The following is a 115343-nucleotide window of genomic DNA, read 5'->3' as shown; positions in this document are numbered from 1 at the left end:
CTAATGTGGCACCAAGCGCTGAATTGAAAATGTCAGGGCGTAAAGAGCAAGCACTAGAGGTGAATGATCTTAAACTGGCGCTTGTTAATCGCGATTATCAAGAAGCGATTACCTATTCGTTTGTTGATCCTAAAGTGCAGAGCCAGTTGTATCCTGAGATTGACGCCATCGTATTGCCACATCCTATCTCATCAGATATGTCTGCCATGCGAGTTAGCGCCTGGACTGGATTGTTGCAAGCGGTTTCTTACAATCAAAAGCGTCAACAGTCGCGTGTACGTTTGTTTGAGTCCGGTTTACGTTTTATTCCTGATGCCTCTGAGAAAATGGGCGTACGTCAAGAATCGGTATTCTCTGGCGTTATTGCCGGCAATTTGCATGAGGCTAACTGGGATCGTACTGATAAAGCAGTCGACTTTTTCGACGCCAAAGCAGATGTTGAAGCATTGCTTAGTCAAGTGGCCCCAATCGATACATTCCGCTTTGAGGCAGCACAGCACAGTGCTTTACATCCGGGCCAAAGCGCAGCGATTTATCGCGGTGATACCTTTATTGGTGTCTTGGGTGCAGTGCATCCGAAATTCGAAAAATTATTAGGCTTAAATGGGCGCGTTTTCGTATTTGAGCTTGAAATTGCTGCTTTTGGGGTCAAAAAACTCCCTGAAGCTAAAGAAATTTCGAAATTTCCTGCAAATCGACGTGACATTGCAATCGTTGTAGACGATGATAAAGTTGTTGGTGAAATTTTAGATTGCATCCAAAAATTTGGCGCAAATCAACTAGTTGGCCTAAACTTGTTCGACATCTATCGAGGTAAAGGCATCGAGCCAGGATTTAAGAGTTTGGCTATTTCATTGACTTTGCAAGACATGGCGAGAACGCTTGAAGAAGCTGAAATTCAAGCCGTGGTCGATGGTATTCTGACTAAGTTGTCAGAGAAATTTGGGGCTACATTGAGGGATTGACGGATATGGCGTTAACCAAAGCCGAAATGGCGGAACATTTATTTGAAAAGTTAGGTATGAACAAGAGAGATGCCAAAGATCTTGTTGAAGCATTTTTCGAAGAAGTCCGTGAGGCATTGGAATCAGGTGAGCAAGTTAAGCTATCTGGTTTTGGTAACTTTGATTTACGACAAAAGAGTGAACGACCAGGGCGTAACCCTAAAACGGGTGAAGATATCCCTATTAAGGCGAGACGCGTTGTTACGTTTCGACCGGGTCAAAAACTCAAAAGCCGTGTAGAAAATACGAAACCAACTGAGTAAACCAGTTCGTTTTAGCAATTAATCCGCTGCATAGCATACTATGCTGCGGATTTTTTATGCCTGAAATATGTATAAAAACACCAAACACCAAACAAAAAAATACCGCTTTATGAAAAGCGGTATTTTAGTTTTATACCACCGTTACTCACGGTGGGAGTGTATGTTACGCAGCTTCAGTGGTCTTCGCTGAGCGACGCTTAGGCTTTGCAGCCTGAGTATTGGCGATTAGCTCTTTAGGGTCAAAATCGTCAACGTTAATCGTCCGTAAGCGGCCCGCTTCTGTACGCTTAAGTAACTCTGCTTCTTGCTCGGTGATGACCTCAAGTTCTAAGCCTTTTTGGGCAATTGCATCAAGTCCGGTAAATGGATAGCGCTGTTTTGCAGCCTTACAAACCTTGTCAAAGACCGGCTCGCTAGCAAGCACATCTTTTAAGGTTTGCTCTAAATCACCCATTAAACAGTCTTGCTCACCAAAGTGCTGGCCTTCACCTAAACGGGTACGTGAGCCATTATGACTTTGTAAGATAGAGGCAATTTTATGCTCTATTTTGTCTGAAGGACGCTGGTAAGAACGACCAAACGGCATAATGATCGCTTTTAGCATGACGCCCATGACTTTCGATGGGAAATTCTCAAACAACTCGGTCAGTGCGGTTTCTAGCTTAAACAGGCAGTCTTGCATGGCCCAATGTACTAGCGGCAAATCTTCTTTTAAACGACCTTGATCGTCATAGCGCTTGAGGACAGCTGACGCTAGATAAATATAGCTTAATACATCGCCTAAACGCGCTGAGATACGCTCACGACGCTTTAACTCTCCGCCAAGCACAGCCATAGAAACGTCAGATAATAACGCCAAGTTACTGCTAAAGCGCTGCAACGAACGATAATAAACAGCGGTTTCATCATCAAATGGCGCACCCGCTAAACGAGCACCGGTTAACGAGAACCAGATGCTTCTAAACGTATTGCTGATCGCAAAACCGATATGCCCGAATACTGCATCATCGAAGTCATTCAAGCCTTGTTCTTTATCTTCGTTACTTGCGGCATAAAGCTCTTTAAGGACGAAAGGATGGCTGCGCATAGCGCCTTGACCATAAATCATCATGTTGCGGGTGAGAATGTTCGCGCCTTCCACTGTGATGGCGATGGGAGCACCTTGGTAACCACGGCCCAGATAATTATTTGGCCCAAGCATGACGCCTTTACCACCGTGCACGTCCATTGCGTCATTAACTAATTGACGCATTTTTTCCGTTAGGTGATATTTACAAATGGCAGAAACAACCGACGGCTTCTCGCCTAAATCAACCGCTTTAGTTGTTAGGCTCGTTACGGCATCCATCAAATAAGCGTTACCGCCTATGCTGGCTAGCATTTCTTCAACGCCTTCCATTTTACCAACAGGCATTTTGAATTGGCGGCGAATACGAGCGTAAGCACCGGTTGCTAGGGCAATACTTTTTGCGCCGCCTGCTGATGCTGAAGGCAGGGTAATACAGCGCCCCACAGACAAACATTCAACCAGCATGCGCCAGCCTTGACCAGCCATTTCCACGCCACCAATAATAAAATCAAGAGGGACAAAAATATCCGTTCCGCGAATGGGGCCATTTTGAAACGGCACGTTAAGAGGAAAGTGACGATTGCCAATTTCCATGCCTTTGGTATCGCGAGGTAATAACGCACAGGTAATACCGATATCTTCCTTGTCACCGACAAGGCCGTCAGGATCGTACATTTTAAAAGCTAAACCAATCACAGTCGCAACAGGAGCAAGGGTGATATAACGTTTATCAAATGTTAGGCGTAATCCAATGACTTCTTTACCTTCCCATTCACCTTTACACACAATACCGCTGTCAGGCAGTGAACCTGCATCTGAGCCAGCCTCAGGCCCAGTTAGTGCGAAGCAAGGAATTTCTTCACCTGTCGCTAAGCGGGGTAAATAGTGATCTTGTTGCTCTTTGGTTCCATAGTGCTGCAATAACTCGCCTGGTCCTAAGGAGTTAGGTACACCAACAGTCGTGGACAACACCGCGCTGACCCCTGAAAGTTTTTGCAAAACGCGAGATTGGGCGTAGGCAGAGAACTCTAAGCCGCCGTATTGCTTTTTGATGATCATCGCGAAAAATTTATTGTCTTTGAGGAACTGCCAAACTTCAGGCGTTAAGTCTGTGTCTTTGTGGGTAATATCCCAGTCGTTCACCATTTGACAAACTTGGGCAACAGGTCCGTCTAAGAACTCTCGTTCTTCAGCAGATAAACGTGCCTGCGGGATACTATGTAGGGCTTGCCAATTAGGATTACCGCTAAATATTTCTCCATCCCACCATACTGTGCCGGCGTCAATAGCGTCTCGCTCTGTGCTCGACATTTCAGGCATGATCTTTTTATAGGTATCTAAAATCGGGGCCGTGAGGTATTTTTTACGCAATGATTCCACGTTCAATGGAATGGCAATGATTAAAAATACTAACCATGCAATGCCACCTACAGGGCCAAAAATACTGCCAAGCAGCATCGCGATAGCGACAGCGATCGTCGCATTCATAAGTTTCATTCTAAAATAGCTCGCCGCCCCAAGGGTAGCGATAATAATAAGTGTCCATAATAACGTTTGCATAAAGACTCCAGATATAGAGGTCAGACCAGAGTGTCAGAGTAGTATTTTGCCAACACAATATCAAGCTTTAGCTTACGCCAATTGTCACTATTTGGTTAATGTTTTAGCTAAATGGTTAATTATCTAGCAAGGTTATGGGCACAATGACTGACTAGGGGGATGAATATTTAGATGGGGTGATATTTATGCAGTGACGTGGATGAGTCACTGCATAATGTGTTAACTATTGTGTGGCTGTAAAGGTTTTAAGCTGAATATCGCCTTGTTCTTTATCGTCTTTAAACTGCTGTAAGCGGACTAATTGATAATTAAGTTGAGGCGAGAACCAGGCAAAGGTTTCTCTCGTCGAGTTTTGACGAACAATTTCTACTTTTATTCCTTCAAGCATGCCATAGGGTAGGGTTAGCTGTTCAGTGCCCATCACTTTTAGGTGGTAATCACGCTCTTGGCCACGATAATTTATTACGTGATAATTAAATTCTTTCTGGCCTTGAGCAAGCTTCTGTTGAAGATCTAAGCGATAAAGCTGGTTATCAAACTGATCTTGCCAATCAATGGCTGGTTCTTTATCAATAAATATTTTGTCTTTGCTAGCGTCAAAAACAACTTTGATACTCTTATTGCTGCCAGTACCTGTGCGACTAAAGCGATAGTTTTGCGGCACAATCTTATCGTCGACGTAAGCAAAATCACTGATTTCAGTACGCTTATCGGATAAAAAGAACAAAGACACTTTAGAGTGATACTCCATGCGATAAGTATCTTTGTCGACATTTTCCACGCTCAGTAGCGCATAGCCCAGCTTTTTACCGTAACGATAGGCAGTGTATTCGGCATCAAATGTAGGTAAAGCAGAGGCCTGGGCCACTGAGCCCAGCATAAAAAACAAACCTAAAAGCAAAGGTTTGTTAATCAGCTGCATAACCTGTGATTGGTATTTCGTTTCCATCTAAATAAGCCTTATTATTAAGCATTAGTAATCGCTTTTGGCAGAACCAGCGAACCACTAACGGATACATTTGGCGCTCTTGTTCTTGCACTTTAGAGGCAAGTTGTGAGGCTGTTTCATCGGCAAAAACAGGTACTTTAGATTGCAACACAACCGGCCCGCCGTCGAGCTCAGGGGTAACAAAGTGTACCGAAGCGCCGTGTTCTTCATCCATGGCATCTATGGCTCGTTGATGCGTATCTAAACCTTTATATTTAGGCAGTAAAGAAGGATGAATGTTTAACATCTTACCCGTAAATTGCTCAACAAACCAAGGGGTTAATATGCGCATGAATCCAGCTAATACAACCAAATCAGGTGAAAAACCTGCAATGGTGCTATGTAGCTGGGCGTCATATTCTTCTCGAGATGAATAATCTTTGTGACTAATGACATGGCGAGGGATGTTTGCCTGCGCTGCACGCTCTAAGCCAAAGGCATCGGCTTTATTAGAAATAACGGCAACAATTTGTGCCGCTATTTTCTGTTCTGCTATATCATCGATTAATGCTTGTAGGTTTGAACCGTTGCCGGATATCAACACCACAATTTTTGCCATAGCGGAATTATCTGACACTATTTAATCTCGACCTGATTGCTATCATCACTGGTTTCGATTTGACCAATTTTCCACACATTTTCGCCTTGGCCCTTTAATATCTCAATGGCTTGGTCAGCTTTATCTGCTTCAAGCGCGATGATTAAGCCTACACCACAGTTAAATGTGCGATACATTTCATGGGTGGTAACGTTGCCATTATCTTGCAACCAGTTAAATATGCTCGGCCACTGCCAACTACTTTCGTCGATAACGGCTTTGGTACCTTGGGGCAACACGCGAGGAATATTTTCCCAGAATCCACCACCAGTAATATGTGTGATGGCATTCACTTGAATGCTTTGAAGCAAGTGAAGAACAGATTTGACGTAAATGCGGGTTGGCTCTAGCAAGTGCTCAGATAACGGTTTGCCATCAAACTCTTCTGAAGCATCACTTCCTGAGACCTCAAGTATTTTACGCACTAACGAATAGCCATTAGAATGTGGACCAGACGAACCTAAAGCGATAAGTGCATCACCGGCTTTTACACGTGTTCCATCAATCACATCGGCTGCTTCAACAACGCCTACGCAGAAACCTGCAACATCATAGTCATTACCATGATACATCCCCGGCATTTCTGCTGTCTCGCCACCGATTAGGGCGCAACCAGATAACTCACATCCTTTGCCTATTCCTGTTACGACCTTGGCTGCAGTATCAACGTCTAATTTGCCTGTTGCGTAATAATCTAAGAAGAACAAAGGCTCCGCACCTTGCACAATCAGATCATTAACACACATGGCGACTAAGTCGATCCCGATACCATCATGCTGCTCTAGGTCCATGGCTAGGCGTAGCTTTGTACCTACGCCGTCCGTGCCTGATACAAGTAACGGCTCTTTGTATTTGCTTGGAAGTGAGCAAAGCGCACCGAAACCACCTAAACCTCCTTTGACTTCAGGACGATGTGTTTTCTTGCTTACTGATTTGATTCTTTCAACAAGTTCATTGCCCGCATCTATGTCGACACCTGCATCTTTATAGCTTAAGGAGGGGTTATTATCGGTCACGTAATTACCTATTTTAGGGTGAGGGTCCAAAAATGAGCGCAGATTTTACCAGTTCAGAATGGCAAAAGGTACAGATAATCGACTCCTTTTTACTGTTAGTGAAATAAACTAGGGTGAAACAAATGATGAAATTTCTACTTAAATCAATGACAATACAACCTTTCTACTGTGGAGTTATGTTGAGAAATGATCAAAGGCGTCGCTATTTTAGTTCGATTGCACCTAATATTTTGCTTATCACTATGTTGTTTCACCACTGCTTACGCGGGTGTTATTGAAGGACTATACAGTGCTAGGGTCGAAGTGCCTGATCAGTCAACCTCGACCCAAAACGCAGCAATACGAGATGGTCTTGAAGATGTGTTTGTAAAAGTCAGTGGTAATTCAGCGTTATTGAACGACGCGCAAATTAAGCAACAACTTAAACAAGCCAAAAGTTACTTAAGAACATACCGTTTTGAACAAACTCCTGAGCAGCTTTTCTTATCAGTGAACTTCGATCAAGACAAAGTTGACAAACAGTTACGCGATTCAGGCTATCGCATATGGGACAAGCGTCGCCCAGAGACCATTGTTTGGCTAGCAATTAAAGAACCCGGTGGCAGCCGTAAGCTTGTCGCAGAAGGTAGTCATCAAGCGTTAGTTGATATAGCACAAGACACCGCAAAACGCCGAGGCGTTGAAATTGTGCAACCCTTACTAGACTTAGACGACATGCAAAATATTAGTATCTATGATGTATGGGGTGGCTTTGTACATCAACTAAGTCAAGCGAGTCAGCGCTATGGCGTTGACAATGTATTCTCAGCAAGGATCTACAAAGCGCAAAACAGTGAAGATGAGCCACAAAGCGCTGCTATTTGGCAAGGCGACTGGGTGCTACTAGAAGCAGGAAACACCAGTGCAGGCACTGTTTCAGGTGCTGAACAAGCACAAGTCGTTGACGCTTTGGTTAACGCAATGTCAGACACGTTAGCGGCGAAATACGCGATTGATTTCAGCCGTTTTGACCCTGAAGCAATGCGAACTATCGTCACGGTAAAGAATCTGACGAGTCTCAGTCAATACGGTGAAATACTTAAGTTTTTCAATAGCCTGAGTGTTGTTAGCTCGGCAAGCCTTGTCAGTCAGCAAGGTCAGGTAGCGCGATTCGAACTCAACTTACTTGGTGAAGTAGAAAATCTAATTGATGCAATAGGCTTAGACAAGCGGATTTCACCGGTCAATCGCTTTGAAGTCGACAAGCAAAATTTGGAGTATTTCTGGAAACTATAATGAGTAAGCAATTGTCCTTAGCGGTGAATTTGCGTGATACAGAAACGTTCGACAGTTTCATTGTGGGTGAAAATTCGCATTTGGTTCATCGACTAAAAAGCTTACTCAATAAAACGTTGAATACCAAAAGCCAGCCTTGGCTAACGTTTGTCAGCGGTGAGCACGGTGTGGGCAAAAGTCACTTGCTTTACTCGTTATGCCATAAAGCCCAGTCTGCTAATGTCACCGCTGTATATTTAAGTTTTAAAGAAAAGCAGCAATATTCCCCCGAAGTACTCGATGGACTCGAGCACAGCCAGTTGATTTGTTTAGATGACGTAGATGCGTTGCAAGACTCTCAAACATGGCAGATTGCGGTATTTGATTTATTGAATCGGGTAAAAGAGCTAGGTATCAGTCATGTGGTCGCATGCGCAAATGGTGGGCCAATGTCGCTGAACTTACAACTAGCGGATTTAGCTTCTCGTTTGGCTTGGGGAGTGAGTTTCACCCTAGCAAGTTTAAGTGACGAAGGGCGCTGCGTGGCATTATTAACCCGGGCGAAGCAAAGAGGGCTAGTAATGCCAGAAAAAGTGGCAGTGTACTTGGTTAATCACTGGCAACGGGATATGCCATCGTTGATGAACACTTTAGACAAACTGGATCAGCTTTCTTTGCAGCAGCAAAGGAAGCTGACCATCCCATTTGTTAAAGAAGCGCTTAACCTAAACTAACGTTTATTGTTTTTGTGCGCTTCGAATGCTTCTTTTTCTTCCAATAATTCTTCTTTTAGTTTTCTAATGCCTGTGCCTAACTCTCTTCCACGCAAACGAGCATAAAAGCTACAACCAGTAAACAAGCCAACACACAATAGTATCTCAACCGCAGCATAGAGTTGTTCACCTTCAACAGCATAGACTGCGGTTAACCCATGGAGTAAATAATACATCACGATAAAATTAGTCCATGCATAGGTGTAAGGTTTGCCCGTCAATAACCCTCTGATCGGCAACAAAATGGGAACGATCCACAGCAGTAATGTAAATAAAGTGGAGGTATTTTTATCTATGGTTAAGAAGAAATGCCAAACCACGAGCCAGATGATTAATAGAAAATAGCTGCCCAAAGCAAGGCGTTTATAAAACTGGGTATTTAAGGTCATGTTGTGTCCTGATTTTAATTATTATTGAGTCGCTAACTTCTGGGCAAACACCGCCAAACGTTGACCTTGAGCAAAACAAAGTGCACGTTCATCGTCACTGAGTTTGCTGCTTTTTTCTCCGTGGGCGTAGTGCGTTGCCCCATAAGGGCTGCCCCCGGTTGTTGTGCTGTGTAATTCTGGGTGAGTATAAGGTAAGCCTGCTAACACCATGCCATGGTGCAATAAGGGGAGCATCATACTAAGTAGGGTGCTTTCTTGGCCGCCATGCATACTGCCTGTTGAGGTAAACACGCTGGCCGGTTTGTCGACTAAGGCACCGGATAACCATTGGCTACTCGTACTATCGAGAAAGTACTTTAACGGTGCTGCCATATTGCCAAAGCGAGTCGGGCTGCCTAAGGCCAAACCCGCACAGGCTTTTAAATCTGCTTGTTGTACAAAGAGATCTCCGTCCTCAGGCACGCTTGGTTGCTTAAATTCAATGCCGTCAGATATATCAGGGACAGTGCGCAATTTCGCTTGCATACCTTTTGACTCGATGCCTTGGGCGATACGGTTAGCCATCGCTTTTGTGGCACCGTTACGGCTGTAATATAGAACGAGAATGTGGTCGCTCATAGTAGCTTAAGCACATTCTCTGGAGGACGGCCAATCGCGGCCAAGCTGTCTCTATCGTTTAACGGCCCTTTAATGACAATTGGGCGCTCTATCAGTTTAGGGGATGCATGCATAACCGTTAGCAGCTCGTCAGGCGAAATATTATCGCTGTCGATATTTAATGCTTTGTACTCTGGCTCTTTCTTGCGCATTAAAGAGCGAGGGTCTGACATACTCAGCATTAACAAAATAGCCTGTAGTTCTTCAACACTAGGTGGCGTTTTTAGGTATTCGATAACATTGGGTTGTTGACCGTTATCGAGTAGTAATTGCAGCGTTTGGCGGCTTTTTGAGCAACGAGGGTTATGTAGTATGGTCAGCTTCGACATGATAAATTTCTACTGTTATCTAAATTGAATGTCGATATTCTATCGTTTCGTTCACATTGGTAAAAGAGAAGGCAGAACAATGTTGCGTAAATTTTTATATTCACTGCTTATTATCGCAGGGTTACTTGGGGGAATGTACGGCTATTCTTTGGCCAGAACAGACTTTCGTACTGATGACGATGTGGCTCACAAGTGGCGAGATTATGAAGGTCAGTGGGTAGTGGTTAACTACTTTGCGCTTTGGTGCGCGCCGTGCTTACGTGAAATGCCTGAACTCAATCAGTTTTATCTGCATGATGGTGAACAAACCCCTTTGTTTGCAATTAGCTATGATGATGTATCACAGGATGAGCTTGTTGAGATAAAGCGAAAGTTTGACATTCAATTTCCAGTTATTACCCACGCAGAACAACCATTGCCTATGGAGAAACCGAATAGTTTGCCAGCGACGTTTATTATTGGGCCGGATGGTGAAGTGAAAAAGCAATTATTAGGCGAGCAAAGCGCTGCATCGTTGCGCAGCGCGATTGATATTTTAAAGACTCTCTAGGCGCGTTTGAAAGGCGCGGAATTGCTCAATGCGCGCACGTATTCTTTGTTTTTCGATGTTTTGAGTGCCAGCGTAGTTATAAGCGCTATGTAATTCATCTATGGCGCGAGGGTATGAAGCGGCTAAGGCGTAAACTTCAGCCTTGGTTTGGTGCATCTCTAACTTGTTTTGGCTTTCCGCGTACGCGTCAGACAATATTTGGTGAGCAAGCATGTTTTCTGGCTCAACTAACAAATAATCTTTTAACAGGCGCACCGCCTGATCGAATTCTTTATTTTTGACTAGCGCATTGGCTAAGTTCAAGGTTATTACTCGATTGCGCGGTGTTAATACCGCCTGAGCGGTGAGCTTATCAATTGCATCTTGAACACGACCTGTCTCTAACGCTACGTCTGTGTATGTGTCTAAATAGAATAAGTTTCGCGGGTCTTTTTGCAACAAACTATCAATTAAGTCTCCCGCTTTTTCGTTTTGTTTGTCTGCAAGGTAAGCTAATGCCAAACCATATTCAGCGGCTGCTTTAAACGTGTAGCTGTCGCGCTCAAGACTTGTTTCAAAATAATTGATATTGTATTCCGGCGTAGCATAGTAGCGGGCCAAAATACGGCTTTTGGCGAGGTGAAAGCTTAAGCTAGGGGCTATTCTACCCGTTTTATAACTGGCGGCCCGGGTACGAGCATCAGCTACCCGCGATTCTGGCAATGGGTGAGTTAACAAAAAAGCCGGCGTTCTGGATTTTAAGCGGTACTTTTCGACTAAGGTACCAAAAAAATCACTGGCACCATTAGGGTCAAAGCCAGCCTGAGCCAATATTCGAATACCTATGCTATCAGCCTCTTTTTCATTTTGGCGGGTGTAATTGATTGACGCTTGAGCCGATGCTGCAGAGCCCGCACTAATAGCAGCAATACCGGCCTCTGGGTTAGCTAAGGCAAGTAAAATACCGCCCAATGCTGATGCTAATTGCAAAGGGGAAGACTTCTGCTGGGCAGCGATACTTCTGGCGATATGACGCTGGGTAACGTGGCTTACTTCGTGGGCAAGTACAGATGCCAACTCACTTTCATTGCGTGCATTGTAGATTAAGCCTGTGTGTACACCTACATGGCCACCAAAAAACGCAAAAGCGTTTATATCGGCACTGTTCAGCAGAAAAAATTCAAATGGAAATTTGACGTTGTCAGCTTGGGCTACTAGGCGATTGCCCAAGTCTTGAATGTACTCATCAAGTAATGGGTCATTGATGATAGGTGCTTGGCCGCGAAGCTGGCGCATTAAAACATCACCAATCTGTATTTCTTTATCTAAGCTAATTGCGCTTGATGCAACGACACCTATTTCGGGCAAAGCATTTTTTTGATTAGCAGCTAGCCCTACACCGCTAGTGACTAGGCCAAAAGCCAAGGCAGTACTAAGCAATGCTTTTTTATATACGGGGGACGTTTTAATCATTTCACCTATTTAATCAATTACAACTTCGTTAATAAGAAAGGCAATTGCCTGATTTAGTTCCGAAAAACTGATGACAAGCATTAATATTGCGTTCATTGGCCCGTACTTCAAGTATTTTTCTTTTCAAAGTGACTAGAGCATGTCCATTTTATGTCGGTTAGTAAAAAAGCCGTCGCAACTTTGTTAAAGTCTTATCTTTCTTGTGTGGCACATTATATTATGCTGCGCTAGGCGCGTTTTGCATGACACTCATTGTAGCAATTCGGCAAAATGATGTGATTTAACTTGCTTCGTCGCCAAAATTAATATCAGGTTTAAGAGGTATAACAGTTCTATGATAAGTGTGTTTGAAAGGTGGTATAAGCGCAAGTTCTCCGATCCTGATTCCGTAATGTTGTTAATCATGCTGATTGCGGTTTTTCTGCTGTTAGCAGTGCTGGGCACTATTTTAATGCCTGTGCTAGTCGCAGCGGTTATAGCCTATTTATTGGACTGGCCGGTAAGTCAATTATCACGAGCAGGACTACGCCGAAGTTTTGCTTGCAGTCTGGTTATCTTTAGCTTTTTAACTTTGTGCATTTTAACCTTTATTGGCATTGTGCCTGTGGTATCACAACAGAGTATTAATCTGATTCGAGAAATGCCGCAAATTTGGGGGCATGCCCAGGTCTGGGTGTTGCACCTACCTGAACAGTATCCTGATTTCGTTCATTTAGGGGATGTACAGGACATGCTCGACGGAATAAACGAACGCATTGTCAGTCTTGGGGAGCAGTTGTTATCGGCTTCTGTTAGTTCTCTTGGTAGCTTAGCGTCTTTATTAATTTATCTTGTGCTCGTGCCCTTGATGGTCTTTTTTATGCTCAAAGACAAGGACCAGTTGTTGGCTAACTTGTCACCACTTTTACCCTCACAACGACGCCTCATTAAGCAAGTGGGCAGTGAGATGAATACCCAAATCGCTAACTATATACGTGGCAAAGTGATAGAAATTATTATCGTGGGCACAGTATCGGCCGTCACGTTCGCGTTAATGGATTTACGTTATGCGCTGTTACTTGGGGTATTGGTTGGGTTTTCGGTATTGATACCTTATATCGGTGCTGCGGTTGTGACGATCCCTGTGGCGGTAGTGGCATTGTTTCAGTGGGGGATCACACCGGATTTTTGGTGGTTAATGATTGCCTATGGGGTGATTCAAGCACTTGATGGGAACGTACTCGTTCCGGTGCTGTTTTCTGAAGCGGTGAGTCTGCACCCAGTGTACATTATTATTGCAGTGCTGTTTTTTGGCGGCTTATGGGGTTTTTGGGGGGTGTTCTTCGCTATTCCTCTCGCTACCTTGGTTAAAGCAGTCGCTAACGCGTGGAAAGGGCCTTTGCAGGAGCTTCCTCCCGCAGTTTAAAAACGTATTGTACATACTTGATGGTGCTTGCATGCCCTAAATATGATTTCATGGTATGCAAGCACGGCCGGTTTAGCTTATTGATTTAAGTAATCAAGTACGACTTGGTGATGATCTTTGGTTTTAAATTTATCAAACACATGCTCAATCACACCTTGTTCATTGATTAAGAAACTAATGCGATGAATACCGTCGTATTCTTTGCCCATAAACTTCTTTAGTCCCCAGACGCCAAATGCTTCTGCTACGGCATGGTCTTCATCTGATAGAAGACTGAAATTTAGTTGTTCTTTGTCGATAAACTTGGGTAGGCGTTTTACTGCATCTGGGCTTATGCCCAATACGACAACGTTCAACTTATCCAGCTCGCTCTTATTATCACGCAGATTTTGTGCTTGTACTGTGCAGCCTGGGGTCATCGCTTTTGGGTAAAAATAGACCAGTACTTTCTTACCACTGAAATCTGACAGCTTAACGGTTTCACCTTTTTCATTAGGCAATGCAAATTCTGGTGCTGTTTCACCGGCGGTTAGTCTGTTCATAAAATATGTCCTTGGTTTTAATTTGAATGGAAAATGATTGGGTGATCGGCCGAAAACTAATGATTTTGCTTAATCGCCCCTTGTAGATTTAATTGACTCAGTAACGCATCAAATTTGTGTTCCAAATCGGCTAGGTCAATATTGTGCGGCATACTTACCACCATTTTACATTTTACTTCGTCTTGTTCGTCTTTAGATGTTTGCAATGTTTTTAACCGCAAAGCACTGACGGTAACGCAAAAGGTGGAAAGAAACTGAGTCACTTCCTTTACAACGCCCACTGCATCGACCCCAGAGAAGGTGACGTCTGCTATGTGCTCTAAGTTTTGCTTTGCATGTCGTTTAGTACGCTTCATCATTGATAGCAGATCAAGTTGCTGACACGCGATAGGTATCGCCATTTCAACGCGTACGATAGCGCTTTGCGTACCTTCAACTATCATGGTCAACGAGAAATCTTGCCCGTACACAGCCTGACGACTGTCAAGTATGTTACAACCTGCTTCACAGACGACATCAGTGAGGGTGCTGAGCACAGTGACTTTATTGGCACCTAAAATGGTAATGATTAATTGATGTTTCATTAATGTATTAATCTTCGTGGTAAATTCTAACGCCACTAACATACCTGAATTACCCCTAGTATTTCCAGTTTCCCCGTCGGTTTTACTTTCTGCGCATTCATTACTTGTTTTTACCCCACAGGCTCTTTACCATTAGGCGCGAATTTTTTCTGGAGTAGGCATGTTTACTGGTAGTTACGTTGCATTAATCACCCCCATGAACCAATCAGGCGAGATAGATTATCCGTCGCTTAAGAAATTGGTTGAATTTCATATTGCCAATGGCAGCCATGGCTTAATCGCTGTGGGGACCACGGGTGAGTCTGCCACGTTGCCCTTTGATGAGCACATTGAAGTGGTTAAACGTATGGTCGAGTTTGCTGATAAGAAGATACCTGTTATTGCTGGAAGTGGCGCGAACTCCACTGCTGAAGCGATTTTTCTTAGTGAACAAATGGCCGATACAGGCATTGATGGCTTTCTCAGTGTGGTGCCTTACTACAATAAGCCTCAACAAAAAGGCATGGTTGCGCATTTTAAAGCGGTTGCTGATGCTACCGATTTACCGGTTCTGTTATACAACGTACCAGGGCGTACGGTAGCTGATATGCTGCCAGAGACCGTTGCTGAACTTGCTACGCACCCTAAAATTGTTGGCCTTAAAGATGCCACGGGTGATATCGCACGTTTAAAACAGACTCAACCACTCGTCGACAAAGACTTTGTGTTTTTAAGTGGTGATGATGGCACGGGTTGTGAGTTTTTAACCGCAGGCGGGCACGGTGTTATTTCAGTGACGGCTAACGTCGTACCTAAGCAAATGGCACAGATGTGTGAGGCCGCCTTTGCAGGCGATTTCGCCACAGCAAAAGACATTGATCGACAAATAGCAGAGCTTCATAGCGCGCTATTTATTGAACCAAATCCAGTATTGCCTAAGTGGGCTTTATACAAAATGGGGCTCATTCAATCTGCATTTTTGCGTTTACCGTTAATTGAATCGGAACTTGATAGCCAAAATCATATCGAACAAGTCATGCGCAATTCGGGCGTATTATCTTAAGGAGATTGCATGACAACTAAGTTTTTCATTGGCACAGCTATCGCGGTGAGTGTTCTAAGCGCGTGTAGTTCATTAGAAGAGCGACAAATCGCCAGTGGTAATTTTGAATATACCAAGCAGCAACCAGGTAAGGATATTCAAGTACCAGCCGATGTTGACCGTCCTAATTTTAGTCAGGCATATAAGCTTCCTGCATTAGATGAAGACGCACCGCGTAACTTCATCGGCAAGGATCTTAAGGTGGTTTCACCCGCATTGGTATTGCCTTTAGTTACCGGCTCCCATGTTGACGATGGCAGTAAAGATGCCAAAGTATTCTTTGACCAAGTTGATGACAGCCAACCACTAGATACCACCATATGGAACTCATTGCTGAGCTATTTAGAAGAGCAGGGGATTGGTATTGAGTCATTCGATAAAGACAAGCAGCGCCTGGTAACAGATTGGGTCGTAGTGAAAGAAGTGTTAGATGATCATTGGTATAGCTGGTCGTCAATTGAGCGTGATACCAGTCAACGTTTTGAATTCGACTTAGAAATGAAATCTCACGGTCGAACTGCCACCTTGAATGCGCACTTGGTTGATTATCAAGAGCGCCAAGGCCAATCCGTTGTCGCTGAAAAGTCAGACGTTGATTCACGTGCCAAAGAAGTCGATATTTTGAATAAGGTGATTGGGCACTACGAATATCAAATTCGCGTGGCTGATGCTAAGCGCCTACGTGAAATACGTCGTGGAATGCAAATTAGCATTGGGCAAGATGGCGAAGATGCGCCCGCGTTCATCATAGACAGTAACTACGACACTGCTTGGCCGCGTGTGTTGCTTGTATTGCGTAAACTAGGGTTTGACGTAAAAGATTACGACAAATCAAACGGTTTATTGTTTGTTAAGTACAACGGCACCGAGAGCGGTTGGTGGGATTCTATCTGGTCAAACGATGAAAATGCCTTGCCTCTTGAGAAGCAAGAATATCGTTTTAGAGTGGAAGAAAACGGTGAGCAAACGTCTTTAACTGTGCTTGATAATGAAAGCACACCATTCACTAAAGATAAGTTGTCTGGTTTATATGATGTTTTTGCTCGCGTGATGGCTGATGACAATCTAGATATTTAGTACATTTAGTATCATTTGAAAGAGCACCGCAAGGGTGCTTTTTCGTTTTTAGGCAACCCCTTTTTAAGGACATTCTAGTATGAGCTTCGCTGATAAAGTGCTTGCTGTTAATGACAACCTTCCTATTCGCACCGACTTACCTGTACACAGTGGCAAGGTTCGTTCTGTTTATTGGTTAACTGAACAGGACAGCCGTCGTCTTATTGAAGAGCATAACTATCCTGTTCCAAAGGATACGCCTTTAGCTATCATGTTGATAAGTGATCGCATATCGGCATTTGATTGTATTTGGCATGGTGAGCAGGGCATGCAGGGTGTACCAGGCAAAGGTGCAGCATTAAATGCGATTTCAAATCATTGGTTCGGTTTGTTTAAAGAGCAGGGCTTAGCAGACAGCCATATTCTTGATATTCCTCATCCACTGGTATGGATAGTACAAAAAGCGCGTCCTGTCATGATTGAAGCGATTTGTCGCCAATATATTACTGGCTCAATGTGGCGAGCCTATGAAAAAGGTGAGCGTGAGTTTTGTGGTATTCGTCTTGAAGAAGGTTTATCGAAAGACAGTAAACTAGCGAATATTTTGATTACCCCTTCAACCAAAGGGGTGCTTAAAGGAATCGAAGGCGTCCCTGAAGCGGACGACGTCAATGTGTCCCGTCAAGATATAGCCGACAACTTTGCGGCTTTTAACTTTAACTCCGCCGACGATATTGCATTGTACGAAAAATTACTGACCGAAGGTTTCGGCGTTATTAGTCAAGCGTTGGCAAAAGTTGAGCAAATTTTTGTGGATACAAAATTTGAGTTTGGCTATGTAAAAGACGTTAACGGTAACGATAAATTAATTTATATGGATGAAGTAGGCACGCCCGATTCATCTCGTATCTGGGATGCTAAACAATATGCGCAGGGTAAGATAGTTGAAAACTCAAAAGAAGGGTTCAGACAACTGTTGCTTAATCACTTTCCTGATCCTGATATTTTACTCAACAAAGAGCGCATGGATGAGCGAGAAGCGCTAGCGCGGGACAACGCTTTACCGGTAGACGTGTTGATGGACATCTCAAATACCTATACGCAAATTGCTGAGAAAATCACTGGACAGAAAATTGCGTTAAGTGAAAATCCGAAAGAGGAAGTGATTGCTGTGCTGCGCGATAAGTACCAGCTTATCGACTAATCAACTGCACATGCTTCTTATTCAAGCCAGCTATTATGCTGGCTTTTTATTTACTATCATTTGGTTGCTAACTTGTTAATTTTTCGGTAATTTTTGTTTATTAAATAAAAATAATAACGAGTTAACTGTATGTGCGGTATTACAGGTCTTTTTCGCCTCAATACTTCTTCTTGCAAAGCGAATATTATTCAAAAAATGAATACGACTTTGAATCACCGCGGTCCGGACGACAACGGTGTTTGGGAAGGTACTCCTGGGGTGGCGTTGGGCCATTGTCGATTGGCGGTACAAGATTTAAGTCAGGATGGCCATCAACCAATGCATTCAGCGTGTGATCGTTATGTGATGGTATTTAATGGTGAAGTATACAACTTTGCTGAAATCCGCCAGTCCCTCTCTCAGCAATCATTCAAAGGGCATTCAGATAGCGAAGTTGTGCTCTGTGCGATTGCCGAATTCGGTTTAAAGGCAGCATTACGCAAATTTAACGGTATGTTTGCGCTGGCGATATGGGATAAACAACAAAAGACCTTGTCGTTAGCGAGGGATCGCGTAGGTAAAAAACCGCTTTATTTTGGACGCAGCAATGATTTTTTTTGTTTTTCTTCTGAGCTAAAAGCGTTAAAGGTCATCCCTGACTTTACCCCAGAATTGGACATGCAGGCCCTTGGGCAATATATGCGCTTTAATTATATTCCTGCGCCGTACTCCATTTACCAAGGAATATACAAATTAGCACCCGGCAGTTTTGTGACCCTAACGGTTGATGAATTGACGTCTGAGCATGATTTACTCGATAAATGTAAACAATATTGGTCGGCGCTTGATGTTGCTGCGCACCAATTTAATCATCCATTCTCGGGCACTTTAGATGAAGCGCAAACGCATTTAACGCATTTATTAGAGGATTCTACTCGCTTACGGATGATTTCTGATGTGCCGTTCGGGGTCCTATTGTCAGGTGGCATAGACTCAAGTTTGGTCGCGTCGATGATGCAAAAACAGTCTGCTCGCCCTGTTAATAGTTTCTCCATAGGGTTTAGTCATAGCGACAAAGACGAAGCGCATTTAGCCAAAAATATCGCAGGTTATTTGGGCACATCGCACAATGAGCTGTATGTGAGCGGCCAAGATGCACTTGATTTGGTACCTGATATTGCCCAGCATTACGACGAGCCCTTCGCTGATTCCTCACAAATACCTACGTTTATCGTTGCTAAATTAGCCAAAAGTAAAGTCACAGTTGCATTAAGTGGGGATGGAGGAGATGAGCTGTTTTACGGTTACAACCGTTATTTTAGAAACATTAAGAACTGGCAAATCAGTCAAAAAATACCTGATGCGCTTAAGCGCGCAGTTTCGGGTCAACTGTTTAGGTTAGCGTCGATACAGAAGTTAGGATTGACGACGAATAAGTACGCTAACGAGATAGGCGCGATGAATGTACTCGATATGTACATGAGCCGTGTTTGTAAGTGGGTTGCCCCTGAGAACCTTATGCTACAGCCTCATACACCGGAGCAACATAAATTGCGCGCGGTAAGCGCGTTAGACTTACCTCGCCCTGAACACTATTTAATGCTTTATGATTATGTCACTTATTTGTGTGACGATATTTTAGTCAAAACGGACCGAGCGAGCATGGCAAATAGTCTGGAGCTAAGAAGCCCTTTACTTGATCACCGTATCACCGAATTCGCTTGGTCTCTTCCTATGTCGATGAAGTTTCATGAAGGCAAAGGAAAGCATGTTCTTCGAAAAGTACTAGACCAGCACATTCCTAACTCGTTGACCAATAACCCTAAGCACGGATTTGGCGCGCCAATAAAAAGCTGGCTTAATGGCCCATTGAATGACTGGGCAGAAGATTTACTTACCCAAGATAAAATTGAGCAACAAGGTATTTTTGATAGTGAAAAAGTGGCGCTACTATGGCATGACTTCAAGCACAAAAAGAAAAAATATCATACACAACTGTGGAATATGTTGATGTTTCAAAGCTGGTACCACAATCAGTAACTAAGTAATACCAATCCGCATTAATAAGTGACCGTCTCAGAATGCGTCCAGCGGTTTTTGATTAAGCCTTTATTTTTATATTACCTAAGGGCTTACAGCAGCAGGCCAATATTTCTCCGTCGTCGATAAACGCGAGTGGGTCAAGTAGGTATTCTACTTCGCCTTCAACTAACTGGGTTCTACACGCACCGCAAAAACCCTCTTTGCAGTGGTACTCTTTAGCAATATTATTGTTGAGCAAGCAGTCGAGAAGATTGTTATGAGCAAACGATATCGTTTGCTCATTGGGGGCGTCTGGGTCGTGTTCAACAACCGTGACTTTTTTGCACACTATAGCTCGAACTCATCGAAGTCGTTACTGCCTACTTCTGAGTCGATTTGGCCAACAAGATATGAACTGATTTCAGACTCTTGTGGTGCAACCTGTACATTGTCTGAATTCAAGTAGTTGTTCATCCAAGGTAAGGGGTTATTTTTAATATCAAAAGGTTGACCTAAGCCTATAGCTGACATTCTGTGGTTGGCAATAAACTCAACGTATTGGCACAAAATATCTTTATTTAAACCGATCATCGAACCGTTCTGGAACAAGTACTCTGCCCATTCTTTTTCTTGATTGACTGCATCAAGGAAAATATCCGTGGCTTGTTGTTTGTACTCAATGGCGATTTCAGCCATTTCTGGGTCGTCTTTTCCTTTAGCCCATAGGTTTAATATGTGCTGAGTCGATGTCAAATGTAGGTTTTCATCACGAGAAATCAGGCGAATAATTTTTGAGTTACCTTCCATTAATTCTCGTTCTGCAAAGGCAAATGTACAGGCAAATGACACATAAAAACGAATGGCTTCTAACGCATTAACTGAATTCATGCACAAGAACAGTTTGACCTTTAATGAGCGCATGGTAACCACGTGCTCTTCACCATTAATGTTGTGGGTACCTTCGCCTAGGGTTTGCCATAGCTGAGTGTAAAAAATCAAATCGTCGTAGTATTTTGAAATATCAGCGGCGCGTTTTTTGATTTGTTCATTTTCCACGATATCGGCAAATATGCTGCTTGGGTCACCAAATAAATTACGCAAAATATGCGTATATGAACGTGAGTGAATGGTTTCAAAAAATGACCATGTTTCAGTCCACGTTTCTAGCTCAGGGATAGAGATAATCGGTAAGAAGGCAATATTTGGGCTACGACCTTGAATAGAGTCCAACAAGGTTTGGTACTTCAAATTAGAAATAAAAATGTGCTTTTCTGATTCACTCAGCTTTTGAAAATCCACTCTGTCTTTGCTGACATCGACTTCTTCAGGGCGCCAGAAAAAGCTGATTTGTTTTTCGATAAGTTTTTCAAAAATACTGTGTTTTTGTTGATCATAACGGGCAACGTTGACCGGATTGCCGAAAAACATAGGTTCATGCAAAGGGTCGTTATTGATTTGATTAAACGTTGTGTATTTCATGAGTGTTAGCAGACCATATTGAGTTGAATTAGCCCTTTAGCGTTACGCTAAAGGGCTCAAAAAAGATTAAATTTTATTATGTCTTGTGTTTTTTAGTATCACTTAGTGGGTGGGTTGGTTGTAGCTCTTGTTATTTCTCGCACTCTTCACAAACATAACTTGAACCTCAAATTTTTTTCTATCAGTATAAATAAGTATCATTAAAAAGGCTATCAAAAATAGGCTTTTGTAGGCTTTCCTACTAAGTTCAATTCGTTATTTTATACTATCATATTTAGCCTGTTTTAGTTCATCCCGTAGCGTTAAATCTCATCGAAAATAATAGGGCGATTTATCAGTATCTTAGGGAAGAGTTGAATTTAGCGTTGCCAAATTACACGTCTGAGATAAGGAGTAACAGAAGGTGTTTGCTATGATTGTTGAATAAAAAGGGAGCTAGTGTAAGCGCTAGCTCCAACTTGTTTGGGATAGCGATTAAGCTGCGCAACAGGATAATTCAGATACGTCTTTATGAAAGGTTTGAGCGCATAGTTTCAATCCCTCTACCATTGTCAGGTATGGAAATAGTTGTCCTGCTAGTTCTGCAACTGTCATCTTATTGTGAATGGCAATGGCTGCACTTTGAATAAGCTCACCACCTTCATGAGCCAATATTTGTGCGCCTATCAGCGTACCTGTGGATTCCTCTGCAACTAATTTTATAAATCCATCCGTTTCAAAGTTTGCTAGCGCTCTAGGCACATTTTCCATTGGTAACACCCGACTTATCGTATCGATATCTTGCTGTTTCGCATGAGCTTCAGTGAATCCTACCGTGGCTACTTGGGGATCGGTAAAAATAACGGCAGGCATTGTCGATAGATCTAAACTCACGTCACCACCAGTCATATTCGTTCCTGCTCGGCTGCCTGCGGCTGCCGCTACATAAACAAATTGTGGCATGTTTGAACAGTCACCAGCAGCATATATTCCTTCGACATTCGTTTGCATTTTTGCATCGACCATTACTTCGCCTAGCTCGGTAACTTGAATACCAGCAGCTTTTAGGTTGAGCTTTTCAGTGTTTGCATGACGTCCCGTAGATACAAGTAGTTTGTCAGAGGTAATTCGACCGTTGTTTGAATCGATAATAAAGTGTTTACCATCATGGGCAATGTTATTGGCACTCGTATCGGTAAGAACATTGACGCCTTCTTTTTTGAAGCACTTCTCCAACTCTTCACCTAACAGCGGGTCTTCTCTATACAGTAAGGTATGCCTTGCAAGCACCGTGACTTCAGAACCCAATCGACGATAAGCCTGAGCAATTTCCAGTGCTACTACCGATGAACCAATAACAACCAAATGCTCTGGTAAATCAGATGCAAACAGTGCTTCGGTGGATGTCCAAAAAGGCGTATCGTTCAATCCATTGATTGCTGGAATGGTAGGAGTAGATCCCGTAGCAATTAAGATTCTATCCGCACTAATTTCTTGTTGATCACCGTCTGGTTTATCAATAATCAGTGTGTTGGCGTTTTTAAAGCGTGCATAACCTTTGATAAGACTCAGGGAAGGGTTTGTATCTAAGATGTTCTGGTATTTAGCATGTCTCAACTCCTCAACACGTGCCGATTGTTGCTGCGACAATAAGGCTCGATTTAATTGTGGCTGGTGATTTTCAAGACCTTCAAATGGATTGTTACGTTGCTGCTCTGCGAGTTGTGCGGCTCTGATCAATATTTTTGATGGCACACATCCAACATTTACGCAGCAGCCACCTATAACGTCAGCTCCTTCAATGATGGTAACTTTTGCGCCACCTTCAGCCGCCTTGGTTGCACAAGCGAATGCGCCAGAACCACTGCCGATAATGGCAACATGCAGATCTTTTTTATTTGACACAAACTGATCAGATGTATAACAAGAATTCGCCTCTATATAAGCTTGGTAGCCCTCTGATTCTAGGGCGTCAATCGCACTCTGGACGTTAAAATCTTCTGATGGAGTGATAGAGACTAAACTCTCAGCATAAGAGACAGACACGTCAAGTACGCCATCTAGTTTGATTATTTTATTGTGAACCTTTGGTGCACAACTGGGGCATGTCATGCCTTGAATACTTAACTTGATCATTTTAACTCCTTAGTGTCAATATTGTCAGTTGTGTCGCATGTGTCATCACAGCGATGGTAAGCAGGTGAAAATATATCCCACAGCGATACCAAAACCATTAACCCCAGTGCTGAATAGGTAACGTATGTACTCCACCCATATTTAAACCAAGGGTACAAAGACAATAGTAAAAGGACGGGAGCTATCATTCCGATGGCGCTTCGTCGCCATTGTTTATGACTCAGCCACCCTAAACCATTTAGTACAAGTACAACCCAAGCAAAAAAGGGCAATAAGGTATTGATAAACAGTCCTTCCCACTGACTCAGGAATCCCATACCAATTGCAGCGCCTAAACTCGCAATTGCAGGGAAACACATCGCACACCCCATCGCGGATACGAGCGCTCCAATAGCGCCTGCTTTTTCTCCGAAACGCGTGGTTATATTCAGTAGTTTCTTCTTAAGACTATTTAACTTTCTTGGATGGGTAGCCCGCATTCGTTGTGGCATCAGTGAGTGCTTTGATGGTGGCCTTTTCGTCATCAAATGTTACCAACGCTAATTTAGTGTCATACGATACTTTGGCGAGTTTCACCCCATCAACGTTTTCTAACGCTTTTTTAACGGTAATCGGACAGGTCACACAGTTCATGGTAGGAACTTCCAGCGTAACCGTTTGTTCTTTTGCAACCACAGACGCCGCCGACACGCTAAGTAATAAACAAATTATTAATTTTTTCATAATGATATTCTCCGTATTAAATATTTTTCAAAAACTTACACAAACCAAATAATCCAGTAATTACTCGTCACAAGGACAAGTGCGACTAATGCTGATACCCAAAAAGTGACTTGTCTGCGTTTTCTTGTTTTTGGAATTGCACATGCAGTGCCTTGCTCACATTTTTCGATAGGTCGATGAACTTTCCAGCCTGCGAACGCAAATGCAGCAATAACCAAAACTATAAAGACTGGTCTGTATGGCTCTAATAGCGTTAGGTTACTTATCCAAGAACCGCTAATGCCAAGTAAAAGCAAAACCAACGGTCCTGCACAGCATAATCCTGCACCAATGGCAGCAATTACCCCACTAATCAAAGGTAAGTTTGAATCTCGGTTCAATTTGTCATACTCCAGTCTTTGAACTTGACTGGAGTATAAGCGCCGTACTTGGGTACGGAGTCAAGAGTTTTTTGTTACTTCGAATTCGGTTGAAGTGAGTCTATGACTGGGCAAGTATTTTTATCGGCATTAGAATGACATAGACCTACCAATTCAGTTAACGCCATTTGTAACTTTTTTAAATCACTTATCTTATCGGCAACAGATTCTAGCTTGGCTTCAGCCAAATCTTGAACTAGGCTGCATGGGGAGTCGTTTAATTTGAGTAGATTCTCAATCTCTTTTAAAGAAAAACCTAATTCTTGGGTACGTTTAATGAATCTAACTCTATTAACTATTTCATCAGAGTAATGTCGGTAGCCTGTTTCTGGCTTTTCGGGTTGTTCAATTAAACTTTCGCGCTCGTAAAAGCGGATAGTTTCGACATTCACCCCAACTTCTTTTGCCAGTTTGCTAATAGTTCGGTTTGGCATAATATGGCCTAATTTTGGTAAATTCTCATTTCATTTTACATCTATGCTGCTTTTATCGTTATAGTAAAATTTGTAACGGTGACCCTATCGATTATCTGCAACACGTTCAAAGTGGTTGTGGAGAAGGGTTCGCCGATTTAATGCATTAGACTTCAGTAATGCAGAATAAAATGTACATCGACAACCGACGAAAATTGCTTGCTTTTTAGCTCTTGTCGCTGCGGTGTAAAGCAAGTGCCTATCAATATTTCTGCTATTTTTAATTACGACAATGACACGCTCATACTGAGAGCCTTGAGACTTATGAACGGTCATCGCATAAGCTCGCTCTATATTGACTAAATCGTTAAGGGCTAGAACAACGATATTACCTTCAAAGTCAATGATTACGTCTTCATCACCGAAGCTTAATACTTTACCAACTGAGCCATTACGAATATCCTTTTTATAGTCATTACGAGTGAACATGACCATCTCTCCAACCTTAAGTGGCCTGCCATCAATGTTATGGTTTACATTGCCAAACTCAGTGTGCTCTAGCGTTAGCTTTTCACCGAGGGCAAACTCATCGTAAACATGACTATTAAGATTAACCACGCCGCCTTCTTGGTGCTTAACGGACGAAAGCAATACAACGCTATCATTTGAGCCATCACCGCCAAGTTCTCGATAAACTTTCATGCACGTTGCTTCAATGTTGCTAGGCTCACAATCGATAAAGCTAACACCACTGCCTAAACCTTGATAGGGTGTAAATGGTACTTCAATTTTGTTTGATGGGTAGTTGCGGATCGTAGAGGCAATGTTTGGAATACCAGAACTTTCCGACTGCCGTTTAACAACGGTTAAGTGTGGGTTTGGCAAGTGGAGGTTGACCAACACATGTAGGCCAAGCCCAACACCGACAGGTGACAACTGCTCTTGGTCACCCGTTAAAATAATACGCCCACGTTTTGGTACACGCTTTAATACCTTAAGTAACGACAAAATATCCACCATAGAGGCTTCATCGACGATAATCACCGCGTCGTTGTCAATGTCTTCTGGTTTTACATTATGCATGAAGCCAGCTATGGTCATTGCTTCTCTGCCTGTCGCCTCTGTAATGCGCTGTGCGGCTTTTCCTGCTAACGCCATGAGAATGACTTGCTTAGTTTGATTTAAGCTCTCTAGGGTGTAGCAAATGGCTTCTATCACGGTTGTCTTACCACACCCTGCACCACCCGTGAGTAGAGCGATAGAATGAGTGCAGCATTGCAGGACGGCATTTCGTTGTTGCTCCGTTAGTGAAAAGCCTACGCCTAGCTCAAAGGTGTCGATAACGCTATCAACTCGTTTAGCAAGGGCTTGGCTAAACGATTGTTCACTTAAATGCTTGATGATGTTGGCAACCGAAGATTCAACAATATCCATGCTTTTTACTTGCACAAGGTTGTCGTGAAATTCCAATTCGCCTTGTTCAACAGCTTCGTCAAACGCCTTTGTGCCAAGTGCTTTGCCAAGCATACGGTTTAGTTGATATTTTACTTTAGATGTTTCAAGGCAGGTATTACCTGAGTTAAAGCCATTAAACATCACTTGTTTTGCATAAGCGATAAGGCGTTCAGGCGCATCATCTTTCATTTTTAGACGGTCTAGGGCGTAGGCATCGATTGCCGATAAGTCCGCCATGAATGCGGTTAAGAAATACGGATTCTTTCTGATCTGTTCATACGCTTGATGTTCCCATATAGTGATGACCGAATCGCCGATATGAGGTGGCACGCCTAACTCATCAAGTAGACGTAGTGCGCCTAGTTTTTCGTATTGGTTTAGCCCATCAATGATTCGCTGAGCCACTTCCTGACCCACAATTGGCAATAAACGTTTAATATCCTTATTTCGAGCTATGTCGTACAGGGTGTCGCCAAAGAAGGTGACAAGCTTTTCCGCTTTGATCTCGCTAATACCTTTAAAGTCTGGTGACTCCGCCAATAAGCGCTTTAGGTTTTCATGGGCGGCTTTAACAAAGTCCATTTTAGTCGGTGTGATGGTTTTCTCAATCGCTGTGGTGCCATCTTTCCACTTGATAGGTGTTTGCTCGACTTGGCCTTTTACATGCCAGATGTGCATCTCTTTAAAAAGGCTAGGGGAGCGAGCAATTTGGTGGTTGGCTTTTACGACGAAACGTTGATTACTACCGACAGCAACGGCTGAAAATATAACGCCACCGATGCCACCACGACGTCTTATTTTGCGTATTTGTAGCTCACCATCAAACACACTCATTAAAGCCGCCCAGTCGCTAATAAGTGGTCTTCAATTGCGTTCAGTCGTTTGAGTTTGGCTTTAGCTTCTTCTAGCTCTTTTGTGGTTTTATATAATTGTTCTTCAAGTGCTGCATTGGTTTCTTGAGATTTTTTCAGCATACGCTTATCAACGCTGGATTTGCCAGTAGTTGCTTTAGCCGAGTATTGCTCGGAAGGCGTTCTGTTATCTTCAATCAAGATGCCTTTTACAATTAAATCAGCCTTAACTTCATTATATTTGGCTTTGATCTTTGAGTTTTCGGTAATTCGTTTTCGGTCAAACTCACATTCTCTGGCGATCATTTTTTTATTGAGATCTAGTCTGTTGGGCAACACAAAGTCTTCCCAGTCGGCTTCATTGAATCGGGCTTCAACAAAAGCGAGAAACCGTTCATAGTTTTCTATAGCTTTGGGGTTACTCATTTACGCCTCCTTATGTTTTTTCAGGCGCTTAGGGTAAACGAACTCGGGATCAATACCTTGGTCTTCAAGTATTTGATAGCAGTCATTTAATCTTAACTGTAACGTAGAAATTGTCTCGGCTTGCTCAGCTACTTTTGCCTCAAGTTTCGCTATTTTTTCATTATCACCAGAGGTCGGTGCGCCTTCAGATAGCGACTTATCGACCTTTAATTCTTTGAGTAAGTCTTTTACCCTCTGAAATTCTTTCATGTACTTGTCACAGCGGTACAATGTGGGCTTGCTGATGCCTAACTGCGAGGCAAAATAATCATGCTTGAACTCATGTTTGTATTCTGGACTTGTCTCAAAAAACTTAAGGGACATAAGCGCATTAGCAAGCCATTTAGGATCTTTTTTATTAGGTTGCTTACCCATCGTTTACCTCAGGTGTGTAGACTTGAACAATATCAATTATCTGATCGTTATTACTGCGTTGTCGTTCATAGGCTATTAATGCATTTTCACATCCTTTGATAATGTCGATGCAGTATTGAACGTGTTGATCTAACGGCTCCTGTTTGTTCAATGTCTCACTTAGCTCTTGGTAGTTTGGGAGCAGCACACTTAGCTGGTTCTCATAATGTGTTTTGGTATTGATAATAGATGCTTTGGCCTCTTCATCGTTGGGGTCTATGCCGAAATGCTGACAGGCATCTCCATCGTTGCTTCTTAAGCACATCATGCCTTTCTCACAAGGGCTAACATCTAAGTCTCGATTGCAGGTTCCCCAAGGCGTGAAATGGACGACTGAAAGTGTGTGGCTAAGCGCCATTTCAATCTCGTCAAGTGACACATTGTTTTCTCTCATGCGTTTAATACGTCTGCCGAGCACATCATCAGGAATGGAGTCTTCAGATAGATAACGTTCACGTATTTCTTCGGCACGCTCTTTAGCTGTTCGATGATCGTAGTTTCGGGTTTGACCTGCGGTGCGCCCCATAAAAAGGTCGATCATCATTTCGTTTTTACCAGAGCGTTTCATGGCGTCGGTTAGCCAGTGCCTAAACTGATGTGATTCAACATTGACGATATTGCCATCCTCATCACGAACATCGTAACGCTGAAAAAGGCTTTTTGCTCTTGATGAATCTTTCTTTAGCCATCTAGTAAATGATTTCGGTCTCATCGGTAATGGTAAAAATCCGTGAGAATTACTGCCACCATCAAAGGTATCTTCTTTTGCTATAAACAAAAAGTCACTGAAAGGCATTTTAAAAGCATAAGAGGTAGAAACGATTTCTTCTGTAATATCTTCGCCATCATCATTACTTTCATAGACTTGTTTTTGCATGTCATTGTAACGTTGCATTGCTATCTCACTTAACGCCTCTTTAGAAATTACAACTTTCAGGTTTTTAGGAGTATTAGGTGATGTTTTTATGGTTACTTTATCGACAATGGCATCAGCATAGGGTGCTTTTTCTCTGAGGTTGTTAAATCCCAAGCCAGAGGTGTGAAATTCACCAGTTTTGCCTACCTCACTTCTAAGAAAATAACTCGAAGGTTTATAGCCTGCTTCCTGAAGCGCTGTACTAAAGTATTCGTCCCTATCAGGGAAGTGTAAAACGTTAATAACGGCTTGTTCTCTATGTTGCTCAATACTTTTTGCCAGTGCTCTAAATGGCGCTGTAATTTCTAAAATACGCTTATGTGATTCGAGGATGATTTCTTGCCACATCAAGGGGACAGGGCGTGCTGAAGCGAGTTCTCCTTTTTCAGTGAGAACTCGCAAATACCAGCGTTCATTGGTCTCATCAAATCCTATGCAGTCTTTGTGCAATCGGCACACTTCACCGATACGAAGCCCAAAGGCCATAAAGAATGGAATAGCTAAAAATCGAAGTTCATCATAGCCAGATTTCATTACAGGGTGGGCGGGTTCTTCCCCTTTAGATATAAGTGTTTGGTCTGCTTCAAATCGACGTTTAGCGATACCAATATACTTGTCTATATTAACGTTGAATTTTTTGTCTCTTCGCTTTTGGTATTCTTCGGTTGTGACATCGTTTTGTTTGTTGGCAGGATTAGCCAGCTTTACTTTTGGAGCAAATGATGGACACAACTTTTTTGGCACTAAGAAGGTTTTTACAAAAGCGACTGTTTCTTTATATTTTTCAAAAACAGAACGTTTTGCAAAGTGCTTATCGAGCGTACTTGGAAGTTCGTCAATGTCTGCTTGTTTTAAGGTAATTATGCTGTCGAGGTCGTAATTGAAGTGGTCAGCAAGCCAGAAACAGCCAGCAATCGAAGCGACAATTGACTTGTTAGCCTTACCTTTTTTGATATGTATAAGAGTGTAAAGTTTGGCTATATCACACCATATGTCGTCCATAGGGACTCTAGCTTCAACAGGTGTCTTGCCTGTGACTAATTCGCCAGTATTATCATATCGCTTAGTGAAGTAGATATTCTTGTTTTGATAAGTCCAGTAGAAGTCGTCCCATTCACCGATCAACGTTTTATTATCTTGCATAGATTTAAAGGTCGGCAATTCATCTTCAATTAATGCTTTTACAGCGCCTAATAGTCTAGTCTGTTGCTTATTGAACTTATGTTGCCCAAGTTGCGTTACGCCATTCATTACTCTTCGCCTTTCATTGATTTAATGGCTTCGACAATTTGAATAGCGCCTTCCCATGCTTCATCAAGTTGGTGTAAAACTGCTCCTGATGAATTGGCTTTTACGAAGTCTCGCTCAGCTTCAATGACCTTAAGTTGTGCTTCATGGTCTGCATTTTTAAAGGGGCGGAAGCGAGAGCAGCTATAACAACTTACTGTAGGGTGCATCTCGCATTGAGTTTTCTTTAAACATTTGCCAAGATTGGCAATGTCACTCACCCTAATTAAAGTACCTTCGACATTGCCATCGTTTTCATCGACGATGAAACCTTGCCATCTCATAACTGCACTTTTGATGGTGTTAGATGACTCGAAACTGTCGTCGATAAAATCAATTAAGTCTCGGTTATATCGAAAGTAATGCTGCACACTGGCAACGGTACTGTGATCCAAAGCTATTGCAACTTCTTCAGGGGTTTTTCCTTCCATGACCATGCGTGTACCGAGTGTATAGCGAAAGCGGTAACAGGTGATCTTAAGTGGAGTGGGATTGCCGTCGTCATCAGTTATATGGCGAGACTGGATGTTTAACAAACTTCTGCTAAATCTGAATAGTTCAGTGATGTTTTTAGAGTACAGATGCCAAGCATATTCTTTTAATTTCTTCTGCCCTAATAACTCTAAATGGCACGTTTCTGCTTTTAAAAGAGGACGAGGAAGACTATTGCCTTCGAGGTCAAGCATATTGATTTCTGAATATGTTTTGTTTAGTTCAGAGATATCCTCTGCTAGATGGCTTGGTAACTCTCGTAATACGAAGTTGTTCTTATTCCGTCTAAGCTGCGCTGTTCTACCTTTTACACGGGGAATGTTAATAAACCAAGCTAAAAGTTTGTCGTCGTAATAAACATCATCTTCTCTTAACAGAGCTAATTGAATTGGTCGTAAGCCAAATTGCATTGCTAATTTAAAACAAATACGGGTTTGTAATGGAACATTCTCTTGATGAATGGCTTGAGCTATTTGTGCTACTTCGGTACGAGTAAAAGGTCCGTTTTCGTGATCGAGAAGAGATACTCTTAGTTTCCCACCAGAGTTGGGGATTTTTATTTCATCCAGTTTAAATATTAGATTTTCATCAAAGCCCCAATATGCATTTTCTATAGCGTAATTTGCAAACATTCGCATCGACAGCCAAATCATTTGATTGTCTTTGTTTTTCTGTATTATCGAAGATATGTTTGAAGCAATTTCTTTAGAAAATGCACGTTCATTGTTAAGAGCTTTATCTGATAATTTGATACTTTTAAGAGCCTGAAATCCATATGATAAATGACCGATGGATGCTGGTGAACGTTCAATTGCGAAGTCTATCCAGCACTTTACAGCTATGTAGTTTAGGTAGTGATAATCTGAGTATGACTCTGAGAGAGCGTAATTTTGATTGCTCTTTCCAACATTGATAATTTGGAGCTTAGTTTTAAGCCGCTGATTGCTTTCTCTTATAGAGATTTTTTGACCGTGAAATGAGGTGAACTGGGCAGGAAATGGGTCATAATCGCCATTTAACCGAGCTACTTCATCATATAGGTCTTGATAAGGATCGTTATCTTGCTCTGGTAAATAAATCGATAGTGCGTGCGCCATTTAGTCTTCCTTTCCTCTTAAATAATCACTGATCTTTCGTTGCAGGTGGGCTTGTGTATATCGCCTTGTCATATCACTGGTTGTTGACCAGCCGCCCCATGTGGTCAGTAAATCCTGTGTTTCACCCGCTTGTGTCATTGGGGAGTTGGAGTCTTCGTATTTTGTATCAATATTGCTTCGTAACTCTGTGCCTCGTGTAACACGGAATCGGTGTGGGTGAATGACATCAGCAAGGTTTGGGATTGTTTGGTATATTTTAGTGATCATATAATCCAACCCTGACGTTGTCAGAGCACCACCATCTTTTTCGCTGATAAATAGATATTCCGTTAGGCTCCCTTTAAAAGGTTTTCTAAGAAAGGGACGATGTTCTTCTAGGTAATCTAAAATGAGCGCTGCTAGACCACGACTGATTGGAAGCTCTCTAAAGCGAGTTTTATGTGACGCACCATCTTTACGGTTTCTGAACGCTGAGTCTTCTGAAAATTGAATAACGACTGTGGGATTTGTCGTTAGCTTTAGATCTTGATCTGAACGAATGAGCACTAACTCGGATGCTCGACATCCTAATTCCAATAAAAGCAGTATGGCACAAGCATTACGCACCTGTAATTGACGTCGAAATGGATTGATTTCATTGGTAAATGAGTCAGTAGAAGGGCGTATTATCTTTTTGATGATGTCTATTTCATCGTTGTTTAATGGTTCTGTCTGCTTAGTAGCATTATCGACTTGCGCTTTTGAGTAACGTTTCTTTGCAATCCAGCCACAAGCTCTATCCACTGATTTTTGAACTTGTTCTTTCTTATCGTAGTCATCAAGCCTTTCAATATAACGGTTGTAGTGAAACTTCAAAAACAAAATGATGGAATCAATACGTCGGTTGTAAGTCGAGGGGGCGATACTTACACCGTCCTCTAACTCATATTTGAAATTGTGCAGTAGGAAAGTACCAAGGTTATTGACTTGGCGATTGGTCAATATATTGAGTTTGGCAGCTTCTTCGAAAAACGTTTGATGCTCATTAGCGCAGTATTCATAGAACACGCAAAGATCATTTAGGCGATTGAGGGTTGTGTTGTATTTGGAGGATAGCCATAAATCCCACCCCCAGATCGCCGCACTAGGTTCTGGTAAGCAATGGTTGTGCGTATCAACCAGCATGGGCAAGGTTTGGTTGCCGTATCTCGGATTGGTAATTTTTTCAGTTTTATAACGCAAAATGATACCAAATAAACACAGGGGTAATATGTAATAGAATAATACAAAAAAGGGAAGTGTCAAACACTTCCCTTAAGTCTATGTTTTATATATTTTTACGTATAGTTATCCACAAAAATGATACTTTTACAAAAACACAGTGGTCATATTTTACACGCACCGCCAGCACAATCGTCATCTTCTTCAACGACGGCTTCTTGTGGTACAAACTGAGCGGATTTCAGTTCTTGCTGTGAGGTATCTGCTGCACCATCACGGGTGTTGTGGTAGTACAAGGTTTTCACACCTAACTGGTAAGCGGTAAGCAAATCTTTTAGCAACAGTTTCATAGGTACTTTGCCGCCGTCGTATTTGTTTGGATCATAACTGGTGTTAGCCGAAATGGTTTGATCAACAAACTTTTGCATAATGCCTGTTAACTGCAAGTAGCCATCGTTTGATGGTAGATCCCACAATAATTCGTATTTGTCTTTTAACCGTTCGTACTCAGGCACAACTTGCTTTAACACGCCGTCTTTACTTGATTTAACACTGATATGGCCACGGGGTGGCTCAATGCCATTCGTCGCATTTGAAATCTGTGATGAAGTTTCAGATGGCATCAAGGCAGACAAGGTACTATTGCGCAAACCGTATTGTTTGATGTCAGCACGTAGGCTGTCCCAATCACAATGCAGTGGTTCGTCACAGATTTTATCTAAATCTTTTTTGTAGGTATCAATTGGCATGATGCCTTGAGAGTATGTTGTTTCATCAAACTTCGGACACGCGCCTTTTTCTTTTGCAAGGTTACAAGATGCACGCATCAAGTGGTATTGCATCGCTTCAAAGGTGCGGTGAATCAAGCCATTGGCACTGCCATCAGAGTATTTAACCCCGTTTTTAGCGAGGTAGTAGGCAAAGTTGATGACGCCTATGCCTAGGGTACGACGACCCATAGTAGCGTTGTATGCCGCAGGAACAGGGTAATCCTGATAATCGAGTAAGTTGTCTAGTGCGCGAACAGCCAAGTCAGCCATTTCTGCAAAATCTTCAACACTTTCAATTGCACCTAAGTTAAACGCTGACAAGGTACATAGGGCTATTTCACCGTTTTCATCATTAACATGCTCTAACGGTTTAGTCGGTAGGGCGATTTCAAGACACAAGTTGCTTTGACGGATAGGGGCAACCTTCGGGTCAAACGGACTGTGAGTATTACAGTGATCCACGTTCTGCAAATAGATACGACCTGTGCTTGCGCGCTCTTGCATGAATAAACTAAATAGTTCTACCGCTTTGACTTGCGTCTTACGGATGCTGTCATCTTGTTCGTACTTAACGTACAACTCTTCAAATTTAGCTTGGTCGGCAAAGAATGCATCGTACAAACCAGGCACATCAGATGGGCTAAATAGGCTGATATGCTGATCTTTAATCAAGCGCTGGTACATCAACTTGTTGAATTGTACGCCGTAATCTAAATGACGCACTCGGTTTTCTTCCACACCACGGTTATTTTTCAATACGAGCAGTGATTCGACTTCCATATGCCAAAGTGGGTAGAAAAGTGTTGCGGCACCACCGCGAACCCCACCTTGTGAACAACTTTTAACCGCTGTTTGGAAATACTTGTAGAAAGGGATACAGCCAGTATGAAAAGCTTCACCACCACGGATAGGGCTACCTAATGCACGGATACGACCAGCATTCACGCCGATACCGGCACGTTGACTAACGTATTTTACAATGGCGCTTGCGGTAGCATTAATTGAATCAAGGCTATCACCGGCTTCAATTAATACGCAGGAACTGAACTGCCTAGTTGGGGTACGTACACCCGCCATAATCGGCGTAGGCAGTGATATTTTAAACTTCGAAGTCGCATCGTAAAAGCGCTTGATGTAATCCATACGTGTGTCTTTTGGATAATCAGCAAACAAACAAGCAGCCACTAAGATATAAAGGAACTGAGCGCTTTCGTAAATTTCACCGGTTACACGGTTTTGAACAAGATATTTGCCTTCTAGCTGCTTGACTGCTGCATAGCTGAAGTCCATATCACGCCAGTGATCAATATAGTCATCCATTTCTTGAAATTCAGCTTTGCTGTAATCACTCAATAAATGTTGATCGTATTTTTGCATTTCAATCATTTGCGTAACATGGGCGAATAGAGCAGGGGGCTCGAATTGGCCGTAGGCTTTTTTGCGCAAATGGAATATGGCTAAACGTGCCGCTAAGTACTGATAATCCGGTGCATCTGTTGAGATAAGATCTGCAGCAGAACGAATTAACGTCTCATGAATGTCTTCTGTTTTGATACCATCGTAGAACTGAATGTGCGCTTTAATTTCCACTTGCGAAACCGACACATTATTAAGGCCTTTGGCTGCCCACGTAATGACTTTGTGGATTTTTTCGAGGTCAATGCTTTCGCGCTCGCCAGTTCGTTTGGTAACGAAGAGATTGTTATTCATGTATACGCCGTTTTGATTATAGTTTTTACAAAATGTAGAAACGATGAGCATCATCATTTCTGTGGAAATAGTGCTTGACGAAGAGGGAAAGTTGCGGAACTACTCTTACAACGACCATCCTGTCGATAAACCACAAGATAATGAGGTTTGAATACCTTTGCAACCCCACATCTGGTGGTTTTGTAGGCGTTCAAATCTGGCCTAAAATTATGTTAGTAATGACTCACCTAATAAGTCTATTCACTTTGCGTGTATAGGGAATGCAAGATCATTTTTAGGAAATTTTTTCCATTAAACTTTTTTAATCGAAAAAAATAATTATTATAATTTCACGATATATAGTGTCTTGTTGTTTGCAAAACCACTATATATCGTGTTTGCCTTCAAAGGTGTTTTAGCATGGCTTGCGGCTGATCTATGTACAGATCCGCGTTCCACGTGTCTGATCTATGTTCCGGGCCTATATAACCGTAATTTGCAACGACGCTGGTCATGTTCGCGGCGATGGCCGCATCAATGTCGCGCTTGGCATCACCAATATACCAACATTCACTTGGGGCAATTTGCATGATTTTTGCGGCATGAATAAGAGGCAAGGGATCGGGCTTACGTTTTGCTAAGGTGTCGCCACTAATCACAACTTGGCAGTTGGCAAATTCATCAAAATTCGGTAGCAATAACTCAGTCAGCCACTGAGGCTTGTTGGTCACTATTCCCCAAGGAATATTATCTTCATCCAAACGGGCGAGTAACTCCTTAATACCGTCAAAAGAAACCGTATCGATGCAAATCTCTTGCTCGTAGCGATCGAGAAATAATGCTCTGAGTGCTTCAACATCAAATTCTGCTAGTTTTTCACCAAAACCGATTTCCAGCAGGCCTTGAGAGCCATCTGAAGCAATATTGCGATACACATCAAATTCACAGACGGGCATTTCGTGCTGTTGTAATACCCAATTAAGCGCATTGCCTAAGTCTCGTGCGGTATCTAGCAAGGTGCCGTCTAAATCGAACAATACCCCCTTGGGTTTTGGCAACACCTTAAGCATCAGCACTGTGCTGACAATGTACGATGTAATTCACATCAACATTTTTGTCAGACAAATAGAACTGTTGCGTCAATGGACTAACGTGCAGACCCGTCATATGCTTTGCCATTAAAGGGGTGCTATCAACCCAATTTAATAATTCTGACGGCTTAATAAATTTGTCGTGATTATGGGTATCTTTTGGCACCAGTTTAAGAATGTGCTCCGCACCGACTATTGCCATCAAATAGGATTTGATATTGCGATTGAGTGTTGAGAAAAAAACCATGCCGCCAGGTTTGACTAATCGACTGCAAGCTTCAACCACAGATGATGGGTCTGGCACATGTTCAAGCATCTCCATGCAGGTCACTACGTCAAACTGGCCTGAGTGGGCATCGGCAAATTCTTCAGCAGTTGATTGCTGATAATCTATGCTTAGCGCAGATTCGAGACAGTGCAAGCGCGCAACTTCAAGCGGCGCTTCACCCATATCAATTCCGGTGACATCAGCACCAGCGCGAGCCATACTTTCAGCTAAAATACCGCCGCCGCAACCCACGTCAATGACCTTTTTGCCGCTAAGCCCTTGGGTTCGCTGTACAATATAATCGGTTCTAAGAGGGTTGATTGTATGTAAGGGCTTAAATTCCCCTTTTAGGTCCCACCAACGAGATGCCAAATCGGCAAATTTTTGTATTTCTTGATGGTCAACATTTTGCGCTGAGTTCATATTGCGGTCCAAAAATTCGAATTTCGCTATTATAGCCAGCATGTATTAAAGCTGGCTAGCGCAATATATGCGGTTTTTTAGCGTCTTTGGCTACTATATGAGCGGATCCTATCTATTTATTTTTTGCGGTCAGTGTTAGAATCCCAAGGCTCGACAATACGAAATTCCAGAGTTAATCGTTGACTGCGATTTTGAGGCCTAGCTCAAATACGCAGACGCGGATTGTAAATTTTATGTCTAATTCTATTTCTAATAATAATGACTAGGGACAAGGCTGTATATGACTGATCACGCCCAAGAAATTCTTCCTATTAACATTGAAGAAGAACTTAAAAATTCTTATCTTGATTACGCCATGAGCGTAATTGTAGGCAGGGCGCTGCCTGATGTAAGAGATGGCTTAAAGCCCGTGCATCGCCGGGTTTTGTTCGCTATGAACGAGCTGAAAAACGACTTCAACAAACCTTACAAAAAATCGGCACGTGTTGTCGGTGATGTTATCGGTAAATACCACCCACACGGAGACTCGGCCGTATACGATACGATTGTACGTATGGCGCAACCGTTTTCTTTACGTTATATGTTGGTTGATGGCCAAGGTAACTTCGGTTCAGTTGACGGTGATTCAGCGGCGGCAATGCGTTACACCGAAATCCGTATGGCTAAAATTTCTCATGAATTATTAGCGGATTTAGAAAAAGAAACCGTCGACTTCGTTCCTAACTATGACGGTACTGAATTTATTCCTGATGTACTGCCCACCAGAGTACCTAACTTATTAATTAATGGTTCCTCAGGTATTGCGGTTGGTATGGCAACAAACATTCCGCCACACAACTTAACGGAAGTGGTAAACGGATGTATTGCGTTAATTGATAAGCCTGAGCTTTCCATTGAAGAATTGATGGAGTATATCCCTGGGCCAGATTTCCCAACTGCTGCTTTTATTAGTGGTCGTAAAGGAATAGAAGAAGCTTATCGCACTGGTCGCGGCAAAATATATATGCGTGCCCGTGCTGAGATTGAGCGTGAAGATAATGGTAAAGAGACCATTATTGTTCATGAGATCCCGTATCAAGTTAACAAAGCGCGCCTGATTGAGAAAATCGCCGAGCTGGTTAAAGAAAAGAAAATTGAAGGCATTTCTGCTTTACGTGATGAGTCAGATAAAGACGGCATGCGTATTGTTGTTGAAGTGAAACGTAATGAGTCAGGGGAAGTACTACTTAACCATTTGTATTCACAAACACAAATGCAAACCGTGTTCGGGATCAATATGGTGGCGCTGGATAAAACCCAGCCTAAAGTATTTAACCTACTAGATATTCTAAAAGCTTTTGTACTGCATCGCCGTGAAGTGGTGACGCGCCGTACTGTTTTCGAACTGAAAAAAGCCCGCGAACGTGCCCATATCCTTGAAGGCTTAGCCATTGCCTTGGCTAACATTGACCCAATAATCGCATTGATTAAAGCGTCAAAAAGCCCTTCTGACGCCAAAATATCTTTGACGGCGCAAGGTTGGCAGCTAGGTGATGTATCTGAAATGCTTGAGCGTGCAGGTAATGATGCAGCACGTCCTGACTGGTTAGAGCCTGAGTTTGGTATCCGTGATGGCCTGTACTATTTAACAGAGCAGCAAGCGCAAGCGATCCTAGACTTACGTTTGAATAAATTAACGGGTCTTGAACACGAAAAAATTCTTTCTGAGTACAAAGAGTTATTAGACCTGATTGCAGAATTGCTGCATATATTAGGCAGCCCTGAGCGTTTGATGGAAGTTATTCGTGAAGAGCTTGAAAAAATTCGTGATGAATTTGGTGATGAACGCCGTACGGAAATTACCGCAGCGTCACATGATATAGACATTGAAGATTTAATAGAGCGTGAAGAAGTAGTGGTGACACTATCTCGTGAGGGCTATGTTAAGTATCAAAAACTCAATGATTACGAGTCTCAGCGTCGTGGTGGTAAAGGTAAGTCAGCGACCAAGATGAAAGAAGAAGATTTCATCGAGAAGCTGTTAGTGGCGAACACTCATGATCACATTTTGTGTTTCTCTACCCGTGGCCGACTGTACTGGCTGAAGGTATATCAATTGCCATTGGCGAGTCGTAATGCGCGTGGACGTCCAATCGTTAATATTTTACCGCTTGAAGAAAATGAACGCATTACCGCTATTTTACCTATTCAAGAATTCGAAGAAGGTAAATATGTATTGATGGCAACTGCCAACGGAACAGTGAAGAAGACTGCCTTGGTGCAGTATTCACGTCCTCGTGCGAACGGCATTATTGCGGTTAATCTAAATGACGGCGATGAGTTGATTGGCGTAGATATTACTGACGGTAGCAGTGACATCATGTTGTTCTCTGACGCGGGTAAAGTGGTTCGCTTTAACGAGAAAGCACGTGATTCAGAAACCGGTGCGGTCAAAATTGACCCTGAAACTGGTGAAGAAATCTTAGCGCTACGCCCTATGGGTAGAACGGCAACAGGTGTACGCGGTATTCGCTTACAAGAAGGACAAAGAGTGGTGTCGTTGATTGTGCCTCAAGGTGATGGTGCGATCCTTACGGCAACAGAAAATGGCTTTGGTAAGCGCACACCTGTCGAAGACTACCCTGCGAAGAGCCGAGCTACACAAGGCGTGGTATCCATTAAGGTATCTGAGCGTAACGGTAAAGTTGTCGGTGCAGTGCAGGTGAACGAAAGCGATGAGATTATGCTTATCAGTGACCAAGGTACACTCGTACGTACCCGTGTTGGCGAAGTGTCTACTGTTGGTCGTAATACCCAAGGTGTACGTTTGATACGCACGGGTGCAGACGAGCATGTTGTTGGTTTGCAACGCATTGACGAAGTTGAAGAGTTAGAAGAAGAGCTCGAGGCATTAAGCGAAGGTGACGAGACAATCGAAGCCGCTGCAACAGACGTGGAAAACACCACGGATGAAGATCCTCAAAACGAAGAATAAAGCCCGTAGAAGCTAAAGTAGGCGACACGCTTACTTAGCTTCCTACAGTTTGTTAAAACGAGCGGCTTAGCCGCTCTTTTTGTATCGGAAAAATAGAGAATGACCAAGGTTTACAATTTTTGCGCCGGACCGGCGATGTTACCCGAAGCTGTAATGCAGCAAGCTCAAAGTGAATTCATCAATTGGCAGAGCCAAGGTTGTTCGGTGATGGAAATGAGTCACCGCAGTAAAGAATTTATTGCACTTGCCGAAACGGCAGAGCAAGATCTGCGGGATTTATTGAGCATTCCTGATAACTACAAAGTATTGTTTACTCATGGTGGTGGCCGTGGGCAATTTTCTGCTGTTCCTCTTAATTTGTCTAAAGAGGGCGATAGTGCAGATTACATCGTTAGCGGTTCATGGTCTAAAAGTGCCGTAGATGAAGCGCAAAAGTACGTTAATGTAAATATCGCCGCTACTACGACCAAAGAAGACGGCTTGGTGGTCATGCCTACACAGGACAGCTGGAAACAAAACCCAGATGCTGCATACGTACATTACTGTCCGAATGAAACGGTAGATGGCGTTGAAATCAATTGGATACCTGAAACAGGGGACATCCCGTTAGTAGCAGATATGTCATCGAACATTTTGTCGCAACCGATTGATGTGAGTAAGTTCGGCGTTATCTATGCTGGCGCGCAGAAAAATATTGGTCCGTCAGGTTTATCTGTTGTGATTGTACGGGATGACTTGCTTGAAAAAGCACGCTCAGTCACCCCAGCGATTTTTGATTACACCATAATCGCTAAACATGATTCTATGTATAACACACCGCCAACGTTTGCTTGGTATTTAGCCGGGCTGGTGTTCAAATGGCTCAAAGAGCAAGGCGGAGTCAAAGCAATGGCCGAGCGCAATAAAGCCAAATCTGATTTGCTTTACGCGTGCATTGATGACTCAGCGTTTTACACCAATAATGTTGCTGCTGAATACCGCTCTCGCATGAACGTTACCTTTCATTTGAAAAATGCTGAGCTTGATAAACAATTTTTAGCCGAAGCTGAAGCTGCTGGACTAAAAGCGTTAAAAGGCCATCGTATTGTTGGCGGCATGCGTGCCAGTATCTACAACGCGATGCCAATTGAAGGGGTGCAAGCCTTGGTTAGCTTCATGCAAGATTTCGCCAAGAGGAACGGTTAATATGAGTCGTTCCGCCCCTTTATTACTTAACCCGATAGCTAGCATTTCAGGCACAGTCAATGTGCCAGGTTCTAAAAGCTTATCTAATCGCGCTTTATTACTTGCCGCTGTTGCAAAAGGTGAAACGCACCTAACGAATTTGCTCGACAGTGAAGATATTCGCCACATGCTAAAAGCGTTAACGCAATTGGGTGTTGAATATCGTTTATCCGATGACAAAACAGAATGTTGGGTTAAAGGCCTAGGGCAAGGTTTCAACGTTGACACTGCGCAGACTTTATTTTTAGGTAACGCGGGTACAGCCATGCGCCCGCTATGCGCTGTACTAGCCACATCAAACGGTGAATTCGAGTTAACGGGCGAGCCCAGAATGGAAGAGCGTCCTATCGGTGCTTTAGTTGACTCATTGCGCCAAGCAGGAGCGGAGATCACCTATTTAAAAAATGACGGCTACCCACCATTAAAAATGAAGGGCAGCGCGCTAAAAGGCGGAAAGATCAGTGTGGAAGGCACTGTATCGAGCCAATTTTTAACGGCACTGCTAATGGCTGCCCCTTTGTTTGAATCTGACACTGAAATCAATATTGTTGGTGAGTTGGTTTCTAAGCCTTATATCGATATTACGCTCAATACTATGGCGCAATTTGGTATCGAGGTGGTGAATAATGATTATCAAAGCTTTGTTGTTAAAGGTAATCAGCAATATCAAGCTGCGGGTGACTTTCTGGTTGAAGGCGACGCATCATCAGCCTCCTACTTTTTAGCCGCTGGTGCGATTAAAGGTGGCACAGTGCGTGTTACTGGCGTAGGTAAAAAGAGTATTCAAGGGGATATTCGCTTTGCCGATGTACTCGAAAAAATGGGCGCTAATATTACTTGGGGTGACGACTACATTGAAGTCACGGGCGCGCCTTTGACAGCGGTTGACATGGATATGAATCACATTCCTGATGCCGCGATGACGATCGCAACAACGGCATTATTTGCCGAAGGCACAACATCAATTCGTAATATTTATAATTGGCGTGTGAAAGAAACTGACCGGTTAGCCGCTATGGCATGCGAGCTACGTAAGGTGGGAGCTGATGTCATAGAAGGGCACGACTACATTACGATAACGCCGCCTAAGCAGTTGATCCAAACAGACATTGATACCTATGATGATCACCGCGTTGCCATGTGCTTTTCACTGGTTGCTTTGAGTGATACCCCTGTCACTATAAACGACCCTGACTGTACCGCTAAAACGTTCCCTGATTACTTTACTCGGTTAAAGCAGATCAGCGGCTAAAATACTGACCGCTGTAAACAAGGTGTTTTGTTTACAGCGGTCACAATATTGTAAACTTGCTTACATTGCTTATCTAAATTCAACGGGTATAATTGCGCGCGATTTTCATTAGCTCAGGAGAGAGCATGCAATTATTTCCCGTCATCACCGTAGACGGCCCAAGTGGAGCTGGTAAGGGCACTGTAAGCACCTTATTAGCCGATCGTTTAGGTTGGCACTTCCTTGACAGTGGCGCGATCTATCGTGTTTTGGCTATCGCCTCTATCCATCATCAAATTGACCCTAATGACGAAGCAGGCCTATTGCCATTAGCTTCAGGCTTAGATGTAAACTTTGAGCCAGCTGAACATGGCTGTAAGGTGATTTTAGAAGGTGAAGATGTAAGCGACGACATTCGTACCGAAGAGGTGGGCTCAGTAGCGTCTAAAGTGGCGTCACTTCCTAGCATTCGCGAAGCGTTATTGCGCCGTCAGCGAGCATTTAAAGAGGCCCCTGGCTTAGTTGCTGATGGACGTGATATGGGCACGATAGTGTTTCCTGAGGCTGACGTTAAAATATTCTTGACTGCCAGCGCGCAAGAGCGCGCCAACCGTAGATTTAATCAGTTGAAAAAATCTGGTCATGATGTTAGCATATTGCGCCTTTTGGCTGACATAGAGGCTCGTGACGAGCGCGACTCAAATCGCAGCGTAGCGCCTTTAATACCAGCAAAAGACGCTCTTGTTGTTGATTCTACTGAATTATCAATAGAGCAAGTACTTGAAAAGATTACTGAATTTGCAAATTCTAAGATTGAGATTTAATTTTAGGCCTAGCAGCATTTAGTCCGTAAACTGCCCAACATCAGGATGAAGTTGGCAATGAATAACAACCCCACGTTAGCCGGATTGCAGTGTGGATGTCAAAATGAAACAAATAACTTAACTATGACTGAAAATTTTGCTCAACTATTTGAAGAAAGCTTAAAAGAAATCGAAACCCGTCCAGGTGCAATTGTTAAAGGTACTATCGTATCTATCGACAAAGACATCGTACTTGTAGACGCAGGTTTAAAATCTGAAAGCGCGATCCCAGCTGAACAATTCCGTAATGCTGACGGTACACTAGATGTTGAAATCGGCGACCAAGTTGATGTTGCTCTAGACGCAATTGAAGATGGTTTCGGTGAAACAATCTTGTCTCGCGAAAAAGCTAAACGTCACGAAGCCTGGGTTGAGCTAGAAAAAGCTTACGATGACAAAGAAACGATTAAAGGTGTTATCAATGGTAAGGTCAAAGGTGGCTTTACGGTTGAAGTGAATACAGTTCGTGCATTCTTACCTGGTTCATTGGTTGACGTACGCCCAGTACGCGATACTACTCATCTTGAAGGTAAAGAACTGGAATTCAAAGTTATCAAGCTTGATGCTAAGCGTAACAACGTGGTTGTTTCACGTCGTGCGGTTATTGAAGCAGAAAGCAGCGCAGAGCGTGATCAACTTCTTGCTAACCTTGAAGAAGGTCATGAAGTTAAAGGTATCGTTAAGAACCTTACTGATTACGGTGCGTTCGTTGACCTTGGTGGTGTTGATGGTCTTCTACACATTACTGATATGGCTTGGAAACGCGTTAAGCACCCAAGTGAAATCGTTAATGTTGGTGACGAAATCAACGTTAAAGTCCTTAAGTTCGACAAAGAAAAATCTCGTGTTTCATTAGGTATGAAGCAAATGGGCAACGATCCTTGGCAAGAAATTGCAGAACGTTACCCTGAAGGTTCTAAATTGAGCGGTGCAGTAACTAACCTAACTGACTACGGTTGTTTCGTTGAAATCGAAGACGGTGTTGAAGGTCTAGTTCACGTATCTGAAATGGATTGGACTAACAAAAACATTCACCCATCTAAAGTGGTTAACTTGGGTGACACTGTTGAAGTTATGGTTCTTGAAATTGATGAAGAGCGTCGTCGTATTTCTCTTGGTCTTAAGCAATGTAAACCTAACCCTTGGGAAGAGTTTGCTAAGGCACAGAGCAAAGGCGATAAAGTTAGCGGTAAGATCAAGTCTATTACTGACTTCGGTATCTTCATCGGTCTTGACGGCGGCATCGACGGTCTAGTTCACTTATCTGACATTTCTTGGAACAAGACTGGCGAAGACGCTGTTCGTGAATACAAGAAAGGCGATGAAATCTCTGCAGTTGTTCTACAAGTTGACCCAGAGCGTGAGCGTATCTCTCTTGGTGTTAAGCAGATTGAAGAAGATCCGTTTAATCAATACCTGACAGACACTAAGAAAGGTACTATCGTTGTTGGTACTGTGACTGAAGTTGACGCGAAAGGCGTAACTGTTAAACTTGCAGAAGAAGTTGAAGGTTATATCCGCGTAACTGATTTAGCACGCGAACGTGTTGAAGATGCATCAGAAGTTGCATCTGTAGGCGACGAAATCGAAGCTAAATTCATGGGTGTTGACCGTAAAAATCGCATCGTTAACTTGTCTGTTAAAGCGAAAGACCAAGCAGATGAGAAAGAAGCACTTGACAAAGTTAACCAACAAGAAGAAGTTGGTTTTGCTAACGCATTTGCTGAAGCCTTTAAAGCGGCGAAGAGCGAAGATTAATCAATTTGGGTGCGCTTTATGCGCACCAATGAATTTTCACAACGTACTTATATATTGAAGGAGAGTTTTAATGACAAAGTCAGAACTTATCGAAAGACTAGCGGATAAAGCCCGTCACGTACCTTCAAGAGACGTTGAGTTGGCTATCAAAGAAATGCTAGAGCAAATGGCGCAAACCTTACAAAAAGGTGAGCGTATCGAAATCCGCGGATTTGGAAGTTTCTCTTTGCATTACCGCGCACCTCGCGTAGGTCGTAATCCTAAAACAGGGGAAACAGTAGAGTTAGATGGTAAACATGTACCTCACTTCAAACCTGGCAAAGAATTACGAGAAAGGGTCAACGAAGATTTAATTGCTTGATTTATCTCTAAATCATTAAAACGGCACTCCAATTGGGGTGCCGTTTTTGTTAGAGTGTAGTAAATTACGAATAGCTTTATCAATCGCTGATAGAGATACTTGATTCAGGAACGAATAGAGTATGTTTATCAAAGTTAATCTGAAACGCAATGCCCACTAGGAGGCAAATAAGTATGAAGTTAAAGGGATTGCTATCTCTTATTGCTGTATTAGCCTTACTGATTGTCGGTGGCTTTATTGGTTCTCAAAACACCCACAGCGTCATGGTCAACTATCTGATCGCCCAGAGTGAGTTACGTGTGTCACTGCTTATGTTGATCGTCTTTTTATGCGGGGTTTTCGTTAGTATCATTATGTTTTCGCTGTATGTATTGCGATTAAAATGGCGGGTTGTGAGTTTAGAGCGACAACTTAAAAAATCAAATCGCGTTGAATCTGCTTAATTATGCTTGAACTGTTATTTTTACTATTGCCCGTCGCCGCTGGATATGGCTGGGTAATGGGGCGTAATAGTGTGCGCCAAGCACAGCGTAAACAGTCGAGCATATTATCTAAACATTATTATAAAGGCTTAAATTTTCTTCTATCTGATGAGCCCGATAAGGCCGTCGATACTCTGATCAAAATGATCAACCTTGACAGTGACACGGTTGAAACTCATATTGCTATGGGCAAGTTTTTTCGCCACAGAGGTGAGTTAGACCGCGCTATTCGAGTGCATCAAAATCTCGTGAGCAAAGAGCAGATTTCACCCGCTCAACGGGAGTCTGCGCTTAAAGAGTTAGGCAAAGACTACGTACTTGCCGGTTTTTTAGAGCGTGCAGAAAACGCATTTCTACAACTATTAAATTCAGACAAACATTTCTTAGATGCGCAGCAACAGCTTTTTGATATCTATCAGGCCACCAAAGAGTGGGGTAGAGGGATTGAGCTTGCTGAAAACATGATGGAAAATCATGGCGATAGCGATGAGCTATGTATTCGCATCTCTCACTTTTATTGTGAGCAAGCAGCTATTTACGTACGTAAAAATGAATTGAACTTAGCTGAGAAAACCTTACAAAAAGCCATTATGGCCGATCAAAACACCGTTAGGCCTTGGCTAATGCTTGGTCAAATTGCTATTAGCCAAGAGCAATACCAAACGGCCATTGAGTATCTACAGCAAGTGCCATTGCGTGACATATCTTGGTTGAGTGAAGCTATTCCACTGATAGAACAAAGTTGTGCAGCACTAAATGATACCTCCCAGTTAGAGGCTATTCTGAATGAGTATTGGCAGCAATGTGCTACGTCATACTTGTCGAAAGTTAAACTCATGGCTCGTCAGGGTTTAACCAAAGAAGCCGCTGATGTTTTGCTTGATCAATTGCGTAAACACCCAACCATGAAAGGCTTTAAAACGCTGATGGGGTTGTATATTGAACAACAAGCACCTGATGAATCTATGAATAGCCTTGTGCTATTAAAAGAATTGGTAGAAGAACAAATTAAGCAACGCCCTAAATACCGATGTAATAGTTGCGGCTTTTCCGGCGGACAAATTCATTGGTTGTGTCCATCGTGTAAAAAGTGGGGCCAAGTTAAACCCATTAAAGGCTTAGACGGAGAGTAAAGGTTAATGCAAGATCCGAAAGTGGTTATCGCACTTGATTTTGATGTAAAAAAAGAAGCACTCGACTTTGTCGATAGAATTGACCCATCCCAATGCCGTTTGAAAGTAGGCAAAGAGATGTTCACCTATTTTGGTCCTGATCTCGTTCGTACCTTGGTGGCCAAAAAGTTCGATGTATTCTTGGATCTTAAGTTTCACGATATCCCTAATACGGTGGCTAAAGCTTGTATAGCGGCAGCTGATTTAGGCGTTTGGATGGTTAATGTTCACGCTTCAGGCGGTGAAGATATGATGGTACGTGCTCGGGAAGGTCTTGCCCAATTTGGCCAAGATAAGCCTCATCTTATTGCGGTAACCGTTCTCACCAGTATGGATCAACGTCAGTTATCGCAAATTGCTATTCAATCTTCACCGATGGAACATGTATTAACGCTTGCATCGTTGACCAAACAAGCTGGCTTAGACGGCGTCGTGTGCTCAGCCCAAGAAGCGAAAATGTTAAAGGAATCCTTAGGCAAAGACTTCATGTTAGTAACGCCAGGTATACGACCACAAGGTAGCGATGTTGGCGATCAGAAACGAATTATGACACCTCAAGAAGCGATGCAGGTGGGCGTGGATTACATGGTAATTGGCCGTCCTATTACCCAAGCGAGTGATCCGGTTGCGGCACTTGCTGCGATTAACGCATCGATTGGGTGAGATGCTAAGGCAGTGAGTTCGCGTTAGAGATATTTATTCTCTCGTTATTTTAGATGTAAAAAAGGGCACTGTTGAGTGCCCTTTTTAGTATCCTTAGCCAAAGCGTAAGCGCTTTATGCGCTCAAGGCTATTTATGAGCTCAAGGCTGTTTGTACGCTCAGGGCTGTTTATGCGCTCAAGGCTATTTATGCGCTCAAGGCTGTTTATGCGCTCAAGGCTGTTTTAGGATCCGTGTAGGTTAATCCCATGGATTCGCCTAGCGCATCGACTACTGCCTTATAGGTAATTTTACCTTCGTGTACATTTAAGCCATTAAGCAAATGCGCATCGTCAAGCATGGCTTGCTTAGGTCCTTTATTGGCTAATGCTAAGCCGAAAGGTAGGGTCGCGTTATTCAACGCCATCGTTGATGTACGTGCCACACCGCCCGGCATGTTTGCTACGCAGTAATGTACAACACCATCAACCACGTATACGGGATCTTGATGTGTCGTTGCTTTTGATGTTTCAAAGCAACCACCTTGGTCAATAGCGACATCAACCACTACTGAGCCTTCTTTCATATTTTTAACGTGTTCTGCCGTTAACAACTTAGGTGCTGTAGCGCCAGGAATTAACACTGCGCCTACAACCAAGTCAGCTTTTGATGAATAGTGCTCAATTGCATCAACTGTTGAGAAAACAGTTTTAACGCGCCCATCGAAAATATCGTCTAGTTCGCGTAAGCGAGGCAAAGAACGGTCAAGGATAGTGACGTCAGCACCAAGACCTAAAGCCATTTTCGCTGAGTTAGTACCTACAACACCACCACCGATGATCAGTACTTTACCCGGTGCAACACCAGGTACGCCGCCAAGCAATGTACCGCTACCGCCTTGGGCTTTCTCAAGATAATGTGCGCCTGCTTGAACCGCCATACGTCCAGCAACTTCACTCATTGGTGCTAAAAGAGGCAGGGCGTTACGGTTGTCAGTAACTGTTTCATAGGCGATACAGGTCGCGCCTGAAGCAATCAATAGCTCTGTTTGCTTTGGATCGGGAGCTAGGTGCAAATAAGTGTATAGTGTTTGGCCTTTACGCAACATTTTACACTCGTTTTCTTGTGGCTCTTTCACCTTTACAATCATTTCAGCCTTGGCGAAAACCGTTGCTGCATCCGGGGCAATTTCAGCGCCGGCAGCTACAAACTCTTCATTGGTGAAGCCGATAGCTGCACCCGCATTATCTTCAACTAATACTTGATGTCCATGAACAACAAATTCTTTAACTGCTGCAGGTGTAAGGCCTACGCGATATTCGTGGTTTTTAATTTCTTTTGGTACACCAATTAGCATAAATTTTCCTTTGACGGTTAGACCCAAGGGCGAACGCTAGGGCTGGTTGAATGCGGTATTGCATAATGAGCGAAGTATAAGGGAAGGTTCGAAGAAAATTATTCTGAAGATTAAATGCTTTAAGTATAAAATAGGGGGAAATTCATAATTTTCAGTATTATCTATGTTAATAAAAACGCCCAAGCATCTAGATAGAATCGACCGTAATATCTTAAGTGAGCTACAAAAAAACGGTCGTTTGTCGAATATTGATTTAGCAAATAAGGTTGGGTTAAGCGCAAGTCCTTGTTTAGAAAGGGTAAAAAGGCTAGAGGCTCAGGGGTATATTTTGGGATACCATGCGCGAGTTGACCCACAGAAACTGGGCGCTGCTATGTTGGTGTTCGTCGAAATTACATTAACGAAAACTTCCCCTGATATTTTTGAGCTATTTTCTGCTGCGGTTAAGCAACATGAAGATATTCAAGAGTGCCATTTAGTATCGGGCGACTTCGATTTTCTGCTCAAGGCGCGGGTGGCTGATATGTCTACCTATCGTAAGTTGCTTGGTGACACTTTACTAAGACTGCCTGGTGTAAATGAATCACGCACGTACGTAGTAATGGAAGAAGTAAAAGACACCACAATAGTGAAAATTAATCAGCGATGAATTGATCTGTACAAGATTGGTCAATTACTCGGCATAAGCACGCTGTTGTCTAGGATTTTGACCGAAGCACTGGTATCTTATACAGCATAATTTTATGCAGTAACCTTAAGTTGAAAGAAAACGTTATGGCAAGACTCACAGGTATCCAACGGATCATGGAAGTTGGCATGATGCTCAGTTGTGCATTCGCCTTTTTTTTACTTCTCGCATTGGCTTCTTTTCATCCTGCTGACCCAAGCTGGAGCCAAGCTGGTTTGCAAAGTGATATTCATAATTGGGTCGGAGCAATTGGCGCGTGGTTAGGGGATATTTTATTTTTTACCTTCGGCTATATTGCCTATGTCTTCCCGTTTACTGCGGCGTTTGCTGGTTGGTTTATGTTTCAGCAACGCAAGCGTATATCTGAATTTGACTATTTAACGATAGGATTACGGATTTTAGGATTGTTACTTGCCCTTGTTGGTGCGGCAGGTATTGCGAGTCTTAACTTTAATGATTTATTTTATTTCTCGGCAGGAGGAATGTTAGGAGATGTTATCAGCGCATCACTCATTCCGTATCTTAATTTTGCTGGCACGGTGCTAATTTTACTCAGCTTATTTTGCACTGGGTTTACTTTCTTAACTGGCATATCGTGGTTAACCGTTGTGGATAAAACCGGCGCGCTCGCCGTAGCACTTGCAACTGGTGCGTGGTCGCTACCGCAAAAAATACAAGAAGCACCTATGTTACGCCTTGGTTTTAATCGAGACAGCAAAGAAGATGAAAGTACTTTGGAGAAACAGAGCGCACCCGCTTCACATGTGCCTCCAGCCTATTCGTCACCTCAGCAACGTGTGGAACCGAGCGTTTCTGGCTTCAACAGTGAACAGTCTGAGCCCAGTTTTAATATTCCCGATGAAGTGTTGTTCGAGCCAGAACCAAGTAAAGAAGAAGCTAGCCCCATTTCAATCAGTGAATTACGTGACAAAATTGGCTTTGGTCGCAAGAAAAAAGCTGAAGAAGCGCAGCCGGTATCAGATGAACCTGCCACGCCTGTAGCTGAACCTACCCCGAGCAAAGCCCCGAGTAATAATGGGGTTTATGTTTCTGATGATGTAAAAGCCAATCTTGAAGCGCAAGCTGCTGCTAAAGCGGCAGCCGATAGCGCACCCGTTGAGCCAATGCCTTCTTTTGATTTACTGCAACGAGCAGACAAGATCAAAAACCCTATTACGCCAGAAGAACTAGACATGGTTTCTCGTTTACTCGAGGAAAAGTTAAAAGACTTTAATATCGATGCCCAAGTCGTTGGTGTCTACCCTGGGCCAGTTATTACTCGGTTCGAAATGGATTTAGCCCCAGGTGTTAAAGTAAGCAAAATTACCGGTTTATCGAAAGACTTGGCCAGAGCGATGTCAGCTATTTCCGTGCGCGTAGTTGAGGTTATTCCAGGTAAATCGGTGATAGGCCTTGAGTTACCAAATAAAAAACGTGACATGGTCCGCCTAAGTGAAGTGATTAGTTGTGATGCTTTTCAGTCTGCTGAGTCTGATTTGACCATGGTCTTAGGGGCGGATATATCTGGCCAACCCGTCATTGTTGATTTAGCCAAAATGCCACATTTGTTGGTTGCTGGTACCACGGGTTCTGGTAAGTCGGTGGGAGTTAACGTGATGATCTTGAGCTTGTTGTATAAATCAACGCCTGAAGATGTGCGCATGATCATGATTGACCCGAAAATGTTAGAATTGTCGGTGTATGAAGGCATACCGCATTTGCTGGCAGAAGTAGTAACTGATATGAAAGAAGCTGCCAATGCACTGCGTTGGTGTGTCGGTGAAATGGAAAGACGTTACCGTCTGATGTCTGCTCTTGGGGTACGTAATCTCAAAGGATTTAACCATAAGGTTCAACAAGCCATTGCCCAAGGTCAGCCGATAAAAGATCCACTTTGGAAATCAGAAGAAAGCATGTTGACCGAAGCCCCTGACCTAGAAAAACTGCCAGCCATTGTAGTAGTAGTGGACGAGTTTGCTGACATGATGATGATCGTGGGCAAAAAAGTCGAAGAGCTTATCGCACGTATTGCGCAAAAAGCGCGGGCCGCGGGTATTCATCTAGTGTTGGCTACGCAGCGGCCATCGGTTGATGTTATCACCGGCTTGATAAAAGCGAATATTCCAACGCGTATTGCGTTTCAGGTGTCTTCAAAAATTGATTCGCGTACCATTTTAGATCAGCAAGGGGCAGAAACCTTGCTCGGCATGGGGGACATGTTGTATTTGCCCCCAGGTACGGGCGTACCAACTCGTGTGCATGGGGCTTTTGTTGATGATCCAGAAGTGCATGCAGTAGTAGCAGATTGGAAGAGTCGCGGGGCGCCTCAATATATTGATGAAATACTCAATGGTGATACCACTGCTGAAGTATTGCTACCAGGAGAGCAACCAGAAGGTGGTGATCAGGAGTTTGATGTATTTTATGACGAAGCCGTGTCTTTTGTCACCGAATCACGTCGGGCGTCAGTGTCCAGCGTGCAGCGTAAATTTAGAATTGGTTACAATCGCGCAGCGCGCCTAGTAGAACAAATGGAACAAAGTGGTGTCGTAACGCCACCAGGGCACAATGGTAATCGCGAAGTTTTAGCGCCACCGCCACCAAAAGATTAATAATGATAGGTATTCAACAACGTATGAAAAAAATGAAATATAGCAGTGCGTTAGGTAGAGTTTCAGCCTTATTATGCTTAGCTATGGGATTGACTTTCAATGCCTACGCTCAGCAAAGCGACGAAGATAAGCTAAAAACTCGCCTTGAGACACTAAATTACTTCAGCGCTGACTTTGCCCAGAAAGTGACGGATGCCAATCACGAAGTATTACAAGAAGCGACAGGGGTGATAAAACTAAAGCAGCCCAACAAGCTATATTGGGAGCTTGACCCACCTAACGAAAATATCTTGATAGCCGATGGGACTACTTTATGGAATGTTGATCCTTTTGTAGAGCAAGTGACCGCGATTAATCAAAGTCAGGCTGTGGCGAACAACCCATTGATTTTGCTAACGCAACCAAATAGTGACGCTTGGGGTGACTTCACGGTAACTCATACCAACGACACCTTTCGAATTGATGCGAAAAGTCCAGATTCTGCCGTTCATTCATTAGTGTTGGTGTTTGACGGTGAGCAGTTAAGCTCAATGAGCATGCAAGATAGCCAGCAGCAAATAAGCGATTTATATTTCGACAATATTCAGCAGAATAAATCCCTAAGCGATGAAGTATTTACATTTACTTTGCCTGAGGGCTACGACCTAGATGATCAACGTAATTGATGAATCAAGGTTTCGATTTTAGCCATCAAGATGATCCAAGCTTTGCGCCTTTGGCTGCACGCATGCGCCCACAAAATATTGCGCAGTATTTTGGACAGCAGCATATTGTAGGCGAGGGTAAGCCATTACGCAGCGCCATTGAACGTGGTCAGTGCCACTCGATGATCCTTTGGGGGCCACCCGGTACGGGTAAAACCACGTTAGCTGAAATCATTGCTATGCATTGTGATGCGCATATCGAGCGAATATCAGCGGTAACATCCGGTGTTAAAGACATTCGTAGCGCCATAGAGCAAGCCAAACAAAATGCGCTCAGTCAGGCAAAGCGCACAATTTTATTTGTTGACGAAGTGCATCGTTTCAATAAAAGCCAGCAAGATGCTTTTTTGCCGTTTATTGAAGATGGCACTATTACATTTATCGGTGCGACAACGGAAAACCCTTCGTTTGAGTTAAACGGTGCATTATTATCAAGGGCACGTGTCTATGTGCTTAAATCGCTTACCCAAGACGATCTCACTGATATTGCCAAGCAAGCGTTAGAAGATAAAACGCGCGGCTTAGGCCGGTTATCTCTACACATCGAAGACAAGGGTATTGACCTGTTAACAGAATTAGCCGGTGGTGATGCCAGGCGCTTATTAAATTATATTGAGTTAGCCGCTGATTTTTCCAGTGAGGGCCACATTAGCCTTGAAGCGATTAAAGAAGCCGTTGGTGAAAAGGTCGCCCAGTATGACAAAGGCGGCGATCAGTTTTACGATTTAATCTCGGCGTTTCATAAATCAGTACGTGGTTCTTCACCCGATGGCGCGCTGTATTGGTACGCGCGCATGTTAAATGCCGGCTGCGATCCGCTATATGTAGCGCGACGATTATTAGCGATCGCCACAGAAGATATTGGCAATGCAGATCCCCGTGCCATGGAAGTGTGCTTAAATGCATGGGATATTTTTCAGCGTGTTGGTCCAGCAGAAGGGGAGCGGGCAATCGCGCAGGCGACTTTGTATTGTGCAAGTGCTGCCAAAAGTAATGCTGTTTACACTGCGTTTAAACAGGCCATGCGAGATGCTAAAACACTGCCAGATTACGAAGTGCCAAGCCATTTGCGCAACGCACCTACCAAGTTAATGAAAGAAATGGGCTTCGGTGATGGCTACCGTTACGCCCATGATGAGCCAAATGCCTTTGCTGCGGGTGAAAGCTATTTACCACCTGAAATGAAAGATACTCAATATTACATGCCCAATGAAAGAGGGCTTGAAATTAAATTGAAGGCGAAATTAGATTTTCTAACGGATTTAAACAACAAAAGCGCTCATAAAAGGTACAAGTAAATGCAGCATAGTTTTGCTATATACACATATATTGCGCTAGGGGGCGCAACGGGTGCCTGTTTACGCTTTTTTCTTTCTAGTTTGATGCTGCAATGGTTTGGCAAAGGATTTCCTTTTGGTACACTTCTGGTCAACATTGTAGGGTCGTTTAGTTTAGGGCTGCTATATACGCTCATTGAACAAGGGCACCTCGAAATTGTCGTTTGGCGCACTGCTATAGGCATTGGTTTTTTGGGCGCACTCACAACATTTTCGACGTTTTCAGTGGATACACTCATGTTGCTACAACAGGGTATGTGGCTGAAAGGGGCGTTGAATATATTTATAAATATCACCTGCTGTTTATTTGCAGCATGGTTGGGTACACAACTAGTTAAAGGTTAAGTCAAACAAGATGTTAGATGCTAAGTATTTACGTAACGATATAAACATTGCGGCGCAAAAACTCAACAAGCGTGGTTATGCGCTTGATGTCGCACAGTTCACTGCTTTAGAGGAAAAGCGCAAAGCGTTACAAATGCGCACTCAAGAGTTGCAAAATGAACGAAATGTGCGCTCCAAGTCTATCGGTAAAGCGAAAGCGTCTGGTCAAGATATCGCCCCTTTACTGGCAGAAGTAGGCCAACTAGGTGATGAGCTAGATGCCGCCAAAGCACAACTCACGGTATTGCTAGATGAAATACAAGCATTAGTATTGAACATTCCAAATTTACCTGACGACTCTGTACCACAGGGCAAAGACGAAGAGGAAAACGTTGAAGTGTCACGTTGGGGAACACCTCGAGAGTTCGATTTTGAAGTGAAAGATCATGTTGATCTCGGCGCTGGAGTTGCCAACGGTTTAGATTTTGAAACCGCCACCAAATTAACCGGTTCTCGTTTTGTGGTGATGCGTGGCCAAATAGCGCGCTTAAACCGCGCAATTGCCCAGTTTATGCTTGATCTACACACAGAGCAGCATGGCTATCAAGAAATGTACGTGCCGTACTTGGTGAATGAAGAAAGCATGTTGGGGACGGGGCAATTTCCTAAATTTGTTGGGGATGCATTCCATACCAAACCAGCGACAGAAGAAGGGCAAGGATTGTCTTTAATTCCAACCTCAGAAGTGCCATTAACGAACATTGCCCGCGACTGTATTTTCGCCGCGAGCGAATTACCGATAAAAATGACTGCACATACTCCTTGCTTTAGAAGCGAAGCAGGCTCTTATGGCCGTGATACCCGTGGATTAATTCGTCAGCACCAATTTGATAAAGTGGAAATGGTGCAATTGGTTGAGGCAGACAAGTCATTTGAGGCCTTAGAGGAATTAACCGGACACGCTGAAAAAGTATTGCAGTTGCTTGAATTACCATATCGTAAGATGTTGCTTTGTACTGGCGATATGGGCTTTGGTGCATGTAAAACATTTGATTTAGAAGTGTGGTTGCCAGCACAAAATACCTATCGTGAGATATCTTCATGCTCTAACATGTTTGATTTCCAAGCGCGTCGCATGCAAGCGCGTTATCGCGACCCGAAGACAAACAAAACAGAATTGTTGCATACCCTGAATGGCTCGGGTTTAGCCGTTGGGCGCACGCTTGTAGCGATTTTAGAAAACTATCAGCAAGCCGATGGCAGCATTACTATTCCTAAAGCGCTTCAGCCTTATATGAAAGGCGTAACGGTGATTGGTGAAGTTAAGTAGCATTATACCGCTACGGATTTATTGATACTAAAAAGCGCGGTCGCTTCATTTATAAAGTGAAGTGGCCGCGCTTTTTTTACTTAATATTAAACTACAAGCATTTCGCTGGCTTGGGTAAGCCAGCAATTTTGGTGGCTTGTTTGGCAGGGCCTTTTTTAAACAATCTGAACAAATAACGACTGTTGCCTTTTTCAGGTCCAAATTTAGCTTGCATGGCTTTTACTAACGCGCGCATCGCTGGGCTTGTGTTGAATTCTAAATAAAATTCACGTACGAAGTTAACCACTTCCCAATGTGCGTCGGTTAGTTCTATATTTTCATCTTGGGCTAACATCGGTGCTAACCCTGGTTGCCAGTCCTCTACATTTAGCAAATAGCCTTGTTTGTCTACGGGGATCTGTTGGTCTTGGTATTCTATAAAACCACTCACGTTTACTTTAACCTCTTCGTTTCTTTCGATGTGTTCGAGACATTGCTCATCTTGTGTGAAATATGCTTGTGTGACGGTTGACGCAGACCTTAGCCTTTACCAGCTGATGGTCGCTTTATAGTTAAGGGTTAGTTCGACAAAATCTTCCATACTTATCCGCTTTATCATGTCTGTGTTTGTAGTTGCCGGTAGTGCCTGATTGGCTCTGGCAATTAAATCATCTGCTAATACAAAGCAGGCTACGCCTAACGTTTGCTGTAATCTCGTTAGCTGGTTGACTACATCAGCGTGATTTAGTGCGTAAACACCATCTTGTATCAACACGATCCCGTCATTTTCACTACAACGGGCAAATACACTTTTGAACGTCGCGTTGCTAAAAGGGCTGGTAGTAACGATATGCAGAGTCATTTAAAACCTCATCAAATGATCAAGCTGCGCAAGCTGCTGATTAAGTTCTTCGTGGGGTAGGGCTGTGACTTGTATACATAAGTCAGAAACTGCAATTCCTCTTTTAGTCAGACTATGCTGACAGACAAAAATATCGTCGATATCGTAAAAGGTTAGGGCTGCAAAGGTCTTGCTATAATGCTTGCCTTGCTCAGGAATAGGTTGTTGTGATTTAAGCAATTGAAATACACCGTCATCAACAAAAAATAGCGTGACGTCTTGACCGAAGTTAGCAGCGGCCAAGGCTAAGTCTAAGCTTTCTTGCCCGTTAGATACGCCATAAGGGGCGGTACTATTAATCACACCTAGGGATTTGGTAATCAAAACTGAATCACTCTGTCACTGACTTGGCTTAATTCAACTAAGTCCCCTAAACCGACTTCATTAAAGGGCTCGGTGAGGTTAAAACCTTGTTGGTTATTATCTTTAGCGTCTTGGCTGTTAATAACGCCTCGGCGATTAGCTGCGGTGACGCACACATTCAGCGCTATGCCGTGTTGCGTGCTTAAAGCCGCCCAAGCATTGTACAAATTAAATTCATCACTGTGATTTGCTTGATAGCAATTAGCGTTTTGTACACCTGCCTGATAAAAGAAAACTCCTTTTATTTCGTGGCCTAAGCTCAGTGCACTGCACGCAAAGCGATAAGCACTATAAGCATGTTGTTGCTCAAAAGGAGCATGAGTGACTAATAAACCAAAGCTTGCCATAACTGAAAACTACCTGAGTTTAGTACAAATAAAAACACCCCGACGAAGCGGGGTGTTTTAGCAACACATTAACGATTAATCATCGCCACCGAACGCGCCTAGTAGGTGCAGGATAGACGTGAACAAGTTATAAATATTCAAGTACATAGATACTGTCGCGCGAATATAGTTGGTTTCACCGCCGTTGATGATACGGCTAGTATCGAACAGAATGAAGCCAGACATAATAAACACGATAGCAGCACTGACCGCTAAGCTAAGGGCTGGAATTTGGAAAAACAGGTTAGCAAGCGAGGCAACAACCGCCACGATCAAACCAACGATCAAGAACCCACCCATGAAAGAGAAGTCTTTCTTGGTTGTAAGTACATAACCAGATAAACCAAAGAATACCAAGGCTGTAGCACCAAAGGCCTGCATAATCATTTCAGGACCATTTTGGAAACCAGCGTAGTAATTTAAGGTATAACCTAAAGAACCGCCTAGTAACCCAGTGAAGGCAAATACAAACAAAATGCCCATAGAACTTTGTGAAGCTTTATTTAAAAAGAATATCATGACCAAAGCGGCAAGGTTCATACCTAATGCAGCACCTGGGCCGATATTCATGGCAGCAGCTATGCCAGCACACACTGCACTAAATGTCAGAGTCATTGCCAATAGTAGGTACGTATTGCGCAAGACCTTGTTTGTTTGCAGGGCAGAACCCTGAGCAGTATTGCTATACGTAGTACGATGTTCCATTTGTTACCTCCAATAGGTAAAGTGATGTAGTGAATACAGATAATATATCTATGATGCCTTTGTATGGGGTTTTGTTCAATTATTCAAGTGTTAGCGTCGACTATTATACGAAATATTAGTAACTTGATGTAAAAATGCCCAGTGTGATTAAATTGTGCTCGGTCAGAAAGTTTTGACCAATAAAGGCTTTACAAGCACTGAAAACGCCATTAATATTCGGGCCCTCAATTCGGAGAGGTGGCAGAGCTCGGTTTAATGCACCTGACTTGAAATCAGACGTAGGGTCACACCTACCGGGGGTTCGAATCCCTCCCTCTCCGCCATATTGTGATAGTAAATAGATTAAAATCAATTCGTTAGATTGAAGTCTGTTTACACAAAAGAATTGGATAGCTGGCAGAGCTCGGTTTAATGCACCTGACTTGAAATCAGACGTAGGGTCAAACCTACCGGGGGTTCGAATCCCTCGCTATCCGCCATAAAAACAAAAAAGCCTCAACGTTTTTCGTTGGGGCTTTTTTGTTTTCGTCGTGTCGATAGCGAGGGTGAGAACCCCCGCGGTTCGAGCGAATGTCAGGAACATTCACTACCGCCGCAGGCGCGCGTAGCGTCAGGCACAGGGAAGTGCCTGAGTACATCCCTCGCGCTGTATTGTGCATAATCAAATAGCTACATCGGCAACCGTATTCGTTGGGGCTTTTTTGTTTTCGTCGTGTCGATAGCGAGGGTGAGAACCCCCGCGGTTCGAGCGAATGTCAGGCACAGGGAAGTGCCTGAGTACATCCCTCGCGTTGTATGCGCGCAATCAAATAGCTACGTGCATAATCAAATTGCTAGATCAGCAACCGTATTCGTTGGGGCTTTTTTGTTTTAGTTGTGTCGATAGCGAGGGTGAGAACCCCCCGCGTCTATTTACCCGCCTGACTGAACATCGCTGTTCGTGTAATGACATTTATAACAGAGGTTAACTTTGCGCATTATGCAAATGTCATTATTTTCTGTGTAAATCGTCAAATTAGTACGTTTGACAAAAGTTAACCGTGACTTTGTAGGGTTATTTACTTTATGCTCTTGGCTATCGGTAATATCGGTTCAGTTTAAATATGAAACACAAAAGTGAAGTGGGCAGTTTGTCGAAGCGCCTTGCTGACATAGCAGATGTACCGAGTAAGTGCCGTTGTGGTGGAACGCCCATCGCCCCTGTACGGGTTCCTGATTGTCAAAATAGATGGACAATTTGTTGCTCAGTTAGCACGTGCTTAGCACGCAATACAGGTCAAGGTTTGAAAGATACCATCATTGGTTGGAATAGACTCAGCACTCATTTTTACCGATAAGTACAAAAATCATACTGTTTTAATGAATAAACATCTGTATTGATTAAATATAAGGTAATTGAGGGCTGAAATTATTTCACTTTTATGTGATATTAACTCCCATATTTGAGAAAAATTACTCTCCTTTAGGAGCACTTGTTTGATAAAAATATTGTTGGTTGATGACCATGAGTTGGTCAGAACCGGAATAAGACGTATTTTGGAAGATGTACAAGGTTTTGTCGTAGTTGGAGAAGCTACAACGGGTGAAGAAGCAGTAAAGTTTTGCCGCAAAAATGCACCCGATTTGGTACTAATGGATATGAGTATGCCTGGCATTGGTGGTTTGGAAGCGACCAAGCAGATCTTGCGTTTTAGTGAGAACACACGTGTTATTGTGTTATCGGTTCACAAAGAAAACCCTATCCCAGCGAAAGTGATGCGAATGGGCGCGTTCGGTTATTTAACGAAAGATTCAGATCCTAATGAAATGGAGATGGCCATTCGTAAAGTGGCCGCAGGTCAAAAGTATGTATCGCCCGATATTGCACAGCAAATTGCAATCGGCGCATTAGACTTTACTGATGGCAACCCTTTCGAATGCCTATCTGAACGAGAGCTTGAGATTACGCTAATGTTAACCAAGGGCTCTAAAGTGCCTGACATAGCCAAGTTCTTAAACATCAGTGCTAAAACGGTGAATACTCACAGGTATAGGATGTTTGAAAAACTCAATGTGAGTACAGATGTTGAACTCACTCATCTGGCACTTCGTCATAAGTTGATAAGCTCAGATAATTTGTAATTCATGAGCGATACTAACGAATTTGATCCTAAGGCGTTTCTTAAGGACCTAACTCATCAACCCGGCGTTTATCGCATGTATAATCACAAGCAGGATGTGATTTACGTCGGCAAAGCGAAAAATCTTAAAAATCGCGTATCTAGCTACTTTCGTAGTCAAGTTGATAGCATTAAAACTCAGTCTTTAGTCAAGCAAATTGCTCACATGGATGTCACCGTGGTGCACAGTGAAGCTGAAGCCTTTATTCTTGAAAATAATTTAATCAAGAAGTACAAGCCACGCTACAACGTTTTACTACGCGATGATAAGTCGTATCCCTTTATCTTCTTGTCTGATCATCAACACCCTCGATTAGCTAACCACCGTGGGCCAAAAAAGCTCAAAGGTGAATATTTTGGGCCGTATCCAAGTGCGTGGGCGGTGCGCGAGAGTTTACGTACCATGCAACGAATTTTTCCTATCCGTCAATGTGAAGACAGCTACTACCGCGCTCGGTCACGGCCTTGCTTGCAGTATCAACTGCAACGATGTGCAGGCCCGTGCGTAGAAGGGTTAGTCACGGACGAAGAATACCAAGCACAAGTTGATTTAGCGCGAATGTTTTTAAAAGGTAAAAACAAACAAGTGATAGATTCACTTGTTCAGCGCATGGAAAGTGCAAGTGAAAATCTGCGCTTTGAGGCTGCTGCGCGTTATCGTGATCAAATAAGTGCTCTTAATAAAGTGCAAGAGCAGCAATGGGTCAGTGGAAACCAAGAAGAAATGGATGTGTTTGGTTTTGCCTATCGAAATGGCATCGCCAGTATTCAGGGCCTGTTTATTCGCGATAATAAGTTATTAGGCAGTAAAAGCTTTTATCCCAAAGTGCCTGCTGATGCGACAGATGAAGAAGTATTTCAGTCATTTATTCTGCAATTCTATTTAGCCGGTAATAAAGTCATTCCTAAGCAAATAGTGACCCCAATAGAGCTGAGTGAACAAGGTGCAATAGAAGAATTATTGACCAAAGAAGCTGGCCGTCGCATTCAGTTTTATCGAGGTGTGCGCGATGAAAAGCGTCGTTATTTAGATTTAGCCAATACCAATGCTGAAAACGCACTGATTGCCAAACAGGGACAACAAAAGTCGGTATTTGCGCGTTATACAGAATTAGAAAAAATACTTGAGTTTGAACAGCCTATTCAACGCATGGAATGCTTTGATATCAGCCATACATCGGGTCAGTTAACCGTGGCATCTTGTGTGGTTTTTAATCGCGAAGGGCCTTTTAAAGCGGATTATCGACGTTTTAATATTGAAGGCATCACACCAGGGGATGACTACGCTGCGATGGCGCAAGCGTTAGCAAGGCGTTATCGCGACGTAAAAGACGACAGTAAAATCCCTGATATTTTATTTATTGATGGTGGTAAGGGCCAATTAACCCAAGCGGAAGATTACTTTGAAGATTGGAAGCACGAAAAGAAACCTTTACTGATTGGGGTAGCAAAAGGCAGCAGCCGTAAGGCAGGTTTGGAAACGCTTATTTTGGCCGGTAACCATGCTACTATCCCACTGTCTGGTGACTCTATTGCGCTGCATCTTATTCAGCATATTCGAGACGAGTCGCACCGATTTGCGATCACAGGGCATAGGGCTCGGCGTCAAAAAGACAAGAAGACCTCCAAACTGGAATCTATTCCAGGTGTTGGTGCAAAACGCCGGCAAAGTTTATTGAAATACATGGGTGGCTTGCAGGGTATATTGCAAGCAAGTCGCAGTGAAATCGCCAATGTGCCAGGGATCAGCGCAGAACTAGCGGATACGATTTATGACCATATCCATAATTAACAACAGCACGTGGTTAACACGTAACGAGTAGGGCAGCCTAGCCTACCAACAAATAATGAGGACTCACCGCTCCATGTGGACTATCCCTAATATCATCACAGTGATCCGTGTGTTACTGATACCGATTTTCGTCGCTGTGTATTTTCTTGATTGGCAGTGGGCGCATCAAGCTGCTGCATTCGTGTTTTGGTTTGCGGCCATTACCGATTGGTTTGATGGCTATTTAGCTAGAAAATTACAACAGTCGACAGCCTTTGGTGCCTTTTTAGATCCGGTGGCCGATAAACTTATAGTGGCAACGGCATTAATTTTAATTACCCACACTTATGCCTCTATCTGGGTAACCGTTCCTGCGATTTTACTTTTAGCGCGAGAAATATATATTTCTGCGCTGCGAGAATGGATGGGCCAAAAAGGACTACAAGATACCGTAAAAGTGTCTTTTATGGGGAAAGCGAAAACCATGGCCCAAATGCTAGCCTTAATTGGTTTGCTCTCAGAATTAGAATATTTTATGGGAATTCCAATTTATTGGGTCACCTTGGGATACATATTATTGTACTTTGCAGCAGTATTATCGTTCTGGTCGATGATTTCTTACACACTTGCGGCATGGCCATCGCTCTCAAAATCGGAGTTAAAATAAGGTTATTTGGGCTAAATCGTTTGAAAAAAAAGCGCTTTAGTCAAAAATCCAGCAGTCAGTCACAAATTGTTATTTTTGTTGTTGACAGTCTTGATAGTGGATGTAAAATGCAGCCCAGATTTAGAGAGCAGCACACAACTCGCTAAGTAAACAAGTCACCGTTACTTAATAAGTAAGCTTTTTAAAACAGGTGCGGGAATAGCTCAGTGGTAGAGCACAACCTTGCCAAGGTTGGGGTCGCGAGTTCGAATCTCGTTTCCCGCTCCAAATTAATGCAGTATGTAGTAAAGAAGCTTTTACTACCGGTAGCTTCCCCAAGGGGTCGCAACCACGCGGTGGCCGGATACGAATATCGTTTCTAGCTCCAAATTTGGCGGAATGGCAGAATGGCTATGCAGCGGATTGCAAATCCGTGGATCTCGGTTCGACTCCGGGTTCCGCCTCCATAAACGCTTTAGCAATACCAGCTTGTTATTATTAACAAGTATCCCCCCGATGCCCGGGTGGTGAAATTGGTAGACACAAGGGATTTAAAATCCCTCGATCGTAAGATCGTGCCGGTTCAAGTCCGGCCCCGGGCACCATTTTATCGATACAATCTCGTTAAAACCCCAATATATTTCGCTTAGTCAAAATCCGTTAATTAAATTCCGTTAATATTCCGGACTTAAACCGACGCTTCGCGTGATGCGATATCTGCTGTTGTTTAAACGGCGAGGGCGGTCAATCGTCAAGGTGTAACCCATCCATGGTGCAAAGGCCAGCCATTCATCCTTGAATGTCGTTCAGGTGAAACACTGCTTCGCAGCGAAAGCATTCACCTTCACCCAGCCCCGGGCACCATTTTGACAGATACATTCTCGTTAAAACCCCAATATATTTCGCTTAATCAAAATCCTAAATATTCCGGATTTAAACCGACGCGTCGCGTGATGCAATATCTGCTGTTGTTTAAACGACGAGGGCGGTCAATCGTCAAGGTGTAACCTATCCATGGTGCAAAGGCCAGCCATTCATCCTTGAATGTCGTTCAGGTGAAACACTGCTTCGCTGCGAGCTAACTACAAAGCAACTGCGCTAATTACTGCATCATTGGGCAGACGATTTGTCTAACGTTGGTTTGTTATCGCTTTATCGGAAAATAACAACAAGTAGGTGAGGCCGATAATGCCAAATAACGCTAAGCCCGATAGTAAGAAAGGATCAATCACTAGGTTTTCTTTAAATTCGAACGTACCAGCTGATATTTTCTTCCACCCCATAAAGTGTTGATTTGCCGCCACCGTTGCACCAAAAAAGCCAATCACCAGCCCAATGTACTTCGCTATCCAATGAGTCGCTGCAGGTGATATTAACATTAGCCCTAAGATGCCAATAACAGTTCGTTGGGCTCTGCAGTACGGGCAAATATAAACCATACCAGACAGATCGCTTGTCCAAGCGACTAGTGAAATAACAATCGCAACTAAGCCGACGATTTTGCTGTGCGTCGAATATGTATTTAGCTGTAAAAACTTCATGTGTATTTATTTCCTTATTCAGAATGTTATTTGCTGATGTTTGGCGTATTTAGATTAGCCGGAGTCTATGTGCACGATGGCATATCGGTAATTGGTAAATACGTAATTTACTCGCAGCCCGTTAAATTTGTTTATGTCATTTATCAATTACATTGCATATGAAGAATTTAGTGCCCAGCCCGACAAATACAAACCAAGTCCAAAAATTAAATGGTTAATAATGCTATGAATCCTAGTCGCATTCGGTTTCGCCGTGCGAGAGGCCGCTATGCCTGCGCCCATGCCTGGCTGCATAATTAAAAATGGAGCTAAAACGGTGGTTATGCCAACGGCTAGGGCAGGTCCAACTGCTGGGCTTTGGGCCCACTCATCACCGAAAATAACGGTTAATATAGCCGCATAGCTTATTCCAATGAGGTAGTGGGCGAGCCACCCTATAAGGTGCTCACGGGGTAGCGCTTCAGACGTTGCAATATGGTCGTGAATAAGCTTCCCTTTAGGGATATAGGCTATCCATCGGCCTACCATTGCCCAATTTGTCGGCGGTAAATTGAAAAGTTGCTTCCTCAATAGGGCCCACAGATCCATCACGGCTGTCCCCCCAATTCCGATTAAAATGGTAAAAATTATAAGATCCATAGACTGCTCCGTTGCTGGTTAACTTTTTAAACAGATGCTAGTCTACTACTTAAAGTCAACTTGAGGTCAAGACGAGTTATGGATATTTCTACTGTGGCTAAGCGTTCAGGGGTGCCTGCTTCAACGCTACGTTATTATGAAGATAAGGGATTGATACAATCCGTTGGTAGAAAGGGCTTACAGCGCCTTTTTGCAGCGAATATATTAGAGCGACTCGCGCTGATTGCTTTGGGGCGCGTTGCGGGTTTTTCCCTAGATGAAATATCCAACATATTAGGGGCTGGAGAAAACCCAGATATCGATCGCGAAATGTTGCTAACAAAAGCAACGGAATTAGACCGCACGATCCAAAAATTGACGGCGATGCGAGATGGTTTGCAGCATGCTGCCGCTTGCACTGCCCCAAGTCATTTAGAATGCCCAAGGTTCCGTCGTTTAATGGGCTTAGCGGCCTCGGGTGCGATCAAAGGCCAGCCATCGAACATAGCGAAGCCAATAAGTCGATAATGCGGGATTTTCCATGGGTGCTTTATAAATCGGTCCCAAAAAGAGCCTGAAGCAAGCAAGATCTAGATAGAACAGACGAAATAATATTAAATGCTTTATAAGATCTCAGAATAGGAAAATAAATGTCGTGTCAGGGTTCACGTTGTTACTTACAAGGAAGTTTCAAATCATGCGCTGTCTTATCATTTTTGGACTATTTCCACTTTTTACGTTTGCACAAGTTAATACTGCGCTTCAAGAAACCTTAATCAAAATGGAAAATAAAGATCAACACATTCGAAACGAGATGATTAGTGCCGGTTGGCAGAACATAACAAAAGAATTAGTGGCTAAACAAACCGAAATAGATGAAGCCAATACTGCAAAGCTAAAAGCTATTATAAAGAAACACTCTTGGGTGACTAGAGAACTGGTAGGTGTCGAAGGGGTAAATGCAGCTTTTTTGATCCTTCAGCACTCAACTGATATTGCTTTCAAAGAGCGAATGTTACCTATTTTAAAACAATCCTACCTACAAGACGGAGGCATTACCGGGCAACAAGTTGCCCTTTTGACGGATAGGGTACTTATCGCAAAGGGCAAAAAACAAATTTATGGGACTCAAGCTGACCTTAGCAAAGGCCAAATCGTAATTGGTCCTATCGAGGACGAAGCTAATGTTGACAAACGGCGTGCAGAAATGGAATTGCCAGCTTTAGCTTACTATAAAAAACTCCTAGAAAAAGCGTACGGTATTAAAGATTATCCTGAATTAGAGCATTGATTAGGACCCACAAAATTGGTTACAACTCCTAGTAACAAACTCATTTTCGCGAGCTAGTAAAGACTCAACGATTAAGCTGCTCACGCACTATTATGACAAAAGCATAACGTTTCTAACCTAGGAAAAGTGATGCGTTAAATCTAGTGAAGTTCTGAAATGTTATCGTTTTTGGCGCGGTTGTCTCTATCACTCGTCTTGTTAATTAACGGTATTTACCGTGGGAGCCTCTATAACTCGTTTCTATAAATCGTCTTTATAAATCAGGTAAAACTTCCTTGAATAGCGGTCCTAGTGAGCTAGTTATTAAGAAGGGGTTTTACATTGCATGAAAGAGGAATAGTGTACTAGTGGCTCATAAAATGTAATCTGTTGTGAGCTTTGATAGCTAAAAGCTATCTCTAAATACCGTTGATATCTGCATAGAATTATTTAGGCTGTTATTGTGATGATATCACATTACATGGTGTGGCTGAGCGCTGAGCAAATGCGCAAAACTGTAACTGTCATGCTATTGGGCTCTTAAATATAAGAGGCGGCGTGACAAAGCCTCTAAAGGAGAAAGTATAGATTATGTTTACTAAAGAAATGGTTCTTAGTGCACTACAAACATGGTGCGACAATGTCGTGAAAGTTGGGAAAGTGCATGCTGAAGGGGGCGACGTTCAAGCGTTTTCATTGCAGGTGTTATCTGAAAGTTACGATTACGATAATGGTCATGTGTTGTTTAAGCCTACGCTAACGTTCGGCCAGCAGACATTTCGCCCGACAAAAGAGGGCGCTCTTTCATATTTTGTTGGCGGCAATAGTGACTTTCCCAATGATAAGGGGTTCAAACTTAAACCTTGGGTAAAAGTGTGGTTCAGTAAAGAAGACTTTATCCTGCATAACGATTTGGCCATCGTGCAGTGTAACGTTCATTTTATAGGAGAAGACGATAGCCACATTTTTGTGAACAAAAGTTTTGTCTTTAAAGAATGTGATGATGGTCAGGTGCGTATTATTTTGCACCAATCTTCGTTGCCGTATCAGCCTTAAATGAGGTTATTACTCAGTATTTTGTCGTCAATTTAGAGTGGGTAATCTTTCTCTGGGTTAAAGCAAAAAGGTTCAACATATAAGTACAAGGGGCAGTCGTATACTGTCCCTTGTTCTTTGAATATTGAGGGAGGTAAGTAAACTTGCTGAAGGATGTGGCGCTAGTAAAACATACCAATATAGTCATGTTTGTTACACCTTCACTTTGCACATTTCCGTTCTTAAATAAGCAAAATGTAAATAGCTATCGTATTAGCTCATGTCACGCTGAATAATACTTGGCGCTGCGATAGGCTGGTATTGACTGGGTTTATTGATTTGTGTGGCGATGAGATCTTGTGTGAGCCTAGGGTGCATTAAATACTCGAACTCGCTGATTTGCTGATAAGTAGGGTCTAGCCATGTATCTAAAATGGCATCTTGTGGCAGCATAAGAGGGCTTGATTTACGATGAATTTGCATGAGTTTAGGGTGTGGGGGCAGGGTGATGATAGAGCAACCTAGGGTAATTTCGCCACAGTCTTTATCAATGTATTCTTTGTACAAACCAGCAAAGGCGATTGCTCCATCAACTGCGACTAAGTCGTGATAGTGCATGGGGATTTTCTTGTTGCCTTGCTGTTCGAATTCGCTTTCACCGAACCCTCGAGCAGGGATGATGCAACGAGCTGTTCTAAACGGTGTATAGCCTGCAGAGCCAGGCACATTTAGTTTGTCATAACGGGTATTAAAACTCGTGTATTTAGAAGGCTTAAAGCCATTGGTAGAGGGTTCAAGCAACAACCACCATGTTGCGTTTTGCAGCATACGTTGACCGTTTACCTCTCGAATGATTTGAATGGGGCTAGCGGCGCGCACAAAGCGGTTTGGAATAATAGGGTCAATGTGTAAATCAAGCCCTAATGAAATACACAACCCTTGAACAAATTCATCGTCAGTGACATTGAGTCGCCCGCACATATTCCCGCCTTTTTTCATCATCTGCTTTGGTTAATATACAAAATTATATGCTTTTAGGGCAGTCAAAAACGTTGCTCACGTAGTTTGTTTTGCCGCCAATTGACGCTTAAAAGTGTATGGCATTGCGATGAATACGTATGTAGCTAGCTAGTTTCAGAGTACGTTGGTGAGTATTATTTGTAACTGTTTTGTTAATAGCACTCTACTGGATACAACGACCATGCAATCATCCCACTGCTCTTTATTCACACGGCCTTTTCGTAATGCGTGTGCCATCACCTTTGTTATTCTAACAAGCGGCCTACTGGCATGCTCAAATGAATCGAGTGCGCCGAAAAGCGATATGCAGTTACAGGGGGAGAGCGACATGAACAATAGCTCAAAAGAAGACAGAGCCAAACCAGTGGTCTATCAAGTCTTTACTCGGTTATTCGGCAACACTAACACCACCAATAAACCTTGGGGCACCCTTGACGAGAATGGCGTAGGCAAGTTTAGTGATTTCACCAAGTTAGCATTGGGTGAAATTAAAGATCTAGGGGTAAGTCACGTATGGTACACAGGCGTTCCTCATCACGATGTGATTACCGATTACACTGAGTATGGTATTTCAAACGATGATCCTGATGTGGTGAAAGGGCGCGCTGGCTCCCCTTATGCGGTAAAAGATTATTATACCGTTAACCCAGATTTAGCGGATGATCCCGCTAATCGCTTGGCCGAATTTGAGGCGTTAATACAACGAACCCATGACAGTGGCTTGGGCGTTATTATCGACATTGTACCTAACCATGTTGCGCGAAATTACCATTCTCTGGCAAAGCCTAAAAGCGTGAGTGATTTTGGTGAAAACGACGATGTAAGCGTTGAATATGCACGCAACAACAACTTCTATTACGTGGTAGGGCAAGACTTTATCGTGCCGGCTGCTGAAAACGGCTATCGCCCTTTAGGCGGTGAAGCACATCCATTAGCGGATGGCCAATTTAAAGAGTCACCCGCGAAATGGACAGGCAATGGCTCGCGCAAAGCACAACCGGATGCCAATGATTGGTACGAAACCGTTAAAGTCAATTACGGGGTGAAACCCGATGGAAGCTACGATTTTGCTACGTTACCGGCTGGGTATGCGAATAAATCTATCGCTGAACATGCTAAGTTCTGGGCGCAAAAGCATGTGCCTGATTCTTGGGTAAAATTTCGCGATATTACCCAATATTGGTTGGCAAAAGGGGTTGAAGGCTTTCGTTATGATATGGCGGAAATGGTCCCCGTGGAGTTTTGGAGCTATTTAAATTCGCAGATTAAACAAGTGAATCCTGATGCGTTTTTACTGGCGGAAGTTTATGACCCAACAAAATATCGTGATTACATTAACCTAGGAAAGATGGACTATTTGTACGACAAAGTCGGATTTTATGACAGCCTAAAAGGTGTTATGCAAGGCACAGAGCCGGCATCTGTTATTACAAAAGCACAGCATCAAGTGGCCGATATAGAACAACACATGCTGCATTTTTTGGAAAATCACGACGAGCAACGTATTGCCAGCCCAGAATTTGCTGGGAGCAGTGAAAAAGGCAAGCCCGCCATGGTGGTCTCTGCACTTATAAGCCGTTCACCTACTTTGCTTTACTTTGGCCAAGAAGTCGGCGAAGACGGCAGCGAAAACATGGGGTTTGGTTCGGCTTCTCGCACTACTATCTTCGATTATGCGGGGGTGCCAGCACATCAAAGGTGGATGAACCATGGCCAGTTTGATGGAGCCTTATTAACACCTGACGAAAAGGCACTAAGGGCCTATTACCGCCGCGTGTTAAACATATCTGCGGGTCAAAGTGCTATGAATGGCCAGTATGCAGATTTACATCAAGTTAATCTTGAACAACCTAGTAGTGAGCGCTCAGAATATGACGAAACGCTCTATTCGTTTAGTCGCTTCAGTGATGCGCAAAAAATGCTGATTGCCAGTAACTTCAGCGATGACAATAAGCATTTCACTTTAGTTGTGCCTAAACATCTGATAACACAGTGGTCTTTACCCGACGGCCAATACGCCATGCAAGATTTGCTCAGTGGTAAAAAGCTAAATATTGTGGTGGAAAATCAAGAAGGACATGTATCAATGATGTTAGGATCGTTACAATCTGTGGTTTTAAGCCTCGTTGAGTCATAAACGCAGGCCACATCTTGTACAACGTAACTGAATAGGCAGGTTAAATGCGTCAATGGGAACAGGTTTTAAATAGATTGTTGGTGCCGGTATTTGGCATGTGGTTAGTGATATTCACGTTGGTGGGGTGTGACCAGATCACGCAGCGTACGCCGACGGCCACCGAGAATGTGTCAGTATTGCCTTATCCTTTTTTAATACCCGAACTAGAGCGCCAACGAACCGTTCGGCTTTACCTGCCACCGAATTACGAAAATGAGAGTCAATCTTACCCTGTTATCTACATGCACGACGGGCAAAACCTGTTTGACGAGGCAACTGCTCACGCTCAAGAGTGGAACGTAGACGAAAGCCTTAATACGCTAGCAAAAGCAACCGGTCGCAAATTTATTGTTGTCGCAATTGATAACGGCGGCGAGTTTCGTATGAATGAGCTTAGTCCTTGGCCCAATGAGCGTTTTGGTGAAGCTCAAGGTAAAGCCTACATGCAGCTAATCGTAGATGTGGTAAAGCCGTATATCGATACGAATTATCGCACCAAGGCAGATGCTAATAACACGGCAATCATGGGTAGCTCAATGGGCGGGCTTATCTCTCACTATGCTATTCATAATTACCCAGAGGTGTTTTCAAAGGCCGCTATCTTTTCGCCGTCTTATTGGTACTCACAGGATGTTTTTAGCGACTCTCAATTACATCGCAGCAAAGATTCTGCTCGTTTGTACGTGCTTTACGGCAGTGAAGAGGGCGATGGCATGATTGCCGATATAGATAAAATGCAGCGTTTGTTTAAAGGGCAAGGGCACCCTAGAGAGAATATGAAATTTGTGGTTGTGCCAACAGGCCAGCATAATGAACAATTATGGGGCAGCGAATTTACCGATGCGATCAAATGGCTGTTCAAGATTTACTAGGGTTGCGATGTGTTTCTAGTTTTAGTTTCTCGCTAGGGAATGCATTGAAGTATAGGTAGTTATGATTAAAACACAGATTTTAAACGGACGAAAAATGATAAAGCGTGTATTCGGAATTAGCCTTTTATTGTGGATATTCAGTGCTACTGGTAGCGAATATCTATCTCATGAATTAAATGGCCAAGTGCTGCAAATTAACACCGACGAAGGCCTCGTTGAGATTACAGCATTAGCTAACGACTCTTTTGAGGTGTTTTATCAACCAAGCGGGATTAAGCAACTCCCTTCATTTGCCATTGACGGCGTGGCTAAACAAACCGAGCTAGATATTTCGGACAAGCCAGAATCATTGATGTTAATCGCCCCCGGTATTCGTGCTGAAATACGCAAGTCCCCCTTAAGTATCCGTTATTTTCGTAATGATACGTTACTGTTAGCAGAGCATCAGGGCTTGTTTGTTGACGATAACAAGCGCGGGTTTAGTTTTGCGCTCCAAGAAGGCGAAAAGCTGCTGGGCGGAGGGGAGCGCATTGTGGGAATGGACCGCAGAGGTCAGCGTTTCCCCTTGTATAACAAAGCGCATTACGGTTACACAACCGAGTCAAAACAAATGTATTTTGGTTTGCCAGCTGTCATGTCGAGCAATAAATACGTTTTAATATTTGATAATTCTGCCCGGGGGGAAATGGATTTAGGGGCCACCAATAGTGACGAGATGCGCTTTGAAGCCGTTGGCGGGCGGACAAGTTACATTGTGGTAGCGGGTGAATCATACCCCAATTTAATTGAACACTATGTCACGGTCACTGGTAAGCAACCGTTACCACCGCGCTGGGCGTTAGGCAGTTTTGCTTCTCGTTTTGGCTATCGCAGTGAGCAGGAAGTAAGAGATACGGTAAAACTCTATCAGGAGTCTGGCTTTCCTTTAGATGCAATCGTATTGGATTTGTATTGGTTTGGTGCCGATATTAAAGGCCACATGGGGAATTTAAGCTGGGATGAAAAGTCTTTTCCCACACCAGTTAACATGATCAATGATTTACGCAAAGAAGGCGTGAAAACCATACTGATCACAGAGCCCTTCGTTTTGTCATCCTCAAAAAAATGGCAGGACGCTGTTAGCAACAATGCCTTGGTTAAAAACGCTGAGGGTAACCCTTACCAGTTTGACTTTTATTTTGGTAATACGGGGCTTATTGACGTATTCGATAACGACGCCCGTGACTGGTTTAATCAAACCTATTCAGCCTTGTATAAACAAGGTGTGGCGGGGTGGTGGGGCGATTTAGGTGAGCCAGAAGTACACCCTAGTGATGCCGTGCATAATTTAAACGGTATAACAGCGACGGGGGACGAAGTACATAATGCTTACGGGCATAAATGGGCAGAGCAAGTTTATCAGCATCAGCAGCACTTAGCCCCAAATAAGCGGCCCTTTATAATGATGCGTTCTGGCTTTGTGGGCTCACAACGTTATGGCATGATCCCGTGGACAGGGGACGTAAGCCGCTCTTGGGATGGCCTAAAGCCCCAGGTGGAACTATCGTTGCAAATGGGCTTATTCGGTCTTGGCTACACGCATTCTGATTTAGGGGGATTCGCTGGCGGAGAGGTGTTTGATCCACAAATGTATATTCGCTGGCTTCAATACGGCATATTCCAGCCTGTGTTTAGGCCACATGCTCAAGATAATATTGCCCCCGAACCTGTGTTCCATAAAGGTAAAACCAAAGATATTTTACGTACTTATGTTGAGCTGCGCTATGCCATGCTGCCGTACAATTATTCGTTGGCATTTGAAAACAGCCTGACCGGCATGCCGCTGATGCGTCCAATGTTTTTTGAAGATGAGGCTGATCTAAGCTTAATTGACGAAAAAGACCAGTATTTTTGGGGAGATGCGTTATTAGTCAAACCGATTACCCAAGCCAATCAAAAAGAAGTAAGCGTAAATCTACCAAAAGGTGCTTGGTTTAATTTCTGGAGTGACGAGCGCTACGAAGGCGGCAAAACAATAACGGTGCCCACCGATATTAAATTACTTCCCGTGTTTGCACGAGGGGGAGCGATTATCCCCATGACGATCCCAGTGCTTAGCACACAAGAGTACTCAACCAAATCATTGGATCTGCATTACTATGCAGACAAGAGCGCCGAGCATTCAACCGCGACTATGTACAATGATGATGGTAAAAGTCCGCATTCCATACGCGACGGGGCTTTTGAAACCCTGATATTTAACGCTGAGCGCAAAGCTGATGATAGCCAAGCTGATTCACTGACATTTACCTTGCAAAGAAGCGGAAACTATAAGGGAATGCCCGGTAGCAGAATGGTCTCACTTTGGGTGCATAACTGGCCGCAAGATATCACCAAGGTGATGGTAGGAGAAAAACAACTGCCTAAAATCGCTGATAAAACTGAATTCTTAAATGCAGATCAGGGAACCCGATGGGACAGTGATAACAAAACATTGGAAATTAAATTCAGTTGGAAAGATAACATTTCAGTCTCGATGTTTTAATAGAGGTTAAATGGTTACCGTGTCATGCCCGTAACGCAGTATTGACTGCTGTTGCGGGGAATTGCGATATAAATCAAATTGTTGTCGAATAAGCGCCTCAAGTTTACATTGGTACTTTTCTTTAAATTGCGTTATTTTTAATCAAACTATTGTTCATGGCGGTCACACTTGAGTGCGATCATCTAGCGTGGGCCGATTATTGAAATATCGCGTTTTACTTTGGTTACTTACAAGCTTAGGCGCCACTCAGGCGTTTAGCGCAGAGGACAGGCCTATTTTGACAGCCTGCGGCCATCATGATTATGCCCCTTGGAATTGGCTTCAAGGAGATAGAATTGTGGGCGTGTGTGCAGAGGCTGCTCAGCAACTTTTTGGTACGTTAGGGTTTGACGTCGATTTGACCTACGTGGGCCCATGGAAACGTTGCCAGCAGATGGTAAGTTCAGGAGAAGTGGACTTAAATATCTGCTCATTTAAAAACCCCGAACGAGAAACTTACTCCCATTTTTCACACACGCCCATGGCAAGCAATGAAAATGCCCTTTTCGTCAACAAAGCGGGTGGCCTTGAATATGAAAAGCCCGCCTCACTCGATGGTAAACTTATTGGTTTAGTTCGAGGCGTCAGCCTGGGTGGCTTTTTTGACCACTATCTGCTTGAAAATAGCCATGTGATAAGAGGTGAAAATTATTATCGCTTGTTTTCTATGTTGTTTTTAGAGCGAATCGATGGGGTGATTATCGGTCGCCAGTCCGGTCAACATTTACTAAACCTTTACGATTTGGATGAGCATATTGTTGATAGGCTAATACCGCTAGTAGAAGGGGACTTGTACTTTTCTATTTCAAAAAAATCGCCACATTATCAGACCCTAAGCTCAGTTGAAGATTTACTCAAAACACCTGATTATCAACTCTGGCTACAGCGTGCTTTAAAGCGGTACTCTAAGATGCACAAAGCGTACATCGAAGAAAACTAACACAGGGTTTCACCTGTGAGTTTAGGATTGGCTGGCAGGTAACGCTGACTCATTTATTCCTAAGTACGTATTTGTATACATAAACGCGCTGGATACACCGCATCATATTGTTATATCGTGTAAAAATGATGAGTAAACAGAGCATTTTATGGGGAAGATAATTATTATTGCAGCAATACTCTTCGCTGCCTTTCAATACATGGGTGAGTTAGGTGCCCAATCTAAAACGACAGAAGTAAAAGCTGGGTTAGCATCGCGCGTAGAAGAGCCGAAAAAATTAACTTCTCCACGCAAGCCAGCCCCTATGGTGATGAATTTTCGCTGTGACGGGCGCCAATACTGTGGGCAAATGACGTCTCGAGCTGAAGCTGAATACTTTATTGCCCATTGCCCAGATACGCGAATGGACGGTGACAAGGATGGTATTCCATGCGAAAACGACACCCGATTTTAACCTGTACCTTTGCTTTGCTTCCAAATAAACTACTGACTTTACGTTAATCAACCTGTTTTTGTTCAAATTTTAGTGCTTAATTCTTCATGTAATTCGTTAACCTTGGTTATAAGGTGATATAAAAAAACGATTTGATCATTGAAGAGACGCACGAGCTATTAGGTAATTTACATGGACCTATTCGTGGCCAAAATGGCTGAGTTCATAAAAGTAGAAATGCATACTGACGCCGCGCATGATTTACAGCATGTGAAACGGGTTGTGCTCAATGCCAAGCAACTGTGTGAAGTTGAGCGCGGTAATGAGTGGGTTGTGATGCCTGCAGTGTGGTTACACGATTGCGTCACCCTGCCAAAAAATCATCCAGAGCGAGCAAAAAGCTCAAGCATGGCGGCAGACAAAGCCTTGGTATTTTTAACAGAAATTGGCTATCCGCAGGAACATTTTGATCATATTCATCATGCGATTGTTGCTCACAGTTTCAGTGCTGATATTACGCCAAAAAGTTTAGAGGCGTGTATCGTGCAGGATGCAGATAGGCTAGATGCCATAGGTGCGATTGGGATAGCGAGGTGCTTGCAAGTCGGTAGTGCGTTGGAGCGCACTTTATATGAAGTGAACGATCCGTTTGCGTTATATCGCGATGTGGATGACACACATTTTACCTTAGATCACTTTTTCCAGAAATTACTGAGACTTGAAGAAATGCTTCACACTGATGAAGCAAAAAGGGAAGGGCGAATTCGAACTGATTTCATGCATCATTATTTAAGGCAATTAGGCCATGAAATTGGCGTGCGCAGGTCTTAAAGGCTATAACTCTTAAGGTGTAGTATATATTTGTTACCATGTGATAAGTGCTTCATGGTTAACTTTGTACTCTTGGTTCCAACTTGGAACATAGGTTCGCAAATAGTCGTAAATCAGTCCATTCTAAAAGGAGCTTTAGTATGTGTCAGTTATTCATCGAGGCAGAATCTGAACGGTGGTTAAGTAGAACAAAGTCTTTACGCATAGAAGGTGTAGTGACTTCAATCAGATTAGAAAATTTCTTTTGGGACGTATTAGCCGAAATTGGTTTTCGTGATGATATGTCTGTCAATCAACTGATAACCAAGTTGTACTTTGAGTCTCAGGAAGCAGAGTTAGATTTGAGTAATTTCACGTCATTTTTACGCGTATGCTGCGCAAGGTACTTATCTCTTGTCGCCGATGGTGTGTTGAGCCGGTGTGAGAAAACCCCAATAAAAAAGAACGGGATTGATATCATACTCTCACAAGAGAATCAGCGTACCTTAGCGCGGCGTCGATGCTTTACGCGAGAGCCGTCCATTTAGAAACGTCCGGCTGTAAACCTCGTGGTGATAAAAACATTGCTTAAATACGTGCTTATCTCGATGTTACTGCTCAAGTAGCATCGAAATAAGCAAACTAAGCTTGTTCAGTGTTGCTAACACATTAGTCTTTAGTCAAGATTTGCTGACACCCGAAGACACGTTAAATACGCATTTTCTTAACTTCATATCGTGCTGATTCTGACACCTGTTGATAAATACCTTAAAATACACCGCTTCACCTTAACCGCTTGTATATAAGCGCTATTCAAAGGAATTTCATGACTCAAGATTATACCTATAGCATTGGTACTGCCGGTGTTCCTTGGACACTGTATGAAAAAGAGCAATGGTTGGCACAACAATCCATTAAACGTAGTTATCATAACGAAGTCGTTGTTCATATCGAAGCGGTGCAAGGGCCATTTAACGTAGAGCAGTATGGTGTGCTTGAATATGCAGATGGGCCTTACCCGCTTTACGCTATCACTAACAAACACCTTGATAATGATAAGCCAACTGTTTTAATCACTGGTGGTGTGCACGGTTACGAAACCAGTGGTGTTCAAGGCGCGTTGCGTTTTGCTATGCGTCACGCCAGCGATTACGCAGCAGATTTTAATTTGATCATCGCGCCTTGCATCAGCCCCTGGGGATACGAAACCATCAATCGTTGGAACCCCATGGCGGTCGATCCAAACCGCTCTTTTGTACCGCAAAGTGCATCACCTGAAGCTGCACAAATCATGGCATTCGTGAGCAAATTAGGTTTACCGGTACACGCGCATATCGATTTACATGAAACGACTGACACAGACAACAGTGAATTTCGTCCAGCCCTAAGTGCGCGAGATGGCATTGAGCAGGCTATTTGGCAAATTCCTGATGGTTTCTACACCGTCGGTGACGAACATAATCCTCAAGATTCGTTTCAGCGGGCAGTGGTCAGCAGTGTTGAAAAAGTTACCCATATTGCGTTGCCAGACGCGGAAGGAAAATTAATTGGTTCGCCCATGATCCAGCATGGTGTTATTCATTACGCACTGAAAGATTTAGGTTTATGTGCCGGTTTTACTAACGCTGAGTATACCACCACAACGGAAGTGTACCCTGACAGCGCAAGTGCAACACCTGAAGAATGCATTCTTGCACAAGTTGCCGCCGTGACTGGGGCACTTAATTACTTGCGCGAGCATCAATAACCACGTTTTCTCGTTCTTAGTAACAAACGTAAACAGCGAACCCATTCGCTGTTTACGTTTTACTAAAAATCTGGGGCGTTTAAAATACCAATACGCATTAATGCCTCCTCTCAGCGAGTGATCACTCATTTACGTACAATGGTATTTCAGGTCGACTAGGCTAAGAAACTTGGGTCCGAAGCATGTAACATTGAATACAAGGGTTGAAAGTTACCCCAAGTTACTAAATCTGACCCGTTCGCTGCTTTTGTTTTCAAAGCGATGTCATGGTCTATTAACGTTAAAGAGCCAGCTGCCTGAGCAAGTAGCTGACTTTGACAGCAACTGTCCATCAAAATAAAGTTTGCCACCGCTGCATCGACAGAGCTTCCCACCGTAATCAAGCCATGATTTTGTAAAATCACCGCGCTGTGTTCCCCAAGCGCTTGAGCAATCAAATCACCTTCGTCTTTTTGTGCAACCACGCCGGTAAACGTTTCGAACAAGCCATGATTTTCATAAAACATACAGGCGTCTTGAGAAATGGGTTTAAGTAGTTCGCCTAACGCTGAAAATGCACGACCGTATTTGGTATGGGCATGGGCAACGGCATTTACATCAGGGCGAGCCATATGCACACGGGAGTGAATAGCAAAAGCTGCGTTATTGACCGCATGAGCGCCCTCAATTATTTTGCCTTGATGATCAATGCGTACTAAATCTGAGGCTTTAATCATTGAAAAATGAATACCCAGTGGGTTCACCCAAAACGTATCTTGATCAATACAATCTCGCAAAGTGATATGCCCCGCTAAACCTTCGTCAAAATGATGTAATGCAAATGCACGAAACCCTGCGGCTAAGCGCTGTTTTTCGTACTGGCGCTGGGCTAGTTTATCGGTGAAAGTGGGGGGCATGGGAATGTTAAATTTCCCCGCACCGATAGCCATGTGATTTACATCTTGTTGGATATTGTCACTCATGTGTCACCTCGTATCTTGTTAATTGACACCAGTGTAATAATAATTAGAATCTATACGAATGATGTAATTTGATTGATAAGTATTAATATGCTGCATAGTAAAATTGATTTAAATTTATTTCTTGTGCTTGTCACGGTTTATCAAGAAGGCTCAATAACCGCTGCAGGTAAACGTCTTCACTTGAGTCAACCCGCTGTAAGTCACGCTTTGTCTCGCTTGCGCGACAAATACCAAGATCCACTTTTTGTCCGTCATGGGCGTAAAATGATCCCCACCGCGTTGTGCCAAACCATTATGCCTAGGGTGTTAAGTTCAGTTGCTGAGCTAGAATCGACACTACACAATATTGGTGAATTTGATGTGCATCAGTATCAGCGTGAAATGAAGTTTGGTTTTCGCGATATTCTTGAGTCATTATTTTTCCCTGAGCTGTCCACTGATTTATTGATTAATACACCAAACATTACCGTGAATAGCCGTCAGGTTAGCCGCGTCGACATGGAAGCCGCCCTTGAAAGTCAAGAACTCGACATTGTTATCGATGTACTAAGTCCCACCTCGAGCGAAATACAGCACACACTGATTTGTGATGAACATTTTTCATTGATATGCCGAAAAGGGCACCCAATTTTGTCAAACATGTCGTTGCAGAGCTACGTTCAGGCCGACCATGCACTTGTGACCTTTAAAGATTCTGCGGTAAACACAGTTGACATGGCCCTTGCTCAGCACGGTGCATCGCGTAAGTTTGCCCTAAAGTGCGAACATTACTTTGCTGCTACTAGTGTTATCAGCCGCTGTGACATGTTGCTCACTATGCCCAACGCTTATGCGCGCTTACTCAAGCAACAGATGCCGGTTGAAGTGGTTCCATTGCCGTTTGAAGTGCCAATGCTGCCTGTTCACATGTATTGGCATAAACAGGCAGTACACGACCCATTGAACAGTTGGATGCGCGCCAAACTACTCGATATTGCTAAGCGTGTAATACCGCCATCTGCGCAGACGACATAACATTGGCTAATAGGGTTAAAAGACTGAACGCATTAAAAGAAATACGCTCCTTGTAAAAGTACGCTACGCGGGCGTTCAACTAAGAATCTATGTGCATAGCTGATCACCGGTACATCGTTCGCTTGGCTAAAAGTACGCTTGTCAGTTAGGTTATTGACCAATAATGAAATCGACCAGCTATCATCGGCATCTAGTAATCCAATGCGTAGGTTGATTTTTTCGTACGCTTTTTGATGTGCTATCGGATCTAAATCTTGTTCTAAAAAGAAATCATCACTGAAATTCACTGCTAAATTGGCTGTCAACGTATAACCAGACCCTACAGTCGTTTCATAATTCAAGGCGATATTACCTGAATAATCAGGAGCGAAAGCGCCGGTCTGGCCGGTAAGTGACTGGGTTGCTTGACCCAGTAATTCAGCTTGACGCACAGTGGGAGAAGCACCATCGTACGCTTGATATTCAAAGTCTAGTAGTGCCACATTAGCGCTTAAATCCCAATGGTCAGTCATTGCCCAGCGGCTATCTATTTCTATGCCTTTAACCCGGGTTTCGGCAGCATTTTTAACCACAAAAGCATTGCCGTTAAACTCTGATACTTGCAAATTTTGGTAATCGGTAAGAAAGACTGTGGCGTTGAGCTCAAGCTTATTTTTAATTGGCTCTGACTTTATGCCGAGTTCATAGTTTGTTGCTTTTTCATCTTCATATTCAAAGCCCGAATTCGGATCGACTTCAGTACCTTGAGATGAATTAAGACCTGAGCCGTCAAACCCTCCTGCTTTATAGCCAATGCCAGCATTGGCGAACAACATCGTATCGGCAAAGCCAAAATATTGTAAGCTCAGGCTCGGTGACAAATGTGACTCGGATCGATTCGTTGCTAAGGTATGCTCGCCAGCGCCCGATAAACTTCGAGATATGGCAGGGGCGGCAGCGTTCGCAAACTGTTGTACCGCTTCAGGGGTGCCATCTTCGAACAATGCATATATGGATTGCTCACTAGTGACATCTTTTGTTTCGTGTTGATAGCGCAAGCCAAGATTGGCCTTCCAGTGGGTATCCATATTCCACGTGAAAGAGGTAAATGCTGAGTAGCTTTCTTGTTCCTGTTCAAACAGGGCTAATGTTCCTAAAGAGGTGCCCGGCAGCTCCGGAATAAGCAGTGACGCCCCAAGTAACACATCATTAGGGTGAGCAAGATCACTGTTCATATAAAATATGCCGGCAACGTATTCGATAACTTGGTTAGTGGGTGAAGCTACTCGTAGTTCTTGCGTAAACTGTTCGTAATGCTCAACATATTCTTGGCGTATTAAAGATACTTCTGAGTAATCAGCGTCGAATAATGCGTCCCAATCATATTGACTGTAGGTAGAAATTGACGTGAACTCATAATCGTTTACAGCATAGGTTAAGCGTAATGCGCCATTGTCTGTTGAGGTATCGTTACCTTCATCTAGTCCGCCTGGATGTTGGTCACCCGACACGGCGCTGGTATAATCTAACCCGCTGGTATCAGAAAGCAAAAATGAGCGATACCCTACATTTCCCGGATTAGTAGGATCTGAGGCGATTTGCTCGTCGCGAGAGGGCGTATCGATAATATACTGATAGCGCGAACCATTGGTGGAAAAGTTGCCGTGCTCCCATTTCAATTGCGCATGTAGAGCGTCACTTAGTTGCCAATCGGCGGTGAATCGAACACCGTTTGCATCGCTTGATGCCTCATCTTGATCGCGCGCCTGGTTATACAAAAAACCATCCCTAGACTCTTTGAAAGCAGCGACACGTATAGCTAAATCGTCGTTAACAGGTACATTGATCACGCCACTGTAGCGTCGCTCATTGTCTGAGCCTACTTCAACTTTCACGTTCCCTTCGAACAGAGAGCTTGCTGGGTTGCTACTCATACTCAACGCCCCAGCGGTGGCATTTTTACCGAACATGACTGCCTGAGGGCCTTTTATTAACTCGATACGCTCCATGTCTAAAAACGGAAATTTAGCCTGGTGGCCCCGGCCAAGATAGATACCGTCTTTATACATAGCCACCGATTGTTCAAAGCCGGCATTGGTGCCTGAGCCAATCCCGCGGATAAATATACGTTTGCTGCTAGATGTTTCAGTGATGTGCACATTGGGCAATGATTCCGACATATCCAGTAAGTTAGCGATATTGTTTTTACCCAGTTCTTCACCAGAAAATGCTTGAATTGAAGTGGGAATGTCTTGCAAAGACTGCACACGTTTTTGCGATGTAACAACGATACGCTCAAGTCCAGAAGTATCAGTGGTAGAGGGGGGGGTGGGCGCTTCGCTTTGAGCATTAACCGCGGTGGACGCCACCAGCGTAATACTTAAACTATTTCGAATAAACCGACAAAGTGGGGTCAGTTGAAAGTGCTGGGTAAGTGGGGAAAGTGTAAACATGGCAACCTCTGTTAAGTGTATGTGCTTTTTGTTAATGAAATGTTTCTAGAGGCATAATCGCCAGATAGTTAGCAATTAAGAAGTGATAAATATGCATTGTTCATTATTCGTTTAGTGCATAGTAAAAGCAGATATGTATGTGTGAATGGACTTGCTAGGGCGAGGGCAACTGAGCAAAATCAGCTTAAAAACGCAGGTGCGCATCGTGTGTGAGAACGTTATTGGCGTTCTAAGGTTGGGCTTTACCGATCCCTTTGAAAAATTATCCATATATTTTCAGAACTATAAGGTTAAACTGGGTAAATTCCTGTATATTTCGCCATCGTTTTTAAACCTATCACGCAAATTCAACATTCAGGCGTTTCGCTGAGCGAAATAACGCCAAGGCAACTATTTACACAGATAGCATGTAAACAAGTTGCGTCTATGTTTTTGTCTGTCGAAAGAGAAATTAGCATGAACTTTTCATCATTAGATTTAGCGCCAGCGTTACAACAAGCCATTGATGCTTGTGGTTACAAGAAAATGACGCCCATTCAACAAAAAGCCATTGTGGTTGCCCGCAGAGGTCGTGATGTGCTGGCTAGTGCACAAACCGGTACGGGAAAAACAGCAGCGTTCGCCATCCCGATTTTGCAACAAATGCTCGATAAGCCGAAAGAAACTGTTTCCGGTGCAACTAGAGCGATAATTTTAACACCAACCCGTGAATTAGCTGAGCAGCTAGCGTCTAACATTGCTAACTATGCGCAATTTACCGATATTTCTGTTACTGCGCTTTATGGTGGGGTAAAGCTAGGCGGTCAAGCGAGCAAGTTAAAAGCGGGTGTTGATATTGTCATTTCTACGCCTGGGCGTTTGCTAGAGCACATGACATTGAAGAATATCGAGTTGGCCAATGTAGAGTTTGTGGTACTCGATGAAGCCGATCGCATGCTAGATATGGGCTTTATATCCGATGTGCGTCAGATGCTTGCTCAGATACGGGCTGTGCGTCAAACATTACTGTTTTCTGCGACCATTTCACCTACGGTGAATGAGCTTGCCCATAAGTTATTAAAAAATCATGAAGAAATTCGTGCTACCCAGTTAAACAGTGCAGCAGATACGGTTCAACATGTGATGTATCCGGTGTCTGAAGAAGACAAAATTCGTTTGTTTAAAACACTGTTGGCAGAACAAAATTGGTATCAAGTGTTGGTTTTCACCAGCACTAAAGAGCAAGCCGATAAATTAATGGCTGCTTTAAAAAACAGTAAAATCAATGCTGGTGTATGCCATGCTGATAAAAGCCAAGGTGCGCGCCGTAGAGCGATTGCCGATTTCAAATCAGCTAAGCTTCAAGTGCTTATTGCCACGGAAGTGGCTGCTCGAGGGATTGATATTCAAGGCCTTGATCACGTAGTAAATTACAATTTACCTTATTTACCTGAAGATTATGTACACCGTATTGGTCGCACAGGACGTGCTGGCCAGCAGGGTAACGCCATTTCATTCGTTAGCCGTGAAGAAGAGCGAACAGTAGAGCGTATTGAGCGTTTGATTAATTGCAAAATTAAACGTATTTCACGCCCGGACTTTGCCTTCAGTAGCCGTGAGTCGTTGTTGAAAACCGTGCGCAAACACAGCAAAAGTAGCCGCACTAATAAGGCGACGCAAACGGTCATTCACATGGACAAAACAAGCGCAAAGGCAAAACCAAAAACGAAGGCAAAAGCGAAGCGTCCAAGTAAAAAATCGTAAATTAATAAAGGTAACATTTGCAGTGCAGTGCAGTGAACTGAACTGAACTGAACTGAATTGTCACTGCCACAGCGCCCTACAAAGGGAGTTTAGTAACGCTAAGCTCCCTTTTTTATGGCTAAGATGGAGGCTGCTTTTCTTCATCCGTGGTAGACGGTGTATCAGGCTTGCTTTCTCGGCCTCGAAAGCCAGAAATAATACAGGCTACCACAACGCAGCCAAACGAAATATTTAATGCGACAAGCACAGTTTGTAGTAAGGCGGGGTATTGCTCGGGAACGATTTGCGCATCGCCAATATAATGATGAACAAGTAAATTAACTAAGCTCATGCCCACAAGATTGCCTATGGTTCTGGCAAGATTTAAAGAGGCAGAAGCTACCCCAAGTTCGCTAGGGTGCACAGCGCCCATAATCGCGTTGTTATTCGGGGTAGAAAACAAGCCAAAACCAATGCCGATGAGCAGCAGTGAGCTGCCTATGTACCAAGCTTGGGTGTCGATATCCATTCTGCTTAATACAAAGAAACCTGCAGCAACAATACAACATCCTGTGGTGGCAAGTAGTCTAGGCTGCACTCTATCCGACAATTTGCCCGACATAGGTGCCAGAAACGCCATAGCTAATGCTTGCATTAAGATAATTTGCCCAGACTCAGAAGGGCTAAAGCCTTTTACATATTGTAGATATAAGCTAAGCAAAAAGGTTAACGGGTAATTACTGGCATACATCAGTAATGAGGTGCTCAATGACATTGAAAAAACGCGACTTTCCTTGAACATTTGCACCCGAATAAGCGGTTGATTGCGTTTCGATTGATGTATTACAAATAGCGCCATGGCCGTTAATGACATGCCAAGCAGCACCATCCCTGATAGCGATGGCAGCTGACTCAAGCCGAATACTAAACAGGTGGATGCAACAATAAAAATACCCGAGCCACGCCAGTCGAATTTGGTTTTTTGTTCGTTTTTCCACTCTCCGTGTAGGCGCAGTTTAATTAACATTAGGAGTAAGAAAAGCAGCGGTACTTGAAAACTGAATACCGAGCGCCAACCCCATAGTTCGGTCAACCAGCCACCAATGGCTGGGGCTACGGTTAAGCCAATATAAATACATGCCGCGGCAATACCCAGGGCGAAACCGCGTTTTTCTGCTGGGGTAACGGAGGTAAGAATGGCCACGCCGGTACCAAATATCATTGCTGAAGCAGCACCTTGTATAAAGCGCCAAAACAACAGCCATTCAATATTAAACGCCAGCGCGCACATACTGGACGACAGCATATTGAGCATAACGCCATAACTGTATATGCGCTTACGCCCATAATTATCTGCAAGCTTTCCAAAAGGCAACATAAGTGCCACGTTAGCGAGTAAGAAAATGGTCGGTATCCAACTGACCATTTTCGCGTTTGCCTGCAGTTCAGCGGCGAGATCTGGAATAGCGATATTGACCGATGCCATGCCTAAAGGGCCAATAAAAGAACCTGTGCATACCACAATGAGTGCAACGGTCGTCACAGGTAACTTTGTAAAAGAGCTGAATAGAGAGGCCATATTATCCGCGAATTGTTTGAAGAGTTCTCATGATACCTATTGGTGCGATGACTTTCACTTGGCATTCGATGAATATTGAGAAACTTGAGACGGCGAATGTCAAAAAGTGTGTTTTTTGAGCGGGCTTTCTCGTTGAAGCTCTTCCCGCGTTGAAGCTTTTATCGCGTTGATACTCTTATCCCGTTGAAACTCCAGCCCAACGAAAACTCAGTTGTCGATTAAAACTCAGCGTCTCGATGAAAGGTTAGCCACGTGTTGCTTACAGGGTGAAATAAGCTCAATGATTGCGCATGTAAATGCAGTCGACTATCGCGATTACCATATAAATCATCGCCAATAATCGGCATGTTCAATCCCCGTTCATGTGCACAGTGGACTCTTAATTGGTGTGTACGGCCAGTTTTGGGTTGCAACAATACCTTAGTTTGCTGCTGGGATGAGCGTCTCTCTATCACCTGCCACGTGGTGTGGGCTGGCTTGCCGGTTTTTTCACAAACACACTGTCGGGGTCTATCATAAAAGTCACCGGCTAAGGGCAGGGTGATTGTGCCTTGCTGTTTTTCCAGTAGTCCGTCGATCAGGGCTACGTAGCTTTTTTCTACTTGCCTACTGATAAATTGTTTCTGCAGCGCTTTGTGGGATGCAGCAGAAAGTGCGATTACCATGAGTCCTGATGTAGACATATCTAAGCGATGCACAATCAATGAGCCAGTGGCCTGTGGGAACAAGTTTTTTATGCGGGTGTAAACAGAGTCTTGTATGTGTTTTCCAGGTACAGATAACAACTGAGCAGGTTTATTTATAATCAGCATTTCATCGTCTTGATATACGATGTCAATTTGCTTGTTATCTGCGGTATTTTGCAATAATTGGTTATCTTCCACACTCAAGCCCTGCAGCATGTGGTTCAAAATAGGTTGGCATTTGCCAATGCAGGCCGGGTAAAACTGTTTATGGCGACGCACTTGTGATTTTGGAGAAGCTCCCCACCAAAATTCAGCCATCGCAATAGGGGTAAATTTATGTACAAAAGCATAATGCAACAACTTAGGTGCCGCACATTCACCGGCACCTGCTGGTGGCGTGCGCATCACAGTGTCGCTAAAAATACTCGCCAACGATTTGTGTTCACCTTTAGCATTTAAAAACTGGTATTGCTCGAATAGACGCTGTTGTAACTGGGCTGACAATGTTTTTCGTTGTTCTTTTAAATGAGTGATGTGCGTTTCAAATTCGGCGAAAGCATTATTTGCTTCTTGCATCTTACTGTTGAGCTGGACTTTGGTTTGGTTGAACGTGAGTTTATCTTCCACACTCTGTTTGGCTAGCGCCTGTTGCAACGCGGCGAGTTGTGGTGTATCTAATTCCCTTTGGGCTGTTTTTCGCTGAGCTTTGCGCTGGGCACGATGACTGATAACGTGCTGGCGGGCTTGTTCAATTTGGGCGTTGCATTCGCTTTGAACTTGAGCTGCATGGGCTTGTGCGTTAAGAAAACCTTCGCTGGTGGCTAGCGACTCAAGTTCCTTGGTTAGCTGATTGATTATCCGCTGCTTTTCATGAAAAAAACTATCTTGCGCTAACATGTCAAACACCGGCGGAACAAATCCGGGTAAGTGATTTTGGTCGGCCAACTTGCCTGAAAAACCACGTAAATACCCTAAACGTCCTTGCTTGTCTTTGACAACAAGAACACCGAACATTTTTCCTATGATGTTATTTGGATCATCGGCTAAACCGAAGTTATGGTACCAGCTTTGCTGCTTACTTAGATGTCGCTGCACCTCTTCAGCCGCTAATATGCACAAGGGATCGGGCTGGTAATAAAAAGGAAAGGTAAATTTAGGCGCTAGGGTAAACATTGAAATGTCTGATGCAAAGGGGATAAAGCAAGCGTTTTGAGTTTCGGTCATAAGAGATTAAAAATTAGCTGGTGGCTCTGCAGTTGAATAAAGCGCGTTATATGAGCAATGTGTAAAGTGGAAAGGCGCGCAGTCTATCATAGTGTGGTGTGCAAACGGGACGTTCGGCGCTAATTAATACATAACATATAAAGTTACAATATCGGGCTTGATGTATTGTATCGCGATACAGTTGTGGTAAATTAAGGTATCAGCCAGTTCCAACATAATAGAGGAAACACATGGATAATGAACCTAACGCGCGCCAGGGAATACAAGTCATTTCTAGAGCGGCAAATATTCTTAGAACGCTAGAGGGGCATCCAGAAGGCCTCAGCTTAAGCGCAATTGCAAAAAATGTAAAACTAGCACGCTCAACGGTGCAGCGCATCGTTAATTCTTTGGCTTCAGAGGGCTTTTTAATTGCGGCGAGCCCGACCTCAAGGGTGCGCTTAGGGCCAGGATTGGTATCTTTGGGCTCTGCGGCAAAAGCGGATATCGATCGGGTTTTATTGCCGCACATGAAAAACTTATCCGATGAAGTGGGCGAAACTGTCGATTTGTCAGTTCAAGATGCTGAAAACATGATTTTCATCGATCAGGTGACTACAGATGCACATCAATTACGTGCAGTGTCAGCTGTTGGCCATGCGTTCTCAATATACTGTTGTGCAAATGGGAAAGCGATGCTCGCCACAATGAGTGACAATGAAGTGATGGCATTTGTTGAAGCTCATCCAATCAAAGCATTAACGCGTTCTACCATCACAAGTACCGAACAATTATTAACCGAGATTGCTAGTATTCGTAAAAATGGCGTCGCTTTTGATAAAGAAGAGCATTGTGAAGGGGTGTGCGCAATCGGCGTAGCCATTGAAGATCCTTATGGGCGCAATATCGCCATTTCGATTCCAGTACCGACTATTAGGTTTAACCGCAATAAAAAGCAACTTGCCGCGCGTCTACGTGAATACAAAACAACGATTGAACTGGCGCTAGGTAAGGGCGCAGTATGATTGAAGGTTATAAAGTAAGTGAAAAAAGGGTGCTATCTGGCGATAGCACCCTTTTTTACTTTATGTTTTCGGTTTAAGCAGGGGAACGAGAGCTTCGAGGACTTAGCGGCTCCTATTTTTTGTATTTAATAAAACCACCGAGTGCAATTGCCCCGTAGGCAAACATCATAAATACCACGCCTGCCATCCAAAATGTTGTTACTGAGTCCATAAATCACCTCTTTTAATTTACGCTAGTTATTTAGCTTTACTGAGAAAATTTGCGATCAGAGTACCCAACACAAGAATAAGGGCGATGATCACAATCGTTGTTAAAAAAATAGTCCAAAACATAAGGTTACCTGTTATTCAAATGTTAATTATTTGTTTGTTTTAGGTCAAGGTAAGTTTGGCTTTTGAAGTAGGCTTTATCACCTTTGATAAAATAGTTGGCAATAACGCCTACTATGATTGAAACGGTGAGCGCCATAACCGCATTGCTTTTAAACACGCCTAGGCCGGCTGCAATATCTGAAAAAGACCATACAAAGTTACATATCCAAACCACCCCAAGAGTAACAAGCGCGGCACTTGCGCTACGTTGCCAAAATAAGCCGTAAATAATGATGAAAAACACGGGTATTAACCAAGCAAATAACCAGGTCATAGCGGCAAGGATAGGTGGCAGAAACGAAGCAACAGCGATGGCTATGCTGGCCAAAACGACAATGGCAATTTGAGTGACTTTGGTCATTTGTGCTTCAGTAGCGTCAGGTTTAATTAACCCTTTGTATATATCGTTACTGAATATGGTGGCAGGGCTTAATGCTGTCATGGCAAAGGTAGATAAAATTGCTGCCAAAAATGAGGCCAACAATAACGCCGCTAACCAAGGAGGAAGAGACTCGACCAACATCTGCGTAGCCGCCTTTTTGGGTCCTAGTTCAGCAAATTCAGGAATCGTCATGGCTGTTAAGCCAAGTACGACGGCGAACACACCAAACAAACCATTGGCCGGCGCGGCTATCCACAGCGCTTTTTTGATGGTTATTTCATCTTTGGCAGACATAGCGGTTTGCAGTAGCATCTGATTGACCGACTGACTAAATAACACTGCGATAACGATACCTAGAGTAAAGGTCATCATTATTTGGGAGTTGCCAAAAACGGATATCATATAATCCATGTCTTGTGAGACGAAATGCTCGGTTACTGAATCAAAATTGCCGCCTGGCAAACGAAGGGCCATAAAAATAGTGGCTAAAATCAGCCCTATATACATGACAACCGCATTGATTAGATTGATCCAACCGACTTCTTTCATACCGGCTAACACCACGTAAAAAATACCAATCAAGCCGCCTGCTATGGCGCCATTTTTAATTCCCCAACCGGTCATGGCATTGATTATGATGCCTAATCCTTGAGTTTCTATGGTGAGTATCCCAAAAATGATGCCAGCCATAACACACGACACCAGTACTCTTATGCCTTTGCCGAAAAGGTGTTCCAACAGTTCTGGTACGGTAGTCACTCGTAGGCGCCTGACCCACAAGCCTGTGCTGTAGCACACCACGACTAACAAAATCACATGGGCAATACTGAACCAAATCGCTGCGGCGCCAACACCCCAGACCATTTCAAATACACCAAGAATATGTGCTGTGCCCAAAACGGTAAGTGCCATGGTGGCAGCAACAACGCCAACTGGGAGACTACGCCCGCCAAGGGCGAATTCATTCTCACAATGTTGGTCGCCGTGCTTATTAGCGCGCTTTAGCCACAAGGCTACCCCACATATGGTGACAACTTCATAGAGTAGAACAATGAACAACATGCTGGTTTTCATAAAATCGCTCTTCTTATTATTAGTGGTCTGGCTATGAGCACCAACACATCGGGCGCTCAGAATTTGTTCTTTATATCACTATGCTAACCGGCTGAGTAACCGCCGTCTGCGTAAATGACATGACCCGTATGAAAACTTGACGCATCAGAAGCCAAAAAGAGTAGCGGGCCAGCTAGGTCTTCCGGCTCGCCTAAACGCCCCATAGGGATCCTGGCAAGAATATTTTCCCGGGTACTTTTACCAGGCTCATTATCTTCAAACATCCATGCGGTTAAATTGGAGCGAAACACAGTAGGGGCGATCGCATTCACTGTGATGTTATGTTTACCCCATTCACAACCTAATGCTCTGGTAATGCCGTCAACCGCAGATTTAGAAGGACAGTAAGCTGAATAACCGGCAGGATGGCCTAATTTACCTCGAGCAGAAGAAACCAAAACAACTTTTCCGCCATTGCCTTGGCTCATAAATTGTTTGCCTGCGGCTTTACATAGTAGCCACGAGTCACGCACGTTTGCATCCATCACTTTTTGCCAGCGCTCTGTGCTCATATCTTGGATAAGGTCAACGTCGTTGACCCCTGAACCTACTACCAGAATGTCTAGTTTTCCGTAGGTAGAAACGGCTTGTTCTACCATAGCGTCACATTCTTGTTCTGAATTTGGTCGGGTGTTGCGTGTGGCGACGTGTACACCTTCTTGGCGTAATGATTCGGCTAACGTTTCTAACGCTTCTTTGTTACCGCCGGTAAGTAACAAGTTACAGCCTGAGTTGCCAATAACACGGGCGGCTACCTGGCCAAAGGCACCAGTTGCACCGGTGATTAGAGCGACTTTGCCTTTTAAATCAAAAAGGCTAGCGGGATTGGCTAAATAGTTATTCATTTTTTGCTCTCCGGGTAAGGCATGATCACAAGCATGCTTACCATTTTATTGGTTTTATTGAGAATGCTACGCTGGGCGTTCGGGGGAATATGGCAGCTATCAAGCGGCCCAAGGATCACTTCTTTATCGTCATGGGTAACACTGATTGTGCCATCGAGTACCACATAGATTTTTTCTACCGGTGATACATCGCCTGCTGCACCGCCGCCCGGTAAAAAATGCGATAAACCGACCCACACATTTTTAGTATCGCTTACATCCCAGCCTTGGATCCGAAGACCGCGCATATCGAAATGGCCCGGGGCTTGATAGGGCTTAGCCTCTTCAATTCTGGTTACGTTCATTTGCTGTCCTATTGCCATCTTTGTGACTTACGTTTTTAAATTAAATAGAGACGGCAAACACCTTTACACGCCCCGGTATTCATATGTGAAGCCTTAGAAGCTCACCTTGTCTTTGCCTTTAAGATTCAAGATTTGTCGCGCTTCTTCAGGGGTGGCTATTTCTAACGAGAACTCACTCAAAATACGTTTTATTTTCGAAACCTGTTGCGCGTTACTTGTCGCTAATTCACCGCGACCGATAAATAAGCTGTCTTCTAAACCGACACGCACGTTTCCGCCCATGAGTGCTGCTTGAGTAGAGAAGGGCATTTGGTTTTTACCTGCCGCCAATACTGACCAGTGATAATCATCCCCAAATAATTTGTCAGCGGTTTTTCGCATAAACATCAAGTTGTCTTCGTCAGCGCCAATGCCGCCCATGATCCCGAAGATAGTTTGTATAAAGAAGGGCGGTTTAATTAAGCCGCGATCAGCGAAATACGCTAAGTTATAAAGATGACCCACGTCGTAACATTCGTGCTCAAATTTTGTTCCGTGCTCGCCCATAATGTTCATGATCTTTTCGATATCACGGAAAGTATTTCGGAAAATAAAGTCGTCACTGTTACGAACATAAGGTTCTTCCCAGCTGTACTTCCAGGACTTATATCGATCCGCTAATGGGAACATGGCAAAGTTCAAGCTGCCCATGTTAAGGGAACACATTTCGGGTTTTACTTCCATGGCGGCCCATAAACGTTCTTCCACTGTCATAGTGGGACTGCCGCCTGTGGTTAAGTTAATAACGGCGTCAGTACGCTCATTAATCGCCGGTAAAAATTGTTCGTATACTTTTGGGTCGCCAGTCGGTTCCCCCGTTTCTGGGTTACGCGCATGCAAATGTATAATTGATGCGCCAGCTTCAGCTGCATCTACTGATTGTTGAGCGATGTCTTCTGGTGTGAATGGCAACGCATCTGACATGGTTGGGGTGTGCATTGCGCCGGTCACAGCGCAGGTAATAATGACCTTTTTATTCTTTTTCATGATTTATCCTTTGGGATTCACAGTATTGACGAGGTATTTGCTGAGGTTTTCGCGCAGAGTTTGGGCGCTTTCTTCGGTCCAATGTTTGAAGCCATGACCTGATTTAATGCCTAGTTCACCTTTTGCGACTTTCTCTTTTAGGATGTCTGATGGGCCTGCGTCACGATTAATGCTGGCTAAAATAACGTTGTGAATATCTAAGGTTAAATCGAGGCCAACCAAATCGGCATTTTCTATTGGGCCAAGTACCGGCATACGTAAACCGAAACTGTTCTTCACTACTTCATCAATGCCTTCGGCGGTACACACACCGTCGTTAATTAACGCTATCGCTTCTCGCCATAACGCGTGTTGCATGCGGTTACCGACGAAACCAGGCACATCTTTTTGAATATGGACTGGTTTTTTGCCTGCAAATGCCAGCAGTGACATCATTCGATCAACGGTGGAAATCGCTGTTTTTTCGCTCTGTACCACCTCGACCAAGGGCACTAAATAAGGAGGGTTCCACCAATGGCAACCGACAATGCGTCCGTTACATTCCATACCCTCAAAAATATCTTTGATAGGGATTACTGACGTGTTGCTGGCCAAAATGGTGTCAGGTGCTGCGTAACGCAAAATTTCTGTGAATATTTCACGCTTTAAAAGTAGTTTTTCTGGCGCAGCTTCAATGACAAAATCGGCATTGGCCACAGCCGTTTCTAAGTTGTCGCTTATCTGAATATAATCAAGCGAACTTAGGGATTCGGATAGGGCGGTTAAATTAGCCGCAATTTTCTGTTTAGCACCGTTACGTGCATTTTCTATAGGGTCGTACAAGGTTACTTGTATTGCTTTATTGGCAAACACTTGTGCGATACCGCAGCCCATTAGACCTGCGCCAATGACGGTAATTTGTGATGAAGAGAACATAGGACTATTCCTGCTTTGATATAAGGAAGGCATAAGCCTGTACACTAGATAAACTCTAGGGGGATAAGCCCCCCAGAGAACACTATGTACTTACTCTGTATCACCTTGCTCGATACGGTATTCACCTGAAGGGTCAACCATAGCGACCAAGCGCACCATACAGCCGTCGCCGCCTTTCCAGCGCCAAGGGAATGCCGCAAGGGTGCAGCGCTTACCTGTCACTTTGTCTAGTTCACCACCAACGTTTTCGATACCGCAAATTCCTGCGTTAAGTAGGGCTCTGTGGCAAGGTTCCCAATCTGGAAAATCTTCTTTGATGCCGCGACCACCGGTAAACTCACGATATTCATCTTCTAAATGAGGGATCAACGGGCCTGTGCCGTGTGGACCAATAGCAGTACCAAGGGGATGATCAAGAGCTTGTACATCGATGCCAACCATTTTGACTTTCTTTTTAGCAAGCCATTCGCCTGCTTCACGGTAAAGACCTGGGCCATAGTGGTAGTATTCAGCCGAATCAGCATAGGTGTGATGCCAACCTGTGTTGATAATAACGATATCCCCTTCACGAATTTTAGGGCGTACGTTTTCTAAATCTTCAGCGGTAATGACTTCCCATTTTTTCTTAGGAATTGATACCACCACACCGGCGCCAAAGAATCTTGGTAGTGGCATTTGGTCCATAAATGGTGTGCCTTCAACCACATGGGCGGGTGCATCAATATGCGTACCTGAGTGCATAACGGTGGTGATTTTTTGTGTCAAAACACCAGAGCGAGAATGACCGTGAAGACGCTCTATTTTTACATCTTCAAAATATGGCCAACAAGGCTGACCTAAACCCCACTCATGGCTCAAATCGTAAAACTGCATCCCAGTATCGTTACTTTTGTTTTCCTCATCGATCATTTTATCCATGTCGGTTTTAGGAATTCTGTGTACGCGTTTAATATCATTAATTTTCATATTTCACCTGTTCGCTATGTGGTACATCTGTATCGAAATTTGAGATTAGCAACTCGAAATTTAATTGTCAATAAATAGTTAATTAACTGTTATTTGTTGGGTTTTATGAAATTTGTCATTTAATAACAATAAGTTAGCTTGTTTTTTTGATGAGCTGTTCTTGCTGAAGTCGTTTAATTCACAAAAAATATACATTTTGTTGACATGGTTTTGGTCTCACGGTAGTTTAAATATTAAGCGATACCTCTGTATCATAATGCGGTCGTGGATGGTTTTGGCTGCTTTGTTCGAATACCTATAAATAAAAATAAAAGGACACTGTGGATGAAAAAAATGAAACTGAATAAAATTACGACCGCACTAATAACAGGCTTAGTCGGTTGTGCGATAACAAGTATCAATGCACAAACTACAAGCAGCCAAACCTCGAACTCACCGACCTTAGAGGTGATTGAAATTACGTCACAAAAGCGAGTGCAAACCCTGCAAGAAGTCCCTGCCACGGTAACGGCGGTATCCGGTGCGCTACTTGATGAATACGGTATAGACGACTTGTTTGAAATGGCTGATTTAGTACCTGGCATGGTGTTTTCGCGGGCGCCGGATGATGGATTAGCATTAACGTTACGTGGTTTAGGTACGCCAGCGAGAACACAATCATTTGATCAATCTGTGGCGCTGTTTCAAGACGGTATGTTTGTGGGTAAAGGTCGAATGTACTCAGCCGCTTTTTTTGATGTTGAACGTATTGAAGTGATTAAAGGAACGCAAAGTACCCTGCTAGGGAAGAACACTAGCTTAGGGGCAATTAGCGTGATCTCTAAAAAGCCGAGTGATGTATTTGAGGGAAATATAAAGGTTGGGCGAGAATTTGAAAATGGCGGTTGGTCAGTCGATGGCGGTCTTGATATCCCCCTCGCTGATAATTTTAGCGTTCGCGTAGCGGGGCACTATATTGATCAAAATGGGTGGGTTGAAAATTTAGCAACTGGCAGAGACGTTCCTGAGGATAATGACACAGGACTGCGCATCACTGCCTTGTATGAACCCTCGGATTCATTGACGATAACGGGTGTATATCAGCGCTCAGATAGTGAACGCATTGGCAACGGTTATCAATTTGTAGATAACGGAAATTATTTTAGCGACGAAGTACTAGGGATCATTGGTGAAGCACAACTGGACGATACAAAAACGGCAGTGTGTTCACAGTGCCCTAATCAAGAAAGTTATCATGATACTTCGGTTGATACCTACAATGTAACCGTAGAAAAAAGCCTTGAAGACTTTACCTTAACGTCAATTACGTCGTACGCAAATTATGACATAGAGTTTTACGATGACTTTGATTTTGGTAATGCTTTTGATGAATTCACCTACGTAACAACCGGGCAGGTAGATTACTACAGTACGTATTTCAAACGCGGTGAAAGCTATAATCAGTTTTCTCAGGAACTTCGACTAGCGTCAGAAGGGCGAGATGATTTCGATTACATGATGGGCTTATTTTATTTCAAAAGTGACTGGGATTCTCTAGAAGAACAATTTTTTAATACACCAAATTTTCCACCTGACAATGCAGGTCAATTGTTTAACGGCTCGTTCGGCAACGACTTTAAGCAGAAAACCGATACTATTTCAGCGTTTATCCAATCTGATATGTATTTAACAGACAAGCTGACTGTATCAGGCGGCCTGCGTTACACGGATGAGAACAAAGACGTGCAGTTTGATCGCACTCCAGGCGAATTATCGACGCTTTGGAATACAGTGGTTAATCCGCCTTTTGAGTCAGAATTAAATTTCCAAGATAGTTTCTTAAACGGCAACGTAAGCGCTAAATACGACTGGAGCAAAAATACCGTAGTTTACGCATCCTACGGTTTGGGTAGCAAAACAGGGGGCTTCGCAGAGTCCGCAGAGGTGAGTAGCGCTGACCCCTCGTTGAACGTGGAAGACGGGGGCGCGCGTGTTGCCACTGAGGAAACCAGTACCTATGAACTGGGCTCTAAAATGGTATTACTTGATAACAGCATGAATTTAAACCTTGCACTGTTCTACACCGATATTGATGATTTTCAAGAAACCTCCTTTTTCGTCACCGGCGGCAGCGCCGCATTTCTTACACAAAACACTGATGTAGAATCGAAAGGGTTTGAGATCGATAGTAAATGGCAAATCACAGATGATGTTCAATTAAGTGGTGCTGTGACCTTCGCCGATTCAACCCATAAAGACGACGGTAGTGATTTAGCGCAGGCGCCAAAGTGGACAGGAAACATTGGATATCTATATACCACAGAGCTAGAAGCTTGGGATATGCACATGCGATCAAGTGGTTTCGTGCGGTATCGAGACAGTATGGTCAGTCAAATAAACGAAACATATCCATCGGATAGCTTAACCACATTAGATTTCACCTTAGGTCTATTTTCAAATGACGATACCTGGGAGGTGATGCTTGTGGCGCAGAATGTGACTAATGAACGTGCTAGTGACTTCAGTGGACCGCCAGCGGCACCGATTGGTGCTATTTTAGGCGCGCCAACTGGCGATCAGGGTATAACATCTGAAACCTTAAACATTCAACGTACAGTCAAATTGCAAGTAAGTTATCATTTTTATTAACCCGTCTTTAGATGCTCTATAAATTTACCGCATGAATAAATGCGTTGGATTTGAAGCAATCTAATCGGTTACTGCAAATACCCAATATGTTTGATGCATGCTGGGTATTTTTTCTTTAATTACGTCATCGTATTTAAATACAATTTATTTCATTTAAACGTTTAAATTCATGCAATTTTAATTGGATTTTTAAGCGGCCATTCACTACTTTTAATGAAGGAAGAATTAAATAATACCAATTCCTTTAAATTTTCGCTGAGTGGTTAATTATTTATTGGCGTTGGTATAAACGTCTATGAAGTTGGATTTTTTCATAAGTGAATAAAGGATTAGTTATGGAAATTGCAGCACCTCAGTTACGCCTACAACATTTCACCCCTCTTTCAAAAATCACATTGGCAATTTGTTTAACTTCATCACCTTTTTGTTATGGTGCTGACAATATTGCTGAGCAGAACAAACCAAATAGCAAATACGAGGCTGAATTAGAGCGTCAACGCATTTTACTCATCGAGCAAGGCCAACAAATTGAAAAGTTAACGCAGATGATCAATGCCTTAACGGCCAAAGAGGTTAACACTCGATCTGCTGCATCGACTGACCAAGCAGCGCGTCGTAAAGCACAAGCTGATAAACCAGCAAAACAAACGGAACAAAACGTAGCGCAAAATAAACCTGTTGGCCAAGCACCGCCAAAATCGTCAAGCGCAATAGAAGCAAGTGCAATCCCAGAGCTTGGGGATACTGTAAGCGGTGTGCTAACCGGTAAAGGTACATTGGTGCTAGAGCCTTCGTTTGGTTATTCATATACAGATAATAATCGCGTGTTTTTGGATGCGTTTTCATTCATTCCGGCCCTTGTGGTGGGGTTAATCGATTTACGAGAGATTAAACGCCATAGCTTTATCGGTAGCATTTCTGCGCGTTATGGCATAACAGAACGCTGGGAAGTGGATTTGAAAGTGCCCTATATCGGTCGAAATGACAGTCAACGCTCGCGGCCGGTCAGTATCGGGGTCAGCGAAGATGAAATCTTTAATGCCAGTGGCCATGGAATAGGGGATATAGAGCTTTCGACTCGCTACCAACTTAATACACCAACCGATGGTGGCCCCATATACGTGGCAAATTTAGTGGCCACGATCCCCACCGGTACCAGCCCGTTTGAGGTTGAATTTATGCAATCAACGCCTGGAGCGGTGTTTCCCACTGAGCTACCAACCGGTTCTGGTTATGTGAGTATTCAGCCGAGCATTACTGCTATATATGCTACTGATCCAGGGGTGTTTTTCGGTAATTTAAGTTATGGCTATAACATGGACACCGATGAGGAGGTGGGTAATGTTGACCCTGGAGACAGCGCAGGCATGAGTTTTGGTTTAGGGGTATCGTTTAACGAGCGAACTTCTATGAGTTTGAGTTATTCACATAAACACGTTTTAAAATCAAAAATTAACAACATGAAAATTGACGGCAGCCAGCTTGATATTGGTCAGTTAATTATTGGTTATTCATTTCGTTATTCGCTTAAAACCAATATCAGTTTATCGTTGGCGATTGGCGTGACCGATGATGCTCAAGATACACGTCTAAATTTCAGATTGCCGGTCACCCTCTAGTGATGCACATCAGCAATAGTGCTAGTGATGTTGGATTTTATATTTAACGATCGTTAACGTGATAGTCACTAGGGCGACAAGCGCGACAAGCGCGTTTACAACATTGCGGCGTCTAGGTAAGCGGGCTAGGCGCGCACAGTAATCAAGACCGGTGTTTACGCCAGAGTATTAAAGCCTTTTATTCGAACTTAGTGGTGGGCGCGGGCGTTAAAGTATGTGTTATATAATTGGTCCTGAGCAAACGCTTGTTTAGCGTGCTCAATGTTTTTGATGGTGATATCGATATTGGTTATCGCTGAAAGGGTTTGATTATCAAGGGTGTTTTGTAAAACAGTATTAAAGGTACTATTTGGTAGTATCGAGTTTAGGGATAGTTCATCTTTACCCAATTGCGCGAAGTCTTGTGGTGTTTGAAAATAGGTGTGGCTTGTTAACTCACCGTTTTGAAAGAGGTGTTTTTGAAAGTTAAGATCAACAACTACACCATTACCAAGTACAAATCCACCACGTAATGTGGCAAGTTTCTCCTCAGAAACAGGTTGCCAATGTATTGTGTCATGCTCGTCCATAGCCAAGCCAGGTGTATTCTTTGCGTAACTCGGTACTGAAATCAAAATGATACTTAGCGCACTTATTAAGGTCGTTTTTCCCTGAAATAGACTTTGTGTTTTCATCTTTTTATCCTTAAAAGTCGACACTGGAGGGTTGTAGTACGTTAAACAGACCTAAACTGGCGTGGTCGACCGCTAGCCCTAGATTTGCTCGAACCAGGTGATCATTTTTCTGATCACTTTGGTACTGACTCACGGCAATGTCTTTGTAATCTTGAATGACAAACAATATCCGGTTGTTCCACATTTCCCTAAATTCCGCCATTTTTATTGATTTCAAACCAATAGCGGGATCGCCCACAAGCACTTCAGAAGCACTACTGCCTTTTATGATCACAAAATGCATATAGCCATTGTTATTAATAATGGTAATCGCGGGAAGTTGAGCGCTGGACAGCTGTTCCAATGAGATTTTAAAGCCGTTTGAGCGGTAACCTCTGCGTGCAAGATACTGCTTCATATCAAGTAACGAGAACCCTTGGTGTTTAATTTTTTCTTTATTGCCATGTTCAAACATATCCTTGAACACACTTAGCTCATTCACTTCGTCGTTATAATGAAACGACAGTAGGCTGGCGAGCGTTGCTGAACCACAACTAAAGTCATACTTTTGTTTGTAAATTGTCTTAAAGCGAAGCTCACTTATGCTGGCGACTTTAATGGAAAACTGTCCATTAAAATCAACAAGTCCGCTCAAAGCCGGGTAGGTGGTAAACAACATGGTTAAACACAGTAAAAGTCTCATAGTACGCCTATTCATCCGTTAATTAGGTGCGATAGTGACTGTTATGATGGTCGATTCCTGAATAATGACGTTGTTGCCGGTATTTTGAATAATAGAAAACACACCAGAAGCATCATTAAATGAACCTCGATCAATTGAATTATTTCCCGTTACACTGTTGGCGTTGTAGTTGTCTGTTAAAACAGCTTCTAAATGGCTGTTGTTTGTTACATCAACAACACCCCCCATTCCACGTTCTTGCTCTAAGTCACCAAGCAAAACAGGGGGTATCTCATCAATAGTGGGCTTTGCTGTGCCGCTAAGTGCAATTAGCATGAGTAAGGGAAATAGAGTAAATACGCTAGTAATGTTAGATATTTTCTTCATAGCCCGTGTCCTTTTTAATAAGTTGCTGGCAAGACGCCAGCAACTTATATTTCCTTAAAACGAAACCTACAATATCGATGTTATTGAGGGTTCACATTTACATTTCCTTGGAAGGATACTTGTTGTTGCGCTAAGGCATTGTGCCCTAAATTCTGCACATTTTGATTGATACCCGCGGTGCCGTTGAAGGTATCTGACATATTATTGTTACTTGCAATTGTTGACTGATTGTCAAAGCTGTAAGTCACATAATTACCTGTCACAGAACCCGTTAGGTTAGACTCATTGACACTGTAAGTGGTGGTGGCAACGCCACCATTATTCGCAGCAGATGTGCCCCAGCCCTCAGACCATGCAGAGCTATTGTCACTGTTGTCGCTGTTATCGCTATTGTCACTGTTATCGACAGACGCGGTGCTACCACCGTTAGCTGAAGCTCCGCCTTCTGCAGCACTCGCGTAACTGTTATCACTGTTGTCGCTGTTATCGCTGCTATCACTGTTGTCTACAGTTGCAGTGCTGCCACCGTTCGCTGATGCGCCTCCTTCTGCCGCATTCGCGTAACTGTTGTCACTGTTATCGCTGTTGTCTGAATTATCAGAGTTGTCGGAATTATCTGAATTATCAACATTCGCAGTACTGCCACCGTTCGCCGATGCTCCGCCCATTGATGAATTCGCATAGCTATTATCTGAGTTATCTGAATTGTCAGAATTGTCAGAGTTATCACTATTGTCTGAGTTGTCAGAGTTGTCGCTATTGTCGGTACTCGCTGTGCTTCCGCCATTGGCTGATGCTGAGCCCATTGCGTTTGCACTAGCGTAGCCATTATCACTACTGTCGCTGTTATCAACCGACGCTGTGCTGCCACCATTAGCTGCTGCCGATCCCATTGCGCTGGCACTTGCCATGCTGTTATCTGAACGGTCAGAGGTTGCGGTACTGCCTCCATTTGCTGCTGCATCTGACGCAGAAGCATAGCTGTTATCGCTATTGTTGCTGTTGTCAGAGTTGTCAGAGTTATCTGAGCTATCGCTGTTATCTGAATTATCAGAACGATCACTCATTGCCATGCTGCCATTGTTCGCTGTGGCCTCAGTCCCCATAGCGTAGCTATTGTCACTACTATCTGACGATGAGCTATCAGAGTTATCAGAATTATCTGAGTTGTTGCTGTTATCAGAATTATCACTGTTGTCTGAGTTATCTGAACGGTCTGTCATCGCCATACTGCCGTTATTTGCCGCAGAGTCTGTGGCTGAAGCGTAGCTGCCATCGCTGCTATCACTGTTGTCAGAACTATCAGAATTGTCGCTGTTATCCGAGTTATCTGAATTATTACTGTTGTCAGAGTTATCCGAACGGTCGCTCATGGCCATACTGCCATTATTTGCCGCAGCGTCAGTGGCTGATGCTGCACTGCCGTCACTGTTATCACTGCTGTCTGAGTTGTCACTGTTATCTGAGTTATCAGAGCGATCAGACATGGCCATACTGCCATTATTCGCAGCAGACTCAGTAGACGATGCATAGCTACCGTCACTCATATCACTGTTATCTGAGTTGTCCGAGTTATCCGAGTTATCTGAATTATCAGAATTGTCGCTGTTATCGGTTGCAGCCATACTGCCGTTGTTAGCGGCTACTTCACTGCCTGATGCGGAACTACCGTCGCTATTGTCACTGTTGTTGGAATTGTCACTGTTATCAGATGCGTCCGAATTGTCCGAGTTATCACTATTGTCCGTCGCTGCCATACTGCCGTTGTTGGCCGCTACTTCACTGCCTGACGCGGAACTACCGTCGCTATTGTCGCTGCTGTTAGAATTGTCACTGTTGTCAGATGCGTCCGAATTGTCCGAGTTATCACTATTGTCCGTCGCTGCCATACTGCCGTTGTTGGCCGCTACTTCACTACCTGATGCCGAACTTGCATCGCTGTTATCTGAAGAATCAGTGCTGTTATCTGTGGTTGCAGTAGAATTTTCGTTTGCTGCTGCTGATGAGTCGCCTGTGCTATCCGCACTTGCCGTTGCTGTTTGAGATTCAGCCACTTCCGTGGCGGTGTTTGTTGGGTTTGCCCACACACTGGTCGCTGAACCGAGTATGATTGTCATGCTTGCTGCTAATAAGCTTTTATTAAATACTTTCATCTTTTATGCTCCATTAAAAAACGATTTGTCACCATTCACGGATAATCTCACTGGAAATAGCAACGCTTAAATATTCAAAAATATACAAAGGGAAAGGGAAAGGGAACTGTGTCCTGTTCTTTTTCTCCCGCAATTACTGTAGTTAATCGGTAGCTGAAAATTCCATCAAGCGCACATTAAAAACGCCTTAAAATTACTTTTTTGCGACAGTACATCTTTAATGGGTTTAATTTATGGGTAATTTAAATTCTCTTGTTAGGCAATGAACTGCAACTTGTTATTTTCTCTTTAGTTATTGCTAACGCTATATTGAAATTCATTTTCAAGAATGGATCTGAACAGGGCGTGCAGGTAATAATTCAGTCATTAAATTATGCTAAATATTGCTTTTTTAAAAATTCACTGTCTGTTTTTTTTACAATCGTCGCTATTTCTGGTGATAAGAATTTAACTTTATCTATTAAGTCTCGGTAATCATTAAATATTATATTATGTGGTTCGTTTTTTGCTTTTTAATAAAAGTTTGATGTGAATTAATCAGAGATTATTACGATAGGATTCTGTTTTATATTCCCAAAATATGCTGTCTTGTGAGTTGAGTCCGTCTGATTATGCTAGATAAAGGATTAGATGATGACGCATTCTCAAGCACAGCAAGACATGCTGGTAATATCCGATGACAATTTTTTAATTGGTGTGTTGACCGGGTTAAGCGTAGCCAACCATTTTTCATTTCGCTCAGTGGCGTTAAACGACCCACTTTCGCTCGACTCAGTTAACCGTGTATGTAAAGTGGTGCTAATTGATTTACGTACAATTAGGTCAGAACTTTTAGCGTCGCACTTTGAGGTCTTGCACCAAATAAATCATGTATACAAAATCCCAGTGTGTGCGGTCGTGAATCAAAATAATTCAAGGCTTGCTGAAAATTTACCTTGGGTTGATTATTTTACTGACGTCGATTTGATTGCAAAGTTAGACGGTTACTTACCTCAGATTGGCGTGAATAACACTAACTTAAGAGATGAAAGGCGTCACAAAGAAAGAAGAGGTGCCATAGATAGACGAGGCATCCCCGCTATTTTTAGTTCTGAGCAAAGTCACCATACTGCTCGAGTACTAAACGATGTGTTGCCTGATGAAGAAACGAGTTTTGTTTTAGGGCCATTTGTTATTGATAACAACAGTAGAACGGTGCACTGTCAGGGCAAAAATATTATGCTGACGGCGAAAGAATTTAAATTGTTCACCTTATTGGCTCAAGTGCACGACCATGTGTGTAGCACGGAAAAAATCATCGAAAATTTATGGCCAGATACTCGCCGTGCGAACAAGTCAGATTTATACCAATATATGCACCTGCTACGTAAAAAAGTTGAAGTAGATCCTGACAATCCTAGGTGGATACTCACCGTTAAAGGGGTGGGGTATCGCTTGAACACCAATACCTTTCTTTCCTAAATCTATCGGTCCGGGCTTTTGTTCAGTGTTTTCACTGTTTAAAAGCGCTCTCGGTTCGAAAGCGCTCGCAATTTAAAAGCCCGCACGATTTGAAAGAGTACAACCATTAGTCCATAGCGACGCTCTTATCATTAAACGCTGAACGCATTCTAAGCGGGCGCTTGTTGATGTGGATTGGTTCTACACCGAGGCAGCACTATTTAAGTTGATTAAACAGCGCTGTCACGTTTTCTATCAAATGTTGCTTAAATGCATTGATGGTGGGGCTCAATAAGCGCCTTTCAGCGCAAATAAGGTTTAAAGGGAATGTTTCTCCGTGCCAACCATCTATATCAAGTTCTACTAAGCGTCCGTGTATTAAATCTTGAATAATATCTAGCTTCGATTTGCGAGCGATACCTTTGCCTGCGATTGCCCATTTTCGGGTAATATCACCGTCTTTACACTGGCGGTTACCTGTTACGTCTATGCTGACGCTTTTGTTTTCTTTACTGAATGTCCAGCGCGTGTGCAACGTATCGTTGTGCCCGTGACACAAGCAATTGTGTTGAGTGAGTGCTTGCAAGGAGCTAGGTGTCCCAAATTGTTCGATGTAAGCGGGTGATGCACATAAAACAGGCACATTTTGCGCCGCAATAGGTATGGCGATAAAACCAGAGTCCTTGGGTTTTCCATAGCGTAGGGCTAAATCAACCGGTTGACTGTATAAATCAGCTGGGCTGTCTGAAAGCTGTAAACGCACCTCGACTCTTGGGTGAGCTTCCATAAAACTATCAAGCCAAGGAAGTAATAGATTGCGTCCCATATCCGAAGGTGCAGAGAGTTGGATAACACCGCTTAGTTCTGCATCCTGACTGTGTATTTCCGTGGTGGCTTCATCCAGTATTGTCAGAGCATTCGTGCAGTGGCGTAAGAATTGTTCGCCTTTTTGGGTTAAACGCAAATTGCGTGTTGAGCGAATAAATAACAGCACGCCTAAATCTGCTTCAAGACGCTTTAGCGAAGCACTGACCACAGCGGGCGAGAGGTCCATCTTTCTGGCGCAGGCTGACAAGCTGCCTTGTTGCGCAGTTTCACAAAATAAACGTAGATCTTGAATGTTCTTCATCGAACCTATTCACTTTCAAATAATTTTTGAAAGTTTTTCATGAGACGCGATTTTTTTCAATTATTAGCCGCGTAAAAACTAAAAACAAGGACGAACAACTGGGTTAGGTAGATTGAGTTTGAGGAATGGAATGTGAATAACCAGCGCGTTTAGATAATGCGCACTAAAAAACACAAAAATAAAAGGGCTAATTTACTTAGCCCTAAACCAATACAAATGATTAAGCTTTATTTGGGTTAATAATATATTTTCCACAGGTCGATTTCGCGTTGTACTTGGCGATAATTTCTGGTGTGAGCGCCTCTTCAAAAGAAAGCTCTTCGCTAGATTCAATCGCAAAGGTAGTGTTGATTTCATCCGCTACACGTTTGTGTAATTCAGCTACTTTTGGTGCATCTAACTTGCCTAAGAAGCGCATCAATAACCAACCACCGACGCTCCACGTCATACCAAAGGCGCGATTTAACACTGTGGGTGAGAAATCAAGGCCACCATAAATGTACACTTGTTTGTTGTCCAAAGAGCCGTAGGTATTGAACCCAGTGGCATCTTTACTACCAACGGCTTCCATAGTAGTCAGTATATCGCTGGCCAGCTCACCACCGCCAATGGCATCGAATGCGAGCGTTGCACCTGTGGCTTCAATCGCTTTGTATAAATCTTTCTTGTAGCTATCGCTTGATGAGTTAACAACGTACTTGGCACCAATTTGAGTTAATAAATCAACTTGCTCTTGCTTGCGCACGATATTTACCAGCTGCACACCTTCAGCAAGACATATTTTGTTTAGCATAATGCCAAGGCTAGAGGCTGCTGCGGTATGCACCAATGCCGTGTGGCCTTCCATACGCATCGTTTCTACCATACCTAGGGCAGTAAGCGGATTAACAAATGAAGAAGCTGCCGCTAATGGTGTTGTATCGTCATGATGTACAATACACGCTTGAATAGGCACGCACGCATATTGGGTGTACGAAGCGCCCGTAAGAATAGCAACGGTTTTACCGATTAACGCTTGCGCTTTTTCACTATCACCAGCGGCAACGACAACGCCTGCGCCTTCGTTACCAATTGGTAATGTTTGGTCTAAACGAGACTTAACCCGCCCCAACATGCCTTTATGAATAGGTGCGGTAAGTGTGGTTTTATCGTCGCTCAATTGTGCCTTAGACAGATCAGCGGGGCCAAACATAGGCCACATATCGGATGGGTTAATAGGTGAGGCTTGCATTTTAACCACAATTTCGTGGGACTTTGGTGAAGGTACATCCACTTCTTTTAAGTTAACGCATAATTCATTATCTGATGATATGTGGGTAAATAACTGTTTGGTTTTATTCATTTTTTCATCCTTTCCTGTCATGTGGAACTCTGAGAATAAGGTGTATTTCTCAACGTAAAATTGATGTTCGTTCGAATAATCAAAAAATTAACATGGGGATAGGTGTGGTACGAGTCAATAGAAATGTTACATGATCATCACTGTTATATATTAAACGTTTACATATCAACCGGGTGCTGTTGTGCGGTGAAAGCGCAAGCCGCTAAAGTGCAAACCATTAAAGTGCAAGCCGTTATACATTAGCGCTGGTGAACGATGTAACCACTTTGATTTTATCTGTATGAGCACCTGATTCAAAAAAGCCAGTAGCGATGTCGGTTACATTTGCGCTAGGTGCATTAATACACTCGATGCCAACCCAAGCGTTGCGTCCGTTGTTCTTAGCTTCATATAAACAGGTATCCGCTAAGGCAATTAAGGTTTGCCAATCATTCGCTTGATTATGGTGCAATGCACTAGGGTAACAGGCGTAGCCGACGGAGCAGGTGTGGTAGGTTGAGGCACCGTTTGACAAGGTAAAAGGGGTAGCACCCACCTCTTCTAAGAGTCGTTGGGCTAAATTGCTTGCGTCTGAGCGGTTAATAAAACGCGCGACTCCCACAAATTCTTCGCCTCCCCAGCGCACGATATAATCTGACTGCCTGAATACTAACGCCAAACGTTGGGTAAGTTGTTGTAATACTTCATCGCCCGCGCCGTGGCCGTATTCATCATTTACGTGTTTGAAGTGATCCATGTCGATCATGAAAACGACTATGTCAGCTTGCTGAGGCTGGGGTGTTTTACCATCATGCCAATCAGTGTAAACACGCTGGCTTTTTTCTAAATCTGCGCCAATTTGATTCTCTAAAAAGCGCCGATTATGCACCCCTGTTAACTTGTCCGTTAGACTAATGGCCTCCATTTCTTGATAGGCGGCTTGTAACTCAATGTTCTTTTGTTCTAATTCAGTTGTGCGAAGGGCGACTTCTCTTGTTAAGCGTTTATTCAAATTACGCTGATTTATGCGGCTGTAAATCAACACAAACAATACAAAGATGCCCACTATGCCAGCGATACTTACATTTCTGCCTAACTCGAATTGTTCTTGTTTAACTTTGCTTAACGCTTTTTCCTGTTCGAGCAGTTTAATTTGCTGAGCACGGCGCACAAACTCTGTTTGTGACTGTAATGTGGCAATAGTATTGATGCGACTAGCGTGCAGGGTTTCATCTTCAAGCTTCTTTTGTGCCAGCAATGCATCAAAGGCTAGCCGTAATGCATCTTCTTTAATATAGGCTTGTACGCGAAGAGCTTCTAACAGGGCTTCATCATGTGTTTCGTTGTTGCTTTGTGCTTGCGCAACTCCGGCGTCTATATGCTGTATTGCTAACTTAGTATCGTCACTTTTAAGTGCTAAGCTGGCTGAAAGTCGATAGGCGTCAACCAGCAAACTTTTGTAATTCTGTTTAATTGCTCGCGCGATAACCCCGTCTAATAACGCTCGAGACTGTTCAAGATTGCCCAGTTCCATTTCCAATCTTGCCATTGATGTCAACGCCCAATCGGTATCACGCGGCGCTTGAATTTGTTTAAACAAAGCAAGGGCAGTATTAAGATGCTCTTGCGCTTTTTGATAATCGCCTAACTCAACGTATTGATAACCCACTTTGTTATGGCTGTAGGCAATGTATTTTTTCCCTCCAGATGCGAGATCGATCGCCAAAGCATCTTTGAAGTAGTTTAGCGCTAGCGTGTGGTCGCCCATCAACCTGCGGAGATCGCCTAAGTTATAAAGTGCACTGGCGATACCGTCTTTGTTTTCTAATTCGTAATGTAATTCAAGCGCTTGTTGGTGTGCTTGGGCTGCACCTTCAAGTAGCCCCATTTTCTCAAGCACTAAGCCGATGCTGTTATAGGTGGACGCTATCGCAGGCTGGTCGTTTAGTTGCTGGCTGATTTGCATCGCCAAATAGATATATTCCAAGGCTTGAGGGTAATTTGATTGGTAACGATAGGTTAACCCAAGTTGACGATAAGCTTTGGCTAGGCCCACCTGATTGTTTTGGGCTTCATAAAGACCAATGGCTTGATTGAGCAGTTCATGTGCCGGCTCATAGTTATTGCGCTCCATGGCGTTACGGGCTTGTTGAAAATAGCTATCCGCAATGGAAATGGGCGTATTTTCGGCTAAGGCCAGTTGATGAAACTCACCAGTTAGTGTCTCTGCCTGGTGGATATCGCCTTGTTTACGCGCATGCTCTATAGCACGTTTAAGTATACTTACGTCTGAAAGCGCCTTGCTACCACTAGGGAGTGAACTTGTATTGACTTGAGCATCAACACTGAAGAGTGAGCACTGCGCGAAAAATAATGTTATCCATGCAATTACCTTTACGAGTGGGAACCCCGAATTCAAAGGTCGTCTCCGTTACTGTTATGAGCGGCTTAATAATTTGAATGATTATTACATGAGTCAATTTACATCGGTAGCGGTAATTGCCTGTTTTCTGTTCGCTTTTATGTGTTGGGACAAGAAGCGCGTTAGCTCGAACCTAAGTGTTTTGGCTAATCATATGACGCGAATCACCAGCTTGACACTATTAGTAACAAAGTGACATCAACTTGTTGTTGGTTTGCTGCCATATTATTAATATGCATGGCATTGTTTGCTTTTGTAGAGTAACAGCAAGCCGTTTCCCTTAATGCAAGGTTCCTTAACGCAACGCTCGTTAAAATAAGTACGTTAAAACAAGTGCCTTTAAAAGTGAGAATGAGGATAGTGATGAAAGTGTATTTAACAACCCTCTACAGAGATAACAAATCTGTGCTGTTATTTATTGTGCTTATGTGCGTTTTTAGAAGCGCCATAGCCGATTGGAACGAAGTACCCACTGGCTCTATGCAACCCACCATCGTCGAAGGGGACCGTATTTGGGTAAACAAGCTTGCCTATGATGTCAGCACTCCGTTCGTGAATTATTCCTTGTTAAAACTCGCCGACCCAATACGTGGTGACATTATTGTGTTTGACTCAGCACCAGCAGATAAACGCTTGGTAAAACGGGTCGTGGGGATCCCAGGTGATACGATCGCGATGATTGACAACGTGTTGTATATCAACCAGCAACCTTTGAGTTATGAAAACAACGTCGCCAAAGGGCATTTTAGCGAAGTGACCGAAAACCTACTTGGTGTGCAACACCGTATTCGCGTAGCGAATAACGGCTCTCGGTTATCTAGCTTCACGCCACTGACTATCCCAGCTGATTACTATTTAGCCATGGGAGATAACCGAGACAATAGCGCAGACTCTCGGGTCTTTGGTTTAATTCCCCGAGACGAGATTATTGGCCGCGCGAACAAGGTCGTGATGTCTTTGAATTATGACAACTATTATTTGCCAAGAAGCGAGCGGTTTTTACACACCTTACTGTAAGCGTGTGATAGATGCGTGTGTTAGATGCTTGATGACCTAAGTCGGCTGTGATGGTGGCTAAACCGCCGATTTATGACGCTTCTCAATCGCTGAAAACCATTTGAAACTCTCGGCAACATGCTCATGCCAATAAGCCCATTCATGGGTCCCTGCATACTCCTGGTATGCGTGGCTAATTTTTCGCGCAATTAGCTGTTGATGTAACCAGCGATTAGCGTCTATTAAGCTGTCATCTGTGCCACAATCGAAGCGCAGGGCAGGGCGAGTGTCTGTGGTTTTATCAAACCAATGTAATAGGTCAGCTTCGCGGGGTTCCTCACAACGATAAAATGACAACGGCGTTTCTACAAATTGGGCCATATCATCCAATTGTGTAATCGACGAATGTGCTGACACACCACTAAAGCACTCTGGGTACTTAGCTCCAAGGCGCAAAGCGCCGTAACCCCCCATGGATAATCCACTGATATACCAGCGACTTTTGTCTGTAACCTGGCTTGGGTGTAGGGTTTTTATTGCGTTCACCACATCATCCATGATCCACTGTTCGTAGTTACCTTTATCGGCAAGCGGCAAATAGGCTGAGCCGTCTAATAAACCACCGTCTGAGGGCATCACCAATAAAAACTCTTCTAAGCCTTCGGCGCGTAGTTGCTCGTAGACCTTGTGTACTCCACCAAGATTCATCCACACCCAGTGATTACCGTAAACGCCGTGGAGTAAGATCACTACGGGGATATCTCGCTGCGTTGTGTCCGCGTTATACACGCTGACATCGTGGCGCCCGCCTAAATGACTAGAGTGAATAGAAATATAACGCGTATGCGCCGGTGTAAATTGTGGATCTGATACTTCTAACCGTAAAAGGCTCATGCCAGTTCCCCTTCTAATAAGTGATAATTAACAAGAACAAGGTTTAGCTATAAAGAGGGCTCAACAAACGTTATCGGATGAATGCTAGACCGCGTTCGTACAAGCAGCTAATTGCCTTGTAGGACTAAGAAAACACAACCACGCCCTTGGCTATCCGCCCATTGAGCATATCATCAAAGCCTTGAGCGACGTTTTTCAGTGAATATGTTTTTGTCACTAATTCGTCAAGTTTGAGTTGCCCGCTACAGTACAAATCAAGCAACGCAGGAAAATCGACCTGGGGGTTACATTTACCGTACAAAGGATTAAGGTAAATTTTATCCCATTCAAAAAGCTCACAATTGAAATCAATTCGCTGTTCAATACCGCTGACTTGTACCGCCGTGCCTGCATTGCGTATCAACGCCAGTGGCGCAGACCCAAGCGCAGGGATTGCCGTGCATTCAAAGGCATAGTCTGCCCCGCGGCCGTCTGTCATTTCTCTTACCAAATCGCGCATCTGTAAGAAGTCCACATCGTCTTGAATCGATATCAGGCCATGAGTTGCGCCAAATTGTTTGGCTTGAGCTAATCGTTCTTGATTGATGTCGATAGCGATAATTTTACGCGCCCCGGATATGCGGGCGGCTTGAATAACATTTAAACCAACACCACCACAACCGATAACGCACACCGTACTACCTGCTTTTAACTGAGCAGCATTGACCACAGAGCCATAGCCTGTCATTACACCGCAACCAACGATTGATGCAGATGAGAAGGGGACGTCATGCTCAAACTTAACAATGGCTGCTGCTTTGACCACAGTGTATTCACTCAAGGTACCCAAATGAAAAGAGCGTTCGACAGATTGCCCGTTTTGCGTTGTGGCGCCCGCATGGGCATGGCCGCATAATCCGTTGCCGCAAACTGGAGAATGGTTTTCACAAATATGTACATTGCCTTGCTGACAAGCGAAGCAGTGTCCACAGGGGATAGACCAGTTAAGGATCACCTTATCGCCAACGCACAAACCCTGTACACCTTCACCAACCGCGTCAATCACACCAGCACCTTCGTGACCGACCACGAATGTTTTGTTCCAATTTTGGATTGAGTCCCAGTCAGTGTGGCATAAACCGGATGCCAGAATTTTAACCCGCACTTCCCCTTCCAGGGGCGGCATAACGGTTAGCGTAACTTGCTCAAACTGACCTTTTCCATTAGATACGATGGCTTTTGATTGGCGTGATGAGTGTGTCATATCTCTATCTCAATATTAGCTAATTCAATAAAAGTATCAGAATTAGACCACAGCTCACTCGGGGTTTATGTCATATAACGGTGACAAAGTATCAGATATAGGGGTAGACTGCTTGCTACGTGAAAATGTTCATTGTTAACAATGAGGGTGTAATGAAACAACAAAATGTCTATTGTGAGCCTTTGTGCATTGCCAAAGAATACCTGTTTGATATTCAAAAAATCAGCTACCAAGACGCCGAGCCGTACTCTTGTTTAATGCATTTCCATGAAGTGCATGAACTGATCATTTTTGAAGACATTGAAGGTTGTTACTTTTCCAGTCAAGGGGATTCACAACTGGCTAATAATGACATTGTTTTAACCCCAGCATTAGAGGTGCACAACTACGAAATAAGCCCTAAAGCTAAGTCTTGGTACTTAATTCAGTTTGTGCCTAAAATTCTCGACTTACCACAATTTCAATCAGTTAAGCCGTTGTTTAACCGGGGTATGCATTTACGCATGAACCGTCAGAATATCGATGTTGTACAGCAACAATGTCGCTGGTTATTAGACTGTTTCGAGCATCAACCACGCAGTGAGAAAAGCGTAGCCTTACTGAATTTACTCTTGCTGTGGATAGCTGATCAAGCTCAACAAGTTGAGCAAAATTCCGAGCATACCTTACGTCATGTGCAAGGTTATTCACGCTTAATGCCGGTGATAAAACTCTTTAAACACGATGAATACGTCAATTTGTCAGTGGGAGAGGCCGCAGAAAAGTGTCATTTATCCACTTCTCATTTTTCGCGGTTGTTTAAGAGTGTGTTCCGTCACACATATGCCAATTATATTTTGCAGCACAAGCTGTATCACGGGGCACGCATGTTGAGCCAGAGCAAATATTCCGTCACTCAAATAAGCTATGAAATGGCATTTTCTAGCCCGTCACATTTTATAGCGCATTTTAAAAAATATTATGGCGTCACACCTTATCAATACCGCAGCGATATTCACCGCCGTGCCCAGCACGCTGAAAGCGCAGAAAATGCAGAAAATGCAGAAAATGCAGAAAGCGCAGATACTATTGATAGCAGTCACAGCTCAAAGAGCACCGCCGATAACGACAACCCCAAAACCACTTGGGCGAAAGAAACGTTTTAAATCTGCGTTGCCGTCTACGATACCTGTAGTGCTTGTCATACTCCTTTTTATGATGATTTTCTGATAAATATCCTTTATTTAATGGAATTGGTATTAAGACCAATTTGAATTGATGACAGTCGAAATATGACATTTTTAGTTTGAATGGCGGTATTTATCTCATGTTATGGCACTTAATATAGCCCTCAAGATGTTAAGTAGTTGTTATTTACTTTGAGGCGAACAATGAAAAAATACCAATCTCCTGATCCGTTTACGGGTGCCCGTGAGCACAGTGGCTGCGCGTACATGAACGACCAAGATGATCCTGTGACCATGATTTTGCGCTTAAAGGATGTTCGCAAAACAGCGCATAACTGGAAGACCTTTCAATCTGGCGCGGCCCCTGGTCGCATCGTGATCCCTTCTGAAGTCAATATTCGTGATACACGACAAATACCATTTGAAGTTGACCCGCCCATGCATGGCTCGTTTCGCGCATTGCTTGACCCTTGGTTTAAGCGACCGCTTGGTAATGAATATCGCGCTCAATTAGGCCAGCAGGTTAACGCGCTGGTGGATGAAGTATTAACTAAAGGTGTCATCGACGCAGTAGAAGCGTTCTCTTTGTGTTTGCAGTCGCGAGCATTGACCTTGTTACTCAATACAGATGCCAGCGAAGCCGACACCTGGATCGGTTGGGGCACACATGTATTTCGCAGTGAAGATGACCCGTTAGACAAAGACAAAGCAGGGCTTTTATACGATTACATTGATGAGAAGATTAACGCAGCTAGCGCTGACCCAGAGGGTGACTTGTACTCGGTGTTGTTGGCAGCAGAGGTGGAAGGGAAAAAGCTCACTCATGAGGAAATCAAGGGGATCATGATTTTAACGTTCGCTGGTGGCCGAGATACTGTCATTAATGCAGTGACCAACACCATTAGCTATTTTGCTGAGCACCCCGAATCATTGACTCGCCTACGCAATGAACCTGACATTATCGGTCGCGCAATTGAAGAACTCATTCGTTATTTTGCTCCATTAACGCAAATGGGCAGAGTGGCTACACAAGACAGCACAGTGTGCGAGCACGCAATCAAAGCCGACTCGCGAGTCTCTCTTTGCTGGGCGTCGGCGAATCGGGACGCAAGTGTGTTTGAATCACCCGAAGAAGTCATTCTTGACCGAAAACTCAACCCTCATGTGAGCTTTGGTTTTAGTCATCACAATTGCCTAGGGGCTACTCATGCGCGGCAAATCATGCGCGTGTTGGTCGAAACCTTAATAGAGAAGGTGGGCTCCATCGATATAGTTGACTTTGAAGAGAACATAGAACAGTTAGGCGAATTTGAACGTAAAGTCGGTTTTCATCGGCTGAATGTTCACTTTCACCCGCGATAGTGCTAATTGACAAGATAGTTCGCATCGGTGTTATGGCATCCACCGATCCCCAATTAACGTAGAGGACCAAAACATGGCAAATATTACTTTTATTACGCAAGACAATATCCCCGTCACGGTACACGGCGAATCAGGCTCGGTGATGGAGCTCGCGGTAGAAAACAACGTAGCGGGCATTGATGGTGATTGCGGCGGGGTGTGCTCCTGTGCCACCTGCCACGTACATGTGGCAAAAGAGCAATTTTCTTTGGTTGGTCAAGCCAGTGAAATTGAAAAAGACATGCTTGAGCTCGACGATGACGCCGATGAATATAGCCGGTTATGTTGT

At 43.5% G+C, this 115343-nt stretch carries 104 protein-coding genes and 5 tRNA genes (2 of these 109 running past the window's edge); 55 read left to right on the top strand and 54 right to left on the bottom strand.

Going from position 1 to position 115343, the window contains the following annotated elements:
- A protein-coding gene (gene pheT, locus GCHA_RS07255) for a phenylalanine--tRNA ligase subunit beta (RefSeq protein ID WP_007986629.1) crosses the window boundary here: on the top strand, positions 1-965 show its 3' portion. The gene continues 1423 nt to the left of window position 1, outside the view; 965 of the gene's 2388 nt are visible here — the last part of the coding sequence; the start codon falls outside the window, past its left edge; the stop codon is at positions 963-965.
- Positions 966-970: 5 nt separating this feature from the next.
- A complete protein-coding gene (locus GCHA_RS07250) occupies positions 971-1267 on the top strand; it encodes an integration host factor subunit alpha (RefSeq protein WP_006991121.1) in 297 nt (98 codons plus the stop codon).
- Between the two features lie 163 nt (positions 1268-1430).
- Here GCHA_RS07250 and fadE read toward each other — a convergent pair whose 3' ends face one another.
- From fadE to purM, 4 genes are all read right to left on the bottom strand, one after another.
- Positions 1431-3896: an acyl-CoA dehydrogenase FadE gene (gene fadE / locus GCHA_RS07245; RefSeq protein ID WP_007986623.1), complete on the bottom strand. Its 2466-nt coding sequence runs from the start codon at positions 3894-3896 to the stop codon at positions 1431-1433.
- Positions 3897-4119: 223 nt separating this feature from the next.
- The gene (locus GCHA_RS07240; RefSeq protein WP_007986621.1) at positions 4120-4845 is read right to left on the bottom strand and encodes a DUF3108 domain-containing protein; all 726 of its coding nucleotides are present in this window, start codon (positions 4843-4845) and stop codon (positions 4120-4122) included.
- Complete coding sequence (gene purN / locus GCHA_RS07235) at positions 4805-5443, bottom strand: phosphoribosylglycinamide formyltransferase (protein ID WP_233076395.1); 639 nt, start codon at positions 5441-5443, stop codon at positions 4805-4807. The genes GCHA_RS07240 and purN overlap by 41 nt, the downstream gene beginning before the upstream one ends.
- Before the next feature lie 17 nt (positions 5444-5460).
- Positions 5461-6498 (bottom strand): phosphoribosylformylglycinamidine cyclo-ligase, encoded by a 1038-nt coding sequence (purM, locus tag GCHA_RS07230; RefSeq protein WP_007986617.1) that lies wholly within the window; start codon positions 6496-6498, stop codon positions 5461-5463.
- Between the two features lie 186 nt (positions 6499-6684).
- On the opposite strand from purM, the gene GCHA_RS07225 reads away from it, so the two are divergent.
- Together GCHA_RS07225 and hda are read left to right on the top strand one after the other, a co-directional pair.
- Positions 6685-7773: a DUF2066 domain-containing protein gene (locus GCHA_RS07225; RefSeq protein WP_007986615.1), complete on the top strand. Its 1089-nt coding sequence runs from the start codon at positions 6685-6687 to the stop codon at positions 7771-7773.
- A complete protein-coding gene (hda, locus tag GCHA_RS07220) occupies positions 7773-8486 on the top strand; it encodes a DnaA regulatory inactivator Hda (protein ID WP_007986613.1) in 714 nt (237 codons plus the stop codon). Before GCHA_RS07225 ends, hda begins: the two co-directional genes overlap by 1 nt.
- Here the strand turns inward: hda and GCHA_RS07215 are convergent.
- From GCHA_RS07215 to arsC, 3 genes are read right to left on the bottom strand one after another with little or no spacing between them, the layout of a single operon-like run.
- Positions 8483-8914: a DUF2069 domain-containing protein gene (locus GCHA_RS07215; RefSeq protein ID WP_007986611.1), complete on the bottom strand. Its 432-nt coding sequence runs from the start codon at positions 8912-8914 to the stop codon at positions 8483-8485. The two genes, hda and GCHA_RS07215, sit on opposite strands and share 4 nt — an antisense overlap.
- A gap of 21 nt (positions 8915-8935) precedes the next feature.
- Positions 8936-9532 carry an NAD(P)H:quinone oxidoreductase gene (gene wrbA / locus GCHA_RS07210; protein WP_007986610.1) on the bottom strand — a complete coding sequence of 199 codons (597 nt, stop codon included), beginning with the start codon at positions 9530-9532 and terminating at the stop codon, positions 8936-8938.
- Positions 9529-9900, bottom strand: coding sequence for an arsenate reductase (glutaredoxin) (gene arsC, locus GCHA_RS07205; RefSeq protein WP_007986608.1), 372 nt, complete (start codon positions 9898-9900; stop codon positions 9529-9531). Before arsC ends, wrbA begins: the two co-directional genes overlap by 4 nt.
- Before the next feature lie 79 nt (positions 9901-9979).
- On the opposite strand from arsC, the gene GCHA_RS07200 reads away from it, so the two are divergent.
- A complete protein-coding gene (locus GCHA_RS07200) occupies positions 9980-10450 on the top strand; it encodes a TlpA family protein disulfide reductase (RefSeq protein WP_007986607.1) in 471 nt (156 codons plus the stop codon).
- Here GCHA_RS07200 and bepA read toward each other — a convergent pair.
- The gene (gene bepA, locus GCHA_RS07195; RefSeq protein ID WP_007986605.1) at positions 10436-11902 is read right to left on the bottom strand and encodes a beta-barrel assembly-enhancing protease; all 1467 of its coding nucleotides are present in this window, start codon (positions 11900-11902) and stop codon (positions 10436-10438) included. The genes GCHA_RS07200 and bepA overlap by 15 nt on opposite strands.
- 334 nt (positions 11903-12236) lie before the next feature.
- On the opposite strand from bepA, the gene GCHA_RS07190 reads away from it, so the two are divergent.
- The gene (locus tag GCHA_RS07190) at positions 12237-13307 is read left to right on the top strand and encodes an AI-2E family transporter (RefSeq protein WP_007986603.1); all 1071 of its coding nucleotides are present in this window, start codon (positions 12237-12239) and stop codon (positions 13305-13307) included.
- 77 nt (positions 13308-13384) lie between these two features.
- Here GCHA_RS07190 and bcp read toward each other — a convergent pair whose 3' ends face one another.
- Both bcp and GCHA_RS07180 read right to left on the bottom strand, forming a co-directional pair.
- The gene (gene bcp, locus GCHA_RS07185; RefSeq protein WP_007986601.1) at positions 13385-13849 is read right to left on the bottom strand and encodes a thioredoxin-dependent thiol peroxidase; all 465 of its coding nucleotides are present in this window, start codon (positions 13847-13849) and stop codon (positions 13385-13387) included.
- Between the two features lie 56 nt (positions 13850-13905).
- Positions 13906-14433: a glycine cleavage system transcriptional repressor gene (locus GCHA_RS07180; protein ID WP_191866285.1), complete on the bottom strand. Its 528-nt coding sequence runs from the start codon at positions 14431-14433 to the stop codon at positions 13906-13908.
- A gap of 160 nt (positions 14434-14593) precedes the next feature.
- Between GCHA_RS07180 and dapA the strand changes: the two genes are divergently transcribed.
- The 4 genes from dapA to asnB all read left to right on the top strand — a co-directional run bounded on the left by dapA (position 14594) and on the right by asnB (position 19793).
- Entirely contained in the window at positions 14594-15475 is an 882-nt protein-coding gene (gene dapA, locus GCHA_RS07175; protein WP_007986597.1) for a 4-hydroxy-tetrahydrodipicolinate synthase, read from the top strand.
- A gap of 9 nt (positions 15476-15484) precedes the next feature.
- Positions 15485-16591, top strand: coding sequence for an NlpB/DapX family lipoprotein (gene bamC, locus GCHA_RS07170; RefSeq protein WP_007986595.1), 1107 nt, complete (start codon positions 15485-15487; stop codon positions 16589-16591).
- Positions 16592-16670: 79 nt separating this feature from the next.
- Positions 16671-17774: a phosphoribosylaminoimidazolesuccinocarboxamide synthase gene (locus tag GCHA_RS07165; RefSeq protein WP_007986593.1), complete on the top strand. Its 1104-nt coding sequence runs from the start codon at positions 16671-16673 to the stop codon at positions 17772-17774.
- 129 nt (positions 17775-17903) lie between these two features.
- The gene (gene asnB / locus GCHA_RS07160) at positions 17904-19793 is read left to right on the top strand and encodes an asparagine synthase (glutamine-hydrolyzing) (protein WP_039992196.1); all 1890 of its coding nucleotides are present in this window, start codon (positions 17904-17906) and stop codon (positions 19791-19793) included.
- A 61-nt stretch (positions 19794-19854) separates the two neighbouring features.
- Here asnB and yfaE read toward each other — a convergent pair whose 3' ends face one another.
- From yfaE to ubiG, 16 genes are all read right to left on the bottom strand, one after another.
- Positions 19855-20124, bottom strand: coding sequence for a class I ribonucleotide reductase maintenance protein YfaE (yfaE, locus tag GCHA_RS07155; RefSeq protein ID WP_007986587.1), 270 nt, complete (start codon positions 20122-20124; stop codon positions 19855-19857).
- Complete coding sequence (gene nrdB, locus GCHA_RS07150; protein WP_007986584.1) at positions 20124-21254, bottom strand: class Ia ribonucleoside-diphosphate reductase subunit beta; 1131 nt, start codon at positions 21252-21254, stop codon at positions 20124-20126. Before nrdB ends, yfaE begins: the two co-directional genes overlap by 1 nt.
- Before the next feature lie 474 nt (positions 21255-21728).
- The gene (gene merA, locus GCHA_RS07145; RefSeq protein ID WP_007986582.1) at positions 21729-23369 is read right to left on the bottom strand and encodes a mercury(II) reductase; all 1641 of its coding nucleotides are present in this window, start codon (positions 23367-23369) and stop codon (positions 21729-21731) included.
- Positions 23366-23860, bottom strand: coding sequence for an organomercurial transporter MerC (gene merC / locus GCHA_RS07140; protein WP_007986580.1), 495 nt, complete (start codon positions 23858-23860; stop codon positions 23366-23368). The genes merA and merC overlap by 4 nt, the downstream gene beginning before the upstream one ends.
- Positions 23817-24092: a mercury resistance system periplasmic binding protein MerP gene (gene merP, locus GCHA_RS07135; RefSeq protein WP_007986578.1), complete on the bottom strand. Its 276-nt coding sequence runs from the start codon at positions 24090-24092 to the stop codon at positions 23817-23819. Before merP ends, merC begins: the two co-directional genes overlap by 44 nt.
- A gap of 35 nt (positions 24093-24127) precedes the next feature.
- A complete protein-coding gene (locus tag GCHA_RS07130; RefSeq protein ID WP_039992194.1) occupies positions 24128-24472 on the bottom strand; it encodes a mercuric transporter MerT family protein in 345 nt (114 codons plus the stop codon).
- Between the two features lie 74 nt (positions 24473-24546).
- Complete coding sequence (gene merR / locus GCHA_RS07125; RefSeq protein ID WP_007986575.1) at positions 24547-24945, bottom strand: mercury resistance transcriptional regulator MerR; 399 nt, start codon at positions 24943-24945, stop codon at positions 24547-24549.
- Positions 24946-25029: 84 nt separating this feature from the next.
- The gene (locus GCHA_RS07120; protein WP_007986573.1) at positions 25030-27213 is read right to left on the bottom strand and encodes an AAA family ATPase; all 2184 of its coding nucleotides are present in this window, start codon (positions 27211-27213) and stop codon (positions 25030-25032) included.
- Positions 27213-27656 (bottom strand): VPA1267 family protein, encoded by a 444-nt coding sequence (locus GCHA_RS07115; RefSeq protein ID WP_007986571.1) that lies wholly within the window; start codon positions 27654-27656, stop codon positions 27213-27215. The genes GCHA_RS07120 and GCHA_RS07115 overlap by 1 nt, the downstream gene beginning before the upstream one ends.
- Positions 27657-28070 (bottom strand): hypothetical protein, encoded by a 414-nt coding sequence (locus GCHA_RS07110; RefSeq protein WP_007986569.1) that lies wholly within the window; start codon positions 28068-28070, stop codon positions 27657-27659.
- Positions 28063-30276, bottom strand: a complete 2214-nt coding sequence (locus tag GCHA_RS07105) for a hypothetical protein (protein ID WP_007986567.1) — start codon at positions 30274-30276, stop codon at positions 28063-28065. Before GCHA_RS07105 ends, GCHA_RS07110 begins: the two co-directional genes overlap by 8 nt.
- Positions 30276-31901, bottom strand: a complete 1626-nt coding sequence (locus GCHA_RS07100; protein ID WP_007986566.1) for a site-specific integrase — start codon at positions 31899-31901, stop codon at positions 30276-30278. Before GCHA_RS07100 ends, GCHA_RS07105 begins: the two co-directional genes overlap by 1 nt.
- A complete protein-coding gene (locus GCHA_RS07095) occupies positions 31902-33122 on the bottom strand; it encodes a tyrosine-type recombinase/integrase (RefSeq protein WP_153810705.1) in 1221 nt (406 codons plus the stop codon). It abuts the gene before it with no gap.
- 143 nt (positions 33123-33265) lie between these two features.
- Positions 33266-35581 carry a class 1a ribonucleoside-diphosphate reductase subunit alpha gene (gene nrdA, locus GCHA_RS07090; RefSeq protein WP_008305934.1) on the bottom strand — a complete coding sequence of 772 codons (2316 nt, stop codon included), beginning with the start codon at positions 35579-35581 and terminating at the stop codon, positions 33266-33268.
- 383 nt (positions 35582-35964) lie between these two features.
- The gene (locus GCHA_RS07085) at positions 35965-36630 is read right to left on the bottom strand and encodes an HAD family hydrolase (RefSeq protein WP_007986560.1); all 666 of its coding nucleotides are present in this window, start codon (positions 36628-36630) and stop codon (positions 35965-35967) included.
- Entirely contained in the window at positions 36623-37342 is a 720-nt protein-coding gene (gene ubiG / locus GCHA_RS07080; RefSeq protein ID WP_007986559.1) for a bifunctional 2-polyprenyl-6-hydroxyphenol methylase/3-demethylubiquinol 3-O-methyltransferase UbiG, read from the bottom strand. The genes GCHA_RS07085 and ubiG overlap by 8 nt, the downstream gene beginning before the upstream one ends.
- 280 nt (positions 37343-37622) lie before the next feature.
- Here ubiG and gyrA point away from each other — a divergent pair, with 280 nt between their 5' ends.
- The 9 genes from gyrA (at position 37623) to pyrF (ending at position 48070) form a co-directional block, all read left to right on the top strand.
- On the top strand, positions 37623-40316 hold the full coding sequence (gyrA, locus tag GCHA_RS07075) for a DNA topoisomerase (ATP-hydrolyzing) subunit A (protein ID WP_007986556.1): 2694 nt from the start codon (positions 37623-37625) through the stop codon (positions 40314-40316).
- A 99-nt stretch (positions 40317-40415) separates the two neighbouring features.
- Positions 40416-41501 (top strand): 3-phosphoserine/phosphohydroxythreonine transaminase, encoded by a 1086-nt coding sequence (serC, locus tag GCHA_RS07070; protein ID WP_007986554.1) that lies wholly within the window; start codon positions 40416-40418, stop codon positions 41499-41501.
- Position 41502: 1 nt separating this feature from the next.
- Positions 41503-42792 (top strand): 3-phosphoshikimate 1-carboxyvinyltransferase, encoded by a 1290-nt coding sequence (gene aroA, locus GCHA_RS07065; protein ID WP_007986553.1) that lies wholly within the window; start codon positions 41503-41505, stop codon positions 42790-42792.
- A gap of 125 nt (positions 42793-42917) precedes the next feature.
- Positions 42918-43595 carry a (d)CMP kinase gene (cmk, locus tag GCHA_RS07060; protein WP_007986551.1) on the top strand — a complete coding sequence of 226 codons (678 nt, stop codon included), beginning with the start codon at positions 42918-42920 and terminating at the stop codon, positions 43593-43595.
- Positions 43596-43652: 57 nt separating this feature from the next.
- Complete coding sequence (gene rpsA, locus GCHA_RS07055) at positions 43653-45392, top strand: 30S ribosomal protein S1 (protein ID WP_007986550.1); 1740 nt, start codon at positions 43653-43655, stop codon at positions 45390-45392.
- A 70-nt stretch (positions 45393-45462) separates the two neighbouring features.
- Complete coding sequence (gene ihfB / locus GCHA_RS07050) at positions 45463-45753, top strand: integration host factor subunit beta (RefSeq protein WP_006991151.1); 291 nt, start codon at positions 45463-45465, stop codon at positions 45751-45753.
- Between the two features lie 173 nt (positions 45754-45926).
- Positions 45927-46196, top strand: a complete 270-nt coding sequence (locus GCHA_RS07045; protein ID WP_007986544.1) for a LapA family protein — start codon at positions 45927-45929, stop codon at positions 46194-46196.
- A gap of 2 nt (positions 46197-46198) precedes the next feature.
- Positions 46199-47368, top strand: coding sequence for a lipopolysaccharide assembly protein LapB (gene lapB / locus GCHA_RS07040; RefSeq protein ID WP_007986541.1), 1170 nt, complete (start codon positions 46199-46201; stop codon positions 47366-47368).
- Between the two features lie 6 nt (positions 47369-47374).
- A complete protein-coding gene (gene pyrF, locus GCHA_RS07035; RefSeq protein WP_007986539.1) occupies positions 47375-48070 on the top strand; it encodes an orotidine-5'-phosphate decarboxylase in 696 nt (231 codons plus the stop codon).
- A gap of 203 nt (positions 48071-48273) precedes the next feature.
- On the opposite strand, the gene ald is transcribed toward pyrF, so the two are convergent.
- On the bottom strand, positions 48274-49404 hold the full coding sequence (gene ald / locus GCHA_RS07030; protein ID WP_007986536.1) for an alanine dehydrogenase: 1131 nt from the start codon (positions 49402-49404) through the stop codon (positions 48274-48276).
- Between the two features lie 163 nt (positions 49405-49567).
- Between ald and lrp the strand changes: the two genes are divergently transcribed.
- The 6 genes from lrp to serS all read left to right on the top strand — a co-directional run bounded on the left by lrp (position 49568) and on the right by serS (position 56399).
- Entirely contained in the window at positions 49568-50053 is a 486-nt protein-coding gene (lrp, locus tag GCHA_RS07025; RefSeq protein ID WP_007986535.1) for a leucine-responsive transcriptional regulator Lrp, read from the top strand.
- Positions 50054-50178: 125 nt separating this feature from the next.
- Positions 50179-52704 (top strand): DNA translocase FtsK, encoded by a 2526-nt coding sequence (locus GCHA_RS07020; RefSeq protein WP_007986534.1) that lies wholly within the window; start codon positions 50179-50181, stop codon positions 52702-52704.
- Between the two features lie 23 nt (positions 52705-52727).
- Positions 52728-53369 (top strand): outer membrane lipoprotein periplasmic chaperone LolA, encoded by a 642-nt coding sequence (gene lolA / locus GCHA_RS07015; RefSeq protein WP_226992117.1) that lies wholly within the window; start codon positions 52728-52730, stop codon positions 53367-53369.
- The gene (locus GCHA_RS07010) at positions 53369-54706 is read left to right on the top strand and encodes a replication-associated recombination protein A (RefSeq protein WP_007986532.1); all 1338 of its coding nucleotides are present in this window, start codon (positions 53369-53371) and stop codon (positions 54704-54706) included. Before lolA ends, GCHA_RS07010 begins: the two co-directional genes overlap by 1 nt.
- A complete protein-coding gene (gene crcB, locus GCHA_RS07005) occupies positions 54707-55090 on the top strand; it encodes a fluoride efflux transporter CrcB (RefSeq protein ID WP_007986531.1) in 384 nt (127 codons plus the stop codon). It abuts the gene before it with no gap.
- A 10-nt stretch (positions 55091-55100) separates the two neighbouring features.
- Entirely contained in the window at positions 55101-56399 is a 1299-nt protein-coding gene (gene serS / locus GCHA_RS07000; protein WP_007986530.1) for a serine--tRNA ligase, read from the top strand.
- Positions 56400-56490: 91 nt separating this feature from the next.
- On the opposite strand, the gene GCHA_RS06995 is transcribed toward serS, so the two are convergent.
- The 5 genes from GCHA_RS06995 to GCHA_RS06975 all read right to left on the bottom strand — a co-directional run bounded on the left by GCHA_RS06995 (position 56491) and on the right by GCHA_RS06975 (position 58733).
- The gene (locus tag GCHA_RS06995; RefSeq protein ID WP_007986529.1) at positions 56491-56829 is read right to left on the bottom strand and encodes a TusE/DsrC/DsvC family sulfur relay protein; all 339 of its coding nucleotides are present in this window, start codon (positions 56827-56829) and stop codon (positions 56491-56493) included.
- A gap of 96 nt (positions 56830-56925) precedes the next feature.
- Entirely contained in the window at positions 56926-57240 is a 315-nt protein-coding gene (gene tusB / locus GCHA_RS06990; protein WP_007986528.1) for a sulfurtransferase complex subunit TusB, read from the bottom strand.
- Positions 57241-57603 carry a sulfurtransferase complex subunit TusC gene (tusC, locus tag GCHA_RS06985; protein WP_007986526.1) on the bottom strand — a complete coding sequence of 121 codons (363 nt, stop codon included), beginning with the start codon at positions 57601-57603 and terminating at the stop codon, positions 57241-57243.
- Positions 57600-57989 carry a sulfurtransferase complex subunit TusD gene (gene tusD / locus GCHA_RS06980; protein ID WP_007986524.1) on the bottom strand — a complete coding sequence of 130 codons (390 nt, stop codon included), beginning with the start codon at positions 57987-57989 and terminating at the stop codon, positions 57600-57602. Before tusD ends, tusC begins: the two co-directional genes overlap by 4 nt.
- Before the next feature lie 75 nt (positions 57990-58064).
- Positions 58065-58733 (bottom strand): Bax inhibitor-1/YccA family protein, encoded by a 669-nt coding sequence (locus tag GCHA_RS06975; protein WP_006991166.1) that lies wholly within the window; start codon positions 58731-58733, stop codon positions 58065-58067.
- Positions 58734-58964: 231 nt separating this feature from the next.
- Here GCHA_RS06975 and GCHA_RS06970 point away from each other — a divergent pair.
- The 9 genes from GCHA_RS06970 (at position 58965) to GCHA_RS06935 (ending at position 63914) form a co-directional block, all read left to right on the top strand.
- Positions 58965-59056: transfer RNA gene (locus tag GCHA_RS06970), tRNA-Ser, on the top strand.
- A gap of 64 nt (positions 59057-59120) precedes the next feature.
- Positions 59121-59212, top strand: a tRNA-Ser gene (locus GCHA_RS06965).
- A gap of 624 nt (positions 59213-59836) precedes the next feature.
- The gene (locus GCHA_RS22535; protein WP_008305939.1) at positions 59837-60070 is read left to right on the top strand and encodes a hypothetical protein; all 234 of its coding nucleotides are present in this window, start codon (positions 59837-59839) and stop codon (positions 60068-60070) included.
- A gap of 139 nt (positions 60071-60209) precedes the next feature.
- Positions 60210-60854, top strand: a complete 645-nt coding sequence (gene uvrY, locus GCHA_RS06960) for a UvrY/SirA/GacA family response regulator transcription factor (RefSeq protein ID WP_007986517.1) — start codon at positions 60210-60212, stop codon at positions 60852-60854.
- Positions 60855-60857: 3 nt separating this feature from the next.
- On the top strand, positions 60858-62684 hold the full coding sequence (gene uvrC, locus GCHA_RS06955) for an excinuclease ABC subunit UvrC (RefSeq protein WP_007986516.1): 1827 nt from the start codon (positions 60858-60860) through the stop codon (positions 62682-62684).
- Positions 62685-62757: 73 nt separating this feature from the next.
- Positions 62758-63330 carry a CDP-diacylglycerol--glycerol-3-phosphate 3-phosphatidyltransferase gene (pgsA, locus tag GCHA_RS06950; RefSeq protein ID WP_007986514.1) on the top strand — a complete coding sequence of 191 codons (573 nt, stop codon included), beginning with the start codon at positions 62758-62760 and terminating at the stop codon, positions 63328-63330.
- A gap of 192 nt (positions 63331-63522) precedes the next feature.
- Positions 63523-63597: transfer RNA gene (locus GCHA_RS06945), tRNA-Gly, on the top strand.
- Positions 63598-63702: 105 nt separating this feature from the next.
- Positions 63703-63776 (top strand) — tRNA-Cys (locus GCHA_RS06940).
- 51 nt (positions 63777-63827) lie between these two features.
- Positions 63828-63914, top strand: a tRNA-Leu gene (locus GCHA_RS06935).
- A gap of 525 nt (positions 63915-64439) precedes the next feature.
- On the opposite strand, the gene GCHA_RS06930 is transcribed toward GCHA_RS06935, so the two are convergent.
- Positions 64440-64850, bottom strand: coding sequence for a hypothetical protein (locus GCHA_RS06930; protein ID WP_007986513.1), 411 nt, complete (start codon positions 64848-64850; stop codon positions 64440-64442).
- A gap of 147 nt (positions 64851-64997) precedes the next feature.
- On the bottom strand, positions 64998-65489 hold the full coding sequence (locus tag GCHA_RS06925; protein WP_039992191.1) for a DUF2938 domain-containing protein: 492 nt from the start codon (positions 65487-65489) through the stop codon (positions 64998-65000).
- 78 nt (positions 65490-65567) lie between these two features.
- On the opposite strand from GCHA_RS06925, the gene GCHA_RS06920 reads away from it, so the two are divergent.
- The 3 genes from GCHA_RS06920 to GCHA_RS06910 all read left to right on the top strand — a co-directional run bounded on the left by GCHA_RS06920 (position 65568) and on the right by GCHA_RS06910 (position 67794).
- Positions 65568-65996 carry a helix-turn-helix domain-containing protein gene (locus GCHA_RS06920; protein ID WP_007986507.1) on the top strand — a complete coding sequence of 143 codons (429 nt, stop codon included), beginning with the start codon at positions 65568-65570 and terminating at the stop codon, positions 65994-65996.
- Positions 65997-66165: 169 nt separating this feature from the next.
- Positions 66166-66759: a DUF6624 domain-containing protein gene (locus GCHA_RS06915; protein WP_007986505.1), complete on the top strand. Its 594-nt coding sequence runs from the start codon at positions 66166-66168 to the stop codon at positions 66757-66759.
- Between the two features lie 570 nt (positions 66760-67329).
- Positions 67330-67794, top strand: a complete 465-nt coding sequence (locus GCHA_RS06910; RefSeq protein ID WP_007986503.1) for a metal-independent carbonic anhydrase family protein — start codon at positions 67330-67332, stop codon at positions 67792-67794.
- Positions 67795-68046: 252 nt separating this feature from the next.
- Here GCHA_RS06910 and GCHA_RS06905 read toward each other — a convergent pair whose 3' ends face one another.
- Positions 68047-68754: an SOS response-associated peptidase family protein gene (locus GCHA_RS06905; protein ID WP_193362818.1), complete on the bottom strand. Its 708-nt coding sequence runs from the start codon at positions 68752-68754 to the stop codon at positions 68047-68049.
- A gap of 367 nt (positions 68755-69121) precedes the next feature.
- On the opposite strand from GCHA_RS06905, the gene GCHA_RS06900 reads away from it, so the two are divergent.
- The 8 genes from GCHA_RS06900 (at position 69122) to GCHA_RS06865 (ending at position 78334) form a co-directional block, all read left to right on the top strand.
- Positions 69122-70930 carry an alpha-amylase family protein gene (locus GCHA_RS06900; RefSeq protein WP_007986497.1) on the top strand — a complete coding sequence of 603 codons (1809 nt, stop codon included), beginning with the start codon at positions 69122-69124 and terminating at the stop codon, positions 70928-70930.
- Between the two features lie 44 nt (positions 70931-70974).
- Positions 70975-71841 carry an alpha/beta hydrolase gene (locus GCHA_RS06895; RefSeq protein ID WP_007986496.1) on the top strand — a complete coding sequence of 289 codons (867 nt, stop codon included), beginning with the start codon at positions 70975-70977 and terminating at the stop codon, positions 71839-71841.
- A 61-nt stretch (positions 71842-71902) separates the two neighbouring features.
- A complete protein-coding gene (locus GCHA_RS06890) occupies positions 71903-74365 on the top strand; it encodes a glycoside hydrolase family 31 protein (protein WP_007986493.1) in 2463 nt (820 codons plus the stop codon).
- A 199-nt stretch (positions 74366-74564) separates the two neighbouring features.
- Entirely contained in the window at positions 74565-75344 is a 780-nt protein-coding gene (locus tag GCHA_RS06885) for a substrate-binding periplasmic protein (RefSeq protein WP_318248950.1), read from the top strand.
- 148 nt (positions 75345-75492) lie between these two features.
- Entirely contained in the window at positions 75493-75798 is a 306-nt protein-coding gene (locus GCHA_RS06880) for an excalibur calcium-binding domain-containing protein (protein WP_007986490.1), read from the top strand.
- A gap of 171 nt (positions 75799-75969) precedes the next feature.
- Complete coding sequence (locus tag GCHA_RS06875; protein ID WP_007986488.1) at positions 75970-76608, top strand: HD domain-containing protein; 639 nt, start codon at positions 75970-75972, stop codon at positions 76606-76608.
- A gap of 140 nt (positions 76609-76748) precedes the next feature.
- Positions 76749-77135: a ribbon-helix-helix domain-containing protein gene (locus GCHA_RS06870; protein ID WP_007986487.1), complete on the top strand. Its 387-nt coding sequence runs from the start codon at positions 76749-76751 to the stop codon at positions 77133-77135.
- 278 nt (positions 77136-77413) lie between these two features.
- Positions 77414-78334, top strand: a complete 921-nt coding sequence (locus GCHA_RS06865) for a M14 family metallopeptidase (protein ID WP_007986486.1) — start codon at positions 77414-77416, stop codon at positions 78332-78334.
- A 155-nt stretch (positions 78335-78489) separates the two neighbouring features.
- Here GCHA_RS06865 and GCHA_RS06860 read toward each other — a convergent pair whose 3' ends face one another.
- The gene (locus GCHA_RS06860) at positions 78490-79296 is read right to left on the bottom strand and encodes a class II aldolase/adducin family protein (RefSeq protein ID WP_007986485.1); all 807 of its coding nucleotides are present in this window, start codon (positions 79294-79296) and stop codon (positions 78490-78492) included.
- Between the two features lie 87 nt (positions 79297-79383).
- On the opposite strand from GCHA_RS06860, the gene GCHA_RS06855 reads away from it, so the two are divergent.
- Positions 79384-80310, top strand: a complete 927-nt coding sequence (locus tag GCHA_RS06855) for a LysR family transcriptional regulator (RefSeq protein ID WP_007986484.1) — start codon at positions 79384-79386, stop codon at positions 80308-80310.
- A gap of 32 nt (positions 80311-80342) precedes the next feature.
- On the opposite strand, the gene GCHA_RS06850 is transcribed toward GCHA_RS06855, so the two are convergent.
- Positions 80343-82742, bottom strand: a complete 2400-nt coding sequence (locus GCHA_RS06850) for a TonB-dependent receptor (RefSeq protein WP_007986482.1) — start codon at positions 82740-82742, stop codon at positions 80343-80345.
- 456 nt (positions 82743-83198) lie between these two features.
- On the opposite strand from GCHA_RS06850, the gene GCHA_RS06840 reads away from it, so the two are divergent.
- Complete coding sequence (locus GCHA_RS06840) at positions 83199-84485, top strand: DEAD/DEAH box helicase (RefSeq protein WP_007986480.1); 1287 nt, start codon at positions 83199-83201, stop codon at positions 84483-84485.
- 118 nt (positions 84486-84603) lie between these two features.
- Here the strand turns inward: GCHA_RS06840 and GCHA_RS06835 are convergent, their stop codons facing one another.
- Both GCHA_RS06835 and GCHA_RS06830 read right to left on the bottom strand, forming a co-directional pair.
- Positions 84604-86043: an MFS transporter gene (locus GCHA_RS06835; RefSeq protein ID WP_007986478.1), complete on the bottom strand. Its 1440-nt coding sequence runs from the start codon at positions 86041-86043 to the stop codon at positions 84604-84606.
- Positions 86044-86261: 218 nt separating this feature from the next.
- Positions 86262-87953: an RluA family pseudouridine synthase gene (locus tag GCHA_RS06830; protein WP_007986476.1), complete on the bottom strand. Its 1692-nt coding sequence runs from the start codon at positions 87951-87953 to the stop codon at positions 86262-86264.
- Positions 87954-88183: 230 nt separating this feature from the next.
- Here GCHA_RS06830 and GCHA_RS06825 point away from each other — a divergent pair, with 230 nt between their 5' ends.
- Entirely contained in the window at positions 88184-88957 is a 774-nt protein-coding gene (locus GCHA_RS06825; protein WP_007986474.1) for an IclR family transcriptional regulator, read from the top strand.
- Positions 88958-89312: 355 nt separating this feature from the next.
- Here GCHA_RS06825 and GCHA_RS06820 read toward each other — a convergent pair whose 3' ends face one another.
- The 6 genes from GCHA_RS06820 to GCHA_RS06795 form a co-directional block, all read right to left on the bottom strand.
- Positions 89313-90785 (bottom strand): sodium:solute symporter family protein, encoded by a 1473-nt coding sequence (locus GCHA_RS06820; RefSeq protein WP_007986472.1) that lies wholly within the window; start codon positions 90783-90785, stop codon positions 89313-89315.
- Positions 90786-90868: 83 nt separating this feature from the next.
- Positions 90869-91669, bottom strand: coding sequence for an SDR family NAD(P)-dependent oxidoreductase (locus GCHA_RS06815; RefSeq protein WP_007986469.1), 801 nt, complete (start codon positions 91667-91669; stop codon positions 90869-90871).
- Positions 91666-92013: a cupin domain-containing protein gene (locus tag GCHA_RS06810; RefSeq protein ID WP_007986468.1), complete on the bottom strand. Its 348-nt coding sequence runs from the start codon at positions 92011-92013 to the stop codon at positions 91666-91668. The genes GCHA_RS06815 and GCHA_RS06810 overlap by 4 nt, the downstream gene beginning before the upstream one ends.
- A 93-nt stretch (positions 92014-92106) precedes the next feature.
- The gene (gene kce / locus GCHA_RS06805) at positions 92107-93039 is read right to left on the bottom strand and encodes a 3,5-dioxohexanoate:acetyl-CoA acetone transferase (RefSeq protein ID WP_007986466.1); all 933 of its coding nucleotides are present in this window, start codon (positions 93037-93039) and stop codon (positions 92107-92109) included.
- A 3-nt stretch (positions 93040-93042) separates the two neighbouring features.
- Entirely contained in the window at positions 93043-93954 is a 912-nt protein-coding gene (locus GCHA_RS06800; RefSeq protein WP_007986464.1) for a 3-hydroxyacyl-CoA dehydrogenase family protein, read from the bottom strand.
- Between the two features lie 90 nt (positions 93955-94044).
- Positions 94045-94920 (bottom strand): cyclase family protein, encoded by an 876-nt coding sequence (locus GCHA_RS06795; protein WP_007986462.1) that lies wholly within the window; start codon positions 94918-94920, stop codon positions 94045-94047.
- A 324-nt stretch (positions 94921-95244) separates the two neighbouring features.
- On the opposite strand from GCHA_RS06795, the gene GCHA_RS06790 reads away from it, so the two are divergent.
- A complete protein-coding gene (locus GCHA_RS06790; protein ID WP_007986458.1) occupies positions 95245-97548 on the top strand; it encodes a TonB-dependent receptor in 2304 nt (767 codons plus the stop codon).
- A 335-nt stretch (positions 97549-97883) separates the two neighbouring features.
- A complete protein-coding gene (locus GCHA_RS06785; protein WP_007986457.1) occupies positions 97884-99167 on the top strand; it encodes a transporter in 1284 nt (427 codons plus the stop codon).
- Positions 99168-99355: 188 nt separating this feature from the next.
- Here GCHA_RS06785 and GCHA_RS06780 read toward each other — a convergent pair whose 3' ends face one another.
- The 4 genes from GCHA_RS06780 to GCHA_RS06765 form a co-directional block, all read right to left on the bottom strand.
- The gene (locus tag GCHA_RS06780) at positions 99356-99841 is read right to left on the bottom strand and encodes a hypothetical protein (RefSeq protein WP_007986455.1); all 486 of its coding nucleotides are present in this window, start codon (positions 99839-99841) and stop codon (positions 99356-99358) included.
- Positions 99842-99851: 10 nt separating this feature from the next.
- The gene (locus GCHA_RS06775) at positions 99852-100523 is read right to left on the bottom strand and encodes a C39 family peptidase (RefSeq protein WP_007986453.1); all 672 of its coding nucleotides are present in this window, start codon (positions 100521-100523) and stop codon (positions 99852-99854) included.
- 18 nt (positions 100524-100541) lie between these two features.
- Positions 100542-100889 (bottom strand): hypothetical protein, encoded by a 348-nt coding sequence (locus GCHA_RS06770; protein ID WP_007986452.1) that lies wholly within the window; start codon positions 100887-100889, stop codon positions 100542-100544.
- 80 nt (positions 100890-100969) lie between these two features.
- The gene (locus GCHA_RS06765; RefSeq protein ID WP_007986450.1) at positions 100970-103042 is read right to left on the bottom strand and encodes a hypothetical protein; all 2073 of its coding nucleotides are present in this window, start codon (positions 103040-103042) and stop codon (positions 100970-100972) included.
- A 630-nt stretch (positions 103043-103672) separates the two neighbouring features.
- Between GCHA_RS06765 and GCHA_RS06760 the strand changes: the two genes are divergently transcribed.
- Positions 103673-104503, top strand: a complete 831-nt coding sequence (locus tag GCHA_RS06760) for a winged helix-turn-helix domain-containing protein (protein ID WP_318248949.1) — start codon at positions 103673-103675, stop codon at positions 104501-104503.
- A 196-nt stretch (positions 104504-104699) separates the two neighbouring features.
- Here GCHA_RS06760 and GCHA_RS06755 read toward each other — a convergent pair whose 3' ends face one another.
- From GCHA_RS06755 to GCHA_RS06745, 3 genes are all read right to left on the bottom strand, one after another.
- Complete coding sequence (locus GCHA_RS06755) at positions 104700-105611, bottom strand: LysR family transcriptional regulator (protein ID WP_007986446.1); 912 nt, start codon at positions 105609-105611, stop codon at positions 104700-104702.
- Positions 105612-105831: 220 nt separating this feature from the next.
- Entirely contained in the window at positions 105832-106953 is a 1122-nt protein-coding gene (locus GCHA_RS06750) for a zinc-binding dehydrogenase (RefSeq protein ID WP_007986444.1), read from the bottom strand.
- 232 nt (positions 106954-107185) lie between these two features.
- Positions 107186-109351, bottom strand: a complete 2166-nt coding sequence (locus GCHA_RS06745; protein WP_007986443.1) for a tetratricopeptide repeat-containing diguanylate cyclase — start codon at positions 109349-109351, stop codon at positions 107186-107188.
- Positions 109352-109717: 366 nt separating this feature from the next.
- Between GCHA_RS06745 and lepB the strand changes: the two genes are divergently transcribed.
- Positions 109718-110371 carry a signal peptidase I gene (gene lepB / locus GCHA_RS06740; protein WP_007986441.1) on the top strand — a complete coding sequence of 218 codons (654 nt, stop codon included), beginning with the start codon at positions 109718-109720 and terminating at the stop codon, positions 110369-110371.
- Between the two features lie 57 nt (positions 110372-110428).
- Here lepB and GCHA_RS06735 read toward each other — a convergent pair whose 3' ends face one another.
- Both GCHA_RS06735 and GCHA_RS06730 read right to left on the bottom strand, forming a co-directional pair.
- On the bottom strand, positions 110429-111244 hold the full coding sequence (locus tag GCHA_RS06735; RefSeq protein ID WP_007986439.1) for an alpha/beta hydrolase: 816 nt from the start codon (positions 111242-111244) through the stop codon (positions 110429-110431).
- Between the two features lie 124 nt (positions 111245-111368).
- Positions 111369-112487 (bottom strand): Zn-dependent alcohol dehydrogenase, encoded by a 1119-nt coding sequence (locus GCHA_RS06730; RefSeq protein WP_007986437.1) that lies wholly within the window; start codon positions 112485-112487, stop codon positions 111369-111371.
- Between the two features lie 152 nt (positions 112488-112639).
- Between GCHA_RS06730 and GCHA_RS06725 the strand changes: the two genes are divergently transcribed.
- The 3 genes from GCHA_RS06725 to GCHA_RS06715 form a co-directional block, all read left to right on the top strand.
- Positions 112640-113632 carry an AraC family transcriptional regulator gene (locus GCHA_RS06725; RefSeq protein ID WP_007986435.1) on the top strand — a complete coding sequence of 331 codons (993 nt, stop codon included), beginning with the start codon at positions 112640-112642 and terminating at the stop codon, positions 113630-113632.
- A 225-nt stretch (positions 113633-113857) separates the two neighbouring features.
- Entirely contained in the window at positions 113858-115015 is a 1158-nt protein-coding gene (locus GCHA_RS06720) for a cytochrome P450 (RefSeq protein ID WP_007986433.1), read from the top strand.
- A gap of 73 nt (positions 115016-115088) precedes the next feature.
- Positions 115089-115343, top strand: the 5' portion of a protein-coding gene (locus GCHA_RS06715; protein WP_007986431.1) for a 2Fe-2S iron-sulfur cluster-binding protein. 57 nt of this gene lie beyond the right edge of the window; 255 of the gene's 312 nt are visible here — the first part of the coding sequence; it begins with the start codon at positions 115089-115091; its stop codon lies beyond the right edge, outside the window.

The sequence above is a fragment of the Paraglaciecola chathamensis S18K6 genome (assembly GCA_000314955.1).
Lineage (GTDB): Bacteria > Pseudomonadota > Gammaproteobacteria > Enterobacterales > Alteromonadaceae > Paraglaciecola > Paraglaciecola chathamensis.
This window is presented reverse-complemented; position numbering and strand designations above follow the sequence as displayed.

Bases quoted from the DNA above. Each gene is read 5' to 3' on its own strand.
- GCHA_RS07250 (WP_006991121.1), top strand. From the start codon at position 971: ATGGCGTTAACCAAAGCCGAAATGGCGGAACATTTATTTGAAAAGTTA.
- fadE (WP_007986623.1), bottom strand. From the start codon at position 3,896: ATGCAAACGTTATTATGGACACTTATTATTATCGCTACCCTTGGGGCG.
- GCHA_RS07240 (WP_007986621.1), bottom strand. From the start codon at position 4,845: ATGGAAACGAAATACCAATCACAGGTTATGCAGCTGATTAACAAACCT.
- purN (WP_233076395.1), bottom strand. From the start codon at position 5,443: ATGGCAAAAATTGTGGTGTTGATATCCGGCAACGGTTCAAACCTACAA.
- GCHA_RS07225 (WP_007986615.1), top strand. From the start codon at position 6,685: ATGATCAAAGGCGTCGCTATTTTAGTTCGATTGCACCTAATATTTTGC.
- hda (WP_007986613.1), top strand. From the start codon at position 7,773: ATGAGTAAGCAATTGTCCTTAGCGGTGAATTTGCGTGATACAGAAACG.
- GCHA_RS07215 (WP_007986611.1), bottom strand. From the start codon at position 8,914: ATGACCTTAAATACCCAGTTTTATAAACGCCTTGCTTTGGGCAGCTAT.
- wrbA (WP_007986610.1), bottom strand. From the start codon at position 9,532: ATGAGCGACCACATTCTCGTTCTATATTACAGCCGTAACGGTGCCACA.
- arsC (WP_007986608.1), bottom strand. From the start codon at position 9,900: ATGTCGAAGCTGACCATACTACATAACCCTCGTTGCTCAAAAAGCCGC.
- GCHA_RS07200 (WP_007986607.1), top strand. From the start codon at position 9,980: ATGTTGCGTAAATTTTTATATTCACTGCTTATTATCGCAGGGTTACTT.
- bepA (WP_007986605.1), bottom strand. From the start codon at position 11,902: ATGATTAAAACGTCCCCCGTATATAAAAAAGCATTGCTTAGTACTGCC.
- GCHA_RS07190 (WP_007986603.1), top strand. From the start codon at position 12,237: ATGATAAGTGTGTTTGAAAGGTGGTATAAGCGCAAGTTCTCCGATCCT.
- bcp (WP_007986601.1), bottom strand. From the start codon at position 13,849: ATGAACAGACTAACCGCCGGTGAAACAGCACCAGAATTTGCATTGCCT.
- GCHA_RS07180 (WP_191866285.1), bottom strand. From the start codon at position 14,433: ATGAAACATCAATTAATCATTACCATTTTAGGTGCCAATAAAGTCACT.
- dapA (WP_007986597.1), top strand. From the start codon at position 14,594: ATGTTTACTGGTAGTTACGTTGCATTAATCACCCCCATGAACCAATCA.
- bamC (WP_007986595.1), top strand. From the start codon at position 15,485: ATGACAACTAAGTTTTTCATTGGCACAGCTATCGCGGTGAGTGTTCTA.
- GCHA_RS07165 (WP_007986593.1), top strand. From the start codon at position 16,671: ATGAGCTTCGCTGATAAAGTGCTTGCTGTTAATGACAACCTTCCTATT.
- asnB (WP_039992196.1), top strand. From the start codon at position 17,904: ATGTGCGGTATTACAGGTCTTTTTCGCCTCAATACTTCTTCTTGCAAA.
- nrdB (WP_007986584.1), bottom strand. From the start codon at position 21,254: ATGAAATACACAACGTTTAATCAAATCAATAACGACCCTTTGCATGAA.
- merA (WP_007986582.1), bottom strand. From the start codon at position 23,369: ATGATCAAGTTAAGTATTCAAGGCATGACATGCCCCAGTTGTGCACCA.
- merC (WP_007986580.1), bottom strand. From the start codon at position 23,860: ATGCCACAACGAATGCGGGCTACCCATCCAAGAAAGTTAAATAGTCTT.
- merP (WP_007986578.1), bottom strand. From the start codon at position 24,092: ATGAAAAAATTAATAATTTGTTTATTACTTAGCGTGTCGGCGGCGTCT.
- merR (WP_007986575.1), bottom strand. From the start codon at position 24,945: ATGCCAAACCGAACTATTAGCAAACTGGCAAAAGAAGTTGGGGTGAAT.
- GCHA_RS07120 (WP_007986573.1), bottom strand. From the start codon at position 27,213: ATGAGTGTGTTTGATGGTGAGCTACAAATACGCAAAATAAGACGTCGT.
- GCHA_RS07115 (WP_007986571.1), bottom strand. From the start codon at position 27,656: ATGAGTAACCCCAAAGCTATAGAAAACTATGAACGGTTTCTCGCTTTT.
- GCHA_RS07110 (WP_007986569.1), bottom strand. From the start codon at position 28,070: ATGGGTAAGCAACCTAATAAAAAAGATCCTAAATGGCTTGCTAATGCG.
- GCHA_RS07105 (WP_007986567.1), bottom strand. From the start codon at position 30,276: ATGAATGGCGTAACGCAACTTGGGCAACATAAGTTCAATAAGCAACAG.
- GCHA_RS07100 (WP_007986566.1), bottom strand. From the start codon at position 31,901: ATGGCGCACGCACTATCGATTTATTTACCAGAGCAAGATAACGATCCT.
- nrdA (WP_008305934.1), bottom strand. From the start codon at position 35,581: ATGAATAACAATCTCTTCGTTACCAAACGAACTGGCGAGCGCGAAAGC.
- GCHA_RS07085 (WP_007986560.1), bottom strand. From the start codon at position 36,630: ATGCTTAAGGTGTTGCCAAAACCCAAGGGGGTATTGTTCGATTTAGAC.
- ubiG (WP_007986559.1), bottom strand. From the start codon at position 37,342: ATGAACTCAGCGCAAAATGTTGACCATCAAGAAATACAAAAATTTGCC.
- gyrA (WP_007986556.1), top strand. From the start codon at position 37,623: ATGACTGATCACGCCCAAGAAATTCTTCCTATTAACATTGAAGAAGAA.
- serC (WP_007986554.1), top strand. From the start codon at position 40,416: ATGACCAAGGTTTACAATTTTTGCGCCGGACCGGCGATGTTACCCGAA.
- aroA (WP_007986553.1), top strand. From the start codon at position 41,503: ATGAGTCGTTCCGCCCCTTTATTACTTAACCCGATAGCTAGCATTTCA.
- cmk (WP_007986551.1), top strand. From the start codon at position 42,918: ATGCAATTATTTCCCGTCATCACCGTAGACGGCCCAAGTGGAGCTGGT.
- rpsA (WP_007986550.1), top strand. From the start codon at position 43,653: ATGAATAACAACCCCACGTTAGCCGGATTGCAGTGTGGATGTCAAAAT.
- ihfB (WP_006991151.1), top strand. From the start codon at position 45,463: ATGACAAAGTCAGAACTTATCGAAAGACTAGCGGATAAAGCCCGTCAC.
- GCHA_RS07045 (WP_007986544.1), top strand. From the start codon at position 45,927: ATGAAGTTAAAGGGATTGCTATCTCTTATTGCTGTATTAGCCTTACTG.
- lapB (WP_007986541.1), top strand. From the start codon at position 46,199: ATGCTTGAACTGTTATTTTTACTATTGCCCGTCGCCGCTGGATATGGC.
- pyrF (WP_007986539.1), top strand. From the start codon at position 47,375: ATGCAAGATCCGAAAGTGGTTATCGCACTTGATTTTGATGTAAAAAAA.
- ald (WP_007986536.1), bottom strand. From the start codon at position 49,404: ATGCTAATTGGTGTACCAAAAGAAATTAAAAACCACGAATATCGCGTA.
- lrp (WP_007986535.1), top strand. From the start codon at position 49,568: ATGTTAATAAAAACGCCCAAGCATCTAGATAGAATCGACCGTAATATC.
- GCHA_RS07020 (WP_007986534.1), top strand. From the start codon at position 50,179: ATGGCAAGACTCACAGGTATCCAACGGATCATGGAAGTTGGCATGATG.
- lolA (WP_226992117.1), top strand. From the start codon at position 52,728: ATGAAAAAAATGAAATATAGCAGTGCGTTAGGTAGAGTTTCAGCCTTA.
- GCHA_RS07010 (WP_007986532.1), top strand. From the start codon at position 53,369: ATGAATCAAGGTTTCGATTTTAGCCATCAAGATGATCCAAGCTTTGCG.
- crcB (WP_007986531.1), top strand. From the start codon at position 54,707: ATGCAGCATAGTTTTGCTATATACACATATATTGCGCTAGGGGGCGCA.
- serS (WP_007986530.1), top strand. From the start codon at position 55,101: ATGTTAGATGCTAAGTATTTACGTAACGATATAAACATTGCGGCGCAA.
- tusB (WP_007986528.1), bottom strand. From the start codon at position 57,240: ATGACTCTGCATATCGTTACTACCAGCCCTTTTAGCAACGCGACGTTC.
- tusD (WP_007986524.1), bottom strand. From the start codon at position 57,989: ATGGCAAGCTTTGGTTTATTAGTCACTCATGCTCCTTTTGAGCAACAA.
- GCHA_RS06975 (WP_006991166.1), bottom strand. From the start codon at position 58,733: ATGGAACATCGTACTACGTATAGCAATACTGCTCAGGGTTCTGCCCTG.
- GCHA_RS22535 (WP_008305939.1), top strand. From the start codon at position 59,837: ATGAAACACAAAAGTGAAGTGGGCAGTTTGTCGAAGCGCCTTGCTGAC.
- uvrC (WP_007986516.1), top strand. From the start codon at position 60,858: ATGAGCGATACTAACGAATTTGATCCTAAGGCGTTTCTTAAGGACCTA.
- pgsA (WP_007986514.1), top strand. From the start codon at position 62,758: ATGTGGACTATCCCTAATATCATCACAGTGATCCGTGTGTTACTGATA.
- GCHA_RS06930 (WP_007986513.1), bottom strand. From the start codon at position 64,850: ATGAAGTTTTTACAGCTAAATACATATTCGACGCACAGCAAAATCGTC.
- GCHA_RS06925 (WP_039992191.1), bottom strand. From the start codon at position 65,489: ATGGATCTTATAATTTTTACCATTTTAATCGGAATTGGGGGGACAGCC.
- GCHA_RS06920 (WP_007986507.1), top strand. From the start codon at position 65,568: ATGGATATTTCTACTGTGGCTAAGCGTTCAGGGGTGCCTGCTTCAACG.
- GCHA_RS06915 (WP_007986505.1), top strand. From the start codon at position 66,166: ATGCGCTGTCTTATCATTTTTGGACTATTTCCACTTTTTACGTTTGCA.
- GCHA_RS06910 (WP_007986503.1), top strand. From the start codon at position 67,330: ATGTTTACTAAAGAAATGGTTCTTAGTGCACTACAAACATGGTGCGAC.
- GCHA_RS06905 (WP_193362818.1), bottom strand. From the start codon at position 68,754: ATGTGCGGGCGACTCAATGTCACTGACGATGAATTTGTTCAAGGGTTG.
- GCHA_RS06900 (WP_007986497.1), top strand. From the start codon at position 69,122: ATGAACAATAGCTCAAAAGAAGACAGAGCCAAACCAGTGGTCTATCAA.
- GCHA_RS06895 (WP_007986496.1), top strand. From the start codon at position 70,975: ATGCGTCAATGGGAACAGGTTTTAAATAGATTGTTGGTGCCGGTATTT.
- GCHA_RS06890 (WP_007986493.1), top strand. From the start codon at position 71,903: ATGATTAAAACACAGATTTTAAACGGACGAAAAATGATAAAGCGTGTA.
- GCHA_RS06880 (WP_007986490.1), top strand. From the start codon at position 75,493: ATGGGGAAGATAATTATTATTGCAGCAATACTCTTCGCTGCCTTTCAA.
- GCHA_RS06875 (WP_007986488.1), top strand. From the start codon at position 75,970: ATGGACCTATTCGTGGCCAAAATGGCTGAGTTCATAAAAGTAGAAATG.
- GCHA_RS06870 (WP_007986487.1), top strand. From the start codon at position 76,749: ATGTGTCAGTTATTCATCGAGGCAGAATCTGAACGGTGGTTAAGTAGA.
- GCHA_RS06865 (WP_007986486.1), top strand. From the start codon at position 77,414: ATGACTCAAGATTATACCTATAGCATTGGTACTGCCGGTGTTCCTTGG.
- GCHA_RS06860 (WP_007986485.1), bottom strand. From the start codon at position 79,296: ATGAGTGACAATATCCAACAAGATGTAAATCACATGGCTATCGGTGCG.
- GCHA_RS06855 (WP_007986484.1), top strand. From the start codon at position 79,384: ATGCTGCATAGTAAAATTGATTTAAATTTATTTCTTGTGCTTGTCACG.
- GCHA_RS06850 (WP_007986482.1), bottom strand. From the start codon at position 82,742: ATGTTTACACTTTCCCCACTTACCCAGCACTTTCAACTGACCCCACTT.
- GCHA_RS06840 (WP_007986480.1), top strand. From the start codon at position 83,199: ATGAACTTTTCATCATTAGATTTAGCGCCAGCGTTACAACAAGCCATT.
- GCHA_RS06835 (WP_007986478.1), bottom strand. From the start codon at position 86,043: ATGGCCTCTCTATTCAGCTCTTTTACAAAGTTACCTGTGACGACCGTT.
- GCHA_RS06830 (WP_007986476.1), bottom strand. From the start codon at position 87,953: ATGACCGAAACTCAAAACGCTTGCTTTATCCCCTTTGCATCAGACATT.
- GCHA_RS06825 (WP_007986474.1), top strand. From the start codon at position 88,184: ATGGATAATGAACCTAACGCGCGCCAGGGAATACAAGTCATTTCTAGA.
- GCHA_RS06820 (WP_007986472.1), bottom strand. From the start codon at position 90,785: ATGAAAACCAGCATGTTGTTCATTGTTCTACTCTATGAAGTTGTCACC.
- GCHA_RS06815 (WP_007986469.1), bottom strand. From the start codon at position 91,669: ATGAATAACTATTTAGCCAATCCCGCTAGCCTTTTTGATTTAAAAGGC.
- GCHA_RS06810 (WP_007986468.1), bottom strand. From the start codon at position 92,013: ATGAACGTAACCAGAATTGAAGAGGCTAAGCCCTATCAAGCCCCGGGC.
- kce (WP_007986466.1), bottom strand. From the start codon at position 93,039: ATGAAAAAGAATAAAAAGGTCATTATTACCTGCGCTGTGACCGGCGCA.
- GCHA_RS06800 (WP_007986464.1), bottom strand. From the start codon at position 93,954: ATGTTCTCTTCATCACAAATTACCGTCATTGGCGCAGGTCTAATGGGC.
- GCHA_RS06795 (WP_007986462.1), bottom strand. From the start codon at position 94,920: ATGAAAATTAATGATATTAAACGCGTACACAGAATTCCTAAAACCGAC.
- GCHA_RS06790 (WP_007986458.1), top strand. From the start codon at position 95,245: ATGAAAAAAATGAAACTGAATAAAATTACGACCGCACTAATAACAGGC.
- GCHA_RS06785 (WP_007986457.1), top strand. From the start codon at position 97,884: ATGGAAATTGCAGCACCTCAGTTACGCCTACAACATTTCACCCCTCTT.
- GCHA_RS06780 (WP_007986455.1), bottom strand. From the start codon at position 99,841: ATGAAAACACAAAGTCTATTTCAGGGAAAAACGACCTTAATAAGTGCG.
- GCHA_RS06775 (WP_007986453.1), bottom strand. From the start codon at position 100,523: ATGAGACTTTTACTGTGTTTAACCATGTTGTTTACCACCTACCCGGCT.
- GCHA_RS06770 (WP_007986452.1), bottom strand. From the start codon at position 100,889: ATGAAGAAAATATCTAACATTACTAGCGTATTTACTCTATTTCCCTTA.
- GCHA_RS06765 (WP_007986450.1), bottom strand. From the start codon at position 103,042: ATGAAAGTATTTAATAAAAGCTTATTAGCAGCAAGCATGACAATCATA.
- GCHA_RS06760 (WP_318248949.1), top strand. From the start codon at position 103,673: ATGATGACGCATTCTCAAGCACAGCAAGACATGCTGGTAATATCCGAT.
- GCHA_RS06755 (WP_007986446.1), bottom strand. From the start codon at position 105,611: ATGAAGAACATTCAAGATCTACGTTTATTTTGTGAAACTGCGCAACAA.
- GCHA_RS06750 (WP_007986444.1), bottom strand. From the start codon at position 106,953: ATGAATAAAACCAAACAGTTATTTACCCACATATCATCAGATAATGAA.
- lepB (WP_007986441.1), top strand. From the start codon at position 109,718: ATGAAAGTGTATTTAACAACCCTCTACAGAGATAACAAATCTGTGCTG.
- GCHA_RS06735 (WP_007986439.1), bottom strand. From the start codon at position 111,244: ATGAGCCTTTTACGGTTAGAAGTATCAGATCCACAATTTACACCGGCG.
- GCHA_RS06730 (WP_007986437.1), bottom strand. From the start codon at position 112,487: ATGACACACTCATCACGCCAATCAAAAGCCATCGTATCTAATGGAAAA.
- GCHA_RS06725 (WP_007986435.1), top strand. From the start codon at position 112,640: ATGAAACAACAAAATGTCTATTGTGAGCCTTTGTGCATTGCCAAAGAA.
- GCHA_RS06720 (WP_007986433.1), top strand. From the start codon at position 113,858: ATGAAAAAATACCAATCTCCTGATCCGTTTACGGGTGCCCGTGAGCAC.